Raw genomic sequence first — 115,343 nt, 5'->3', positions numbered from 1 at the left:
AAAATAGGCATCGCTCCATCACAGATGGCACATGCAGTGACGCCTTTTTGCCAAAATTCATCTTCTCCTGCTCCAGGGATATCCAGTTTTTTTGCTGTGGCTCCAGTGGCAATGATAATCGCATCCCCTGTTTTTATCGTTTTTTTCCCAAATACTTTAAAGGGTCTGTGAGACAAATCCAGCCTATGGACATCTTCTTGTAATAGTTCAGTATCAAATCTTACACATTGTTTACGAAAAGCTTCCATCATTTTAGGACCAGTAATACCATCAGGAAATCCAGGATAATTTTCTACTTCGGTTGTTGTCATCAGTTGACCACCTGCAGGTCCTGAAAAAAACCCTTCATACAAAACAGGCTCAAGATTAGCACGAGCAGTATAAAGCGCAGCAGTATATCCAGCAGGCCCTGATCCAATAATGATGACTTTATTATGTTTTTTCATCTACGCCTCCAACTAAGAGAGCCATTGCAGTTGCATAATCTTTGCAATGACTGATCGAAATAAAAAAGCGATGAAATAAAAATACTTCTTGAAGTCGTTTTGATAAATAGACTTCAGGTTTTCCACAAGTATCATTCAAAATTTCTATTTCTCGCCACTGAATTTGGATATCAGGATAGATGCCAAGTGTTTTAACAATCGCTTCTTTGGCAGCAAATCTTCCTGTATAACGGGGAAAGGGATCTTTTTGACTTGTACAATAAGCTCTTTCTTTTTCTGTAAAAAGACGATCGATAAAACGCTCTCCATGCCGATGAACGGCTTTTTTGATTCGATGGATTGCAATAATATCTGTTCCAATCCCAATAATAGATTCAGGATAAGTTTTCTGCATCATGATTTTTATTCTCGATAATATTACAAAAAATCATCCTTCCAGAGGAAGTATGTTTCACAGAAAGCACATGAGCAGTCACTATTTCCCCCATATGCTCACCTCCTCCATTCACTACAACCATTGTGCCATCTTCACAATAACCTACTCCTTGAAGATTTTCTTTACCTTGACGTTGAATTTTGACTTTCATTTCTTCACCTTTTTGCATCAGAGGTTTTAGGCCGTTGATCAGGGAGTGGATATTAATGACTTTTACTGTTGTGTCTTGACTTTGAGTACGGTTGAGATCGAGGGAAAGAATGTTTGCATCTAAAAGACGAGCTAATCTAAAAACTTTATCAGTCAAATCTTGGACTTCTGGAAAATCAGTTTGATGATAACTTAAACCTAATTCTGTTTTCCTCTCTAATTGTTTGATTACTTCGAGAGCTCTTTTTGCTCTTATGCTCGCATCTGGATCATTTCCCTCTTCTTGATGATGCAGCTCTTTTAAGACAAAATGGGGAATAATGAGTTGTTTATCTAAAAGTCCTGAGGCAGCTAGATCAATAATTCGTGGATCACAAAGAGCAGAAATATCAAGAAGGATATGCTTAATATGACTCTTAGCAGGAGTAAGTTTGATAAATGGAATGGTTAAATAAAGTTGATTAGATGCGCGTAATGTCATTATCACTCCAAAATAAGACCCAAATAGAAAAATGAAAATACGAATCATTTCAATAAAAGCATGGTGAGTTTGGATAGGAAATATCTCCAGAATAGTATCAAGAATCAAAAGAAGAGCAAGAGCCATGAGATATCCGATAAACAGACCAAGGATCACCGCATTAAAAGAACGAAGGGTAAAACGATGAAACATAAGATCTAATCCAAGAACTACTCCACCTATTATTAATCCTAAAATCGTCCCAAAGAGATAGTCATTCAAACCAGGATGAATTTGTATCCGGGCAGCAAAAGCTATCATACAAATCACACTTAGGAGCATGAATAAAATGCGTACAAAATTGGTTGAAATCGCCACTTTTCAAAATCCCTTTTTCAAACAATTAGCGTTAATCGCAGATCGGAAATAGAGAATTGAGCCATGAATCAAAGCTGTTCCTATAGCGATATCAATAAAACCACGTGTGTCAATAGTAATCGGTAGATAACGTAAGATCATTCCTAAACTCATCATGAAAGCAATCAAAAAATAGTGATTTTTTTTATATAAATATTTTATGTGTGTAGGATTAGGCAGGGCTAAAATGCGATCCACTTGTTTATTTACAGTTTTACTGAGTATCATGCGTCCTTTAAATAGCCCGATAAGTAACCCGAAGATCAGTAAAAAGAGAATGGCATGATTTTTATGCAGGATAAAATTTAAAGTGATTTCAAGGATAGAGAATTTAGCTGAAGAGGGGAGATTGGGAGCTTGTAGGATAAAATTTAATCCAAGGGAAAGAAGAAAAATCCCAATACTTAACCAGACCAACCCTGCTATCGTAATAAGAGTGTGGTGTTTAAAATACATAGTTGTTATTGTTTTTTTTGTTTTTGAGTATATAATTAATTCTCATTTTTTCTCTAGGGATTGAAATGATTTTTGGGTATCTTCACTGGGACCCCGATAGAGTTTTTTTTGTTCTCCCTTATATCAACCACCCTATGACTTTTTATGGGTTGTTTTTTGCCTTTGGTTTTTTAGTTGGTTATTTTTTAGTTCGGAAAATTTTTAGAAAATTTTTAGAACAAAAAGGGCAATCTTCTGAAAAAGCAAACATCTCTTCGATGCAATTTGCTGATAGGCTGTCGATGTTTGTTCTGTTTGGAACAGTTATTGGAGCTCGTCTTGGACATGTATTTTTCTATGGTTGGTCTTACTATTTTAATCATCCTGAGGATATTTTGAGAGTTTGGGAAGGAGGGTTATCGAGCCATGGTGGAGCTGTTGGAATTCTGATTAGTCTTTTAATTTTTATTTGGTGGAACCGTCAATCTAAACCAAAAATTACCTTTCTTTGTCTATTAGACCTCCTTGTGATTCCCACCGCTTTTGCAGGAGGATGTATTCGAATGGGAAATTTTATGAACCAAGAAATCAATGGAATCCCAACAAATCTCCCTTGGGGTATTGTCTTTGTCCACCCTGTTGATGGAATTCCAGGGGTAGCACTCCATCCAGTACAAATCTATGAATCTATCACTTATTTTGGGATCTTTGTATTCCTTTTTCTGATTTGGCGGTATCGTCCTTCTCATATTGGTGTAGGTTTATTAAGTGGTTGGTTTTTCTTGCTAACTTTTGGTTTGCGTTTTTTGATTGAATTTTTGAAAATGCCTCAGAATGAATGGTTCGATCGAGAATCTGCTTTAACAATGGGGCAATTTCTTAGTATTCCATTTGTCATTCTAGGTATCTATTTATTGGTTTTTTACTATTTACATGCAAAAATGGAACCCTATCTCAAGACTAATCACAAGATTTTTATTGCAGGGAGCTATGGGATGGTAGGGAGCGCGATTAAGCGTCTTCTTCTTAGTCAAGGATATACTCAACTTTTAACCCCTTCATCACAAGAGCTTGATTGTGTTAATCAAATGGCAGTACGTCTTTTTATTCATCGTCATCAACCAGATATTGTGATTATTGCAGCAGGAAAGGTTGGAGGAATCTATGCGAATACAACCTATCCTGCTGACTTTATTTATACAAATTTAATGATTGCTTCTAATCTTATTCATGAATCTTATCAAGCTAATGTCGAGCGTTTGCTTTATCTTGGAAGCACCTGCATCTACCCAAGAGAAGCAGCTCAACCGATTCAGGAAATGTCTCTTTTAACTGGATCACTTGAAAAAACTAATGAAGCTTATGCAATTGCTAAGATTGCTGGTATCAAACTTTGTCAATATTATCGTCAACAGTATGACTGTCAGTATATTGCAGTTATGCCAACTAATCTCTATGGTCCAGGAGATAACTACCATCCTGAAAATTCTCATGTCATTCCCGGCCTAATTCATCGTTTTCAAAAAGCTAAAGAAGAAAATCTCTCTGAAGTATCAATTTGGGGACAAGGGAAAGCATTGCGTGAATTTCTATATGTAGACGATCTAGCAAAAGGTTGTCTTTATCTCCTAAAATACTATAACCATCCTGATCACATTAATATTGGATCAAATGAAGAAGTGACAATTGGACAGCTAGCAAACATGATTGCACAAGTAGTGAATTACGAAGGCCAGCTAGTTCAAGATCTTTCTAAACCAGATGGGATACCTCGAAAAAAATGTGATATTTCTCGTATTACTCAAATGGGATGGCATCCAGAAGTTTCTTTAAAAGAGGGACTTAAATTGACTTATCAAGATTATTTAGGACGTATTAATAGTTCTTGTTTTAATCATCCTAAGTTTTAAAAGAGCACATTTTTATTGGCTAAAAGCTAACTAGACGCTTCAAGTAGTTTAAGAATTCCTTTCACAGATCCTCCAATTTCATGATTTTTTGTATCCAGTCTTTTTTGAATTTGTTTGACAGATGCCATGACAGTTGAATGATCACGGGTGAAGAGATCTCCGATCTTCATAAAAGGAAGATTGAGTTCTTGGCGGCATAAATGCATAGCAATTTGGCGGGGGAGAGCGCAATCTCGTGCCTGAGATTTACTCAAAATATCTTCCATTCGAATGCCATAATATTGAGCTACAGTACGTATGATTTTACCTGGAGTCAGAGCAATTTTTTCTTCTTCTTGAATTAAATCTCCAAGAGATTGCTCAACAGATTTTAGAGAAAGTGGAAGAGAGAGAGGATTGCCAATCTCTTTATTAAGATGAGTACGCAAAACAAGTGCGTTAAAAGCCCGAATTAATCCTTTTGTATTACTTCCAAATCTGTCTAAAAGAAAGGAGATAACAGAGTCTTCAAGAGCAAAACCTGTTTTTTTAATGTGTTGATTTAAAATGGTTCTCATTTCTTCTTTTTCAGCCATTTGGAGAGGAATAACAATTCCCCATTCGAAACGGCTGATTAATCGAGGTTCGATAAATTTAAGATCTTGTGGTGCACACACAGCACTAAAAATTAGCTGCTTATTCTGAATATGAAGAGTATTGAAAGTATGAAAAAGTTCTTCTTGAGTTGCTCCTTTACGTGAAAAAATTTCCACATCATCAATAAATAAAGCATCAGCATTCCGATAGGCTTTGCGAAATGCTTGCATCTCACCCGATCGGATTGCACCAACCACATGCTCAGTAAATGTATCAGCTCTTACATAAAGAACTTTTTGACCTGCTTCTTTTAATTGATTTGCCGCTGCCATCATAAGGTGAGTTTTTCCAGTTCCTGAGCGTCCAAATAGGTAGATTGGATTAAAAGTTAAAGAGGATTTTTTTTCTTGGGTTGGTTTCAAATTATCTGAATTGATTCCAGAAGCTTCACAAAGGAGCTTATAAGCTAGAAGATTCTCTTGTGAAGGGATATAGTTATCAAAGCGAGCTTCACAATCAAAATCATTGAAATCAATATGAAATGTTGAATTTTCATTTGAAATAAAATTTGTTTTTTTTCTTTTTTTATCAATAGTCTGAGAAGCAATTGAAAGATGTACTTTAATTTGTTTATGATTGTTGTTATAGAATCCTGTTTCAACACGGTGACGCATGTGTTCTTCAAACCAAATCGATTTGAACGAATCTTTAGCTTCTAGATAGAGATTACATGCGTCAAAACGCACTACTTTCAATGGTCTCAACCATTTTTCGACAATCTCTTTACCAATTTTCTGTTCTTGTTCTACAAGAAATTCTTCCCAAGCACGCATCTAAAAGATCACCTTGAATTAAGTTTTAAATAGATCTTATTCGGAAGAGAATCCTTAAATTTACAATACCGTTATATTAAACGTCATAGCTCGATTAGAACATTTTTTCTAGAATTATTTTAGAGAGTTTTTCTTTTTTTGTAGAATCGGTTGTTGAACATGTTGATTTTTTTTATCTAGTAAACGATTGGTCATTAATGTTTGACCGATTCCAAGAAGCATTGAAGAGAGCCAGTATAGATTCAAACCTGAAGGAAAATGATAGAACATCACCATAAATACAATAGTCATAATGGTCCCCATTGTCTTTTGTTGCTTCTGTTGATCTGTCATTTGTGCTGGGTCTTTAGGAGTTGTAGAAGTCAACTTTTGCTGTAAAAACATGACTAAACCAAGTAAGAGAGGGAGCAAGTGAAATTGGTTACCAATAAAAAAAATGGGAGTTTTCCATTGAAAGAGAACATCAGGGGCAGTTAAGTCATTAATCCAACCAGGAATAAAAACAGCTCCTCTAAGCTGGAAAGAAGATTTTAACAGATCAAACATGGCAATCAGAAAAGGAATTTGAATTAAGATTGGAATACATCCAGTAAATGGATTGACGTGTTTTTCTCTGTATAGAGACATAATCTCAATTTGTGCTTTCTTTGGCTCTTTTTTATACTTTTTCTGAAGGTTTTGGATTTGAGGAGAAAGCAGCTGCATACGCCTCATCGATTTGATGGACCAAGCATTAAGTGGATAGAGAAGGATACGTAAAAAAATTGTGAGAAGAATAATAGAAAATCCCCATGAACAGGTCAAATGATGGAAAAACTTCATCACAATAAAGAGAAGCTTTGCAAACGGCTCAGAAATAAAGGAAAACCACCCGTAAAATGTCCGACTAGCAATATAATTCGGATCATCACCTAGGGAATCTGAGTAGTAAGTATCGATTTTTTTTAGAACAGCTTCTTCAAATGCTCCGGCATAGATACGAAAATTTAACGTTCCTCCTGTGGTAGGAATCGGAAGGAGTGTTTGGTATCCAGGGTATTTTGAAGCTGGGTAAGGTTTGTAGTTTGGATCAATTAATGAAAGACGTGTTGGCACCAGAGATCCTGGAATAGCAGTCGCTCGATAGCCTGAGCTCATCTCATTTAAAGGATCCATAATGATCCCTAAATATCCATTTGAATTTACGATCCAGTCAGGATGAATCGATCCAACATTAATCACCTCTTTTACTTTAGGAAGAGAGAGTTTTTTTACCTCTTTTTTCCCTTGAGAATTTAGATAATACTGAATTTGGGGAGAAGAAGAATTAGACATAATTTCGACCTCAGGAACCCCTGAAGTTAACCAAAGACGACGGCTATCTCCATCAATGCGAAGAGATAAATAAAAAATATAAGGAGGACCACTATTGTCTGGGTTTAAAGTATAAGTTTTTGTAATTTTTCTTTGAGGTTGATTAGCTTCAAATACGATTTTTGTGGGAGTGAACTCAATCACTTCATAGACTAACTCTGCAATTTCAGGATAGTCTGACACAAGATTCAAAGCATAATATTGAGGAGACATAGACAGGTTTCTTTTATCTGATAAGTTTCGTCTTAATAGGGGATAATATCCCCCAAGTTTTCCAGATAAATGGGGTGTTGTGTCGTCGGATGTATAGTAAGGAGCTAAAGGAAAATGGGCGTGACTTGGATGGTGATCAAGAATCTCACGATCAAAACCAATTTCTTTGATTACACTATCCGGATTCTTTTCACTTTGAAAAGGCAGATTAATTTCAACAATTGCTCCCCCAATATTTGAAAATACGATTTGTTGATAGGCATTTTCTAATACATAAATTTTCTCTTCTTGAGTATTTTTACGGTTAGAATCAATGGTAAGTGGATTGAGTATGTCTGTTAAATTAGGTAGATGTTGTAATTCAATGAGAATGTTGGCTTTCCAATCATAAAAACCAATTGGAAACCAACCCACTGGTGAGTGGTATAGAGCCACCCCATTTTGATCAATTGAACCAGATGGAATGATGAGCTCTCCATCTTTTAAATTACCAAAATGTACATGAGGCGGATCGTTGATAGGAAATGTAACAATCTGAAGATCGAATATCCCTGTGTCAGGAAGAGAGTAAATATCAAGATGGTTAACATGTTTTTCTCCATAAATAACCACCCCTCCTTTCACGACATTTTCTGTTAATAAAACCTGAGGTTGATGATTAACAAAAATCAGGTCAGGAAGATTGTGATCCCAAGCAAGGGTTAAAGTATTGCCATGAATATTAATTCCATAAGCAGTAGGATAATTGATTTCTGGATTAAGATAGATTTGAACCATCGGGAGTTGATGCAGTTTAGCTGTTCGGTTTTCAATCTCAGCTTGTTTTTCTTGCCTTTTATGAGTTGCAGTTGATTCTTGATTTTTGAGAAAACGACGATTTTTTTCATCACGTTGACAACTGAAGAAAAAATTGAGACCGAAGAAAGTCACACTAACAAGAAATACAAAAATAATCGTTCTTTTATCCATATTTTTGAAAAAATTTCATAAAAATGACCTAACAGTAACAGATCCTTTATTATTGACAAAGGATGAAATTTCTGATCATATGAGTGATATGAAAAAAAATCTCGTGCCAATTTTCTTGACTTTTTCAATTTATAGATCTGAATTTAAAGAAAATACCAACATACTAGAAAATCTATTTATTTCTTATGAAAGTAAAGAAATTTGTTTCAATTTAGCCTATCTGTGTTTATTAGATCAAGAGGTTGACAAGGTCTTTTACTATTATCTTTCTTTGGTTATAACGAATTCAAAATCTCTTGCTAAAATTGCTTCAGAAGAGACGAGTGGTTATTCATTAACAGAATTACAAATGGGAGGGGAAACCATAGAATTAGGGTACTTAAAATATAGGCTTAGCAAGGCTCTTTTAGCTACTGAAGAATATTTAAATCAATTTATTAGAGGTTAGTATGCAGGGAAAGATCCTAGGTGATTATCGGATTGTCAAACAGATGGGTCAGGGAACTTTAGGTAGTCTATTACTTGCTGAACATCGATTTATAAAAAAACAATATGTTTTGAAAGTCCTACCCACAGAACTATGCCAAGAACCGGGTTTTATTCAAAGATTTGAAGAAGAGGTAACTAAGCTTGCAGATTTGGATCATCCGCATATTGTCAAGATACACAATATTTCTTTTGCTGAGGGATTGTATTTTCTTGTATCTGATTGTGTGGTTGATTCGATTGGAGAGACAACAAATCTTGCACAATATATGTCTGGGCGCAAAGAACGTTTTCGCGAAGAGGAATTATTCATTCTTCTATCTCAGATTGCTGATGCTTTAGATTATGCTCACATAAAAAGACAAATTTCTCATTGTGCTCTTAAGTTAAATAATATTTTAATTGGCAAAGGAACGCCAGGGATTGATGTATTTATATCGGATTTTGGAATTGCAAAAATTCTCAGTCCTGGAAAGGTGATTTGCCGTACTTTTCTTACAGTTGCGGAGGCTTTAGGGGCGTTGCCCGTAGAACAAGGGAGTTGGGAGCGATATTCATCGGTTCCAATTGATGGTGATAAACTTTCAAAATTAAGTCACTCTTTTTTACAAAACTATGCTTTTTTATCTCCTGAGCAAAAACATTTTGAACAGGTGGGAATGCAAGCAGATTCTTATGCTTTTGGTGTACTTGCTTATTATTTAATTACAGGAATTTTCCCTGAAGGAGCATATGAAAAACCTTCAAATTTTGCACCTGATTACCATTTTGGTTGGGATGCTTTAATTGATGCTTGTCTTAAGGTAGATCCAACATGTCGTCCGACACAACTTTCTCCTTTCTTTAGCCGGAAAGGGGCACTGCACATAGAAGATCCAATACAATTTAATTTGCGTTCTCTTTCTGATAATAAGAAAGAAATTGGAACTCCGACAATCGAGCAATTTAAAGAAGTTTTAAGAGATGAGAGTATTGGAAAAGAAGATGACTTATTCGTGAAAATTGCTGCTCATCCCCATCAAGAAGAGGAGAAACAAAAAATCTTCCAAGGCATGCGTTTAACCTCAAATGATGCACCTATACAACCTGTAGAATCTGCCTCCTTAAGTCCAATTATCCATCGGAATCTTGATAACTTATCTCCCCCTTTAGAACAACCCCAATCAGAAAAAAAAGTAGTTGTGGAGACAAAAGATGTGACTGAAGCGACTCCATTACCAATCACTCCTCCAAAGAATGAGGCTTATGCAAAAAAATTAAATTCAATGTTAAATCGTGATCCTATTGTCAGCCAATATCAACCTCAAGTCAAAAAATCTAAAAATATTGAACCTTTACAAACGGAGATGGTTGTAATTCGAGGTGGAGAATTTTATCGTGGTTCGAATGAAGGAAATCGTGATGAGGTACCCCGTCATATGATTGTCATCAATAGTTTTGCTTTAGATATTCATCCTGTAACTAACGAACAATTTGTAAGGTTTTTAGATTATATCGGTGGAGAAAAAGATCAGAATTACAACGACTTAATTCGTTTAAAAGATTCTCGTCTTCATAGAATTAGTGGTCAACTTTCTATTGAATCAGGTTATTCTAAGCATCCTGTTGTTGGTGTGACTTGGTATGGGGCTTTGGCTTATGCTAATTGGGTAGGTAAACGTTTGCCTACTGAAGCTGAGTGGGAAATTGCAGCTTGTGGAGGATTAGAGAATACCCTATATCCAAATGGAGCAAATATAGAGAAAAATCAAGCGAATTTTTTTAATTCAGATACCACTAGAGTGATGAGTTACCTGCCTAATTCTTACGGGATTTATGATTTGGTTGGGAACGTTTATGAATGGTGTCAAGATTGGTATGGCTATAATTACTATGAAACTTCTGAACAAGAACCCGATAACCCTAAAGGCCCTTCGCAAGGAGTCTATCGTGTATTACGTGGTGGATGTTGGAAGAGTTTGAAAGAAGATATGCGTACCACTCACAGACATCGCAATAATCCTGGAACAGTGAATAGTACTTATGGTTTTCGCTGTGCTGCTGATGTTCAATAAAGAAGAGTATTTCGATCTTTGCAATGAGATTTGGGAGCATAATTGGCACTATTACGTCCAACATACCCCAAAAATCTCTGATTATGATTTTGACCAACTCTTTAAAAAACTTGTCAACATTGAATCACAACATCCCGAGTGGATTTTTCCTGGTTCACCTACTCAACGTATTGGAGAAATGGTTTCAGGTAAATTTCCAGTTGTTAAACATGCCCACCCTATGCTTTCATTAGCCAACTCCTATTCTCCAGATGCGTTAATTGATTTTATTGGGCGTATGGAACGCCTATTGGAAACAAAATATATTTTGTATCTCACAGAATTTAAAATGGATGGTATTGCCATTTCTGTGCGTTATGAAGATGGGATATTGGTGCGTGGATTGACCAGGGGGAATGGTGAAGCAGGGGAAGATGTCACTTCAAATATTAGAACGATCAGTACCCTTCCTTTAAAACTAAGAGAAGGTTTTCCACAACTTTTAGAAGTTCGTGGTGAGGTTTTTTTATCAAAAACAGCATTTAATGTACTTAACGAGAGACAAAAAAAATTAAACAAACCGCTGTTTGCCAATCCTAGGAATGCAGCTGCTGGTTCACTTAAGTTATTGGATCCTAAAGAAATTTCACAGAGAAAGTTGGAAATCTCGTTTTATGGTATTAGTGAAATTTCTACTTGTATGCCTAAGAGTCAATTTGAAGCTTTAAATCTTATGCAAATATTTGGGTTACCTATTGTAGGGGATTTTCGAGAATGTCAAAATTTTCATGAAATTTGGGAGTTTATTAGAGAAGTTGAGCAAAAACGCTCTGCCCTTCCATTTGAAATTGATGGAATTGTCGTTAAAGTGAACGATTTAATGGCTCAAAAAAAATTAGGAGTCACTAGCAGAAATTATAGATGGGCAGTCGCTTATAAATTTACTCCAGAAAAAGCTGAAACAGTCATCCAAAAAATCACTGTTCAGGTTGGGCGTACGGGTGTATTAACACCCGTAGCTGAGCTTGAGCCTGTATTAGTTGCCGGAAGCACAATTTCACGTGCGACTTTACACAATGAAGATGAAGTCAAACGCAAAGATATTCGTGTGGGAGACCATGTTTTTATAGAAAAGGGAGGAGATGTCATTCCGAAAATACTGGAAGTGAATCAGCAAAAGCGTATCCCTCATACACCTATTTGGAATATGCCTGTTGAATGCCCAGTCTGCGGAACCCCTGTAGTTAAAAGACAAGATGAAGTCGCTGTGCGTTGTCCTAATCAAAAAGGCTGTGCTGCTCAAGAATTACAACGGATAATTTTTTTTACAGGTAAGGAAGGAATGGATATTGCTCACTTTGGTAAAAAAATCGTTACACAGCTTTTTGAAAAAGGTTTTGTAAAATGTCTTTCTGATATCTATAGACTAACAGCTGAAGAGCTTTTTGAGTTGAAAAATTTACAAGAAAAATCTGTTAAAAATCTTTTAAATAGCCTTGAGGATTCGAAAAAAATTCCACTAGGTAAATTTATTAAAGCTCTTGGTATTAAATATGTAGGTGAGCAGACAGCCGATCTTCTAGCGAATCGTATTGGTTCCTTAGAAAATATCTACCTAATGACTAGGGAAGAATTGCTCAATATTGAAGGCATTGGCCCAAAAGTTGCAGAATCTCTGATCACATTTTTTGCAAATCGAGAAAACCAAGAAGAGATCACCCATTTATTGGAAAATGGAGTTGAACCAATGATCACAGAAGCTATTCCATCTCAAAAACATCTATTTAAAGGAAAAATTTTTGTACTGACAGGGACCCTTGAGCATTATACACGTGATCATGTGAGTTCTTTAATCAAAGAGCGTGGAGGCAGAATCACTAATTCGGTTAATAAGTCAATTGATTATGTTCTGGTTGGTGAAAATCCTGGCTTAAAATATGAAAAAGCAAAAAATCTAGGTTTGACAATTCTTTTAGAAAAAGAATTTATAGAATGTCTTTAATATTTTTTATAGTTAAATTTGATATTTCTTGGAATTCATGAGATAAGTTCTGCAAAAAATGTATTATGGGTAAAACTACGTAAAATCACTTTTTGGAGTGTTCCGATAAGTAGATCTTCTCCTTTAAAAATCACATTACGCCAACAACGAGTCAATCCCTTAAGATAAGATGGGTGTTTATGGTTTCTTCTTTCGACAAGAATCTCAACTTCCTGACCGATCATTTCCTTCATCAACTCTGCAGCAATTTGATTATGTAAATTGAGAAGACGTTGATGTCTTTCATGTTTGACGTTTTCAGAAATATCATCAGCCCATCTTTTTGCAGGTGTTCCCTTGCGAGGGCTGTATGTATAGAGAAATGCATTCCCATAACGCACATGGCGCATTGCATCCATTGTTTCTTCAAATTCTTCTTCTGTCTCTGTTGGGAAACCAACAATCATGTCAGTCCCAAGAGTGACATGGGGAACAAGGTCTTTTAGACGGGAGACTTTACTTAGATATTCTTCTTTTGTGTAGATCCGATGCATTTTGCGTAAAATACGATTAGAACCAGATTGTAATGGGAAATGCACATGTTCGCATAAGCTGGGCAGATCCCGAATCGCTTCCATCAGCTCTTGAGTAATATCTACAGGATGGCTTGTTAAAAAACGGATGCGGTTTAATCCTTCAATTTTATCAAGTTGATAAAGAAGATCATGAAAAAGGATAGGCATTTCATGAAGATCTTTACCATAGCTATTCACATTTTGACCAAGTAAAGTAATCTCCTGACATCCTTTCTCAACTAATTTCTGACATTCTTCAAGAATGCTATCTGGATGACGAGAGACTTCAGGACCACGTGTATAAGGGACAACACAATAAGTACAATATTTATCACATCCTCGAATGATTGAGACATAAGCTTTATATTTCTCAGTCCGTTTTGCGTTGACATAGTCAAGCTCTTGGTAAAATTTTTCATCTGCAAAAATCGTCTGTTCTTGATTGTATAAAACTTCATCTAAAACTTTATCGAGATGATGAATATTATTGGTGCCTAATAAAAAATCGATTTGAGGAAGTTTTTGAAACAAGCTCTCTTTTTTTGCATTAGCCATACATCCTGTTATACCAATGATTTGGGTTCGGTTTTTTTTTCTTCCCAGTTGCCCAACTTTACCCATGACTTTTCGTTCCGCTAAATCACGAATTGAACAGGTATTAAAAATCAACAGATCCGCTTCAACCTCTTCTTCTACTTGCTTTAAACCTCGCCTCTCTAAAATACCTGACATGACTTCAGTATCGAGTTCATTCATTTGGCATCCATAAGTCCGCATGTAAAATGTTTTGGGTTCTTTTTTCATAGAGAGATTATTTTGACAAAAAATTCTACTTTATTTTTTAATTTTCGATTTTACAAATTTAATGGAATTGACAATAAAAATCTCTCGAAAATGACTTTTTATTGATTATGGCGTTTTTAAAATTTTTTCATGTTCTTTTTCTATTTATTTGGATTGGAGCCTTGTTCATATTGACTTGGATGCTCGGATACCTAATCAAGAAATCAGATATGGAAGCAATGAATTGTCTCGATAAAAGAATATATTTCTATCTAGATCTTCCTGCAATGATCTTAGCTATCCTATTCGGAGGATTAATTCTTTTATTCAAAGAAACCAACTGGAAAGCTCCTTGGCTCCATATGAAACTTACCTTTGCTTTTCTGTTAATTATGTCTGATATGATTTGTGGCATTTTCATCACAAAGAGGGTGCAATCTCGTCTCTTTTATCGATTTTTTCACGGACTCATTAGCCTCTTATTAGTTTGTATTCTATTTGCAGTTTATGTTTTAAAGCATTGTAGATATTAGCTAGCCTGGTCCAAATATATTCTTTTGCTTGGCAAAAAAAAGAGATCAATTTATCATTTTCTTCTTTACATTCTAAGGAAAATGGATAATGCAGCGCAAGAAAGAAACAACAACAACTTTAATAAAAAAAGAGGCTATTACCCGTTCTTGGTATCTTTTTAATGCTGAAGGTAAGATTTTAGGTCATTTTTGTGCTGAGATTGCAAGAGTGCTCCGTGGTAAACATAAACCTATTTTTACCCCAAATTTAGATATGGGAGATGGGGTAATTGTGGTGAACGCTGACAAGATTCTTGTTTCGGGTAACAAAGAAGGACAAAAGAATTACCAGTATTATACAGGTCATATTGGTGGACAGCGTATCATTCCCTACCGAAATATTAAAGAACGTAAACCGGAATATATTATTACTCATGCTGTGAAAGGAATGATGCCAAAATCTCGCTTGGGCAAACAGCAACTACGTAAGCTGCGTGTTTTTGCGGGTGCAGAGCATCCTTATCAAGCTCAGAAACCTATTAAAGCAGATATTTAAAAGGAAGTTTATGACAAAAATTCAAGAATATTTAGCAACTGGTCGTCGTAAACGTGCTGTTTCAAGCATTTTGCTTCGTCATGGCAGTGGAAAAATTAATGTGAATGGCCAAAATTTTACTGACTATTTTCCTTTAGAAATTCAAAGAAACACTATCCTTTCTCCACTGAAAATCATTGAGGGCGAAAATAAGTATGATATTATCATTCGTTTAAATGGCGGCGGAATTGAAGGTCAAGTCATAGCAACTCGTTTAGGCATTGCTAGAGCACTTTTGCTTGAAAATGAAGAAGTCAAACAGGCTTTTAAGGCTGAAGATTATCTTACTCGTGATCCTCGTAGAAAAGAACGTAAGAAGTATGGTCGTAAAAAAGCTCGTAAAAGTTTTCAATTCTCCAAGCGTTAAGACTCCCCCTCCTCTTTACCTTGGAGTAATTGCCCTTTTGGCTCAGCCAAAGGGGCTTTTTTTTTACTCTCGTTATGCATTTTATTAGATGAAATAGAGAAATTTTGCAAGTGTTTGAAGTTATTTTTTAAATTAAATTTTTAAATTTAATTTAAAGTAAGATCTTCAGGAATCATTGATAGGGTGGCATATTTTCCGCCAAGCTCGCGTAAGACAGTTTGCCAAAGAGTTTCAGGGGGAGTTTCAAAAATATGTTTAGCTGTGCCAGGACAAATAAACCAGTCGTTATTAAGAAATTCTCGTTCAAGTTGACCTGCTTGCCACCCTGCATAACCAAAACAAAGCCGAATAGCGGGTCCAGCTTCATCAATAATTGTATCATGAAGAAATTGAAGATCTCCACCAAGATAGACTCCCTTACAAATTTCAATAGTTTGTTCAGGAATTTGATCAGATGCATGGAGAAGCATCATTTGATTAGTTTGCACAGGGCCTCCAGCACAAATACTAACGTTAGGATTGTTTAATTGTTCTAATGAAAGAATTTCATGAGGGAGCTCAATTTCAAGGTTTTTATTGATGACAATACCAAAAGATCCATTCGGACTATGTTCACAGAGTAGTAACAAACTGCGAAAGAAAATACCGGATTCCATGTCAGGTGTTGCAATCAAAAAAGTCCCTTTCTCAAGATGTGAGTAGGGGATTAAGTCCACAATTTTTCTCCTAATGAAGATACTTAAATAGTTTTTCTCTTATCTTTTTGAAAAAAAACTTTTCTAACTCACGTTAGCTTATTTTAGAAAATATGAAAAATAGTCATAAAAATCTCTAAAAAACTTTCACTCATTCTTCTAATCAGTACAACTCTTCTTACAACCATCTTCCAGGAGTATTTCAGTATATAATTTAATAGAATCTCGTAAATATTCAATTCGACCTTGAAGTTCAAGGAAACTGTTTGCGAAACATTCACTTCGCATGGGAATAGTACGATCTTCCATAAGCTCAATTATTTGCCCCACACGGTTTAGGCTTACTGAAATTTCATCAATTTCTCGTTCAAAATAGTCATAAAAATCTTTAGGACGACGCAATTGATTCATTCGATTGATCTTGTTTGTTCTAGAACGTTGCCAACTCTTATCATACTGAAAAAGTAGACCATAATTATTAATATCATTCAGAAAGGTATTCACTTTAGCTATCATAGCTGAAATCTGTAAATAAAGAGAATTGTTGTGAATTAACTGACCTAAAGTACCCTCTCCATTTCCAATCCGATTGATGATTAGATGGAGATCATGGAGATTGGATTGGAGATATTGGATTAAGTTATTTTCTTGAACTTCCTTAATTAACTGATTAGTACGATCAAGTGTCCGAATAGCTGATTCAATTCCTAAATACATGCTATCCACGAGATTTTTTTGATTTGCATGAGCTATAAATTTTTTCACTTCCTTAGCTGCGTCAGAAAAAGCATGAAGTGCTAAGTTAAAATCTTCTTTATTATCAGAAATAAATAGATCCATTTTTTCTACTGTATTAGTCAATTTATGTGTTAAATATCCAATTTGATTGAGTGTTTGCTCTAATTGATCTGTAGAATTTGCAAATAGCATTTCTTGAGTCACATCTTGAGCAGGAAGCGCTCCAATAGGAGTAGCTTTAGGGAGAATAGTGATGGATTTTTCTCCAAGAAGTCCTGAGGTAGAAAACATAATTTCATCATATGAATAGACACGAAGAGCTGAATCCACTTGAAGAGAAAGTTCAAAAATATAAAGATTTCCAAATGCATCTGCAGGACTTTGTTGAGGATCCTCTACTTCTTTGATGTCTACTACTTCTCCAATAGGTTTTCCAGCAAGGGTTACACGTGTCCCACGTTGTATTTTATCAATATTCGAAAAACGAACTTTTAAGATTAAACCTCCATCTCCAACAGAGGGCTTAAGAAATAAGATAAATAAAGAAATGACAGTAATGCCTCCAATAATAAAAATTCCTAACCAAAAAGCTTTATATTTATCCTCCATATTTACCCATAGTCATTGGTATTGCATGTTTTAAAAATCTCTGGACAATCGGATCATCGATTTTAATGAATTCCTCTTTTGTTGCAATGTATGCAATTTTTCCTTCGTGATTTAAAGCAATTCTATCAGCTACATAAAACGCAGAGCAGATGTCATGAGTAACTACAATGCTTGTAGCATTTAGCTCTTTTTGTGTTTTAACAATCAGCTCATTAATTTGCATTGCAGTAATTGGATCAAGTCCAGTTGTAGGTTCATCATAAAGCAAGATTTTTGGTCGATAAACAATCAGTCGTGCTAGAGCTGCTCTCTTACGCATCCCTCCTGAAAGATTAGCGGGCATCATATTTTTCTTTTCTTCTAACCCCACTATCTTTAAAGCTTCGTTGACAAGTAGGTCAATTTCTTTTTGAGTATGTTGGGTATGTTGTTTTAAATAGAAAGCGGTATTTTCACCAACTGTCATGGAGTCAAAAAGAGCGGAAGCCTGAAACAGCATTCCCATGTCATGGATGACTTGATAGATTTCTCCTTCTTTTAAATCAGAAATCGTGATTCCATTTACTATGACTTTTCCTTGATCTGGTTTTTCCAAACCTAATATTTGTCTTAATAACACACTTTTACCAGATCCTGAACGCCCTAGTATGACAACGGTTTCTCCTTGTTTGACCATAAGATTTAAGTTGTTTAATACGAGATTGCGATCAAATTTTTTTGAGAGATTTTCTACCTCAATTGTCATATCCTTTCCCAATTCAATAAATTGGTATGAAAAATATTCAAACCAACTGTTAATACAAAATTAATGATTAAGATATAAGAATAACAGATGACAACGCTTTGCGTTGTCGCTTGTCCTACTCCGGATGCGCCCTGACTAGTCATCATTCCTTTGTAACAAGCAATTGTGCTAATGATAAAACCAAAACAAGTGGCTTTTATCATTCCTATCCAGATATCAAAAGAGGAGATCTCTATGGGCATGGAATCGAAATATCCTTGAGAAGTCATCCCAAAAAGATGTACAGAAATCAAATAACCTCCAAAAATTCCCATTGCTGCACTAAACATTGTCAAAATGGGTAGCATAGTGATAGTACTGATAATTCTAGGAGCTAAAAGATAGCTTAGTGGATTGACTGACATAGATTTGAGAGCTTCAATTTGTTCAGTTACTCGCATAGTGCCAATAACAGCTGTCATCGAAGACCCGACTCTTCCTGTGACCATAAAAGCAGTAAGCACAGGACCAATTTCTGTTAACATCCCTTTCCCTACAAGAAGTCCAGTTGCACTTGCAAGTCCTTTATCACCTAATTGATAGAAAGATTGAGCAGCTAAGACAAGGCCAGTTGAAAATCCTGTGATTGCCACAACAGGCAATGAAAGAAAGCCAATCTGATAAAGTTGATCAATAAGAATTGAAGTAGAGGGGGGACGTTTAATTGTCGCACAAATTGTTTGAAAGAGCAAAAATGCCCACATCCCAACGCCTTTAAAGGATTGATAGATTTTTTTAAGATAAAAATTCATTTTGATTCATCTTATAGAATTAAGCTTTATAGGGAAAGGGTTGTATCAAAGAAGATGGGGAAGACACTTGATGATCTTTTCGTGATGTTTTAAATAGTTTTGTGAGATCATTTTCAATCATTTTAATAGTTTCAAGAAAGCTATCAATAATCAGCTTAAGCTCAGTTGCGTGGATTGTGGGTGCAATCCTTTGATGTAAATACAAGATGTCTTCATCGGGTTTTATGGAAATACTTGCTTCAATCTTATGGTTTGTTTTAAGACAATATTGATAAACTTGTTGTCTTTGATCAATAGGAAAGTAGAGAACAGCACTAGAAATAAGGACTTTATTTGAGATCAGGCTCTCATCATATTCGATAAGCATTTGTATCTTTTTTTTTGTAAATGAGATTAAACACACCCCATTTTTATCGGGTTGTAGATTTTCGAAATCTAATACTTTAGATAATTGTACTAAAAATGCTTTAAACATCTAGCTTGCTCTTATGATCAATTCATAGGACTTTAGATCTGTTGGGTTGGACGAATTATCTCTTCGTAAAAAGGAATAAATTCTTCCCATTTCAGAATGGTTTTTTCCCATTCAACTCTCACACTGATTAATCTATAAAGAGAATCCAAACTTTCTTGAAGAGAGGTGATTGGTGTAATATTTAACCGTAACTCCAATAGTTTTTCCTCTTCATTCAAAGCAAAGGTACATCCTCCTGTGTGAATCCCTAAAAAATTGCTGATTAGTAATTCTTTTGCATGTGGTTCGGATATGTGTTTCGGAATCAAACCAAAATCAGTTGACATGGTCAGACTCCCTTCTATTCTCCCTTGTGAGATTGTTACATGGATCTGATTAATAAAAAGTTCTACTTTACCAGACTGGATATCTACTTCAGGTGGAGGATCCACATCCAGTTTTTCACTAAAAAATAGGAGGATTTTGTCAAAACTATAGGTAAGCATTTATAAACTCTGATTTTGCTAATAAAAGATCTCTCTCAAATTGCTTGCTTTCTAACATACTATGAAATTTCCTATCTGCTTTTTCTTTTTCTTTCAATTCATAACGAGTTGTGCGTGTTTTTTCTTGATTGTCACATTTGATCGTACTCTTCAATTCTACAAACCGAGTTCCTTGAATGTGTTTTTCTTCAAATTTGAAACTGATGGTTCCTTTAACTAAGGAGAGATTTTTATTCTTAACTTTAGGTAAGAAAATCTCAATTCGATTAACAACATCAACAGGAGCGGAAGATTGATTCTTTTGAGTTAAAAGTTCTAATGCCTCAAGGATCTTAGATTTGGGAATCTGTCCAATTGCAAAATGCATTTTTTTTTGAGATTCCATTAAATCTCTTTCATTTTCCGAAAATTTTAAAGGATGAGTTTCCATAGATTTTACCTTCTCTTTAATCGATGCTATCGATTCTTGAGGAAGAAGAGAGAGTGTTCCATCTTCTAGTTTAAAAATATTCCCAGATTTTGCTGCTTCAAGAGCTAAAAAGGGAGAAGAGGGATTTTGAATAGCTGCTTGTATTGAAGGAGTCTCAAGGGCAAAAGTAAATAAAGGACGTGTTGAAGTCGCATTGAAATCATCTATCATTTTCATGAATTCTTTTTCTTGGACTTTTTGCCAGGATAAAAACTTTTCTTTCCATAAAGCTGTTTCATTTTTAGGCAATTCCTCCTCTTGATAAGCTTTTTCGAATTCATTGTTACTTAGCGTTTTTTGTAAAACATTGAGAAGTGATCGTATTTTTTTCTTTGTCATCTTACCTTGGATTGGAAGGGGTATTTTTAAAGCACGTGTTTCCATAGTTTGTTCATTTTTACAAAATCCTTCTGTTCGCTTCTTCGATAAAGGCGTGGGCGTTGATTTTGTATTTCATTGGCTTGTTGCAGATATCTTTGAAAATCATCCAAAGCTTTAGGAAAGTTGGAGTTCTCTCCACCAGCCATCTCGATCCATGTGTGGATATATTTGAAGTGGTCAGATAGTTTAAATCGATCTCCTACCATCCTTTTGATATCATCTGAATAAGTTGCAATCGCCTCGAATATCTTCTCTGGATAAGAATATATGGCATTTTCTATAGCATTTATTCGTTGTTGAAAGTAAGTTCAATACGCTGATCAAATACTACTTTCAGATAAGGACGATTCTTAGGATGGCCTAGAAATTTAAGCAATCCATTTCGACGTTTAAAATCATTTTCATTTAGAATATTTTCGAGAAGTTTAGCTAAATGTTTAGGAGTATGATTTAAAGGAATCGCAGCAAAAAATTCAGGATGTTTTTTTAAACTCGATAAGAGATTGTGTGTCCAAAGTCCTTGTTGTCCCCCCTCTTGCTTTAGAAGATGTGCAGTGAAAGCTTTTCCTTGTAAGCTTGTCATAAAATTCAAGACAAGCGCTTGGTCAGAATAACTAAATTTGGTTAGATAAGGTAGAACATGAGTTTTTAATGGCTCAAAGGTCAGACGCTCTAAATTTTCAATAAATTCTGCTTTTGCAAGTAGACACTCTCTTTCAAAGTGGTTAGATTGAATAAAATCCTCTATGCAGGTCTCATCAGATCTATTTTCTTTATATAGAAGAGTCTTATGGGTATAGTTGTTTTCGTTTTGAGAAATCGTTATATTGATCCATAGGCAATTTTCAGAATTGATTATATCTTCTTGAATTGCAAATGTGATGCTTCCTTCCCCTTGAGGAAGATCGATTGTAGATTGCTTGCCTGATTGATTTCTTAAATTCTCTTGACCTTGTTTAAGGTCATCGATGGCAATTTCTCCAATTTTTGGATGACGAATTTCTGGAGGTAGGAGAGAGAGGTGTCCATTAGGAAGTTGTGAGAGGTTTTGTCCTTTAATCACCTCAAGAAGTAGAGTCGTCTCTTCTGGATGATTAAGTGCAGCTACCACTTGAGGTTCTTCTCTTAAAAAAGTAAATGCATCTCGCATCTTTGTCTGGTTGAAATCCGCAGTCACTTGATTAAAAGTCTTAACTGCTTCTTTTTCCCATTGAATAAAAGCAGTTTTGATTTCTTCTTTTTGCTCTTGAGGTAAACTTAACTCCTCATACTTTTTATCAAAACCTTTTGGACTACATGCCGTCTCTTCTAGAAGTTGAAAGAGCTTACGGGCATTTGTTTTTGTCAATGCTCCTCCAATTGGAATTGGAAGACGCATAGCACGGGTTTCCATGGTTTTTTCATTAGTCACCATGAGACGCATCCGGAGATCGAACAAATTCACCATCTCTTCTCCATCTTCTAAAATACTAACATCCGTATAGGTTTGATTACTAAGCGAAAAGGAGGACGTAAGTCTGTGTTCTAGATTGGGCCTGACACGCATTCTTCCATCATTGCCTGTTTTTAGGAAAAATCCTGCAAGATTTTGATGGATAATCTGTGTATTGATATTCACTGTTGCAAGGAGAAGCTCTGTACTGACATCTTTGAGATAGTTTTGATGATAATTGGCAAACCAGCTTTTTATCTTTCGATAAGATGTATCGAGTTTTTGATCTAATGTTTCAGGAATCGTTGGTCTTTGAGCTTGAATCTCTTCTAATTGCTGATAAAAATCGGTAAATGTTTTTAGCCCCTTATGAAATTCATCTTTTTCCGCCTTTTTTGCGATCTCAATCCAACTTTGATAATAAGTCAGTTTTTCTTCTCTATCAAACCGATTTCCCATCATAGGAAAAATATGTGCTTCTCCTATGTCTAGGGCTTTTTTGATTCCTTCAGGATGTCGTTTGGTCGCTTCAATGAGATCACGGATAGATTTTAGAAGTTGATCATAATCTGGATTGAGAAGATTTGCTTCTGTATCTGATAGATGATCTGTATAGTCTTGAATAAGCAAATTGAGATAATTTTGATAAGATGGGTCAATTAAAAGATTTAATATTTCACTTTTTTCATTTAAATCGATTGGCAGATCTTGAATAAACAATAGATTTTGTTTAGTTGAAGAAGATTCTATTTTTCCATCTTCTCCTGACAAATGAATGATATGATGAAGTTTTTTCGCTATTTCATTCGTCTTAAGAAAAAGTGGCCCCCCTCGAAGATTAAGAAAGAGTTCGATTTTTTGTAAATTTTTCATGGAAAGATGTTTTAAATGGGGTCGTAGCTTTTGAAATATTCTTTCCATTGTTTTCGGTTGTGTTTGGGAAGAAATTTGTTTTTCCAGCTCTTTGATATAGGTATTTTTTGCGATGCGATTTCCAAAAATAGCTTTAAGAATTTTCCCAAAAATTCTCACCCTTAAAAAAGAATATTTTTGTAAATGAAAGTTAATTAAATCTTTTTCAGATGCAACAATTTGGCTAGCTGATTGGGTCTTGTTTATTGCCAAATGTTGTAGAGGAGATATATCTCCTCTTTCGGAAAAATCAGATGGTTGAATAGATGGCATTTGTTTCTTGCTTTTCTAGCTACTTTTCATTATTATCCTTTTTTTATTACTACTTAGTCAATTATTTTTTTTAATTTTAATGATCATGCTCTATCAAAAAAAAAGACGTAGAACACGAGAGGTAATGGTAGGGAATCAAGGGGTTGGAGGGACCAATCGAATTAAGATTCAGTCTATGACAACCACAGATACAGCTGATGTTCAGGCAACGATTGAACAAATTTTCTCTTTAGTTGATGTAGGTTGTGAAATTGTACGTGTCACTGTTCAGGGAAAAAAAGAGGCATTAGCTTGTGAAAGCATCAAAAATGGCTTAATTCAAAAGGGATACACAGTTCCTCTTGTCGCAGATATTCATTTCTATCCTCCTGCTGCGTTGTTAGTTGCAGATTTTGTCGATAAAATACGTATCAATCCTGGCAATTTTGTTGATAAACGCGCCTCTTTTAAAATTATGACATATGATGAATCGACTTATGCTTCTGAGATTAAAAAAATTGAGGAAAAATTTTCTCCACTTGTTGAAAAATGTAAACGTCTTAAAAAAGCGATACGGATTGGTACGAATCATGGTTCATTATCCGATCGCATTATGAACCGGTATGGAGATACTCCCATAGGCATGGTCGAGTCAGCTTTTGAATTCACACGAATTTGTCGCCAATTAGATTTTCATGATATTATTTTTTCGATGAAATCGAGCAATACTCGAGTGATGATTGAGGCATATCGTCTTTTAGTGCAAAAGCTTGATGAACTTGGATGGGATTATCCTATTCATTTAGGAGTCACTGAAGCAGGAGCAGGAGAAGATGGTCGTGTTAAATCAGCCATAGGGATTGGTTCACTGCTTTTAGATGGAATTGGAGATACAATTCGTGTCTCTTTAACGGAAGGTCCTTGTCATGAAATAGATCCTTGTAAGAGAATTATTGCATTTTCTCATGCAAAAATTTCTCTTTATTCTCCAGAGATAAGAGAAAATTCTCTTTTAGTGAAAGATAAGAGCCATGAGTTAACATCTTTTTCTCCTCCTTCTCGATTAGGTCGGGTTAAAATCCCTCCTCCTTTGCATCCTAACGGATCAGTCATTTTGACTGTTTCTGAAGAAGAGGTAGAAGAGAGTCGTTTTTATCAAGAGATTGGTTGCACAGTCCAATTAGGTCATCCTGTAAAAACTCTAAGAAGCGTTGATGGGCTGATCGTCGATTTTGACCATCCTAAACTTAAAAAAGTTGAAGAAGCAGGAATTGCTATCCTCAGAAATCCCTATATAGTGGAGAAGAATTGGGAGAAGATTTTAGTGGATCAACCAGATGTACTGTTTTTTTCTCCAACATCTGATTATCTTTATCATACACGTTGTTTTTTTGATTGGCTTACTCTGCATCATCTCAACATGCCTGTAATTCTAAAATTTCATTACCCCTGCAATCAAGAAGACTTAGTGATTCAAGCTTCAGCTGAATGTGGATCGCTTTTGTGTGATCATCTTGGTGAAGGAATCTGTCTTACTGGATCAGCCTCTTTACATGCTCTCCGTTCTCTTAGTTTTTCAATTTTACAAGGCGCTCGTATGCGTCATTCAAAAGCAGAATTTATCTCATGTCCTAGCTGTGGAAGAACTTTATTCGATCTTGAAGAGGTAGCTTCTCGTATTCGTTGTCATACTCAACATTTAGTGGGTGTAAAAATTGCCATCATGGGTTGTATTGTTAATGGGCCTGGCGAGATGGCAGATGCAGATTTTGGGTATGTGGGATCCCGTCCTGGAAAAATTGATCTTTATGTTGGAAAAGAGTGTGTAAAAAAAAACATTGATATGTCAGAAGCAGATGACCGATTAATTGAATTAATCAAAGAACATGGACGTTGGATTGAGCCAAGCAAAACTCAAACGAATTGATCAAAATATCTTCCAGATTCCTCTTTTAAGAACTTGCTAGTCTATTATTCTGATTTTTGGATTGCATATCTAATCTTCATTTAAAATTTAGTAATCTTCTTTTAAGTATCATATACTTATCACTTGTTCCTCTTTAGATAGAAGGAAAAATTGGTGAAAATCGATGGATCGAATGCATTTTTCTATGAAAATCATAAGAATTTGATTTTAAAAAGTTTAAATAAATAGTTTTAATATAATTAAATATTTATACTAAAGTTTTTAAAAATCTACTATAATGAGTAGTATGAAAATACTATTGGTTAGTTTATTTCTTTCTTTATTGACAATTTCTCCTTTAGAGGCTTATTGGTGTGGGCGTCCTTGTTTGCGTGATCGCTATTACAATCCAGGCTGGGCCGATAGTCATCAAGATTTTTACGGCTATATTAACATTAATGACTATCCTTATACTCTTCCTGTGAACCGTTATTTCAATCCATCACCTTATCCGATTTCAAGATTTTATGATCGTAATCATTGTCTATCGTTTAGAAAAGGAGGGGCGAATTCTCAAAAATGCTCTAGGTGTCATGGAGATCACCGCTCATCAGCTTTTAGTGAATGATCATTTTTCTCAATAAGATTTATACCATTTGAAAATGATCTTGCCACCACTTGGAGTTAAGCTATTCAATGAACCTCCATAATTCGCTTGGAGATAGAAGTCATGATATAGACGCGTTTGAATTAAGACTGAGTCGAAATCCCCAGATAAGCTTTTACTTACACCAACGAACGTGCCTTGAGAAATATATTTCCCAAATTGGAAAGTTAGATCAGCTGAGTTAAGATCACAGTTGGTAATATCAAATACATCGATTCCTAATCCTGCCTTAATATTATTCCAAATTGTAGGACCAGCATACTTTCCTGAGAGCTGCACAAGAATACTAGCAAGGCGGCAAGCTTGAAAAGGAGTTAATTCATTGATTCCTTGATTGAATAAAATTTGTGAAAGAATTTGATTCGTGTCCATTGGAGGATTTGAAGTAAAAACAAGATGGGTCGCATCAAGGTTTCCACTCACATTAATCGAAGCAGTGATCGTAGAAAGATCAAGATCACCTTTAAGATCGACTAGAATATTTTTCGGATCCAAGCCATGAATGAGAATTTTTCCTTCGACTAAATCAAATGTTTTCCCAATGAGAGAAAAACGCCCTTGGAGGAGTTTAATTTCCCCTAAGTATTCTAGAGCATCTTGAAGACCGTGTATATGAATATGTCCTGACCATTCGGAATTTAAGCCACGTCCATTAATATAAAATCGTTTAGGAATTTGAATTTGAAGATCCAGGGAGATTGGAATGATTGGAGGGGATGTTTCGATTTCAGGTTTCGCAGTAGGTAGAAGGTTGATATAGGTAACTTCAAGAGTGGGGATATGCAATGGCATTTTATTAGGAATAGTCAGCTCTCCCTCAACAATATTTGCTGTCCCTTGAATAGACATTTCTTTAACATTTCCGGATAGGCTAAGATCTGCATTAGCAGACATGGTTAAGAGATCAACTGTCAGAAGGTGAAATTTGTCTAATTGAATGATCCATTTAAATGGGAAGTTCTTCTCAGGATTCCATTCAATTTGTCCAGATCCTACTAATTTGCCTTGTTCTGAATCACTAGCAGTCATTGATTGGATTTTTAGCAAATGATTTTCCCCAACAGCTTCCATGCGAATATTTTCAAAAATTGCGCCTGTAGCTAAACTTTCAATACGTCCATTTTCGTAGAGAAGAGTTCCTTTGATTTGTGGTTCATTCCAATGACCATGCAAAGCGAGGTTCATATCAATGTCTCCATGAGCCATCAAAGAACCATTTTCAAGAAATGCAAGAATAGGATCGATAGATCCTTTTCCTTTTAAAGAAATAGAAAAGGGATGGTTAGGATTTATAGTGATATCAAAAGGTATTAAAGAGAAATGAATAGGTAGATCAGCCAAAAGGGTAAAAGGCTCGCTACCTAGCCCTAAAACCTCACCCTGCAGAGTCAATTGTTTTTTTGTGGCTTCTCCATTTAAATTAAGATGAGTAGTAGGAAAGACCTCATAGGCAGGATCAAGCATGATGAAATCTTTAAGATGTAATGAAAAGCTTAGTTGTTCTTCTCTAACTTTTGCATCAAGATGCATTTCTGAAAAGGTAAGATCTTTCCATGTAATATCACGTCCTAAGATTGTAAATAGCTTTTCTTCTGGTTTAATTGATAAGTTTCCACTTACAACTCCTTGGATAGAGTCTTGAAAAGAATTTTTTAAATCGAGAGCAAGTGCACCAGTTAGAGTATTTGTATTTGACGAGTAGGCTAAATCGCTATGAAGAGTATTTCCGAAATATTCAAGGAAAAAGTCCGATAAACTCACTTCACCTCTATTCCAATTCATCACGCCTTTTGTAGAATAAGCCTGTTCTAAAAAAAATCCATCTCCTTCAAAAAAATGGGTATTGAGATTGAAAGACAAAGAACCAGAGATAAGAAGATCATCTTTTTCAATTATAGTATTTGTAAGATTAAGATCAGACTCAGAAAGACATAAGTAAGTTTTTACTTGCCAAGCATACATATTGCCAGAGATTTTCCCCGTCAAAATCTTCTTGTTAGCTTCATAAGCACCAGAAAGATAGATGTTTATTTCTCGATTCTTTTTAAACCGTCCATCGATTTCGATCATCTTTTCCTGTGATTTTCTCTCTATTCTAAATTGAAAAAATCCACCTTGATAATGAGCAGTAAAATATAAAGCAATATTCTTACTTATTTCTCCTCTTCCTTTAAGGGAAATATTTTTAAATTCATTCAAGTTAAGAGAGGGAATTTCAATTGATTGAAAGGTAATTGGAAGCAGTATACATGGTTGGTTTAAAGAGGTGGGAGCTATATTTTTTGAAGTATCTAGATTCATTTGATCAACATAGAGCTTTAGAACTGAAATTTTACCAAAAAGCAAAGAGATAGGAGAAAACAAAAGCTCAATCGTTGTAGAGTTGAGTTTGATCGTTTCATTTTGATATTGGACATCATGCATATGGAGCCAAAAAGGAAATATTCCTTCTATCTTGCCTATCACAAGACTTCCTTCCATTTTTTTTTCAATCCATTTTCGAATTTTCTCTTTTCCAAATGAAGTTTGAAAAAGTAAGAAAGTCAGGATGACTATTAGAAAGAAAAATAAGAACAGCTTTTGAATGATTTTTTTCATAATCTCAAAATTTTTGTCCTAAACTTGCGTAGATTTGAAATGTTTTGTCAATGCCTTTGCGTTTATTTATAGGAAATCCAATATCAACACAAAAAGGGCCAAGAGAAGTTAAATAACGTATTCCAATCCCAGTTGAAGTGAGCACCTTTTTATCAAAACGAGGAAGAGAGGAAGCATAAACATTCCCGATATCATAAAATGGCGCGAGATAAATTTTATCCCAAACTTGAAATCGTGGTTCAATCGATCCAATCATCAAAGAAGAGCCTCCAATAGGTTTATCGCCTTCTAATGGAGAAACTGAGAGATATTTATATCCCCTTAAACTAGTTGCAGAACCAGCATAAAATCGTTTTGGTGCAGGAATTTCATATCGAGATTGTCCTAAAATTGCTCCGATTTGTAAAGAAATTGCCAACAGAATTTTGCCAGATTGTAGAAGAGGTTGATAGGTGTTCACTAAAAGTTCTTGTCTTAAAAAATTAATATGCGAGTTAAAAATCGCTTGATAAGGAGTAAAAAAATAAGCAATTGTTGTGCCACTTGTAGGATTTAACAAATTGTTTGAAGTATCAAAACGCAATTGAATAGGAGAACTTAAGAGGTTATAGTTTGAATTATTGTCTGACTTAGTACTCAGTAACCTTTCATAACGACCTGCATAATCTAAAAAGAAAAGAGGGTTAACTTGTTTATTAAACCGGATTAAAAAACTAATTTCTTTTTCAATAAACCCAGGGGTGTTTTCACGCCTTGCTTCAGCTGAATAAAGGAGGTTGTGATCTTTACCAAAGATATCGGGTATGGCATAAATCAAAGTGGCTCTCTGGATGATTTCCGAATACTCTCCATTTAAGGCAAGAGTATCTCCCCAACCAGTAAAATTATCATGACCCCACTGAGCCATTAATCCAATGGATTCGTCGGTACTATAGCTAATTCCAGCACCAATATGACGATAGTTTTTTTCTTGCAGCTGAATATACATAGGTAGATAACCATTTTCGTCAACAAAATCAGCAGATCGAACTGTTACAAAAGAGAAAAGCCCTGATTCTTTTAAAAAGTTATCTGTACAAGAGACAAGTTTTGGGTTATAGATTTCGCCAGTTTTCCAAGCAATTTTCCGATCAATGTATCTTCGTTTCACTTTATTCAAACCATTTAATTCAAGATTTCCAAAATAGGCAAGCGGTCCAGATTGGACAATATAAGTCACAGAGACTGACTTGTTCTCTTGGTCGACAAGAACTTTTCGATCATGAACTAGGGCAAGAGGATACCCAAAACTATGCATCTGCATTAAAATTTCTTCTTGTGTTTCAATAACAGAATTGGAATGAGCTGGGTCTCCAATTTTCAGTTTGAAGGTAGATGTATCTAAACAAAGAGCCAATTTCTCTTGATCTAAGATAGTAATTGCGTCAAATGTATAGGCTTGACCTAGATTGAAGAAGATATGCACAGTTGTATTAGGAAATTGGCCAGAGTAGTGTATTTCAATCTCTCCATCATAATAACCAAATGCATGTAAGACTTGTAAAAGTGTTTTCTTATCTTTTTCTGCTTGTTTTTTCAAAATAAAAAATGTAGGAGGAGGATGATTATAATCGTTGTTGAGCTGAGAAGCTGCGGAAATTGTCGTAAAAATTTCTTCTGGTAAATCGCCTTCAAATGAAATATGGTACGCAAAAAATGGCGAAGAGAAGGAAAGAAAAAAAAGAAACAAAAAACATTTCATCATGAAACACCATAAATATTGCTAGTTTTCTGTTCTTTAGCTAACCTAAGAATTGTGATGGTTTTCCATTTTAATTGTCTAGTTTCCACTTTTTAAAGGGTTCATGTTCAAATGTTTCTTAAAAATTGCGTGTCATAAAATATTTAAATCTCAAACTCAAGAGATGAAATAATTATGGGCTTTTTGAATTGTGAAAAAGTCGCCTATTCTATTCAAGCTCTTCTTTTATTTCTAAATCTTTCTAAAGAATCAGATCTTCTTGAAAACAAAAAAGTCGAAGAAGCAAGATTGCAATGCTTAGATCTAATAAATCAGTTAGAAATGCAAAAGATCACTGCAAATAAGGGAGCTTTTGAAGTGAATCGTTTAATTGAAATATTGAATCAATCTCTTGCTATTCCCTATCCGATAGTGGAAATAGATTCATTGGACAGTTTTTTAAGAGGAGAAATTGTTGCATTTGAATATTATCTTAATCAAGAACTTAGAGTAAATCATTTAACAATTCAGGATGAAACTTCCCTGTTTCATGATTCACTAACATTATGGGAACAGGTAGGAAAAAAAATTTCAGCTCAAGAGGGAATTCTACAGTTTTCCTTGATTGTTGAACAATTGAATCAGCTTTTACCTGAACAAGAACATTATCCTAATCCAAGAAAAATATAAAATTGATCAAACAACGTTTGAAAAGTGAACAAATCTATCGTGATGCCTGTCGTGTGACACCTTTTGGAGTCAATTCACCTGTTCGTGCTTTTATTGGATTAAATCAAAAACCTATGATTATTGATTCGGGTAATGGTGATAGGATCACTGATGTAGATGGCAATACTTATATCGATTTTTGTTGTTCTTGGGGAGCTTTGATTCATGGACATGCCCATCCATTTGTAACCAAAGGAGTTCAGCAACAGGTGGAGAGGGGAAGCTCTTTTGGAATCAGTACAGCTGTTGAAACTAAACTAGCTCAGATGGTCAATCAATGTGTCCCTTCTGTAGAAAAAGTGCGTTTTGTCTCGTCAGGAACTGAAGCGACAATGAGTGCAGTCAGGCTAGCTCGTGGATTTACTAAAAGAGATTTATTGATTAAATTTTCTGGCCATTATCATGGACATGCTGACCCTTTTCTTGTTGAAGCTGGATCAAGTGCAGCGACTATCTCATCGTCTGTCAGAGGAATTCCTTCAGATGTTGTTAAACATACTCTTTCTCTACCCTACAATAATGTTAAAGTACTTGAAGAAACTTTTTCTAAATATGGTGAACAGATTGCAGCTGTGATCATTGAACCCATTGCAGCAAATATGGGAGTTGTTCCACCAAAGGATGGATATTTAGAATTCTTAAGAGAGAAAACGCACGATGTAGGGGCAGTATTAATTTTTGATGAGGTGATTACAGGATTTCGTGTTGCTTTGGGTGGAGCACAAGAGCTTTATCAAATTAAGCCTGATTTAACTTGTTTTGGGAAAATTATTGGAGGAGGATTTCCTGCAGCAGCTTTTGGAGGCAGAAGTGAGATTATGGATTATCTTGCTCCTGTTGGCCCAGTCTATCAAGCAGGAACTCTTTCGGGGAATCCAGTCGCTATGGAGGCTGGGTTGCGGACACTTGAAATTTGTGCAACTCCTGGATTTTATGATAGAATTGCCAATATGACTTCTTTGCTGACAGATCCAATTTGTGAAGCAATGAAAACAATGAACGGCTGTCTCTATCAGGTAGGTTCTCTTTTTACTCTCTTTTTAGGACAAAAATCTGTACAGGATATCGAAGATGTCAAAAAATGCGATTCTCAAGCTTTTAGTCGTTATTTTGACACTCTTTTTGAACAAGGCATTTACATTTCGCCTTCTCAATTTGAAGCAAATTTTATCTCCTCTGTTCACAATAAGGAAAATTTAGAAAGAGCGCGGGATTGTATTTTGGCTTTTCTTAAATGATATAGATGAGGCAGTTTTTCTTATCCATATTATTCGTGAATCGTTTATTTGCTTCTGAGGCAGTAGTGTATCAGAGTTTAGAGAACGATATCCAATACAAAGAAGAAGGAATAAATTATATTAGCCATATTTATATCGGAGATCATACTCAATCAATTCAGCTACCTATTTTTGTATAAAACAAGCCATCAATGACTATGTGATCGTCTTAAACCTATTTTTATTATTTTAGAACTAGATACCCCGGGTGGTGAGATGTTTCCTGTACAAGAAATTCCTAATCTTTTGAAGGAAACAGATACGCCGACAATCATTGGGCACTCTTTGCAGGTGCTGGCTTATTCGTGTCCGTTATGTATGGGAGCAGCAGCTCCTGTTTTAAAGACAGGAGAGGTAGCATCAGAAAAAATTAATTCTGCTATTCGAACAGATTTGGCAAATTGCGCATTTTTTTTTGATCGAAATTCTTTGATTGCTAAAGCAATAGTGGATGATGATTTGATTTTGGTTATCCGTGGTGGTATGATCATGGAAGTGAGTCATGAGAAGGAAATCGAAACCCATGGAACGAGTGATCACGAAAAAAGGCAAACTTCTTACTTTAATTTCCGAGGAAACGAGTGAATTAGGTGTAGATGATCTTGCTTTCCTACCTAATAGACTTCTCCAAATCATAAGAGAAGGAGAGTGGCCAATGAGTCAAGAACTTCTCTTTACTGATGCATTTTTTAATAAAATTCTTCATGCAATTGTAAAAACATATTCGATAGTTTGGAAAACTCAGTTTTTTATTTTATTGAGTTCACCAATTGTGACTTCAATTTTATTCTTAAGCGTCTTTTTAGGTTTTTATATAGAAATCAGTACTCCAGGTGTTGGTCTTCCCGGATTAGTTGCCTTCACTTGTTTAGCATTGATGATTGTCTCCAGTTTTTCTCTAGAAGTAGCTAATTGGTTGGATGTCATTATTTTTTCAGCTGGGGTGTTGTTAATGATGATTGAATTTTTCTTACTTCCTAGTATCAAAGAAATGACTTTTGTTTTTCAAACCCATACATTAAATGGAGTAGGTAAATATGTGATTGAAAGAATCTTTTGGTTATCAGTTTCATTAGTTATTGGTATGATTATCATTGGTTTGCTAGTAAAATATATTATTCCACGCTTTAATTTCTCTTCTTTGATCTTAAAAGAAGAACAAACAGGCTACATAGCTTGTTCAGATCGACTGCCCGAGGTTGATACTGTCGGTGTGGTTACATCTCCTTTGCGGACTGCTGGAAAAATAGAAATCCAAGGTGTGAGTGATGATGTCCTGAGTAATGGCAAATTCATAGGTAAAGGATGTCGAGTCCGTATCATAGCAATCCAAGGAGGTAGGGTCATTGTTGAGGAAGTGCCTTGAGTTGGATCTTTTTTCTTTTACTCTTGACTGGTTTGATCACGGTTTTTTTAGAATGTTTTCTTCTTGGAGGTATGATTGGAACTGCCGGAGGAGTCTTTTTATTTACTAGCATTATTCTTTTTGCAGTTGATGAGCATTCGTTCTTCTCTTTGTGCTTATTGATAGGTGGGCTCTTTATTTGGATAGGCCTGGTAGTTGTTTTCGCAATTTGGCAAAATAAGTAAGCAAGATAAAGGAAGATTTTTCTTAGAATCCTATGGATTGACTAATTCTCAAAAGTTGATTCCAAAAGAAGATACGATGGAGCTCTTATCTCATAAATCAGGTTATATACTATTAAAAAAGAGCATGAGGTGTTACTGAAGAAACAATCATTGGATGAGTCGGTGAAGGGATTGTGAATTCAATTGAACAAGCTAGCACTCATTTAGATGTTCTTAGCAATCCTTAAACCATCTCTCAACTTGTACTTGATAAAGTGTGAGATTTTCAAACAGCTTTCAAAATTCTCTCAATAGATATTGTTTATATTACTGTTGGTGAAAATATTGGAGCTTGTTTAAAAGCAGATCGAGCTCAATCAGATACAGGCGTTGCACAGGCGGAAGAAAGAAGAGCTATGGCAGTTACTATGGAGCGAGAGAATATAGCAAAAGTTGAGGAAATGCGTGCTCGATTTATCGAAGCAGAAGCACAAATTCCTTTCGGGATTGATGAATGTTCAGGCGGATATGGAAATGCAAAAATCCATTGCGCATTTAAAAGAAGAATCTCAACAAGCTACATCAGAAAATCTATAATGAAATCTTTTGAAATTCTAGGAATTATTTTTATCTCTTTATTACGCAAGCTTTGGATGGATAAGGATCAATCTAAGATGACTAGAGAAATTTTGAGTCAGAATATTAGGTTAAAAACGGAGGGTGCAAAACATGACTTCAATGATACAACTTCTAAATCAACAAGATACGAAGAAGAAAATGATCATTTTTTCTGAAGTCCTGGATTGAAAATTCTAAATAACCTTTGTCCTAAAACTGTTGATAATAGGCAATCTAAGAATGAGTCAGTCATAAATTTAAAAAAATCAGAGTAAGAATTAAAAAAGATTTTTTTATTATTTATTTTCAAATCATGCTTCTTATAAAAGATGAAAGAAAGGCACTAGATCGTTAATGGCAATTGTTAGTTTTTCATGAAACTGCATGATTTTTATGAAAAAAAGATAAGAAAAGGGTGGATTCTCTGGAAAGAGAATGCTTTTTCTTTAGTACATACCAAACCTCTTAAAAAACCAAAAAATCGCGAAACTTTAGCCCATGTTTACATGGCTTGTGTGGAAGCATGCAAGGCAGAATCCTGGGAAGAAGCAAATCGATTGATTCGTTTCATTTGGATTCAAGAAAACCCACCCACTAAATCTGCATCATTACCAAGAATTATTGATCAAGATGGATTTTTACGCATGTATGCTCTTGGTCAACCTCTTTGTACAGAGCTTTTTTTTCGTATTTGGGAGCGTATAAATGATTCAATTGATATTAAAAAGATTGATTTACATCCAATTTGTATTGAATGGAATGAAGAAAGTGCGCTTTATTTTGATGAAAATGCTACACCTCCTGGTCTCTTACCCAAACTCTTTATTACTCATCGTCTGAAAAAAGATAAGGAGCAGCTCTCAAATATCTACCAGGACTTGGCTAGGCTAGCTTACATTCAAGATGATTTTAGACGTCAATGGCTCACATTAGCCATCCTTAGTCATGGAGCAGCTTATCGCGAAATCGAAGGTAAGATCCTGAAAATTCCTTCATTTAAAAAATCAGATCAACTAGTCGCTTATCGTTGTCATAAACATCTAATTGCTGAAGGAGTACGTACAATAAGTATGGTGCCCATGAAAGAGAAAGCCATACCAATCTACTTATGTCAAGGAACAGAGCTTTGGCCTTCACAACCCTCTATGATTGGATCCATTATGGCAAATTTTGCGACTCATGGTTCTGCAACAGCGGCATATGCACATTCATGGAGAAGGATTCACAAGCATTTGCGTGACTTATATAATGGCGAGTTGCCATTTGTAGTTGGACATAGCATGGGTGGTTCACTAGCTATACAGATTGGGCTTTATTCACATGATCTTATCCATCAAGCCCATGCTTTTAATCCTCCCAATCCGAATCGAAGAGATTATGAATTTTATCGAAGTATGGATGAAATACGTAAAAGAAAAATTCTCATTTCTGCCAATTTAGATGATTTTGCATTCTGGCGAGTAGGAGAAAAGGTGATTGGAAATGTGACGGTATTTTTAGGGAAAAAAAGATGGCGCTATTATCCAGTCTACTTTATAGATTGCATATTACTCATTCCTGCGATTGTGAAATTCATGTTTAATATATGGCATGCTTTTCCAGCTCATCAGCATATTCTTCCTCTATCTGAAAATTGGCTCTCTTTTCATCTCACTGAAAAGGAAATAGAACAAGAAAACAAAGAGCGTGCACAACGGTTTGATTATCTCCATTTTTTTCCTAAGTTGTATGATCCTATGAAATCCCTTTTCTGTTTTCTACGTAAATTTTTTAAATGGCGAATGGAAGCTCAATATCTACGTAATGAAATTGAAATCATTACTCTTCACGAGCGGGACCTTATTGATATGATAAATGATGAAAATCATAAGGAGATTATGCGCGAGTTACGAACGCTCCAGATTCAAAAAGAACACCTACGTCAAAAGTTATTTCGAAATTAAAGACACATTTTAATTTAGCCTTAATCCCCAAATCTCCTGAGCATATTCTTTAATTGTACGATCACTCGAAAATTTCCCCATTTTTGCAACATTATGAATGGATTTTTTTATCCATACATTTTGGTTTGCATAGACTTTACTGACCTCATTTTGACAATGAATATAGGAAGCAAAGTCTGCTAGAAGACAATAGTGATCACCACCTTCAAGAAGAGTGTGAATAATAGGTTCAAAGAGATTTTTGTTTTCTGAATTGAAAAATCCATCCCGAATCATATCAATTACCCGTTTTAAATCAGCATTTTGGTGGTAGGTATCGATAGGCCTATAACCTGTTTCTTTTAATTGCATAATCTCTTCAGCTTTCATTCCAAAAATAAAAATATTTTCAGAACCCACCTCTTCTAAGATCTCGATATTGGCTCCATCAAAAGTCCCAATTGTGAGTGCTCCATTAAGTGCAAATTTCATATTACCTGTTCCAGAGGCTTCTGTCCCTGCCATAGAAATTTGTTCAGATAGATCGGCAGCAGGAATCATTTTTTCAGCTAGTGTCACACAATAGTTTTCAAGAAAGACAATTTTTAGTTTATTGGAGATAGATTGATCATCATTGATCACTCTACTTACTGAGGTGATCAGTTTAATGATCAATTTTGCTATAAAATAACTCGGTGCAGCTTTTCCACTAAAAAAGATAGTGCGAGGGATCCAATCAGCATTAGGATGATCTTTGATGAAACAGTAGTCATGAATGAGTCTTAGAACGTTAAGCAATTGTCTCTTATATTCATGAATGCGTTTAATTTGACAATCAAACATCGATTCAGGGTTTACAAGGATATTTTTTTGAGTAAAAATAAAATTAGAGAAAGCTTTTTTATTGTTCTGTTTGATTTTATCCCAATCGTGATGAAAACCATGATCATTCTGATATAGAATGAGTTTTTCAAGTTCTGAGAGTTCAACTATCCATTGATGACCAATACAAGAGGAAATAAGTTCTGCTAGAGATGGATTACATGTTTTGAGCCAGCGTCTAGGGGTAATCCCATTCGTTTTATTAGTAAATTTATTTGGTTCTATTTCCGAAAATTGTTTAAATACATGATTTTTTAGCAAATTAGAGTGGAGTGCAGAGACACCATTGACTTTATGAGAGCCAATGATGGCAAGATGCGCCATATTAATTTGTTTGTGATTTCCCTCTTCAATAATAGAGAGTTTCTGCTGCATCTCAAGGTTGTTTGAGGAATGCAGTTCTACTTGTTTCAGCCATCTATGATTTATCTCATAGATAATCTGTAAGTGACGAGGCAGAACTCTCTCAAAAAGAGAGATAGGCCATCTTTCAATTGCTTCTGGTAAGAGAGTGTGGTTAGTATAAGCAAAAATTTTTTTTGTAAGACTCCATGCTTTATCCCATTCTAATTCTTCACGATCGATAAGAATCCGCATCATTTCTGGAATCACAAGAGAAGGATGGGTATCATTGAGTTGAATCGCAACTTTTTCATCAAGATTATCTAAGTAGAGGTGTCCCTTATTGTGCCTTCGGATAATATCTTGAATAGTCGCTGAAACAAGAAAATATTCTTGTTTCAATCTTAATTCTTTCCCTTCAAAGAGATTGTCATTAGGATAAAGTACTTTTGAGATATTTTCTGTCATGGCCATATCTTCAATAGCTCGGATATAATCCCCATGATTAAAATAACTTAGATTAAATCCACGTGATGATTTAGCTTGCCAAAGACGCAAGGTATTGACTGTCTTATTAAGATAGCCACAAATAGGGATGTCATAGGCCATTGCCATCACTTCTTGAGTATCGATCCATTGAAATCGGTGTTTTCCTTTACCATCTTTATCATTGATAACTCTTCCGTAAAACTGGATGGGATACAGGTATTCACTTCTACAGATTTCCCAAGGATTTCCATAACGCAGCCAATTATCAGGAATCTCTTGTTGATCTCCTTCAGAGATTTGTTGGTTAAAGATCCCATAATCATATCGAATTCCATAACCATAACCTGGAATACCGAGAGTCGCCATCGAATCAAGAAAACAGGCAGCTAATCGACCAAGTCCACCATTGCCTAATCCGGCATCTCTCTCCATTTCGATAATCAGATCGAGATGAAAACCAAGATCAGCAATTGCTTGACGACAATTTTCAAGAATCCCTAAATTGATTAAACTATTTTCCAGAGTTCTTCCAATCAAAAACTCCATTGAAAGATAATAGACTCTTTTGACATCAGTATCATAATAGTGTTGTTGTGTTTTTATCCACTGGCCTACCATATGATCCCTAACTGTATAAGCGACTGCTTGAAATAGATCTCTTTTCGTCGCAGTATATTTATCTTTTGCAAGAGTATATCGAAGATGATCTACAATGAGATCTTTAAGCGATTCAGTGTCTCCTTTAAGATGCTCAAGTTTAACAGTGGCGAGTTTAGTCAAGAGGTTTGTTCCTTTTTATAATAAAGACTATCTTGAATAAGAAAGCATTGTCAAATATTTATTTTTTAATTGCTATTTAATATAGATGAGTTTAAAATTTTTTTAACTATGACAAATTCAATCAACGATTTTTTTAAAGAAAATGCCTCATATGTCGAATCAGTACCAATAATAGACTTTAAGGGATTTGAGTTTTCAATAACTAAACGGATTATAGGAGCTGCCGCCGCTTCTCTTGTGATTATTGGAGTTTGTGCACTTATAGTCAACTCATTGCATCAATCAGGTTTTTCGATCTCTTGGGGTCATATTAAACCAGGAAGTTTAGCGATCGGTTTAGGAATATCTACCTTATCCATTGGTGGAGCAGCTTGGATCGTTCACCGAGCATGCAATAAGGTAGATCCTTTGGTGCATAAAAAAATTTTCAAGCATTTAACCTCCGAAAAGCTACTCTATTTCTCCATTGAAGGAGGTAAAGAAAGTAAAGTAGAGGATGGAGATAAAAGAAAAAATAAGACAAGGCTTGTTGATCTCTCTACTTTAAATAAGAATCAATCTGGAATAGTCTATTTTTACCAAGCAAAGCCATGGGATCAATATTATCAGATCAATACCATCGTCATTCTTACGGCTCCAATCTATATCGCCTGTTCTATTGCCTATCATGTGATTCGGATGGCAATTATTCCATTTTGGGTCGCGACTCACTTGGCTATTGAAGCTTGTTTAAATCGACCAACACTGGGTAAACCCTCTCGTTATAAAATGCGAGATCTTGTTGAACAACCTTTACGCTCATTCAAACAGATTATCTTATCTCCTTCTTATGGTTTGGCTTATATGGTCGCTGCAATCTACTCATTAGTTCATCCTAGGCAAGGAGCAATATTACTTAGTAAAATTGAAAGAGATTGGAATCAAGGGGCTTCAAGAGCAGAGGGGTATTGGTCAGTGGGAGGGCCTCAACGTTTATGGACTTTTGCAAACCTAGAATGGAACTTTTTTGTTCCTGGGTGTTATCAGCCTCAAGGTTCAATTAGAATAAAAAACAACAAAATTGTAGAAGGAAAAAGTTTGAGTAAGATGGTAAATGAGAAATCAGGTTATGACGCGAAAGTGATACATATCTATTCTCTATCGAAGTGACACGTATCTATATAAGTATTGCAATGGGATTTTCTAATAGGAATTGCAGTGTTTTCATAAAATCTGCAGCAGGTTGACCATCAATGACTCGATGGTCGACAGAAAGAGTGAGGGATAGTGTTTTCCCAGCTACAACAGATCCATCTTTTACTACAGCTCTATCTTCTATCGCTCCTACAGCTAAAATTGCTCCTTGAGGTGGATTAAGGATCGCTGTGAACTCCGTAATCCCGCACATCCCAAGATTAGATAACGTAAAAGATCCTCCTTTGTACTCTTCTTCTTTTAACTGGTTTTTCTGAGCTTTTTCTGCGAGCATTTGCATTTCGACTGAAATCTCTTGGAGATTTTTATAATTCGCATGACGAATAATAGGAGTGATTAAGCCTTCTTTAACAGCCACTGCTACGGAAATATCAATTGTTTTAAATTGAATCAATGTTGCATTCACTGTATTAAAGCCAGTATTGATTTCCATGTGTTTGGAAAGTGCTAAGGCACAACTCTTGATGATGATATCATTAAAAGTCATATTCAGATTGAGCTTTTTAAGCTGTTTACGGAGGATCACGATTGGTTCAGCATTGATGATTTGTTTGACATAGAAATGGGGAATAAAGCTTTTAGATTTTTGCAGTCTTTCTCCGATGATTTTTCGCATCGGAGTGAGAGCTTTTTCCTCATAACTGCCAGCTGGAAGGGAAGGGAGTTCTTGAGTTTTAAAATTAACTAAGCCAATAGGCTGTGCCATTTTTAAATCTTTACTCGTAATACGCCCATAAGGTCCTGAGCCCTTCACTGTGGTAAGATCAAGGTGATGTTCTTCTGCTAGACGACGAGCTAATGGAGAAACAGAATTTTTTTTTGTGATAGGTTTTAATACTTTTTTAAGAGGAGGCTCTGGAATAAAGATAGGTTGTTGAATTGCATGAGAGGTGATTGGAGAAGATAGAATGGTTTGTTCTTTTTTTTCTTCTTTCTTTTCATTCAGATCAGGAGATGGGTTAGGTGAAAATCCCTCAATACTTTCATCTTTTATCTCTGTAAAAATTGCAATAGGTTGATTAACCAATCCTATCGATCCGTTAAGAAGTAAAATTTTACGTAGCCACCCCTCATCAAGAGCATGGTATTCAATTGTAGCTTTGTCTGTAGTAATCTCTAAAAGAAGTTCATCTGCTTTAACAAAATCTCCTTCTTTTTTATGCCATTTGGCAATTATTCCTTCTTCCATCGTAGGGGAAAGTTTAGGCATAATCACAGTAAAAGGCATGTCATAAATCCATTTTCATAAGCAACATTGTCATATTGGCTTGATTATTGAATTATCCCTTTGGAATTGCAAGTGAAAAAAATGGGATTTTTGCTTATGAAATTTTATTGTAAGATTTTTTGTATTGCATCTTTTATACGATCTACATTTGGTAAAGTGGAGGCTTCCAATATTTTGGAATAAGGCATAGGTGTTTCACGTTGACAGACACGCATAACAGGTGCATCAAGATCATCAAAACAAAACTCCATCACTTGAAATCCTACCTCAGCAGCAATCCCAGAAAAATAGTGCCCTTCTTCAACAATCAGACATCGGTGAGTTTTTTTTACTGATTTGATGATAGTAGAAATATCAAGAGGTTTAATTGTTCTTAGATCAATTAGTTCTACACTGATATCAACTTGTTGATTGATTGCCTCTACACAATTTCTGAGTACATGACTATAAGAAAGCAGGGTAAGATCCTTACCCTCTTGAACAATTTTAGCCTTTCCAATTGGAACAAGATACTCTTCTATAGGAATTTCCATTTCCATTCCATAATCAAGTTCACTTTCAAGAAATAACACAGGATTATTATTACGAATAGCAGTTTTAAGCAGACCTTTAGCATCGTAGGGATTACTTGGAGCGAGGATAATCAGTCCTGGAAGATTACTATAGAAAGCTTCTACACAATGAGAATGTTGACTTGAAACTTGTGCAGCTGCTCCATTGGGGCCTCGAAATACAATTGGAACATTAAATCTGCCACCAGACATATAATACATTTTTGCTGCATTAGAGATAATCTGATCACAACTCACAAAAGAAAAATTCCAACTCATAAACTCAACAACAGGACGCAGACCTGTCATTGCTGCTCCAATTCCTAGTCCAGAAAAAGCAAGCTCAGAAATTGGAGTATCAATTACCCGTTTAGGTCCCCATTTATCGAGAAGTCCTTTGGTTAATTTATAAGCACCATTATACTGAGCTACTTCTTCGCCTATGATGACAACCATTTCATCTCTTACCATTTCTTCATCAAGAGCTTGGCAAATTGCTTCACGCATTTGAATTATTTGAGTCTTATGGAGCATAGACATCCTGTTCAAGGCCGGCTGGAGAGGGCCAAGGGCTATTCTCAGCATAAGTCATCGATTCAAGAATAGTGTCTTTGGCTTTTTTATTTAAAATTTCAAACTCTTCTTCAGTGAGTAGGTCGCATTTTTTCAGATGGTTTTTTAGAAAAACAATAGGATCTTTTTTCTTAATTGCCTCTAAATCTGTTTTTGTACGATAAAGACCTGGATCGGATATCGAATGACCTTTTAATCTTTCGCAGAGACATTCAATTAAAACTGGACGACCTGTTTTTAAACATTCTTGGTAGATAGATCTAAATCCCTGATAACAATCAAAATAATTCATTCCATTTAACTTGTAGCTATTTATGTTATAGCTTGGACCCTGTTTCTCAGCAATTGCTTCTGAACAACAAAGTGCACGAGATGCATGTGTTCCCATTCCCCATTGATTATTTTCAATAATAAAAATCACAGGTAAATCCCATAGAGATGCGAGATTCAGTGATTCATGAAAAGCTCCTTGCGCAACAGCTCCTTCACCTAAAAAACAGACAGAAAGCTCATTGTTCTTATTTTGATATTTGATAGAAAAAGCGGCACCAATAGCAATTGGAAGATGACCTCCAACAATTGCCGCACCCCCTAACATGCGATTCGTATAGAAATGCATTGAACCACCTCTTCCTTTAGCATTACCTGTCAAGCGACCGTATAATTCTGCCATTAGTTCATGAGGTGTCACACCTAAGAGAAGGGGAAGAGCATGACAACGATAAGAAGTTACATACCAGTTTTCTTTTCCAAATACTTGAACAGCAGCAGTTTGAATTGCCTCTTGACCGGAATATGCGTGATAAAATCCTCCTATTAACCCTTGCTGGTAAGCTGATTCACCACGGATTTCAAAATGGCGAATCAAAACCATCAGATATAGCGCTTCTAAAACTTGTTTTTTACCGATTCGCTTGATTGTTTCAAGATTTATTTCATTATCTTTAAAGTCACTTGAGAAGTAAGAGGGTTTCTTCATTCCTTTATCTTAAACAAGATTTAGGCAAAAATACAAGAAATGATTGTAGACTCAATTGATGAATTTTGTTTCTTATAAAATTCTATAAATCTCAATTTATGCAATTTATATGATTTATAGAATCTAATTCCTATTTTTCTATTTAGAATTGTTAATTATTTTTCCATTAGCATATTCATGTCTTTTTTATAAAAGTTGTCAGATTTTTTTTAAGTATTTTGTTGCGGAAAAATTCTCTTTTTTATCTTAATGGTGTCTTAATTTTTTTGGTAAAATATATTATTTGAATAGGTGAAAAATGACTTATGGATCCCATTTCAGTCAGTATGTTAAGAATATTCAATCAATCGATGTCGACCATTCTAAGGACCATTATCCGAACAATGGAGAAGAAGAAAAAAAGAACAAATATAAATACGTACATTATTTAGGAAGACATTGGATGAAAAATCAGAACATATTTCCCACTCAACCTGATCTTTTTGCTAAAATCAAACAAGATAATAGCAATAAAATAAGAATCTATGCGGATCAAATATTGCTTCAAGAAGCAAATAAACTGTTAAATAAAATGAAAACTCTTCAAGAAAAAGTGGCTCAACTTTGCTTTTTAGAAACTGATGCAGTTTATGACACCCATCTTCAGGCTGAAGTTGAATCAAGGATTCTAAATGATCATATTGGGGGCATTTTGTTTAGAAAAGGTAGCTATAAACATCAAGCTTATCTTATTGATTATTACCAAAAAATTTCAAAAACAACACTTTTAGTTGGAAATGATTTTCTTCATGGACTCTCTTTTTATTTTCAGGGTGATCGTCTTCCAAGTAGCAATTTTTCTGAACAGTGTTTTTCTGATTTGGGTAAAGCTGTCATGTCTCAAAATCGTCGGCTAGGTGTTCATGTCCAATTTAATCAGGAAAGAAATTTCATCTCCTTCCCAATGGTAAAAAAACAAATTGAAGCTTTTAGCCGTGGTATTCGTCAAGGTAAAGGAATTGTTGCAAAAGGAAATCGATTAAAAGAAAAGCAGTTACCCTCATTTCAGCTATGTAAGGAAAAATTTCCAATTCCAATTTTTCAAAAAAATGACTCACAATCTCTTGATATCATAGGATTTAAGACTCTAAAAATTTTTGATACAATTAACTCGGTTAAGTTTTTTACTGTGAAACAATGTCTTATCGCATTTAATTGCCACTATGATCTCTTTTTAGTCAGAGAAAAATTACCTGATTTAATCAATTTATTATGTCAGCTTGTTCGTCTTGAAAAAATTCAGGAAGAAGAACTTGATCGACGCATTACTAAGATACTTATTATCAAGTTACTTTTTAACAATACTCATATGTTTTAGAAAGATTTTTTATCTTAGGGATTTTTCATCTTGGAGTTTTTTTAGATCTGTTTCAAGATCTTTAATGCGCTGAGTAAGTTGACAAATGCTTTTTAATGACACATATTGACGATGAGCATCTTTAATTGGGATTGCTGGTACTCCACTATAGACACCTCGTTTTTTAATTGTTTTACTTACTGCAGACCTAGCTGCAAATACTGCACCATCAGCAATCGAAATATGTCCCGTGATCCCCACTTGTCCACCAAATATCACAGAAGATCCGGTTTTAGTAGAGCCAGCAATTCCGACTTGAGCAGCGATTAGATTATTGTTGCCAATTTCTACTTGATGAGCAATCTGAACAAGATTATCAATTTTTGTACCACGCCCTATGATTGTTGCTTTAAAACGGGCACGATCGATGGTACTATTCGCTCCAATTTCAACATCATCTTCTATAATCACCCTTCCTAACTGTTTCAATTTATGATTATTGCCTTTTGCATCAGTAAAAAAACCAAAACCACATGAACCTATGATCGCACCTGGTTGTAGAATGACACGATTTCCGATAGTGCAGTTTTCACGTATAACTACATTAGGATAGAGAATACAGTTAGCACCAACGATTGTATTCGTGCCAATTGAGACATTTGCTCCAATGACTGTGTTTTTTCCAATTATTGCACCACGGTCAATAGTCACATGAGGTCCAATATCTACTTCTTGATCTAAACAAGCTTCTTCATGAATGACAGCAGTTGGGTGAATTCCTGAAAAGCCAGAAGAGGAGGGATGGATAAATAATTCGATGACTTTTTGAAAAGCAATTGAAGGGTTTGGATGAACTAAATATTGTTTATTAGATTCATTCTTAAAATTAGTAAAATCACTTGAAATAATCACTGCTCCTGCTTGAGAAGCATAAAGCTTATTCTGATAAAGGGGATTATGAAGAAAAGAAAGTTCACTGGAAGAAGCTGTTTCTAAATCATCAACTCCTGTAATCTCATAATTAGGATTGCCAATAAGTTTTGAATTTGTGATTTCTCTTATTTCTTCCAGTGTGTATCGACTCATAGTGTTCTCCAAGTTTTCAATTTAAATTTGCTATTGAACTTGGATTGTTTTCAATTTCAAATTGCTTGTCCATTTCTTTTATTGTTTCTTCAGTGAAATCAAGAGATGGAGCAAAGGCAAAAGCTGAGTCTTCATTCATGATGAATGAGAGCTTTTTTCTTTCACGTATTTTCTCAGATATAGAGCTGACTTCATCGTGTATTGTCTGGAGCATTTTATAATTTGCTTGATTCAGCATTTGGTAATATTGGTTTTGATAACGTGCAAAATCTTGACTTAAAAATTGAAATTTTTGTTTCAATTCATTTTGAGCAGTAGAAGAAAGAGCATCCATATAATCTTGGTCTTCAATCTTTTTTGCCATTTCTTGAAGCTCGTTATCCGTTTTTTCGAGTGTTTCAGTCATTTGTTTTTTCATAGCTTCAAGTTTATCTCTTTCTTGTTGGCCATGCTTAGATTTTTCAACACAGGTTTTGAAATTGATAAAACCAATATTTGCATCAGCGCCAATGACTGTGCTATTGATCAAGACAAGAGCCAGAGAGAGCATAATCATTTGAATTTTTTTCATATTTTTCTCCTTAAGCATTTTCAGATTAAATTTATATTTAGAAGCTGCCACCGATTGCAAAGAAAAATCGCTGAGCAACATTTACTTTTTGACCATTTACTATATCATTTGGATGGATCGGCCAACCTAACCCAAACATGAGAGGCATATTGCGCATCACTTCTACCCGTATTCCAAATCCAATACTTGCAGATAGTGGACCAAGAGTAAATTCATTCATTGATACATACCCTGCATCAACAAAAATAAATCCATCAACAGAAGGAATTGTGACTAGGTTATGTTGATACTCTTCTGATAGGAGTAACGAGGAAAGACCTCCACGAGGTTCATTATTTCCAAATTTTGGTCCAATAATAAATGGCCTGTAACCACGTACAGTCGTTTCACCTCCTAAAAAGAACCGTTCACTTAAAGGGAGATTGACGGGATCTGTACTGCCATAAGTAGTAATAAATTGTATATCTCCACGTATTTTGAGTGTTCCTTTTCGACTAAATGGATAGTAGTAGGTATTCAAATAGGAAAATTTCATAAACTGATAGTTGCCTCCCATACCAGCAACTTCATAACCAAGTCTAGAACGAAAACCACATGAAGCACGACGTGGATGATCTGTTGAATCATAAATCAAAGCATTTCCAACTGCTGAAATAAAACCAGTTTGCTCGCCTTCCTTACGCAAAGTAACATTATTCTTCTCACGTATATCAATGTTAGTATGACGAGCACGGTAATAAATATCATATTTTAAAAAGGAATTAATAATATAAGTACCGTGGACAGTTCCTCCATATGTCTTAATTTCATAGTCACGTGAATAGATACGGTTATCACTTTTTTCTAAGTCTACGCCAAAAATCCATGGAGTATCGAGAAAATAAGGTTTTGTCCAAGACAAAAGATAACTTGTTTGTCTATCTCCAATATTGACCTTTGCATGAGTATACTCTCCACCTCCACGTAAACCCCTAGGACCTTTATTCAATAAATCCATCAGTCCAGTGATGTTAAAATTACGTTCAGTGATTTCTATCCCTCCAAAGATTCGATCAAGAGAGCTAAATCCAGCAAAAAGGCCGAGATTTCCAGTATCTGTTTCTTCTACCTCGATGTAAACATCACGATAGAGTTTTTTTGAATCGCAATCTTCGATTTGAGAACGAACAGCATAAACATTGACACAACTAAAAAATCCAGTATTTCCTAAACGCGCTTCAGTTTTTTCAATTTTACGATTATCAAACACTTCTCCTGGACAAAGCAGACTCTCATGAAGAATGACTTTAGTTTGGGTCGAACGATTTCCAAAAACCCGAATTAAACCCACATAATACTGTAGTCCTTCTTCAATCTTGATGAAGAGATCATAAACAGGAGAGTCGTTGCGCATGACCATTTGGATGTCAATATCTGTATCTATGTAACCATAGGATCCATAAAGATCACGAATCGCTTGAATTGTTGAACGAATCTTTTCAGGAGAAAGAGGACTTTTCATACTAAAAGCGAAGACTTCATAAATTTTCTCATGAGTAAAGAGAGAGTTTCCTTCTATGTTAATATGCCCAACCTTATAACAAATCCCTTTTTCAACTTTAATCACCAAATCAATTTTTTTAGCTACTTTAGCTTCTTTAACCGACATGTCTACTATAGCATCAGCATACCCCTGATTTTGTAAGTAATTAATAATTTTAAGCCTATCATGCTCAATCATTTCGGGATGATATATTCCCTTCCCACTATACCAACTTAGTAGAACATTATAGGGTTGAGATAGGATTTCCTCTAGAATCTCTTCTTCTTCTCTGGCATTCAATCCTTCAAAAAGAATCTGATGAATTTTACCAGCACGACCTTCAGAGATATGAATTTCAATATCAATTTTACTTCCTTCTTCATTTGGTATGATCAAATAATCAATTTCAGCTTCAAAGTATCCTCTTTTTGCATAGAAGAGTCGAAGCTGGTGTAAGGCTTTAATAAACTCGTCGCGCTCAAATAATGAACCAGTCTCAATCCCTAAATTTTTGAATAGTTTTTTCGATTTTATCTCTTCATTTCCACAAAAATGGATTTTGTTAATGATAGGCTTCAAACAGATATTCAAAAAGATATAGATCTCATTATGAATCACTTCAATCGATGGCAACACCTGGTCATATTCTTTAGCAAGCATCTTTAAATCACTATCAAACTCTGATTGAGAAAAATAATTCCCAACTTTTGATTCCATTCGAGATTGAATCGCTATAGGATGAAATGTTTCATCATTTGAAACATTGCGAGGAATAAATTCAATTTTAGCAATCCGCATGGTTTCATATTGTTCGGCAAAAGAGAAAAAAGGAAAACTAAATAAAAAAAAGGCAAAAATCCAGTGTTTCATAATAATTTACAAAGATCAAAGATAAAAATCGTAAGAGAAAGCGTTTAATTTAATCAAGTTAATATGCATGCCTACCAGAAAAGGCGCGCGCTAATGTGCCTCCATCAATAAAGTCAAGAGAACTACCCATTGGCAACCCAAGAGCAAGACGAGAAACAGAAAGAGAGAAATTTGTTAATTCTTTTTTTAAGTAAAGAGAAGTTGCATCTCCTTCTAAAGTTGCATCTAAGGCAATAATGATTTCACGAATCTCCATTTCAACGATACGAGCTTTAAGTTTATCAATGGTTTTTTTAGAAGGTGCTAGACCATGAATTGGTGAAAAAAGTGTTCCAAGAACATGATAAAGCCCGGTATATTCTCTTGTTTCCTCAATTAAAAAAACATCTTTAACTGAAGCAACAATGCATAAAGTTTTTGAGTTTCTATTCTTATTGTAACATATTGTGCACTTATTTCCCTCTTCAACCAAACTCCCACATTCAAGGCAGTGACTAATATTTTTTTTTATGTTTTTAATTATTGAGGCCATATCAGCCAACTTCTCTTCGGGCCAATTTAGAACATGAAAAGCAAATCTTTCAGCTGTTTTTATTCCTACTCCTGGGAGTTTTTGGAAAATTGCTATCAGTTGCGAAAGAGGCTTGGGATAGTGCATAGAAAAATATATTGCCCCTTAAGGGTTTTATTTTAAAGCACCATTTGCTAAAGTATTATTTATTTGCTTTAACCGTTTATTTATAAAGAATTATTGTGAAGACAAAAGCCCGCATTATTGGGACAGGTTCTTATTTACCTGAACACATTTTAAATAATGAAGATTTAGAAAAACTAGTCGATACTTCTGATGAGTGGATTTATTCAAGAACGGGGATAAAGGAAAGACGTATTGCTAGCTATGATGAATACAGCTCTGATATGGGTCTAAAAGCAGCAAAAGCTGCTCTTAAAATAGCTAAGAAAAATCCCACAGAGATTGATCTTATCTTGGTTGCTACAATCTCACCTGATTATATATTTCCAAGTACAGCCGCCTTGATTCAGAACATGTTAGGAGCGCATCAAGCGGCTGCTTTTGATTTTCAAGCAGCTTGTACGGGTTATCTCTATGGATTGGTGATGGCGAAAGGTTTTATTGATTCTGGTATCTATAGGAATATTTTGTTGATTGCTTCTGAAAAACTTTCTTCCTTTGTCAACTATAAAGATCGAAATACTTGTGTTTTGTTTGGTGATGGTGCCTCTGCTTCAGTTATTAGTGATCATGGAGAGGGATATGAAATTATGGAATCGTCTCTTGGTGCTGATGGGGAGCTGGCTCAACTTCTTATACTTCCAGCCGGAGGCTGTCGTATACCAGCTTCACCAGATACGATTGCTCAACATCAACATTTTATCATGATGGAAGGTAAAGAGGTTTTCAAACATGCTGTTCGTAGAATGGAGAATGCAGCAAAAGATTGTTTAGAACGAGCAAATATGCATGAAGATGAGATCGATTGGCTTGTTCCTCATCAAGCTAATGCAAGGATTATTGATGCGATTGCTCGAAGATTTGGAGTCAATGAGTCGAAGGTTTTTAAGACAGTGCATAAATATGGGAATACCTCTGCTTCAGCTGTTGCAATTGCTTTTGATGAATTAATTAGAGAAAGAACTATCGAAAGTGGAGAATGTATTCTTTTAGTTGCTTTTGGTGCAGGATTTACTTGGGGAGCAACAATTTTAAAAAAAATATAAAGCCTTTTGTTTTTATCCAGTTACAATAAAAAACATCATTTCTTAAAAACAATCTAAGAATAGTTGGGAGGTAGTGTTATGAAAAACATCGCTTTTCTTTTTCCTGGACAAGGATCTCAAATTGTAGGAATGGGACAAGATTTTTACAAAACTTATACTCAAGCAAGAGAGGTTTTTCAGGAAGGCGATGAACAGTTAAATCGTTGTCTTTCTAAGATTGTATTTGAAGGACCGAGTGATCAACTTACTGAAACGTCCAATAGTCAAACTGGGATTTACCTTTTAAGTATAGCCATTCTAAGAGTTCTTCAAAAAGAATTTCCTCATCTTAAACCTTCTGTCTGTGCTGGTTTGAGTTTAGGGGAATATACTGCACTTACAGCGAGTAACTATCTTCCTTTTTCCACATGTTTGTCATTGGTGCAGTTTCGTGGTGAGGTGATGCATGAGGCATGTGAAAAAACTCGTGGAACCATGGCGGCTCTTTTTGGTCTCTCAGCTAAGGAGATTAAAGAGATGGTCTCTCAGCTAGATTTACCTGATGATCTTTGGATAGCAAATTTTAATTGTCCAGGTCAAACAGTAATTTCTGGAACTCATAAAGGAGTAAAAGCTGGCATTGAAGCTGCAAAGGCCAGAGGGGCAAAAAGAACGGTACTACTTAATGTTCATGGTGCATTTCACAGTGGATTAATGGCGTTAGCCCAGGAAAAATTACAAAAAAAAATCCAAGAAATTTCTATTTTTGAGAGTTCAATTGACCTCGTAATGAATGTTCCTGGCGATTATGTTTCAGATAGGGATGAAATGCGTAGGTATTTAATCCAACAGGTCACTTCCCCTATTTACTGGGAGCAGGGGATTCAAAAAATGATGCCTAAGATTGCTTATTTCATAGAAATTGGATGTGGTAAGACTCTAACAGGAATCAATAAACAAATTGGGGTCTCAGTACCAACGATACCGATTAATAAAATTGAAGATTTAGAAAAACTGGCTTTAATTGAGCTTGATTCTTAAAGGTATCGTGATAGAAACTCTTTTGTAGAAAATTTTCTATTACAAATAGGAGCGAATATGGAGCTACTTTCTGAACAAACAGCGATTGTCACAGGAGGAACACGTGGAATTGGTAGTAAGATTGTCAGCTCTTTCATTGAGCATGGAGCTTCTGTTGCATTTTTTGGAACAGATGAAGTGCGGGGGTCTCAAATACTAAAAGATTTTCAAAAAAAAGCTAAAAAAGATCAGAAAATTGCTTTTTATAAAGTAAATGTTTCTAATTATCAAGAGGTCGAGTCTTCTATTACACAAGTTTATGAAGATTTTAACCATGTGGAGATTTTGGTAAATAATGCGGGGATTACTCGTGATAGTTTATTGATCCGTCTTTCAGAGAATGATTGGCAAGAGGTCATAAATACAAATTTAAACTCGGTCTATAACACTTGTCGTTCTTTAGTCCGTCGAATGATGAAGGTCCGAAGAGGTAAAATTATCAATATTGGCTCTATTGTTGGATTGATTGGGAATGCAGGCCAAACGAATTATGCTGCTTCAAAAGCAGGGATGATTGGTTTTACTAAGTCTCTTGCTAAAGAAGTAAGTAGATGGAATATATCAGTTAATTGTATTGCACCCGGTTTTATTGAAACCGATATGACGAAGACAATTCAGGAAAAGCAAAGAGAAGCGATCCTTAATCAAATTCCGATGCATAAATTTGGTCGACCTGAAGATATAGGCAATGCAGCACTTTTTTTAGCTAGTTCAATGGCTGACTATATTACAGGAGAAGTATTAACCGTTGATGGTGGAATGGCAATGTCATAAAAGTTTCTAGCTCTTATTTTTATAAATAAAGATATATATAAGGTTATCTCTTTTTATTAGACTATGTGTCATTCGAAAAGTTGTAAAATAGCGTTTTGAAAGATTTGCAATGAATTGTAAAGCTTGCTAAAAGAACCAGAAAAAAGTATCCTTTTTTAATTATTTAGGTTTTTTCAAATTTATTTTTTTTATGAGAAAAGAGGAAATCACTATGTCACTGGAAAAAGAAGTTACTGATATTGTTGTTGAACAACTTGGTGTTGATCAGCAAGATGTGACTCCGGAAAAGTCTTTTATTGAAGATCTTAATGCAGATAGTTTAGATCTTACAGAATTAATTATGACTTTTGAGGAGCGTTTTGGTTTTGAAATTTCTGAAGAAGAAGCTGAAAAACTCAAAACTGTAGGAGATGTAATTAACTACATTGGAAAAAAACAAAAAGATTCATAGGAAAAAGAATTAGAATTTTTTAAAAGCAAGCATTCAAAATGCTTGCTTTTACCTCTTTCGAAAATCTATATGTTGATTATAGGCTTTAAGTAAGGCGATTGCCACTGTTGGGCATTCGTTGATGATACTGATCAAATGAGAGTAAGAAAGAGTAAGTAGAGTCAAGGGAGTTTTAGAAATAGCTTCATAAGCTCGTGGTTTTTCATTAAACAGAGACTCATCTCCAAAAAATTCTCCTGAATCTAGCTCAGCAAGATAGTTTCCTCTTTTATCTTCTATTAAAACCTTTCCATTCACAATAAGATAAGTGTAGCGGCTTTGTTGATCAGATTGAAAAATCTTTTCAGATTTCTTATGATTAACTATCTCTAAATGATTTGAAATAGTTAACAGCAATTCTAAATCTAATGCACCAAAAATCAAAGTTTTTTTCAATATGAATGCTTTGTCAATCAAATTTAACTTCATCTTTTTAGCTCAAGAAGTTCGTTAGCAAGATTTTTAAAGACTTTTGCACCTTCTTCTAACTTGATGCGGAGAGCTTGACGCCAGTCAGGAGTTTGTAAACGTGCTTTTAAACTAATCGACACAATCTGATCACCAATTGAAGAGGAGTTTTGCATAGTATTTAATAATTGATTCAAATTATAAGGAATACCACCATTTTTTAAGTAGTAGTGGATTTTTTTCTCTGGGTGTTGTTCATTAATCAAAGGCTCTAGAAGATTGAAAATATGATTTTCACATGTTTTATCTAAAGATTCAATTGCTTGAGCACGAATTTTTGGATTGGGACTACGTAAAGTCATTGAAAGAATTTGGCTTTGCTCAATTGACCCCGCGACACCAAGTATTTGAATAATAAAGTCTATAATAGATTGGTAATTAGTGAATAGGGCATTTTCTAATATAGAAAGTTCTTGCTCAGGTAGTTGTTTCTGAATTTCATAAGCATGATAAAAATAGAAATATGCTCGGTCAATCTCAAATTTCACAATTGAATAAAGATTTTTTTGAAGTGTTTTTCGATCGATTTTACCTAAAATTCTGCCAGCTAGCAAACGACAACTATCTGGTATAGATTTTGTACAGAGGATATTTAAAAGAGTATTTGATGAAAGAGGTTGAATTTTCAATATAATATCTTCTGTTAATTTGAGTTCATTTGGACGAAAATGTTTTGAAGCTAGAATAAGCGGTTGAAGAATAGTGGGATTAGAAAGAGTATATAAAGCTTTAAGAAGAAAGTGTCGTGCATTTGGATCATTTGTATAAAGAAGACCTTGAATAATCCAATTTGCATGTTCTTTTTTGTGAGGATTGACACAATAAGCAATTGATTTTGCAGCTGTACGATTGATCATCAATGATGAGCATCTAAGGTAGGGGAGAATGCATTGAATATTATCAGAATTGCCTTCAAAACCTAAAATTTCTAATCCAGAGCAGACTTCTTCTTCCACTTTAGAATTGAGCAGATCATCGAGTTTTTTAGTCGCTTGTGTAAAAAGAAGAGGAAATTGAGAAGCTTTCGGAGAGGTTTTCATAGTAAGAATCGCTGCTGCACGTAGTCGTAAATGATCGCTATGAAGATCATTGAAAATCTCTTTAGGATGTTGCAGTCCATGACGAGCAAGATAGAAATGAATCACACTTTTCATCGCTGGGTGGGGAGAAATACGACACCATCTTTCTAGACATTCGATCACAATTGGTTCTTTTGCCCACCTACTATCACTAAATAATTCAATGGCTTTGATTTTAATTGGTAGGCTCAGTTTTCCTAAATGGTTAATTAAATGAGGAAGAATTTTACTATTATTGATTTTCAAAAGATATTCATAAGCAAGAATTTGCTCTTTTTCTGTTGCATTTTTTAGTTTTGAAATAAGGAGAAATTGTACTTGTTTTTGCTCTTTTTTTGAAAAATGAGCGATCCAGTCTGTAGCTTTTTTTTTCTCAAAACAGATTGCACTTGTCACTAAGTTGCGAAAAATAGCACTAGCATAATATTTTCTTAGGAGAAAGACAACCATGATTGCCATACAAGCAAGGATCAACCCAAGACGATGAGTTTGTTGTTGAAAAGAAAGAAGGAGCAAAGCAGCAATAAACATACCAACAGGTTCAAAAAAAGATTCAATGATAATGCGTACTTGATTTTTGATACGATTAGGTACTCCAGAAATCAATAAATTAAGATTATTATCATCAAATGCATATGCAATTCCTTCTCGAGTAATCATCCCAAAAATAGCAATTGGTAGGATTTCTTTTAAATTCCATACAGCAAAGATAGCTAGGAAAAATGAAGGAGCGATAATGACCATATTATTGATACCAATTTTTTTGACTAAACGACTATAAATCATCATCCCAAAAAACATATTCGTAAGAGAAATCCACATTCCAAGGTTTCCAATAAATTTAGTGACAGCATGTTCTTTTGATTGAGCAAAAATTTTAGTAAAGGTTTCCATGTAATTAAATTCAGTCACAATTGCTAACACCTGCATAGAAAAATAAAAAAAGAGGAGGCAGAGAGTGAATTTTGAACGAATAATGATTGTGAATAAGCTATGTAAATTTAAAGGATTAATAGGATGATGGCTTTGATTAGGATCTTCTAAAATAGGGTTAAGTCTCTGATTAATTGCGAAAATAAAAGGGAGTGCAGCTATCATAAAGAGGCTAAACAAAAGAAGAAGCATATGAATCCCAAGTGGTTCAAGAAAAAAAGAAATTAATCCTCCACCAAGAGCATCCCCTAGAAAAGTGACTGAGTTAAACAGACAAAAAAAACGTTTTCCATCTTGGAGATCAAAATAAAGATCAACAAAAGCCCAGTAGACGATATATGTTGAGATTGGCATGACCCATCCAATCACTTTAAAAAGAAACCACAGCAATTTAGAATCAGAGGATAAAAAAAGTAAAAAACCAAAGATTGAAACAATCGATAATCCCATTAAGGCAAATAAAAGGTGACGGATTGAAACACGGTTAAGGCAAAAAATCAAAATAAGAGATAACAGGCACATGGAGGCTGCAATCACTAGATAAGCCTGAGGAAGAGCTCCTGCTCCTATATGCTCAAGAAAAAGCCCTTCAGAGAGAGTAAATGTGCCGTAACCTCCGATACTCCAAAAGAGACCTAGAACAATAAAACAAAAAGCTTTTTTCCACTCTCCCGGATGGAGATTAAAAAGTAAGCGAAACGCTCGTTCCATTCCACCATACCTTTTTTATCCATTAAATTTAGAAACGAAAAAATTTTATGCAATAAGAAAGATTGAATTCAAGATTTTTATTTTTTAAACAAAATGTTTTTCTAATTACCTAATCTACTGTAAATAGCTTTTTTTATTAGATTAAAATATATAAATTTTTACGTATTTTACAGGATGAGATTAGAAACTATCCTAATTTGATTATCTTAAATACAAAGAAAACAACTTTGTGCTTATTTATGAGTTTGATAAAGAAGTTTTAACTAATAACGAACATTTTATTCATCACCATCATGACCTTGAGTCATCCTATCTCTAAGATGAGCAGTTTCGGTTTTAAAACTATCCTCCTCATCGAGGCGGGCATCATGATGTGGTTTATTAGATTTATTACGAACACAATTCTCAATACACAGAACCAAGATAGTAACAAAAGACATACTTACTCCACCCACCATAGTATAAAACGCAACATGAGGAGGCATATTACCTACACCAGGCACTCCTATATTTAGGTATCCTAAATAAGAAGCTGTTCCAAGAAATCCTATGATTAGAGAGGCCACAAGAAAGGCTACAGATAAATACTTGCATGTTGAGTTGGATTTTCTTCCTATATTGATTTCTTTAACTTGACAAATATAATCAACTACATTACGGCTAATAAAATTTCTATAATCCTCACTTAGAATAATTGCGTCAATTTCGTGTTTAACATATAGATTAATATAATTTGTAACATCTTCAGATAATGGTATATTTTGTGCATTAGCTTGTATTGACATATTTTATCCTTTTAATTTTTTTAAAATAAAAGGGTAAGTGTTGAGACAATTTTTATCAATGCTTTAGTTTTTTTTGAGAGCTAAAGAGGTTATCCTAAAATTAAGATTTTAAAAGAATTAAATTTTTTTATTGAGTCCCATTTTCATGGGATAGGATTAGGCGATTGATTTGGACTCTATAGTAAACTATACAAGCTGCGGGGGGAATCATGATCAGAGGAATTAGAGCAATTAAAAGAGTTTCCTGTTGTCCACAAATGCTAGAAGGTAATATTCCTAAAATAGAAAGAAAAGAAAGGAGTGAAATAAGAGCAGCAATGATCAGAATTGCAATCGCAGTAATTTTTATCCAATCGTTAGGCGGGGTGTTTTTTTCTGTAGGAAATTGCAAACCCACTTCCTCTGTTTTATGAATAGAAGGTTCAGATGGGTTTGGATGGGTTTTTATGTAGGAGGATGACACGTAGTTAGTATTTACTCAATCCAGTTGATATTTTTAAATTTATAATGTGATGCAATTAAAATCACATCGACTAGCCACCAAACTCCAAATCCTCCAGCTGTAATTAACTTAAGAACTCCTAAAAAAACGTGGCCCATCATAAAACGATCAATAGCTAAGGTTCCAAAGAATAAAGACATCACTAAAGCTAAGACCCAATTTACATTTTTTGGCTCAGAATCCCACATGATATCTCCTTGTTTTCTTTATATCTATTTAGTGTTAAATAAGCAATTTGAGATAGAAGAAATAAGGCTTTTTGTCAAGGTTCTAAGATAGGCATGCTCACACAACTTAAAAAAAATAGTCAAAAACTAGTTGTTTTTATCAAGAATCTAAAATTTTTTAGACAAAAGTATTCGGAAATGAATTTAGTTGTTGCGATTTCGTTTAAACACTAAAAAGAGCATAAATCCAAGTCCTCCATAAATGGTTCCAACTACAAAAACCATTGTACTTAGAGTTAACAGATTCATATTTTTTTTAATCCTTTGAAGAATGTATGGTTTTTTTTGCTATATAGTTATTTAAAATGAAAAAGATAATTAAAGCAAGTCCCCATTGAAAAACGATAGTTCCAATCCCATAAGTTTGGAATGGATTCCACCATTTAGTATTAAGGTGGGTTAAGCTTTGAGAGAAGTACCATAAAATCAAAATAATCGCTTGTGCTGGGATGAATATTTTGATAAATAAGTTATAAAATTTTCCGATTTTAAAATCATTTGGACAGGTATTTAAAGCTTCTTTACGAAAGCGATTTGTGCCATAGGTAGCTACAGCAAAGGAAGTAAAAAGGCCATTTACAATTAATCCTAAACTCCATACCCAATCTTGATTCTCGAAAAAAGCCATACTCATTGCTGAAGGGATTCCAAGTAGTATTGTAAGCAAGCTAGTCAGAAAGATAGATTTGTTTCTCTGAATCCCCATTTCTTTAAAAACTTGTGCTGTCAGTTGGAGCATGGAAATCATAGAGCTTAGTGCAGCAAATGTAAAAGCCAGAAAGAAAATAGCTGAAAAAGTGGTATGGATCCCTAATCCTCCAGGGAGTGCATAAAAAAGCTTAGGAAGATAGATAAAAATTAGACCTGTGTTTGTACTGCCTTGACCGGTGATCATAGATTCGATACCTGATTGATTTTCAATAGAAAAAGCAGTTGCGAAAATTGTAATTCCCATAATGAGAGAAATTGCATTATTTCCAAAGGCAACAAAAGAACCGTTGATTGTCACGCTATCTTTTTTATGAATATAACCTGAATAGACAAGCAAAAGTCCCCATCCAGCACCAGTGTCCCATGCGTTTTGTGTGAGTGCTTCAATCCAAATTTTATAATTTAAGAGATCTGCAAATTTTGGAGTGAAAAAGTAGGAGATTCCTTTCCAAGCACCAGGAAGAGTCACTGCACGACAAGCAATAGTTAAAATAATGAGGATAAGAGTAGGAACTAAGATTTTATTGCTTCGCTCAATCCCTTTTGCAATTCCTTTATAGATCACAAAAGAGCCAATTAAAACAGAAGTGATATGAAAACAAAGAGGTTGTAAGCTATGGATATATTGATTCCAGATAGCTTGATGATCTGTTGCTTTGAGTGTGCCAGTGAGGCTATAGAGGAAATAGCGAATTCCCCATCCAACTACAACTGAATAATAAAAAAGAATACCTGTGGTTACAAGTGCAATGAATGCACCCATCCAGGCAAATTTTGGACCAGCTGTTTTAATTAATGCACCTATCGGAGCTCGACGAGTCAATTTACCTAAAGCAATTTCAGCAAAAATAAGAGGAATAGACCAGATAAATAGGAAAATCACCCAAGGTATGATAAAGGATCCTCCGCCATTTTGAGCCACCACACGAGAAAAACGCCAAATATTTCCTGCTCCAACCGCAATCCCTAATACTGAGAGGATAAATCCCCATCTAGAGGTGAAAAATTCTTTTTGTTCTTCAGACACCTACTTTCCTTATTGACAAATCTCTTTGTTATTAAGGTTAATTTCTTAACTTTTTTCTTAAGTAACTCTTGTGTAACATATAGGTCTAACAATTTCAATAGTAAACTTGACTTTCAGTTCTTTAAAAGTGTACAAATTTGTACTTATGCAAGCTCAAAATATTCTTATCGCTCCCTCTATACTAGCAGGAGACTTTGGATCTCTTGCGAATGAAGCGCAGCGAATTACAGCAGCTGGAGCTGATTGTATTCATGTGGATATTATGGATGGTCATTTTGTTCCTAATCTAACTTTGGGACCAAAAGCAGTTGCTGCCATTAATGCAGCAACCCCCCTGTTTTTAGATGTACATATCATGGTTTATAATCCATATGATTTTATTGAACGGCTTGTGGAAGCGGGTGCTGATCGGATTACATTTCATTTTGAAGCAACTGAAGATATTGAAGAAATACTTAATTACATACACCGTTGTAATGTTCAAGCAGGTTTAGCTTTTTCTCCTGAAACTTCTGTGGAGTTTGTGCCAAAATTTCTGGATAAATGTGACTTGATACTTCTTATGACGGTAAATCCTGGCTTTGGAGGGCAGACTTTTCTTGTTGAGATTCTCGATAAAGTTCGATTTATCCGCGAAGTTTCTAATGCAAAAAAGAAGGAAGAAGAAAAAAAAAGATGTAAAAAAGATGAGAAGTTGCCTATTTTTCCCATCCAAGTTGATGGAGGGATTAATGCTGAAACAGCTCCTTTGTGTATTGAAGCCGGAGCAAATATCCTTGTTTCTGGGACCTATTTATTCAAAGATATCAAGATGAGTGAGGGGATTAAAATATTAAGATCAGGAGGAGAAAACTAGGAGATGGTTACAAGCCAGCAAATTGTCCCAGGAATGACTCTTTCCATTAATGGGAAGCTTTTTCGTGTCGAGTCTGTTGTAAAAGTTACAGTTTTAAAAGGACAGCCTTTTATTAAAACTTCTTTACGCAACCTTGCAAATGACAAGATGATTGAAAAAAATTTTAAATTAGGACAGGAAGTTACTCATGTTCAACTAGAAGAACGAAGAATTGAATTTCTTTATTTAGAAGGTAAGGATTATCTTTTTTTAGATACTGGAACGCTTGATCAAATTCTTATTTCTCCAGCTGTGATTGGAGAAAATATTCATTTTTTGAAAGAAGGTATTGATCTTAAGGCTACTTTTTATGGAGATACAATTTTTTCTGTAGAACTACCCCAATTTCTAGAGTTGATGGTCTCTAAAACAACAGAATCCTCAGAAGAGGGAACTCTTTCTAATTCAACAAAGGAAGGAATTTTAGAAACTGGTGCTACAATCGAAGTCCCTGCATTTATTGAAGCAGGCGATGTGATTAAAGTGGATACTCGTACAAAAGAATATATTCAACGTATTTAAATAGGTAAAAAGTGGATCTTAAGCAAATAGAAAAACTTATGACGGCTATGAGACGTTTATCAATGAAAAAAGTGATACTGAAGCAAGATGGATTCGAAATTGAAATTGAAAGAGATTCTACCTCTGAAGCCAATTTTTCTTCTTACTCTACTCCTTCAGTTCCTAATAAAGTGCAAGAAATTCACCATTATGCAGAGATGAAAGAGACGCCTCAAGGAGAACTGGTTACTTCACCTATGGTAGGAACTTTTTATCTTTCTCCTTCTCCTGAAGATCCTCCATTTGTAAAAATTGGAGACTCAGTAGATGAAGAGACAGTTCTTTGTATTATTGAAGCCATGAAAGTCATGAATGAAGTAAAAGCAGGGATTAAAGGACGAATTACTGAAATTTTTGTTAAAAATGGAGATCCAGTTGAATTCGGCTCAAAAATTTTCCGAGTTGAATCATAGTAGTATCAATAGATGAAAAAAGTACTTGTAGCGAATAGGGGAGAAATTGCTGTCCGTATTATCCGTGCTTGTCATGACCTAGGACTTGAAACTGTTGCAGTCTACTCTCAAGCTGATCTTGAGGCACTTCATGTCTTATTTGCTGATGAAGCGGTGTGTATCGGAGAGCCTCCTCCATTAAATTCTTATTTAAAGACCTCTCATATTCTTTCAGCTTGTGAGATTACTGGGGCTGACGCGATTCATCCAGGTTATGGTTTTCTTAGTGAAAATGCAAATTTTGCTTCTATTTGTGAAAGTTGTGGGTTAAATTTCATTGGCCCTTCTCCTAAATCGATTGCTCTTCTTGGAGATAAAGCAAGAGCAAAAGCTCTTGCAAGAAGCGTGAAATGTCCTATCATTCCTGGTTCAGAAGGAGTGGTTAGAGAAGTCGATGAAGGAATAAATATTGCTCAGAAAATTGGATTTCCGATCTTTATCAAAGCTGTTGCTGGAGGTGGAGGAAAGGGGATTCGGATTGCCCACAATAAAGAAGAATTTAGCCGATTATTCTCTGCTGCGCGTGCTGAAGCAGAAGCTAGCTTTAATAATCCTGACATTTATCTTGAAAAAATGATTCCTCGTCCTCGTCATATTGAAATCCAAATTTTAGGGGATAAATTTGGTAACTACATTCACCTTGGTGAGCGAGATTGTTCGATTCAAAGGCGAAGACAAAAATTAATTGAAGAGGCTCCTAGTCCTCTTCTTTCATCTGATCTTAGACAAAAAATGGGTCAAGCAGCAATTAACCTTGCAAAGGCAGCTAAATACTTTTCTGCAGGGACTGTGGAATTTCTTCTTGATGAAAAACTGAAATTCTATTTTATGGAGATGAATACTAGAATTCAAGTTGAACATACAGTAACAGAAGAACTCACTGGAATCGATCTTGTCCAAGCGCAATTACTGATTGCCATGGGTCATCGGATGAAATGGAAGCAGAAAGAAATTCAATTTCATGGCCACGTCATTCAATGTCGAATCAATGCAGAGAATCCAGCTGAAAATTTTTCTCCTTCACCTGGAGTTCTGGATTATTATCTTCCTCCAGGTGGCCCCAGTGTACGAGTTGATAGCGCGTGTTATGCTAAATATAGAATTCCTCCCTATTATGACTCTATGATTGCAAAGCTTATTGTGAGAGGAGCAGATAGAAAAAAAGCAATCGCAACTATGAAAAGAGCTCTTCGAGAGTTCCATATTGAAGGTGTCTATTCGACAATACCTTTTCATCAATATATGATGGATAATAAAGATTTCCATGCCTCAAAGTATGATATTAAATATATTGATGATCTTGTGAGTACAGGATGTAAATTCAATAAATAATTTCAATTATTGTATTCTTTCTTTATAATTTAATTATCGTTTTACAAAAGATGTTTTAATGATTACAAATCCACCTTCTACACTAGACCATCTCACTGCCTTTTTTAAATGGAAAAAAATTAAATCTCCAGAAGGCAGCGATAACTATACCTTAGAAGCTAGAAAAACCAATCGAGTTGCCAAGATAGTTTTTTCTATCCCATTTTCAGGTTGTTTGACTGGCTTTGGAGTGATGGCCTTATTCATAGGGGTAGAAGGAATATTACATCTAAGTGGGGCACGTTTCTCTATTTTCAGGCCTATGTACTTTAAATCTCCTTTCGCAATTCCTCTTGGTTGTACAATCGGGTGCCTTGTTGGTGGAGGAATAGTAACTTTAGCATTTACAATTATGATGAAAATAAAATTGCGTGATATAAGTGCCTATAAGAAGGCTTCAAATTCTTAAATTAAATAAAATTTGGTTAATTTTTTATTCTAAAGAAAAGGTATCTCCTTCTCCAGCATGGTGATAATGTTTTTCAATTGCATTAGCAATGAAATCGGGATCATCAGTAAGGGTGAAAAGTTCAAAATCTCTTTGATTGAGATATTCTGATTTTAAAGGAATAGATTTTAGCCAATCCACTACCCCTTTCCAGTAATCTTCTCCAACTAAAAAAATTGGAAATTTTCGGATTTTTTTTGTCTGTATTAGTGTCAAAGCTTCGAAAAGTTCATCTAGAGTCCCATAACCTCCTGGTAAAAAAACAAATGCTTGTGCGTAACGGATAAACATGAGTTTTCTTACAAAAAAATAACGGTAAGAAAGGTGGTATTTTGGATCGATATATTTATTATTTGCCTCCTCATAAGGAAGATTAATGCTAATACCGCAAGAGGCTCCTTTCCCTTTTTGAGCTCCTTTATTTGCTGCTTCCATAATACCAGGTCCGCCGCCTGTAATGACTCCGAATCCTTTATTTGCAATTTTTTCCGCAATTACACTTGTTAATTGATAATAAGGAGAATCGGGTTGTATACGTGCTGATCCAAAAATTGAGACAGAAGGACCTAGGTCGGTCATTGTTTCAAATCCATCAACAAACTCAGAGAGAATACGAAAAATTCTCCAGGAGTCAAAATGATGTTTCTTTGAAGACTTATCTTTATTCACAATACTAGATCAATAAATCAATTCAGGATAAAATTCAACTGATTTAACAGTTTAGGTTTAGAAAATGTTTACTGCATGGAAAAGTTTAACTCGAATTGAACAAACATTTTTTGGTTTGCCTTTCCTTCTAGCAGGAGTACTCTTACCCATGCAAGAACTCAATGCGAAGTTTAGTTTGTATTGGTTATGGATTCTTCCTGCATTTATGTGTGCAAGAATTTCTGGCATGGCCTTTAATCAATTAATTGATCGTCATATTGATGCAAAAAATCCACGCACAAAAGAACGCATTCTTCCAAGCAAAGGAATGAAAGAAAAGGTAGCCTGGAAAATTGCTTGGGGATCTCTAATTCTTTTTTTTATGATTTGTCTGCAAATCAATGAGTACTGTTTCTTAATGGCATTTGTGATTGCTTTTCTTCTATTTATTTATTCTTATTTAAAACGTTTCACTTCTTTTTGTCATGTGGTTTTAGGAGTGATTCATTTTTTAGTGCCTGTGATGTCTTCAGTTGCAATTTCAGGAGATGTATTGATCTCTTCATTTTTCTTAGGTGGAGTCGCTTTTGGTTTGATAGTTGGGAGTGATATTATTTATGCAATTCAGGATTATCAATTTGATTGCGACCATCATTTATTCAGCATTCCGTCTAGGTTAGGTTTAAAAAAGAGTCAGAGCATTGCCCGTCTATTGCATGGTTTTTCTCTTATTATGCTAGTTGGATTAGGGATCACTGCTCATTTTCCTCTATTTTATTATTGGGTAATTGGTATAACAGGATGTGTTTTTTATATATTCCACAAAAAAATTGAAAAAAAAAATTCCGAAAAAATTTTCTTTTTTCTTACTGTTTCAGTGGGATCGACTGTTTTTATATTCGTACTAGTCAGTGTATTATGGGCCGTTATGTAGTTGGAGTCAGTGGAGCTTCTGGAGTTGTATTAGCTATGCATCTCTTGCGTACCTTAACGAACGAAGGACATAAGGTAGAGCTGATATTTACTAAACATGCTCTTTATGTGGCTGCTTTGGAAATAGGGAAAGATTATGCTCATGCTGAACAATTCCTTTCTTATGTCAAAAGGAAGGAGCTGATCACGCTTTATTCTAATCAAGATATTGGTGCTGCAGTTGCGAGTGGTTCATTTTTAACAGATGGAATGATCATTATTCCCTGTAGCATGACAACTATAGCAGCAATTACTTGTGGTCTTGGCGATAATTTACTACGACGTGCTGCCGACGTCACTCTTAAAGAAAAACGCTCGCTTATCCTTGTTCCGCGTGAATCTCCTTTAAGTGAAATTCACCTAAAGAATATGCTGATACTTAGTCGTCGGGGAGCCACAATTATTCCTCCTGTGCCTGCTTGGTACATTCAAGCAAAAACAATTGAGGATATCGAAAAATTCATTGTTGGAAGAGTTTTAGATATTTTAAGAATAGAACACAATCTTTATTTAAAATGGAAAAGTAAAGATGTTAATAGTAATACTATGTAATTTAATTAATACTCGAGGGTTTCTGATGGGTACCAAGAGAGTTATGGCGTCCATTGATCACTTCATGTAAATTTTCAATTGCGATAAAAGCTTGTGGATCTTTTCTATGAACAATTTCCTTAAGTTCAGCAAGTTGAAGGCGTTCTACAACGATGTAAAGGATTTCACGCGAATCTCCTGTATATCCTCCTTTCCCATACATGACGGTCAAGCCTACACCAAGCTCTTCCATCAGTACATTTGCTAAGATTTGAGGTTTCACCGAAATAATCATGACTGATTTTGTATCCTCAAAACCAACAATCACCATATCCATTACCTTGGTTGCTACAGCATAGGTCATCAGTGAAAGAAAAGCTGAATGCCAATTTCGATAAATAAAACCCGCAAGAGCAAATATAAAAATATTTGCAAAGAGAATGACTTGACCTACTGTAAATCCCTTTTTACGGTTAATAATAATTCCCATAATCTCAGTTCCATCAGTCGATCCTCCATGACGAATAATTAATCCAATCCCACATCCAATAATAAAGCCTCCTAAAACAATTACTTCAATAGTGTCTCCTTGAAAATGAATTGGTTGTATATTTAGCCATCTTGGGATCCAGTAATACATCGAAAGTGCAATTGAAAAAAGAAGGATAGCTGTCATCATTTGGATGACAAAATGGCGTCCAATCTGTTTATAAGCTAAAATGACAAAAGGAAGATTAAACAAAATCATAAAATAAGGGAGATATTGATCGCCAAAAATGTAAGAGGACATCATAGCTATGCCAACAATTCCCCCGTCAATTAAGTGATTGGGAATCAGAATTAGTTCTACTCCTCCTGCTGCAAGAGTAGCACCTATAATTAACCAGAGTAAGGTTTTAAAATAGAATTTTCCGAAGTAAAAAGTAGTAGAAATTGGCTTAGACATCGATCAATTCCTTTAAGATTCGCGGGAGACGGGACTCGAACCCGCAACTTCCGCCGTGACAGGGCGGTGCTCTAACCAGTTGAACTACTCCCGCAAAAGAAAAACATGGTGGGCGCAACAGGATTTGAACCTATGACCGCCTGTGTGTAAAACAGGAGCTCTACCGCTGAGCTATACGCCCAAAAAAGTAACATAGGGTAATCAAGATAGAAAATAAGAACAAGTTTTTTATAAAAAAGGAAAAAAATTACCCTAGAAACTTAAATTTTCCTTAGCGAAGATGAAGATAAAGAAATAAGTATAGTGGTGCTATTCGATGAGATTTGATAAATAGTCTTCAAATGTTTTTTTTCTGGAATTGAGCTCATGATGGTTAGTCAATTCTTGAATTTGAATAGGCACAGCTGTTAGATATCCTTGTTTAAGTAGAGCAATATCACAATCTTTTTCTTCAGCTAATTCTTCTGACTTTCCACCTAACCAGTAGCTGGGTCCATCATCAGTTTGAATGTGGAAATAGGGGTTTTCACTCCATCGTCCTCTTCCTTGAGAGGTGAGGTGAAATCCTTTCACTTTATCTTTTGCAGTTTGAGGAAAATTGACATTTAAAAAATTTCCCGGAGGAAGAGGGTACTCCATTAAATAACGTACGATGGGGATAATATATTTTTTAGCCACATGAAAATTAGGGTTTCCACCATCTTCACATGAAAAAGCTATTCCTGGTATACCACGTAGAACACCTTCAATCACTCCACCGATTGTTCCAGAATGCAAAACATTGCGGCCAGCATTAGAACCTGCATTGATTCCAGAAATAATAAAATCAGGTTTCTTTTTAAGAAGGATACGCATTCCCATTTTAATACAATCAGCAGGGGTGCCGTCAACAGACCAAGCAGGAGTGTTAGCCGGCCATTGTCTTTCTTGAATCAACATAGGACGATCCCAAGTAATACTGACACCAGTACCAGAGCGTTCAACTAGAGGAGCCACTATGAATAAATCCGCAAAATTGGCTTCATGCAGAGCATCCCATAAGGCTTTGATTCCTGAAGCTTCAATTCCATCGTCATTTGTTAAAATAATAGATGGACGATGCATCATACTTTCTTCTATCATGACCACCTAAAAGATGAAATATCTAGATGGATTGATAAGGATACGTAAGAGCTGGGTAATAGGAAGATAAGCATTTTTTCCTAAATAAGATGCAAGGGTTTTTATTGTACTTTTTGGAAGTTTTTTTGCTATATAAACAATAATAAGATAGATAAAAAAACTGTCTTATCAAAGGTTTATCCAGATGAACGCTATTCTTGTTTTCATATCAAATGGACATTAAGTAGACTATACTCTTTATTAATTATGAGCCAGGCTGTAAGTAATCGATTGTGAACTTCTCTTTTTCTTACCCAGTGAATTATTTTTTCTTTGCTTTGTCTGATCCATATAAGAGGCTAGCTTGTCCTATATTACCACGTATATTTGGAAATAGCTCTTCCATTTCACTAAGAAGACGATCCATTTTTTTGCGCATCGAATTTTGTCCAATGGGGCAACGACAGGTAAGGCGATAAAACCCATATTCCTTAGCAAATTGTGTGATATTTTTTTCAGCAACTAAAATTAAAGGACGAATAATGCAAATTTTATAGTCTACCATATAGAGTTTTGGAAGATTACCTGCGAATTCTCCCTTATGAAAAAGATTCATTAAGAGGGTTTGGGCGTTGTCATCGCGGTGATGGCCAAACGCTACTGTAGTAGCACCAACTTTTTTTGCTGCTTCAAAGATGAGTTTTCTTCTTTCTCTTGAGCAAGAGTAGCAATTTTGCATATTTTCTTTTTGGCTTGATTGGCAGATAATTAGGGGAATTTCAAGTTTTTTACAAATTTTTTCTAAAAGATTGTCTTGTAAACTGGCTCCACAAGAAAAACTTCCTCTAATATGAATAGCATAGAGATTAAGTTTAGGAAATCCATGTCCAGAAATTGCTTTTAGCATGAATAAAAGGGTTAAGCTATCTTTTCCACCACTTAGTGCAATTGCCAGTGTGTCGATTCCTTCTAGCATTTGGTATTCATAAATTCCTTTACGGATGACACTTTCTAAGTGTCTGCCGAGCTTTTTCCATGGGGGAGTGGGAATAGGTAGAGAGATATCTAGCATAAAAAGAAGTATATCAGTACATAGAATTAGATGTGATATCAATTAATAGATCCATAGATGCTATTTTCACCATCCTATTTTCTTTTTTATGTTTTCATAAATTTATTTTAGAAAATTAAAGTAAAAAATCTTAAAATAAGTTTTTTGTATTCACTGATTGCATAATCTAGACAACATCAAGATAATCAGATAGACTGATGTTGTTTTTATCATGGTTAGGGAATGACAAAAAAAATAGGAAGAAATGATCCTTGTGCATGTGGTTCAGGTAAGAAATATAAAAACTGCTGTATGAATAAAGAGCAAGTAGTGGCTAAATATACACCTTCTGGTAAGAGAAAGTTTAAAGCCAAGGTGATTAAAATTAACCAAGGAAATTTAGGCCTTTTTGATCGATTGACGCCAATTCAGGAGACTCCTATTAAAAACAATGTTCTGGAAAGAATGAAAAAATTTCGGAGCACAGAGAATGATTATCAAAGTAAAAAAATTGGAGAGTCATTGAAATTTAAAGGAAGTGAGAAAAATCCAGTCGCGCGTACACGTCATCTACCCAAACCTGACGAACCATTTAATCCAACATCCGAGGATCTTCAAGAAAATAAATAGTCAAAAAAAATCCTTTTTTCTGGTACAAAATTCACGTTTTTTGCTGGGGTAGCTCAATTGGTAGAGCATCCGACTTGTAATCGGACGGTTGAGGGTTCAAGTCCTTTCTCCAGCATATTTTTTGGGGGCATCGCATAGTGGCCAATTGCATCGGACTGTAAATCCGACTCCTTCGGGATCCGCTGGTTCGAATCCAGCTGCCCCCACTCTTTATAAAGGGATAAGCTTTTAAGGGAAGTTTTATTGAAGTGATAGAGGATGATTCTCGTATGCATTTGGAAATGTTTATACTAGAAGAAAACGGGGGTCATTGTCTTACCTCTTTAGAGGTACTGTGATCTTCTATCATTTTTTTTAACATCGTTTCAAGTTGATGATTTGTTCCTCGTAATGCTGCCAATAATTTTTCTCCCCATGTAAAATAATTCTCAATTTTTTGAGATGTCCATGAAGAAGGAGGATTAGTATTTAAATCGGTAATATTGGCTAATCGATCTGCTAATTTAACGAGACGAGCATCTTGTGACATACAAGGTACATGATCTATTTGGCATTGTTTGTTTTCATCACTACTGAGATTAGGTGCATTAGTTACTTCTTTGACCGTGATCAGAACACGTTGTCCAAAATATTTTTGAATCTCATCTTCTGTCGCCAAAGTATCTTCAAGAGTATCATGAAGAATAGCTGACATTAAAATATTTGCGTTACGCACCTGGCCTACTTCCCAAAGATTATTGCAAACTTCTAAAGGATGAATAATATAGGGAGTAGATTCTTTATCTTTTCGTACTTGATTCGCATGTTGATGTGCACTGTAAATGATCGCACAAATTAATTGGTGAGTATTGAAGCTTGGATTTTCGTAAGTTTTGTAATTTTGCCACTCACTTAGAAGATGATTCGTAAGAGATCGAATTTTAGGATTGTCTGGTAATACCTGAAGTAGACTTGTCATCAATTAATACCTGAAGTTGACTTGTCATCAATACTTCTTTAGATTCTTCATTCGCATAAACCCTTTGGTTAAATAAAGTTGCAGGAAGAAAAATCAGAAGAAAGGTTAAATTTAAAAAAAAATTCATAGTAGAACGTAGTAGAGTTATATATAAGTTGATTGTCAATAGTATTGATTTATTTGTCAATTTTAAGAATAGATGAAAATATACATTGAATTTTTATAAAAAAAATTAAGTTATTTTATTTATATATCAATCTAAGTGGTTTTTAGATTAATTAAATTTAAAAATAGAAAAAAGTATAGAAAAAAAAGTCATTTTGACATACAAAATCTCTTTAAAATTTGAGGTGTGATGAAAAAATATATTTTTGTCCTGTTTTTCTTTTCTAGTTATTTGTCAGCAGAAATTCTGGAGAGTCATGATATTCGTGATCTGTTAGCATTTGCAAATCCAGAGACATTAATTATTACTGATCTTAATGATGTGCTTATGACAACGACAGAATCTCTTGGATCCGATACCTGGGCAGCTTATGAAATAAAAAAAAGAATGGCATCCACAGGGATGACAAAAGTTGAGATCATGGATAGTTTTATTCCTCTTTGGCATCATATTCTGATGGAGGCTAAATTTAAAGCTGTAGAGCCTTCAACAGCTGGTGTAATTCGCAAATTACAAAAACAAGGAAATACTGTTTTAGGTTTAACAGCTCGTTATGTTGAAATGGCATATCCTACGATTGATCAAATCCATTCAATTGGAATAGATTTCACCTTAAATACTTTAAAAAATTTTGATTGTGAAATTGAGGGAGGTGCTAAATATTTAGAAGGGATTATTTTCGTGGGGTTAAAGAACGATAAAGGAGAGACGTTAATACGTTTTTTAAATCAGCTGAATTACCGGCCAAAAAAGATTCTTTTTATTGACGATAAAGAAAAAAATCTTCAATCAGTCTCTCTTGCGTGTCAAAAAGAAGGAATTCAATTTTTAGGTTTAAGATATGGTTATCTTGATTCTTTCTCTAAAACCTTTGATTGTACTTTAGCTGATAGTCAATTAAAAGATTTTATCAATAAAAAAGAATCGGAGCGTCTTTCTCGTATGTTTGAAGCTGATCAACAAGCTTTACGGATTACGGATAGGGATAAATTCAATGTAGTTAATGACCACGGTATTTAGACCAAAGATAAAGAAAATATCATCAAGCTATTTTTAGTTTTGAAGTCCTAGGTTATTACAATATCCACCGTTATTGGTTTTTTAATAATCCAAAAGTGTGTATGGATATTTTTTTAGGTAAGGGATTTTATAATTACTTAACAATGATTTGACTACATTTGACAGTGAAAAACACGAGCAGGAGGAAAGTTCCACCAAATTTTATTGACTTCAGTACAATAACTCTCAACAAAATTTTTCTTTAATAGAAGAATTGTGTTGAAATCAACTTGAAGTTTTCCCAATAGATATAGTTTTTTAATTTTTCCTAAACCCATGTATTCAAAATAAGAAATAACTCCCCCTTGTTTTACTAATGTTTTGTACTTGATGAGGATTTTATCAACGCAACTCGATTTAAACGCATTGATAGGAAGACTAGAAATGACAACATCATAGTTATTTTTTTCAAATTCAAGAATTGAGATTTGATGAATTTTTATATAGGGGAAGTGTGAGTATTTTTTTTTTAATTGTAAGCAGAAATAAGGATCAATTTCTACAAGATCCAGCGTATCATTTTTTCTTAGCTTTGGGATGAGGTGTTTAGTTAGAGCACCTGATCCAGCACCAACTTCAAGATAACGCAAAGGCCTATTTTTTTTTTGAAGTGCTTGTTTAGTCATATGCCAGGCTAAACTTTTCGAACTTGGTACAACAGATCCGATAGTTGATGGATGAGAAAAAAATCTTTTAATAAATAAATAGGAATCTTTCATCAAAATAAGAATAGCATTTAATTGATTTTATCAACACTCTCATTTATCTATCTAGCTTAGATTAGGTGACTTTTCTTTCCAAAACTTGAATAGAAAGAATTTGTTTTTTCCTTATAGAATTGAGATGAATAGGATTTTTTTTATCGACCATAGATTACCTAGACTTGATATATTTCTTATGCTTCTTTGGATAGACAGAGTTTTTTTTCTTTTTTTTTCGATCGTGTTTTTTTTGATCATTTGAAATCCCAATTTTATCGGGTCCTTCAATGAGTTTCTCTTTTAATACCATTGCAAGCATTTTGCAAACGAGAATTTCAAGATCCATTTTTTGTTGTAGATCTTTTAAGAGATTCTCTCGAATATTCTCATCAAACCCTTGGAGATGAATTTTATTGATTAAGTCAGCAATTTGTGCCTTTCGAATTTCCTGTTTATTAGGAATAAATTTTTGCACTAAAGTGCTTCCTATATGTTTTTGATAGCGCATAAGCCTATAAAATTCTTTTGGTGTCACAAAAGTGATCGCATTTCCTTTTTGCCCTGCTCTTCCTGTTCGGCCAATACGATGTACATAGTTTTCAACATCAAAAGGAATATGGTAGTTAACTACATGAGTGACATCCACAATATTTAACCCTCTTGCAGCAAGATCAGTTGCCACTAAAATATCCATTTCTCCCGCACGAAATGCATTTGTCACACGTTGTCTTTGATTCTGTTCCATATCACCATGCAGCCCTTTTGCTCGAAAATCTTTTTTGCTTAGGATTTCAGATAATCGATCAACATCTTTTTTTGTCTTGCAAAAGATAATGGTTTTTATAAATTTTCTTTCCTCAAAGAGACGGATGATTGCATGATCGCGTTCATAATCTTCAATGAGATAGTAAGCTTGAGCAATGTTTTGATCTGTGGTTTTGTCAGAATGTGTTTTTACAAAAATAGGCTTTTCAAGAATTTTTTTAATCAGTATTTGAATTTGTTTAGGCATAGTTGCAGAAAAAAGAAGAGTTTGCCTTTCTGTAGGTAGATATTTAAAAATTTCTTGAATATCTTCATAAAATCCCATATTTAACATTTCATCTGCTTCATCAAGAATAACAGTTTTCGGTTGAAAATTAGTGAGTCGTTTTGAATCTAAAAGATCGAGCAATCTTCCAGGAGTGGCGACTAGGATGTCAGCGCCATGATTAAAACTATCAATTTGATGTTTAAATGATTTTCCACCGCATATCACGCAAACTTTTAATTGATCCAATTTTCCAAATTGATAGAGTTCTTCGGCTACTTGAGAGGCAAGCTCTCGAGTTGGAGTGATCACAAGAATTTGTGCTGCACCTCTTTTTGTCATCATTTGAATAGTAGGCAAACCAAAAGCAGCTGTTTTACCCGTACCCGTTTGTGCTTGACCTACTACATCTGTTCCAGATAGGATGAGGGGAATGACTTCCTGTTGAATAGGAGTTGGAGAGAAGAAACCCATTTCCTCAATTGTAGATAAAAGGGATTGATTGAGTCCTAAGCTTTTAAATGTACAGGATGTCATGAATTTACTCTGTTTTTTAAGTTTGTTATAAAGTTAGTCTAAACAAATTAATAAAGGTTTTGATTATTTAAAAAAAATTACCAAAAGATTTTATTTGAGAATGTTTGATCTCAACTTATTAATTCTTATCTTTAGACATCAAGATATTAGTTTTAGATTTCTTTTAGCCTAGTCCGCAGAAAAAAGAAGTCACAAGGGCAAAAGAATAACGTATTAGGTTTTAATTTCCCAATAAATTATAAAACATTGAGTGAAGTATTAAAATAAGTCATAAGGAAAGATTTTTATTATACATTTGCTGTAATCTAGTTTTCCTCAATATTTCCTTAATAGATTAAATCGAAATGCGATTTTTAAAGGAAAAAATTTATAGATTTTTATTTTAGAAAGAGTCATTTTTTTTGAATTTTTCTATGATACTTAGAACAAAATAGATTAATTTTTATTAATTTAATTTTCATGTTGTTAGAACCTTTTGCTCTTGACGATTTAAATTTACGTTCTCGTATTGTTATGGCTCCCATTACGAGGTGTATGGCAACGGATCTTCAAGTTCCTACAGAAGAGATGGCAATCTATTATCGTGAACGGGCTTCTGTAGGTTTAATTATCACAGAATCAACCTATATTTCTTTTTGTGCAAATGGGTATCTCCGTGCACCAGGAATTTTTAACCAATCACAAGTTCAGGGTTGGAAGCAAATTACCCAGTCTGTCCATAAAAAAGGGGGAAAAATATTCCTTCAATTATGTCATGCAGGGATGATGGGACACTCTTCATTTCGTGCTGGTGATCTTCCTTTATCGCCTTCGGGTATTTCTCCTTTTCGAAAAAAAGTTGCACGTACAGATTTGGCTATAGAAAAGCCACGATCTATGAAAAAAAAAGATTTTTTATTAGTTATCGAAAAATTTGTTGAAGCAGCACAATATGCAAAAAATGCGAATTTTGATGGCATTGAGATTCATGGGGCTAGTGGATATCTTCTTGATTCTTTTTTACACCACCATACCAATCGACGTACAGATTGTTATGGTCAAGACAAAACTCGTTTCGTATTAGAAGTGCTAGATGCTGTGATTCCAGTTATCAAAACAGGAATTCGTTTATCTCCTACTCCTGTTTCTGGTATGCAAAACATGCTCTATCATCCATCTGATCTCCAAGTATTTCAGCAACTTCTCAAACATCTTGAAAACAAAAAAATTGCCTATGTACATGTTGCAGCTGATGAAGATAATTATCCACCTTTAGGCAGCATTACACAATTTATTCGTAAATACTATGGTGGATTGCTAATTGGTGGAGGTGGATATAACCCAGAAAGCGGAAGTCAGGCGCTTTTAAAGGGACATTTTGATCTAGTATCTTTTGGAAGACTTCTAGTGGCCAACCCGAATTTAACAGAACTTATAAAAAAACAAGCACAATGGCGTTCTTTTGAGTATTCCATGATTAAGAGACCGCCAAAACTAAATCTTACTCATAAGTGATGCCATTTTTTATTGAAAATCAATTTTTATCAAAATTTAGGTGCAAACCGTTCTCCTAAAAACCAAAATAAACGACGATAACTCGAGAGATGGCTATCATGAATCGCAATATATTCTTCTTGTTCTATGTAACCACGCCATTTCTTAAAATCAGACGCTCCAGATCCTTGATGAGCAATCAGTTGTTCTTTTTTAATTTCTTCCATAATGATTCCAGAAATCATCTGGTAGAGACCTTCTTTTTGAGGCAAAGATCTGTCATAACCTAAAAATGGGGTTAGTAAATATCCATTTTTTTTTAAGAATCCAGCAACCGCATAAATTTCCCCTTCTTTTTTTAAGAGCTTAAATCTTAAAATCTTTTTTTCTAGCATGTGATGTAAATATTTTTTTGTATATAAAGGACTATACTTAGTGTAGCGGGAAATGTAGAGATGGTGATAAAGCTCTAAAATACGAGAAACTTCCTTATCTGATAGAACATTTGGTGTCTCGATTGAATAATGAGACTGAGATATTTTGCTTATATCTCTTCTCTGCTTACGTATTATATTGGAATTGAGTTTTTCAGTTTGTTGTGGATCGTATAGATATATATTACGAGTTGGAATCATTCGGTAATTTGCTCTTTGCAGAGCCTCAAAAACGTTTGTATTCTTATATATATTTAAGGAACGAAACATCAAATAATGATCGGGAAACTGTTTTTTTAAAAAATTAGTGAGTATTTCAATCTGCTTTTTTGTGAGATCTGGATAAGGATTAGTTGTTAGAAGCCAATTATTAATAATCACGACTTTATTGATTTTGATCCATTTGAGTAAAGGATCGAGTAAAAAAATGGATATCTTATTCCGGATCTTTTCCCATCCGTAAGTGTTGTGGATTTTTTCTTTTAAATTTGTAACTAAAAAATAAGAAGAAAGAATATAGGAGTTATCATATTCAGTCTCATTTACAGAAATAGGAATGATGCAATCATCTAAATGTAGAAGATAAAGAGTGGTTTTAGCATTCGAAATAAAACTGTCTGTACCTTCTAGAATAAAAGGAAGTAAATAATTTTTTCCTAGATACCCATCTTCATTTTTGGGCCAATTGAGTTGATGGATGTTGGATCTATTATAGATTCTTAAGTCAGCCATTGAGAAGCTCATCATCCTGATCGAATTTTATAAAACGATTTTAAAATATTGAAATCATTCTAAAAGAGTTTTAAAGTGCAAGTTAAGAAAATCATAAAATACTGGTTTTAAAATATTTATTTTATTTTAAAATAAATATTGTTATTAATATAAGACACTTATATTAAGATATATAAAAATAATTTTAAACTTATAAAAATAATTTTATTTCATAAAACCATTTTTTTTAAGAAAATAGTTTATATAGGTTGTATGATATATGAATTATCTTAAGGAGACAATAATGAAGAATAGATTATTTATACTGATGACTGTTTTTTTAGGAGGACTATCCCCGGTTAGTTATGCAAATTTAGATGATGCGCAATCTTCCAAAATAGAAAATGATGAAGAAAAATTTTATCCAGGAAATTCAGATGGATATTTAGGTAGCATTCAAGATGTCATTGAAGATAAAAAAGAAGATGAGCAAGACAATGAGGATACAGTTCATCATAAAAAACTTCAGATGCATTCTGCTGAAAAATTTAGAGGAACTGTTGAAAGTGTCACTCGTGAACCATATCCTGATGGTCGTCTGTTCATTCAAATTGTTCTTAATACAGAAGAGGGAAGCAAAACTATTCTTGTTGGACCTGCCAATTATGTTGACCAATCAAAAGTTAAAATTCAAATTGGAGATAAAATTATAGTCAATGGCTTTCGAATAGGTGCAAATGGAGAAGAAGTGATTGTTGCCAAAGACATTGATAAAAATGGTAATCTATTAAAACTTCTTGATGATAATCGTTCTCCTTATTGGGATAAAGATAGAAATAAAAATAATTAAAATAGAAATTCCAAAATTTTTTAAGCTCAAGTTCAAGGGCTATTTGAACTTGAGCTTTTTTATAACCATAGCTCCTATATTTTTAATAAGATTTTGATATAAATAATGTTGGTTATTAAGTAATCAAACAATTCTAATAGAGTTTAAAAAATAGTTTAGTCTAAAAGCTTTTTTTCTTTTAAAATGAATTTTTTGGTTAATTCAATTGCTTCTCGACTGGTCATAATCCAGTTATGGCTTACGTATAAGGTATAATGGTCATGAGGGGTTAACAGCTTGGTTTCTTCAATAGAGACTTTCCCATCATTAGGTCCATCTACCCAGAATCTTAGTAAACCACTTTTCTTATTACCAGCTATTACCATTACCTCCATTTTATCTGGAAAATTTCCAATACTATTCATAGCTTGTTCATCGTATTCAAGTAGTTGTCTTCCTGCATGTTTCCCAAAAAACCAACGCACAGCAGGGCATTTGTTTACCCTATGCGCCAAACTAGACCCTTTATTTGGTGGAGCAAGTAGGACGGCTTTTCCTATTTTCGCTTCTTGAGGACATGCGGGATGATTCACAGCAGCTCGTACGATAATGCCTCCAAATGAATGAGTCGCAAAATGAATCGGTTCACCTGGTTTTTGTTTAGCAATCATATTCAGAACCTCTACTAATTTTTGAGCATGAGATTCAATTGTTTCTTTTCGACTTCGATAATCCCAAAGATAAGCTTCAAGTCCTTCGCTTTTAAAAGTATTCCCTATAGGAATCATACATCTGTAGGAACGAAAAAAACCATGAAGACAAATTATAGATCCTTCTTTTGCATTCAAGAAATTACTATAAATCAATAATATTAATATTAATAGTTTAGTTAATTTTTTCACTATAAAACCATTTAATATAAATTATATTTTTTTTAATTAATAATTAAAATTATTTTATAATTAATTTTAAATTTTTTTATTCTTAATACACTTAAGATCAATTCAATAAAATTGAACTTTTGAGTAAGTTATTTATAAATAATTAGATAGTTGAAGCCGATGATTACATTTGAATGACAGCAGCACCAGATAGTCTTCCTGTCCGTAGATCTTCTATTGCTTCATTGACTTTTTCTAAAGGATAGGGTTGGACTGTAGTTTTGATAGGAATTTTAGGAGCAAGAGAGAGGAAATCTTCTCCATCTTTTCGCGTAAGATTTGCAACTGATCTAAGTGTCCGTTCATTCCATAAAAGATGATAAGGGAATGAAGGAATATTACTCATATGAATCCCTGCACAAACCACAACCCCACCTTTTTTCACTACAGCTAAAGCTTTTGGAATGAGGGCTCCTGTTGGAGCAAAAATGATCGCTGCATTGAGTAAGACAGGGGGGTGATCATCAGAGCTTCCTGCCCACGAGGCTCCGAAAGATTTCGCAAACTCTTGATTTTGCAGATCTCCTGTTTTTGTAAACGCATATACTTCATTTCCTTGATAACGGATAATTTGAATCAGGATATGAGCCGAGACTCCAAAGCCATAAAAACCGATTGTTTTAGCATTTCCAACCATTTGTAAAGCTCGGTAGCCAATCAAACCCGCACACAAAAGTGGAGCTGCTTGTAGATCAGAATAAGGTTCAGGAATAGGAAAAAGAAAGTCTGCTTTTGCTAGACAGTAATCTGCAAAACCTCCATTTATCTGGTATCCTGTATAAATTGCCTGAGAACAAAGGTTTTCCTTTCCAGAAGAGCAGTAGTCACACTGGCCACAACTCCCACCAAGCCAAGGTAAACCTACTCTCTGACCAATTCTCATATTTTTGACTTGTTTCCCTATCTTTTCAATCTTACCGATCACTTGGTGTCCAGGAATGAGCGGAAGTTTTGGAAATGGAAGTTCACCATCTATCACATGCAGGTCAGTACGGCATATGCCACATGCTAGTACTCGAATTAAAACCTGGTCCTGATCGGGCTTAGGTATTGGGATTTTTGTTAGATAAAGAGGTTGTCCAACCTCTTTTAAAACCATCGCTCTCATATTAAGATATTAAGATCTATGAATAATAAATAATATTTTTCACTGTTTTTATTAAAAAAACTTCAATGAAATCTTATTATAGAAAATCTATTTTTGACTAAGAAATTTTTTGTTTCCTATTCATTTTCTTTTTGATATGGCTAGCCATTTTTAGACCATTATTTTTATACCAATTGATAGGATCATTTTTCAGTTTTTCAATCATTTTAGGCAATGTTTTATCAAGGCTGTGTTTTGGCTCCCATCCCAGTAGGGTTTTTGCTTTAGAAATATTGAGTTCATAATGATCATCAGCTATGCTAATCATCCAAGGCTGAATGAATTGATTATCCATAAATGGGAGATGATTTTCCACCCATGCACCAAATTTAGCAACTGGCTTAGGAAGAGTGTGTGTATTAAACTCTTTTCCATGTAATAGAAGACTAATTTTTCGTTGAAGATAGTCGTAGCTGTATGTTTTTCCTTCTCCTATTATTAGAATAAGTTCATCAGGTAGCTCTTTTCTTTTATGCACGCATTGAAAAAGGACTTCTACTAAATCGTTCATATGCATAAAATCCGCTCCGTGTGTTAAATCTCCAGAAAATAGATGGGCGTTCATCTGATGTTCATAGATGCGCTGAATTTGCTGACTGATTGGGATCGAATGGCAGTCGTCGTCATATACCCCAGAAATACGTAATATAACTACTGGAATATCTCCACGTTCTTCATGGATCACCTTCTCTGTTTTGACTTTAGATAAGGGATAAGCCCACTTGGGGTTGATAGGCCAATTCTCAGTAATTTTTTGGCCTGGCTGGCATGGCTCGTGCACAAGCATTGTGCTTGAAAAAATGAATTGCTCAACATGAAAATTTTGAAGACCTTTTAGTAAACGACGAGTCCCTTCAATAGTGATATTTTCATATTTTTCCATACTTCGATCTTTAAAACTATAATAGGCTGCAAGATGAATCACAGCTATAATATGGTTGCCGTAAAAATCTTGTATATGTCTTAAGGCTTGATGAACACTTTCATCTGATGAGAGATCACAAGGAATAAGTTCTTCGTTTGCAGAAGCATAAAATGCTTTAAGCAGTTCAAATCCAACGGTTCGATGGTGTTTTCCTAGTTTTTTGACAATAGCAGCTCCAATACGCCCACAAGATCCTGTAACTAAGATAATTCCTGTTTCTTTCATAGCACACCTGTTCTTTAAAAAATAATATAATTTTATTATATGTTAATAACATTAATATATTATACTTATTTTTATACAATTTAACTATTGAGGATTTGCAATGATCATTAAAGGGTTATTTCTAGATATTGGAGGAGTATTAATGACTAATGGTTGGGATCATGTTTTACAACAAAAGACAGCAAATCATTTTGGAGTAGATTATAGTGAAATGCAAGCTAGACATCATTTATTATTTGAGACTTATGAAATTGGAAAACTTACTTTTGAGGAATATTTAAAAAAGATTTTCTTTTTTGAAAAGCGTGTCTTTACATTAAAAGAAGTAAAAAAATTCATTTTTAACTCAGTCGAACCTTTTCATGATATGGTTCAATATATTTGTAAAATTAAAAAAGAATATAATTTGAAAATTGGAGTTATAAGCAACGAAGGACGCGAACTGGCTTTAGACAGGATTAAACGGTTTGACCTATCTTCTTTTATTGATTTTTTTGTTGTCTCCTCTTTTGTCCATTTTCGTAAACCAGATCCCGATATTTATCGACTTGCGATTGATATCATGCAAGTTTCTCCCGATGATATTGTGTACATTGATGATCGTCTTATGCTTATCCAATCTGCAGAAGAGATTGGATTAAAAGGGATACATCATACCGATATGAATAAAACAAAAATGATTTTAAATAAGTTACTTAAAAAATAAACTTGTCTGTGGTTTAGATTTAAGGGATATTTTTTATAGGTTCGTTATAAATCATTTTAAAATTTTTCGGCCCAAGAGATGTTTGTGGTTCTTCAATCACTTCAACTAACATCGTGTAATTTTGAGTAGAAATAAGATAGTCAGATTCTATGAGTTCGATTTTCAAGATATTTTCACAAGAAGGAAGATACTCACTCAACTGATCGCTTTCGATGATTTTTTTTAACTCTACAATGCTTTGATGCAAAGGTGATAGTAGTGCATGGAGAGGCATTACATTAACAAGTAAAAAAAAGAAAATGAATTTTTTCATAATCGAGTAAATCCATATGAGGTTGATTTAATTATGGAGGAAAATCCTCCATAATTAATATTTAAACTTAGACTAAGGTTAATTTGTTTCGATATAAGCCGATTTTAGATCTGTTTGTCCTAAATTGTTCACAGTAAGATTGCGAATCTTTGAAGACTTTAAGTACTTAGCATATACCATATATAGGGGGATCACAACATTTTCTTCTATGAGCATTTTTTCAGCTTCTTTAAGATGTTGATTTCTTATTTCTGGGTTTGTTTCTGCTCTTGCTAGAGCGAGAAGTTTTTGATAGTGGGAGTTTTCCCAATTAGGCATGTTATATGTAGATTCTTTATGTTCAAAAAATTCAAGAATGTACATAGGATCATTCACCATATTAAAGGTGATATATCCACCGACTTCATATTCACCATCAATTAAACTAGCTAAAAATACATTCCATTCGGAAGGAATGAGCTCAACTTGAATCCCTAGAACTTTTTCCCATTGTTCTTGAATTGCTTCTACAAGTTTTTTTTGTCCCGGCACTTCACTATATCTATAGAGAAGAGTTGGAAAATCTTTACGGCTTAGGTTAAGTTCATTAAGCCCTTCCTCAAAAAGCTGCTTTGCATATTCTACGTTAAAATCTCCTAGATAGGTTTCATTTGGATTGACTAAAGATAAGTAAGTAGGAATAGGTGTGTTAGTTACTATCTCACCCAATGCCACATGTTCAGCAATTAAATTTCGATCAATTGCCGCTGATAAAGCACGGCGAATTTTAGCAGAACTAAGAGGGAAAGTGTCATTATTTAAAGTAATCCAATAGACACCAGCAATTGGTTGACTGTTAAATTCTTGAGATTCTGACATTTTTTTTATAGTATCTAGAGGTAACCAAGTAAAAGGATGACCCACCCAATCAATTTCTCCTTTTTCATACATAAGAATGGCAGTATTAGGATCACTTACAAGGGAAATATCAATCTCTTCTAATTTCACATTTTCAGCATCCCAATATTTAGGGTTTTTTTTCAGAATAATATTTTGGCTAAAATTCCATTTTTTAAGAAAGAATGGGCCATTAAAGACAGTTGGTTCTTCACTTTTGTCATAGAGAGGATAGAAGACAGCATTCGCAGTTAAATCAAGAAAATAAGGCGTAGGATGTTCAAGATCCACTACTAATGTTCTGTCATCAATTGCTTTAATTCCTACATCATCAATAGAAACTTCTTTGATTTTGGCTCTTTTAGCATTTTTAATTGGGTAAAAAAGATCGGGTCGTAGACAATTGGATTGAGGAGAAATAGCTTCTTTCCATGATCGTTCAAAATCAAAAGCAGTCACTGTTTTTCCATTTGTCCATAACATAGGTCGAAGAGTAAAGATATATTGGGTTTTGTCTGGAGAAACTTCTACATTTTCAGCCCCAGCTAATTCTGGTAGTCCTTCACTATTGTGACGAGTTAATCCTTCAAAAAGAGCTTTTTGCAAATTTCTACAGCCAAAATCTACTCCTGTATGAGGATGAGCCGATGTATAGTTTCCTTGATGGTTAATATGAAGCACTTGAGGACAAGTCATTTTTTTATTTCCTGTGTTTTTTTGGTTATTGCATGCATTTAGAGAACTGATAACTAATAAGAGAAAAAAAAATTTATTTAATTGCATTGGTTTCCTTGGTTGTGTTTTCTAGATAAGCAGATCGGAAATCGATTTGGTTTGTATTCGAAAGAATACACCCTTTTAGTCGTGAATTTTTGACATAATGAAACCTTTGATAAAAGAGAGGAATGATTGGCATTTCTTCCATCAGGATTTTTTCTGCTTCATTTAGCAAATCGATGCAAACAGACAACTCGTCAGCATGTTTAGCTTTTTTAATTAAATACGCATATTTTGGATTTTTCCAAGTTGTGGCATGAAGATTAGCCTCTTCCTGATAAACAATGAGATCATAGAAATAGCAAGGATGTTCATAGCGTGAATACCAGGTCAAAGCACCGACCATACATTCTCCTTTATGAATTGACTCAAGGTAAGAATTCCAAGGAATTTGTTCGTATATTACTCGGATTCCTAAAACAGTTTCCCATGTTTTTCCGATTGCACGACTGACTTTTTCTTGTTCTTCGATATCACTATGAGTGATTAAAATCGGAGGAAAGTCTTCAAGTGTAATTCCAAGTTCATCAAGACCCTTTTTAAAATGAAATTTTGCTAATTCGGGATCGTTTTCAGGAATTGAAAGATGTTGGTTTTTAGGAGGGATGTGAGCAAATCCATAAGCAGGTAGGTAATCCGCTTGAAGAATATTTTTGATTAATTCTTCCCGATTAATACAGTAGGCGAAGGCTTTTCTCATATTTTTAATTTGAAAAGGAATATATTCACCATTAAGATGCATTAAGAAGAGAGCATAATTTGTATTGGAAGTTTTGAGTAAGTTTTTTTTTTTCAAAGACTCAATTTGATTTATAGGGATTTTGATAAGGGGGTCACCTACCCAATCAGCTTTCCCATGTAGAAATAGATCTAAAGCCGCTTTTTCGCTCTTAATAATACTAAATTGGATTTTATCGAGCTTCACAGATGAAGCATCCCAGTAGTTAGGATTTCTTATGACTTGTAGTTCATGGTTAAGTTCCCAAATATTCAGCTTAAAAGGGCCATTACATACATAATTTTCAACATTATGATAAGCCCATCCGGGATACTGTTGGTCAATTTCTCGACATAGAGGAGAATAAATCCAACTTGCTACTAAAGAGAGGAATGCGTAGAAACTATATTCAAGTTCAACTACAAGAGTATAAGAATCCAATACTTGAATACCAACTTCACTCATTGGCATTTCTCCTTTTTTCACAGCTCTAGCATTTTTAATTGGAAAAAAAAGAAATGAATAAAAATATTCAAAGTTTGGTTCAAGAATTTTTTTCCAAGCATATTCGAAATCATAAGCTGTTAGAGGCATTCCATTAGACCAAATGGTTTTTCTTAGATAGAAGCAATAGGTTTTCTTATCTTCAGAAAGAGTATAGGATTGAGCAATAGCTGGTTCAGGATAACCTATTTCTGTAATACGCATTAATCCTTCATAGAGCATTCGAATGATGATACCAGAGGTCCAATCAGCACCAATACGAGGATCAAGCGATTGTGCGGCACGAGGAAGATGAAAATAGAGAATCTGTTGATTAAGATTCTCTTTAATCAAAGAAAAGATCGCATTTTCAATCACTTTAATAAAGTGATCTGCTTCTTTTTTAGTTGGGTTAAGATAAAGATAACATTGATAATAAAAACAGTCTACTTCTATTACAGCAAAAGCGAGTTGTAAAGGATCAATATTGAGTGTATCGATAGCTTTAGCTAGTGTATTATTAATTTCAGGATCTGTTGATTTTACGACTATTGCTAATGAATCATGTTCAATATGGGTTTTTTTTAGATACCTTGCTTGGTGAGGGATTGGAGTTTGTAGAGTGGTAAGAAGTAGCAAAAAAAGAATTTTTCCTTTTTGGGGATCGATATAGGTTTGTAGGACTGAAGGGCTGAGTGAATAGAAAAAATTTTCAAGTAAAAGAGCGTTTTGTTTTGCTGCTGGTCCTATTGCTAATGTAATTGCTTCAAGTTGTTCATTTTGTTTTATCAAAAATCCGCCGTTATAATCACGAAAAGGCCCGATCATTTTCTCAACTGCTTGAACTACATATTGACGAGCTTTTAATAGGTCAACTGAGTGATTTTTACGTAGAAACAATTGACTATCAATTTTTACAGAAAAAATATTCGCTTCTTTAATATATTTTTTACGAAGATAACCGACATTTGCAGTTCGTTCAGAGATGAAGAGGACATTTTCAGGAAGAAGATGGACCAGAGAATGAAGATCGCAACTATTTTTATCGAGAACGCGAAGAAGAATGATGTTAAATGTTAGAATATGATTATTTTGTTCTTGAAAAGAAATAATAGCTTGAGGAATGTCTCGAACAAATCTTAATTCTTGACTTAAGTTCACGATATTCCGAATAAGCTCTTCTTCATTACGTGGAATAAAAAGGGAGGGAGATAGATATTCAATACTATTTTTTAGTTCGCTAGGTAGCTCTTTTTTTAATTTTTTAATATCTTCTAAATTAAAATTTTTCCTATTACTTTTTTCAATTTCAAGATAAAAAGTGAGTAATCGATTCTCTTCATTTTTATGTGAATAATAAGTGTTTTGTAAGGCTCTTATATTAGGAATAATCCGTTGAATTGCTCTAATAATATGGCGAAGTTCAAAGAATTCATAATTTTGAAGAGAATTCAGACAGATTGCTAAACCAAGAACTTTTTTTAAACCAAATGGATAACGGAGATAGGTTTGCATCAACCTTAGATAGACATGGCGATTATGAGGAAAGAGTTTCATTTCTTTTTCTAGAGATTTTTGGAAAAGGTAGTGGGTGCAAATAATTCGGCAAAGATGGTGTAGTTGGCGAATTTTTCTAAATTCCTGATGAAAATGGGACATAAAATGTTGGATATCACGGAAAATATCATTTGAAAAATGTTTAGGGTAATGACTAATTAACTTAGTTACTAAGTCGTGAATATAAGTAATATCTTCATCGAATAGGAAGTTCTTCATTTTGAGCATAGATTTAGTATAACCCGATGAAAAGGTACTTGCCTTAATTTTATCTACAATTTCTGGGAGCCTTTTTTCGATGATTTGAAGAATTTTTTTGTTAGGAATGTAAATAGAAATCTCTATAAAAAATAGAGGTGTTCCAGAAGTCGCTGGATAAAAATCTAGATTTCTAGAGGATAGAAGTTTCAATTGTTTATTAGGAACTAGGTAATTGGTTAAAATATCTTCGACAAATAAAATCGCATTTCGATTCCAGTCAGAAGGGAATAGAAGATAAAAGAAAAATGCTCCAGGAGTGAATGGTGAAATTTTCCACTTAAATAGGGGAAGTCTTTTTGTGGGATTTTCTTGACCAGTTAGTTCATCACCAAAAATCTTTTTTATAAGACTAAACATGTGTTGTTTATGTATTTGAAAGTCATTTTTTTCTGAAAAAGATTTTTGTTTTTGAACCACGTTCCAGTTCTCCTTCTGAGAGCAGTATTCAGATTTATATTTTTTAAATCCAATTTTAATTATTTTTTGATAAAAATATTAAAATAGGAAGAATACTAAATCGGTTTTAAGTAGCCAAAGGATTTGACTTTAGGAATTTTTAAATAGATTTAGTTGGATCTAGATTTTTTCTCTATGGATCCATTTTATAAAACAAGAAGAGGGTAAATTAAAAAATTTTCATCATGAACATTCGCTAAGTATAAGAATTTTCTATTCGATGTAAGGGTCTTATTTTTTAATTAAACACAAGTATTTTGGATTTTTTTATCCGTTTGATCAGGTGTTAAAATTTATGACTAGGAGTCGTAAAAAAAGTAAGAAATGAGCGAATCAGAGAGAAAATTAAAGAGAAGAAAATAGCTGAGATAAAGTTATCAATAATAAATCCAGGCACAATCATGCTCACAAAGTAGACAATCAATCCCATAATGACAAAAGAAAACAGTCCCATTGTAAGTATATTGATTGGCAATGTGAGAATAAAAAGTATCGGGCGTAAGGTAGAATTTGTAATACCAAAGATCACAGCCACTAAAATAATTGTAACAAAGTTTTTTATATGAATACCAGGAAGGATATATCCTGTTGCCCATACAGCAATTATATTGATCAGAATTGAGAATAAAATGATCATACTAATTTTTATAATTGTTACTTGTCTGATCAGCATATCGATTGTAGGATTTTCATTATACTATGGGATTTCTCCTATGCCTACTTCCTATAAGGCGAAACAAGCCTTATTTTCTCTACTACCTAAAACTCCAAAAAATGTTTTTGAATTAGGGTCAGGATGGGGGAATTTAGCCTGTTCTTTAGCCAAACATTATCCTTGGGCATGGATTCATGCTTTTGAAGGCTCTTGGTTTCCATGGATTGTTTCATTAGGATTAAAAAAAATACTAGGAATTCATAACCTTAAAATCTCTAGAAAAAACTTTCTTAAAATCTCCATTAAAGAAGCAGATCTTGTGGTTTGTTATCTTTATCCAAAAGCAATGGAGAAGTTAAAAAGCAAGTTTAAAAAAGAAATGAAACCCGGAACGTGGATTATCACAAATACCTTTTCCATTCCTGGATGGATTCCTATTCGCACAGTAGAACTAAATGATTTATTTGGTTCTAAGATATATTTATATATAAATTAATTTAAAAATCATGCTCAAAGAGCGCTTTCCAGTTTTTCTTTAATTTGACAATGAATTTTATTGATTGGAAGCGCACCATCGATCAAGACTAGATCTCCTTTTTTTGCATAGTAGTCTTTGACTGGTTGAGTTTGTTGATGAAAAACTTTCAATCTTTCAAGAACAACGATTTTGGTATCATCTTTTCTTTGAATTAATTGCTCTCCACATTTCTCACAAACTTCTTTAGTTGAGGGGTTTGTTATTTTATGATAGGGAGCTCCGCATTTTTTACAGATGATTCTTCCACTCACTCGTTCAACAATTAATTCATCAGGTACTTCTAAGCTGATGACAATTAATCGAAACTCCGTTTTATGAATCATAGTATCGAGCATTTCAGCTTGGGAGACTGTACGTGGAAAACCATCAAGAATATAACCTTTTTGACAATCAACTTCTTTCAAACGTTTCCATAGGAGATTCATTACAATTTGGTCAGGAACAAGTTGCCCCGTATTTATGTATTGTTTTGTTTTTTGCTCAGTTGAATTTTGAGAGAGATTTTCACGTAGCAAATTCCCAGTAGAAATTTGAGGAATCTGCAGTATGTTGCTGAGATAATATGCCTGGGTTCCTTTACCAGCACCAGGCGCACCTAACATGACTAGAACAATTTTTTGATCTTTATAGATTTTCATAAGAAATAAACGATTTTTACAACGTTCAATCATAAGAATATCTCTATTTAAAGCTATTATGAATTATCTATGCAGCAATTTGATTTTGATTCTCTTAATTTTAATAGATTCTATATAGAAGAGCTTTATCAACAGATTCCATGAGAAGAAAAAAACTCTTAAAAGAGCGCAGTGATTGATAATTTTTAAAAATGATCATCCTTCTTTTGACTCTTATATTTCCAGCTAAACAGCAGCAGAGAACCGACGACCAGAAAGAGAATGGCAGAAAGCATAGGAATAGTTATGAAACCAAGTCCTAAATCATATTTATTTATACAATTTGACTCTTTCCCACATAGACTCATTCCATTTAAATTTGGAAATTCTTGGATAGCAATTTGATAAACAGAAAAAAGAAAGCCTATAATGACTTGAGGAAGTATGTAAATAGTAATATTAAGAAAACTTTTATAAGCAGCTATTCCTAGAATAATCCCTAAAGGAAAGAGACAGATTCTCTGATACCAACATATATAGCAGGGTTCAAAATGAGAAATATGACTAAAATATAGACTAGCAAGTATTCCTATCGAGGCAAATAACCATGCTAAATATAAGGAAAGACTACGAGCCACTTTTTATTCTTCTTGTAGGTAGGTTTGAATTAATTTTGAAATACCCTCAATTGTCCTTTCTTTAACTTCAATTCCATTTACATAAACTGTTGGTGTAGAAATCATTCCATTCATTATTTCTATTCCATAATCAGTATTTTTTTCAATCTGAACACGGTATTTTTGGGTTTGAATACACTCTTTTAATTGAGAAATATCCATTCCAAGAGAGAGTGTTTTACTAAATTCAGTCAGTGTATCAAGGTTCATCAGACCCTCCTCATGATCAGATTCAAAAGAGTAGATATAGTTACAGTATTTGCCAAACATCTCATAATTTGGATATTGAGGATCAGCATAATAGGCACACAGCGCTCCCACTGCCATGGGCATGGAGTCTGGTAAGAATGAAACAGGGATTGTGGTATATAGAATTTTGTTCGTATCAATAAATTGCTTTTTGATAGTTGGGAAAATTTCATTATTGAAAACCTTACAATTCTTGCATTTTGGTTCTTCAAATACCACTACATGAACTTGGGCCTTTTGATATCCAATTGTAGGGTTATTTTGTGTTGTCATAGGGATTGGTTCTAGAGGTTGTTTCAAAAATAAGTGATAGTAAAAAACCACAATTGCGATGAGTAAAAAACAAGTAATTAGTACAAGAGGTTTAATAAAACGCATCAAAATTCCTAAATATTTCTATATTACCAATAATAATTTTTTTATTAAATATATAGTTAATCAGTTTTAGGATTTTGAGATCTTTGACGCCGATTTCGTCGTTTTTTTTGTTTTCGTATTTTATCTAAAAATTTTTCTTTCAGAGTTTTAAGTCCAAATTTTTTTTTTTGGATTTGTTCGCATAATTCACGACGAGCTAGAAATCGATTAGTTTCCCTAGATCGTGTTTTACCACACTTGACTTCTATGCCTGATGGTAGATGTTTGAGATAAACAGATGAAGATGTTTTATTGATTTTTTGTCCTCCTGGCCCACTTCCAGTAATAAATTTTTCAAGAAGATCTTGATCAGAGATTGAAAGATATTTCATTCGCTCTTCTAGCTCATCAATTTTTTTTTTAGAGACTTTTTCCATGAAGATATTTATAAATTTTCATAAGAGGTAGAAAGCTTGGGGATCACTTTTCTGGTTTTTCATCTTTTAAAAGATAATCATTCTATCTTCGTTTGATGATCTAACACATCAATTTGAAAATTAAGGCAATACTCTTTTGGATAGGAGAGTCAATGCTAAAATTTAGAATACGTGCTATTTTTCACGATCTCCAACACTTCTTTTGCTTGATTCACAATATATTCAGAAGTAAACCCAAATTTTTTTAATAATTCTTTCAATGGAGCAGATGCTCCAAATGCTTCCATTCCAATTGATCTTCCTTTTAACCCAACATAGCGTTCCCAACCGAAGGTAGAGGCTTGTTCAACAGAAATCCTAGCACTAACATCTGGAGGAATCACCAAATTTCGATAATTCTCATCTTGTTTTTCAAAAATTTCCCATGAGGGCATACTCACCACACGGGATTTAATATTTTGTTTTTCTAATTCGATATGAGCCTCTATACACAAAGAGACTTCACTTCCTGTGGCAAGTAATAGAAGATCAGGTTGACCGATACAATCAGCAAGAATATAAGCGCCTTTATGTAGGCCCTTAGCAGAAGCATATTTTTTACGATCAAGAGTAGGGACTTTTTGTCTCGTTAGTAAAAGCATAACTGGTTCATGACGTTGATAAGCAATATATTTCCATGCCTCAAGGACTTCATTTGCATCAGCAGGACGAATTGTAGTTAAACCGGGAATGGCCCGCATAGAAGGAATTTGTTCAATGGGTTGATGTGTTGGACCATCTTCTCCTACCCCAATTGAATCATGTGTAAAAATATAGATCACAGGAATTTCCATAATTGCACTTAGACGAATCGCTGGTCTACAGTAATCACTAAAGATAAAAAATCCTGCTCCAAATGGGCGTATTTTCGAGAGAGCTAAGCCATTAAGAATGGATCCCATTGCATGTTCACGCACTCCAAAATGGAAATTACGACCAGCATAATTATTTACCCCAAAATCTCCTGCTTCTTCAAATGTGAGTTGAGTTTTTGTCGAAGGAGATAAATCAGCCGCTCCTCCAACTAACCAGGGATAATTTTTTGCTAACATATTTAACACTTTTCCACTCGAGTCACGTGTTGCTAGTCCTACAGAATCAGGCGGAAATGGTTTAAAATCACGATCAAATCTTTCAGGTAACTGTCTATGTTGCATCCGATAAAGATCCTCAGCAAGCTCTGGATATTGTTGTTGATAACGGTTAAATAGTTCGATCCATGTCTCTTGTAGATGTTTTCCTCTTTTTCCAATCCCTCTTTTAAATATTTGGTAAACTTCCATAGGCACTAAAAAACGAGAATTTTCTGGCCATCCATAATTTTTTTTTGTAAGACGAACTTCTTCTTCTCCAAGTGGTTCTCCATGAGCAGCTGCTGTTCCTTGTTTATTAGGAGATCCCCATGCAATATGGCTATCAACAATGATCAATGTTGGGCGATCATGTGTATGATGAAAAGTTTGAAATGCTTGTGCCAACATAACTAAATCATTAGCATCTCCTACTCTTAAAATATTCCAACCATATCCGAGAAAACGCGTTGCAATATCTTCTGTAAAAGTAAGATCTGTCGTTCCTTCGATGGTAATATGGTTATTATCGTAAATCCAACAAAGATTAGAAAGTTTCAAGTGACCGGCAATCGAGGCAGCTTCTCCACTCACACCCTCCATCATATCACCATCTCCACAGATGGCATAGACATTGTAATTCATCATATCAAAACCAGGACGGTTGAAATAACTGCTCATCCAGCGACTTGCAATCGCCATTCCAGTGCTAGTCGCAACACCCTGGCCAAGTGGTCCTGTGGTTGTTTCAATACCAGAAGTTAAACGGTATTCAGGATGTCCTGGACATTTGCTCTCAAGTTGACGAAATGTTTTGATATCTTCAAGCTTGACAGCAAGCTCTCCTATTGTTTCATATTTTTTGTTAACTGCCTGTACACCAGTTAAATGGAGAAGAGAATAAAGAAGCATCGAAGCATGACCATTTGAAAGAATAAACCGATCTCTGTTAGGCCAAAGGCAATCTGTTGGGTCAAAACGTAAAAAATATTGCCAAAGACAATAAGCTACAGGAGCTAATGCCATCGGTGTTCCTGGATGACCAGAATTTGCAGTTTGCACAGCATCCATGGCAAGTGTACGTATTGTATTAATTGCCAGTGTATCTTCATCTAGGGAGATGTTTTTGTGATTTTTATTTTGCATTTCATCCATATTGCTTACTCATATTGTATTTGGTCATCGTGATTAAAATATCACTTCAATATTCATGCTTTTGGTTAGCTAAAACATCTAGAATTTCTTTTTCTCTCATCATAGACTATCCAATAGAGCTAACCTCCATATAATGTCCAGAATATTTAATAGTTATCTTAGGTTTTTAAACCTCTTGCCATCCCTATTCCTAAATGCCTTACTTATCCAAACAGGTATTTTGATCTTAAGAAAAACATAACTTTTTGGGGGCTAGTGAAATAGTTTCAATTCCACAAACTAAATCTTATATTTTCAATAATATTAATAAAATTATTTTATATATTTTTTATTAATATTAAAATAAATCAAAACTTAAATATAATTAAAATTATAAGATTTTTGATAAATAGAAAAACATTTTATTGTTCTACAGATATGGATTTCTATCTATGAAAAATCATCTTAAGAGGAGATAGCAAGAGATGGTGAATGAAAAGGAGTACAATAGAATTTATCGAGAATTTCACAATAAAATGATTTGGACTCGGTTTGGAATGATTTTTCTAGGTTTTTGGTTGTTAATGAGCCCAGAATCTTTCGGATATATTGATTCCAGGTTGCATTACAGTGATTGGATTTCTGGATTTCTATTGATTATTTTTGGTGGCATATCAATGAAGCAGAAATTGAGTGGTTGGATTTGGACAGGTGCCATTGTGGGAATTTGGCTTCAATTTGCTCCACTTGTATTTTGGGCTAAAGAACCTGTGATTTATGTGAATGATACCCTGATCGGGGTACTTGCTATTTCATTTTGTGTCTTAGTCCCTTTAAGACCCTATCAGTTTGAAATTGGCCCTGAAATTCCTCATGGTTGGACTTACAACCCCTCCGCATGGTCTCAAAGAATTCCAGTGATTTTTTTTGCTATTGTAGGATGGTTTATTGCCCGTTATATGGCAGCTTTTCAACTTCACTATATTCATTTTGTTTGGGATCCATTTTTTGGATTAGGAACCGAAAAAGTGATCACCTCTATGATTTCGCATGATTTTCCTGTTCCTGATGCAGGGTTAGGGGCAATGGCCTATTCTTTGGAAGCGATTATGGGAGCAAAAGGAGGAGTGCGTCGTTGGCATACAATGCCTTGGATAGTGGTAATATTTGGAATTCTGGTTGTTCCTCTAGGTTTTGTGAGCATTACTCTTGTCATGCTTCAGCCAATTGTTGTCGGTGCTTGGTGCGGTCTTTGTTTAATTATCGCAACCTGTATGCTTATTATGCTCGCTTTAACTATTGACGAAGTGGTTGCCGTTTGCCAGTATTTGTCCCAAATTCGTCGTGAAAAAAAACCCTTTTGGCGTACTTTTTTTATGGGTTCAAAATACACGTTAGATAGTATCACAAGCTCTGACCATCAGACATCTAGCTTCAGTGAAGCTCCTAGGAAAATCATTCAATCGATGTTTTTTGGGGTAAAAATTCAATGGAATCTTTTAATCACAGCGTTAATTGGGGGATGGTTATTATTTTCAAAAGATATTTTTCGATGCCAAGGAATACTAGCCGATAATATAGATGTTTGTGGTGCCTTGATTATCGTTTTTTCGATTATTTCTTGGGCAGAGGTGGTTCGTGCTCTAAGATTGATGAATATAGCTATTGCTCTATGGCTTATTATATCTACGTTTGTTCTTTCTGGTGCAACCCTTCTATTTATTTGGCATATAGTCGTGATCTCAATGTGTATTATTAGTTTGTCTATTTTTCGAGGAAAAATTAAAGAAAAATATGGAGATTGGGATGCATATATTTTCTAAGAGATGTAAGTATTTACCAAAACATGGAGATCTAAGAATAAACTAAATTTTATCTTCAAGGATTTCTTTCCTACAAATCATCATCATTTTAATCATAAAATGGAGATTATGAATCGTTGCAAGATTCAAAAAAATCACTTCTCTTGCTTTAAAAAGGTGATGAAGATAAGCGAGAGAATGAATCGAGCAAGTAGAGCAGGCACAGTCAGTTTCGATAGGTTGAAAAGAAGTTGCATAATGACGTTGATGAATTTTCAACCCTCCAGATTGTGTTAATAAAAGTCCATGACGAGCTGCACGAGTAGGATATGAACTATCAAAAGTATCAATTCCAAAAGGAATGAGTCTACGAATTGAAGGGACATCTCCGATACCAAGAAGGTGATTGGGTTTTTCCTCAGGAAGAAGTGGACAGATATATTCAATGAGATCACTCATTTCTTGTCTATTTTTTCCTATACTTCCTCCAATGGCAAAACCATCAAAAGGTAATTCAGTCAATGTTTTGATGCTTAATTTACGTAGTTCAAAGTCAATACCACCATGGATCACTCCATATATCGCTTGATTCTGGGGATTGGCTAGATGAGTATTTAGAGAACGCATTTCCCAACGATGGGTTCGAGCAAGAGATTTTTTCAGATTATCATGATCAATAGAATGGGGAGGAAGCTCATCTAGTGGAATAATGATATCAGCCCCTAGATCTTTTTGTGCTTCTATTGAAGATTCAGGAGTCAGTAAAATTTTTTCTCCATTCCGATAAGAACGAAAAGTGACTCCTTCTTCATTGATTTTTAACACGCCTCCTTTTTCTTGTGTATGACGATGGCTTTTAATTTCATTATGCATGGCTTGAGCATTAAGACTAAAAATTTGAAATCCTCCTGAATCAGTAATCAGAGGTTGTTTACGTTGAATAAACTTGTGGAGGCCACCAGCTTTTTTAATAATCCCAGTCCCCGGCTGAAGTAAGAGATGATAGGTGTTACAAAACATGAGTTGCACACCCATTTGATCAATCATTTCATTATTGAGCGCTTTCAGTGTTCCATTTGTCCCTACAGCAACAAAATTTGGTGTATCGATAATCCCATGGGGTGTGTAGATCCTTCCCACACGTGCACTAGATTTTTTTGATTTATGGAGAATTTCAAAATTCATGACGAATGACTTGCCTCGAAAGATAAACAAAAGGTGTAGAGAAGATGATGATCATTCCTTTGATCATCAAACTGAAAAGAATTACATGATGGGTATTTGCAATTATTCCATAAAGACCAATAAGATTAAAAAGCACTGTATCAGCTATCTGTGAAAGAATCAGAGTGAGAATTGTGCGAGTTGTTAAATATTTATTAGACATCTTTCTTTGTAAAAATCGAAAAAATGCTAGGTTAAAAAATTGCACGATGACAAAAGAAATCAGAGAAGCCGTCATAAGACGGGGTAGGGGTTTTAGAAGAAATATAAAATGGGTTTGTGATAGATCATGGGAGTTGGGAAGGTAAGCAAGGTGAATTTGTGCAAGAATAACAAAAGATACGGAAATGAATAGAGAAATCCAAACTGTTTTATGAGCAGTTTTTTTTCCAAAAAATTCTTGAATCAAATTCAATCCTAGAAGATATCCTACACTCAATGCATCTGTTGGTGTAATACTTAAATTAAAAAAAGTAATTTGTTTAAGTACAAAAAGATTCATGATCACGACGAGCAAAGAGAGCCAAGTAATGATCATTTCTTTACCGAAGCGCAATGTAAACAAGGTTAATCCACAAACAATTGCGATATGTATTGGAACAAGAAGAAGATTAAGGTTCATGGAAAACAGTCTATCAGAAAAAAAGAAAACCCTCATTATGAAGTTTGGGGGAGCAGTTTTAAAAAATCCTGAGATTTTTTCTAGCTTAGCGGATCTTATTCTAGAAAGAAAAAAAGAATATTTTCATATCGTTGTTGTTGTCAGTGCCATGAGTGGGATGACAGATAATCTGATCTCTCTTGCATTTCGGATTAATCCCTCTCCTCCTGAACGTGAATATGATATGCTTGTAAGTGCTGGTGAGAGGATTAGTATTTCACTTTTAGCTATGGCTCTAGCAGCTAAGGGGGTTGATGCAGTCAGCTTTACTGGGAGTCAGTCTGGTATTTTGACAACAAATCAACATCGAGAAGCGCGGATCCTTTCTGTGAGACCAGAACGTCTTATTCTCTCTCTCAATCAAGGAAAAATTGTCATTGTAGCTGGTTTTCAAGGTGTGAGTCAGAATAAAGAGATTACTACTCTTGGAAGAGGTGGGTCAGATACTTCAGCTGTTGCTTTAGGGATTGCCCTTGGAGCTGAAAAAGTTGAACTCTATAAAGATGTTAAGGGGATTTTTTCTAAAGATCCAATCCATGATCCACAAGCTTTTTTTTATTCTCAATTATCTTTTGATGAAGCACTGGAAATTGTCAATACAAGTGGAGGACGTGTTCTTCACAATCGAGCCCTTGTTTTAGCTAAAAACAATGCACTTCCATTACATGTACGTTCTTTTCTAGACTTGACCGGAGAAGGTACGGTGATTTCACAATCAAATCTTAAGCTTGCAGGAGCAGTGTATGAATAACTATCTGCGTATTCCAGATAATTTTGAGAAAAAAAGTCCATTTTGTATGAGAGCAGTTCATCGAATTTTAGATCTGCTTTTTCCTTCTAATTTTTTTAAAGACCAGGAATCTTTCTCTCATTTTAATACCCAACTTCCGATGATCTCTGCAACTCAGTTTAGTCAGCCTCCATTCAATCTCTCTTTTTTTCTCTGTTGCCATTTTCGGCCTAATGCATTTCATTTCTTCTATGAAATGATCAGTCGTTGGTTGATTCCAGATAAGCGTTTAAATCCTATTCTACAATTTGCAGCTGATTTTTCTTTTCCCCATCTTCATGACCAAAAATATGTTGTAGGAGAGGTCATGGTTCAAATTAGAAATTTATTTGAACTTAGAGCTATTCAAAATAATCTACCTCTTCTAAAAAATGAAATTCATCTTGGTTTAAAATCCTATTACCAGGCATGCCGAATCTTGGAAATGAAAGGATTAAGATTAGATGAAAAAAATATTTTGATTCAAGAGGTCATTACCTCGCTCATTCAAAAACGTCCTCAGGATTTTGATTATGATCTTTTGTCAGAAATGCATCGATTTCTTGTCATCTCTAAAGAAGGATTCAAGAAAGATAGAAGTTATCGTCATATTGGTCGTATTATTTGTGTCTATTACCTTTTTGGACGCGCACTGCAGCTCTCACTCGAAACTTTTCCTGAAAGACGGTACATTAGTGTCAAATTGATTCGTGCAAAGATTCGTTATGGTCGTCCTGTTCTGGGAATTGTCATTGGGTTAAGTTATATTCATGATCATGAAATTTTTGAATCACGTCATATTCTAAGTGGAATTCAGGCAATTATTCCTACAGCGAGAAAAGTTCCTGAATCCTATCTGCATCATAAACGTCAATCAGACCAAATTTGTATGGCTTATATTGAAATTGAAAAAGAGGACAGCTTTTTTACCCTAGAAGAACAAAAAATTCTAAAAATAGAGCTTCCTCAAGAGCTGAAAAATCGATTTGAATCACGATTAAATCCTATATTCATGCCTCAAAATGAAGAGATGATTATACGTAATATTCTTACATTAAGTAATCAGCTTAAATTTGTTCGCGATTTGCCTCAGGTAATGATTGAATTTAGTCAACAAATGGAAGAACAGCTTGAATTTCTTATTACTGTGGTAAGATTAGTCAAACAAGACACACTTCCGATCAGTGACTGTTTTAAAGCAAAACACACCTTTCTTGAATTCATTCCAGATAGACAGAAAATCGTTGGAACACTGCGTAAAAAATACCATAAAGAAGCCTCGGTTTTTCGTCTGAGAATTTCAAAAGGTGATTTTTTTCGAAGAAATCATGTGATTGATCTTTATAAAGCACGTAAAAAAATTGCCTCAGAGCTTACTTATCTCATTGGGGAATTTAGAGATTATAACGGAGGGATGATTTCTCAAGAGAGCGAGCTTTTTGATAGATTAAAAAGACATTTAGGTCATCAAACGAAAGAAGAGGCTTTTTTACTTGAAAACTATTTTTATTCCTTGGTTCCTTCAACTATGCGTAGTCTACTTCCTATGAAACCGATAAAAAAACTTTTTTTAATGATTCTAGAAGAGGAACTGGATAAAGAAGAAAAGTATACGATTCGCATGCAAGAGGATTTAGATTATTTTTATTCTTTAATTACATCGGTTGATCTGGATTTTCATAAAATGCTTCAATTAGGTCCTTATTTAGGGAAAATTACTACTTGTCTAGTTCCTAATAGATATTATTTTAGTTTTGGTTTAATTTTTCGTTATCCAACTACCGAAGAGAAAAAAAGTCTTCGTTTAGCAATTGAGGAAATGATTGTAGCTCGACAATGAATCAGAGTATAACTATCTTTTTGAATACACAACCACATAAATTCTAAATATTTATATAATACAAATTAGATACGTTCTTTTTAGCTTTCTTTCTGATTTTATATAGTCTTTTATTTTCAGTCTTTCATCTTTTAATTATATTATTATATATAAAAATTAATAATAATTTTTTTATCTAAAATTTTTAACAAAAAAAAACTATTTTTATTTATAATATATGTACAAACTAATCCTTTTAGGAGATAAAGCTTATGTCAATACTAGTAAATTTCGAACAAAGTAAATCACAGCCTTTAGAAGCTTGGAAACCTACTATGATATACCCTTCGACTAACCGGAAAGTTGGTGGATTGGTGGCCTTGATTTCAGCCGTTTTTATTGCCATTGTAGCGACTGTAGCTGCAACTGGAATATTTGGAGGAGGAGTCGTCTATTTTATAGCAGCCGGTGGAATTGTGTTTGGAACAATCCCATTGTTATCTTTGGCAACCTATCTAGTTTATCCAAAATTTGTAAGGAAATCTATGTTTGAGAACACTACACCTAATGATCTGGTAGAGACCGCTCAATAAATAGAAAATATCAAAGGGAGAAAGTGGCAAATCTGTGTATAGGTAAACTTCTCATTTTCTCCTTTAGTATTTTGATTTAAAATTTTCTATTCAATCATCTCTTTGCTCATCCTTACTAGCTGATCTAGACGATTCTTTTCTCTTACTAAGATTTTTAATGCAAAAGAACTGCTTGCATGAATGCTTTTTTATTGATGTTCCATAGAAGGATAGAGTATGGTTTTTTTACCTAGGTTCTAAGGGATTTTAAGGGAAGTAGTGAAGCAAAGAAAACGTACCAGGTATTATGATGGGTCTATGCCGACGACAAGACATATTTCTCAAGTTTTGTCAGGTATTCTTCATGAGATTGGAGAGCGACGCGAAGATACCCCAGAATTGATTCTATCTGCATGGCCTAATCTGATTGGAAAAGCCCTTGCCCCTATGACCAAAGCCCTCTCATTTAAAGAAGGCTTTCTCATAGTAAAAGTGAATAATTCTACTCTTTATAGCCTCCTTGTGCATCATGATAAACCTAGATTAATTAAGAATTTAAGAGACAAATTTCCTCAAATAAAAATTAAGTCAATTGTCTTTCAATTGGGTTAAACACATGACTATGAATTTAGAGAAAGATCAAAAGATAGAAAAAGAATACGATGCCAGTGCGATTACCGTATTGGAAGGGTTAGAAGCAGTTCGAGAACGTCCTGGAATGTATATTGGAGACACTGGAATTGGTGGCCTTCATCATCTTGTGTATGAAGTGGTGGACAATAGTATTGATGAGGCGATGGCGGGTTTTTGTTCATCTATTCATGTGATCATTCATCAAGATGAGAGTATTTCAATTCAAGATGATGGTAGAGGGATTCCAGTTGATAAGCATGAGCAAGAATCTATCAAAAGAGGCTCTGATGTTTCAGCTCTAGAAGTTGTACTTACCGTCCTTCATGCTGGAGGAAAATTTTCAAAAGAGACTTATAAAGTATCTGGGGGATTGCATGGGGTTGGTGTTTCATGTGTAAATGCGCTTTCGAAATTATTTAAGGTGGAAGTGTTTAAAGATGGCAAAATTTATGCCATGGCATTTCAAAAGGGGAAATTAGTTAGTGATCTTGAAGTCATTGGAACGACCCAAAATCAAGGAACAAAGGTGAGATTTTGGCCTGATAATGAGCTTTTTTCTATCTCTGTTTTTGATGCAGATATTTTATCAAAACGCTTACGTGAACTGGCTTTTTTAAATCAGGGCGTAAATATCTTTTTAAAAGATGAACGAGATGAAGATCGTCCAGATCTTCATTTTTTTTATCAAGGAGGATTAAGTTCTTTTGTTTCTTATTTGAATGAAAACAAAGAGGTGCTTTTTCCTCACCCTGTCTATTTTCAGGGGAGACGAGAAGGAGATGATGGAATCATTGAATTTGAAGTTGCAATGCAATGGAATGATGGGTTTACAGAGATGATTTACTCTTATGCAAACAATATTCCTACTCGTCAAGGAGGAACCCACCTCACTGGGTTTTCTACGGCTCTTACGCGTGTTCTCAACCATTACATTAAAAATCAGAATCTTCTCAAAAATGATAAAATCTCTTTATCAGGCGATGATATGCGCGAAGGTCTAACAGCAGTGATTTCTGTAAAAGTTCCTAATCCTCAGTTTGAGGGGCAGACAAAACAGCGGCTAGGTAATAGTGACGTAGGCTCAATTGTACAGCAAATTGTAGGGGAGGAACTAGGGATTTTTTTGGAAAAAAATCCGCAAATTGCTCGAATGATTGTAGACAAGGTCATGATTGCAGCTCAAGCTCGTGAAGCGGCTAAAAGGGCGCGAGAATTAACTTTACGTAAAACTGCTCTAGATAGTGCTCGTCTTCCAGGAAAGTTAATAGACTGTCTTGAACGTGATCCTGAGAAATGTGAGATTTACATTGTAGAAGGAGATTCTGCTGGTGGATCAGCAAAGATGGGACGTGATAGAAAGTTTCAAGCAATTTTACCAATTCGAGGGAAAATTCTTAACGTAGAAAAGGCACGTTTACAAAAAGTATTCCAAAATCAAGAAGTTGGAAAAATTATTGCTGCCCTTGGTTGTGGGATTGGAGTGGATTCCTTTAACATAGAAAAACTTCGCTATCACAGAGTGATTATCATGACTGATGCTGATGTCGATGGTTCCCATATTCGTACTCTTCTTCTCACTTTTTTCTATCGACATATGCCAGCTTTAATTGAGAATAATTATATCTACATTGCCCAGCCTCCTCTTTATAAAATTTCTCATAAAAAGCAAAGTCGTTACATTACTTATGACGAGGAAATGGATGATTATCTTTTAGAGCTAGGAACGCAAGATATTGTTTGTCAACATCTTTTAAGGAAAGAAAGGCTTGACAAGAATAGAATGCAAGAACTTGTTAAATTGATTTTAGAAGTTGAGCGTTTCATTGCTTCGGTGGAAAGAAAAGCGATTCCCTTCCTGGAGTTTTTAGAAGCAAAAAAGAGAGTAGGAAAATATCCTATCTATTTTCTTTCTTCTGAAAAAAGGTTGGTCTATTCAGAAGAAGAATTTTTAGAAATTGCTCGTATAGACGAAGAAAAGCAACGTGCCATACACCAAAGCTCAATTGATTCGAGCCATGAGCAGGAAATTACAAGCACGGGGCAAATTTTTAAACCAAAACCTCTTTCTTATATCGAATTATATAAGGAAGAAACCTTGGCTCATTTAATCGAGCATTTTCACAGTTTTGATTTTAAAATTGAAAACTACTTTCTTGGTGACAAAAAACTGCTGTCTATTTTTAAAGATGAGGAATGTATTGAAAGTTTCTTTACTTTAAAAGAATTTATCAATTTTTTAAGAGCAAATGGCAGAAAAGGAGTAGAAATTCAGCGGTATAAAGGGTTAGGAGAAATGAACGCTGACCAACTCTGGGAGACAACAATGGATCCGAGTAAACGCACTTTAATTCAAGTTACCCTTCCTGATGCAATTGCTGCCGACCGTATGTTTACTATGTTAATGGGAGAAGAAGTTCCTCCACGTCGAGCTTTTATTGAAAACCATGCTCTTTCAGTTAAGAATTTAGATATCTAGGATATTCATCATGCCTTTTAGAGAAAATGAAACGATTTTGACTCGTAATCTTGAAGATGAAATGAAAGAAAGTTACTTACGTTATTCAATGTCAGTAATTATTTCTCGAGCTCTTCCCGATGTACGTGATGGGTTAAAACCCTCTCAAAGGCGTATCTTATATGCAATGCGCCAACTCAACTTGACACCAGGAGCTAAGCATAGGAAGTGTGCGAAAATTTGCGGAGATACCTCCGGAGACTACCACCCACATGGGGAATCTGTCATTTATCCGACATTAGTACGGATGGCTCAAGATTGGGCAATGCGATATTGTCTTATTGATGGTCAAGGGAATTTTGGTTCAGTAGATGGTGACCCTCCAGCACAAATGCGTTATACAGAAGCTCGCCTTACTGGCAATGCTCTCCATCTTATGGAAGATCTTGATAAAGAAACTGTGGATATGGTGTCCAATTATGACGAGACTAGAGTTGAACCCACTGTCTTTCCTGCAAAATTCCCTAATCTTTTATGTAATGGGTCTTCTGGTATCGCAGTTGGAATGGCGACAAATATTCCTACTCATAATTTGATGGAGCTGATTGATGCTACTCTGTTAGTGATGAAGTATGAGGAAGCCACGATAGAGGAAATCATGAAAGTGATGCCTGGCCCTGATTTTCCAACAGGTGGTTTGATCTGTGGATATAAAGGAATTTATGATGCTTATCATACGGGTCGTGGACGATTGATTTGTCGTGGAACTTTTCATATCGAAGAGAATCGAGATCATCGCAATCGAGATTGGATTGTGATTGATGAAATTCCCTATAACGTCAATAAATCTCGTCTTGTTGAGCAGATTGCTGAACTTGTAAACAATAAAACAGTGACTGCGATTAGTGATGTAAGAGATGAATCGGATAAAGAGGGGATGCGTATTGTTCTTGAGTTAAAAAAAGGAGAAATTGTTGATGTAGTTGTCAATCAACTTTATAAGTTCACTGATATGCAGACGACGTTTGGTTGTAATATGCTTGCTCTTGATAAAAACTTACCTCGTATCATGAATATCAAGCAAATGATTCTTGCGTGGATTCATCATCGAATAGAAGTCATTCGCCGACGAACTCGCTTTGATCTAAATAAAGCTGAAGCACGTGCGCATATCTTAGAAGGCTATCTAAAAGCGATTGAGGATCTTGATGAGGTAGTGAGAATTATTCGTTCTAGCAAAAACAGAGAAGAGGCTTATAGGGATCTGATTGCTCGTTTTAAGTTTTCAGAGCGTCAAGCGAAAGCTGTTTTGGAACTACGTCTCTATCAATTAACTGGACTGGAACAAGATAAGATTAATTCTGATTATCAGGAATTGCTAAAAAAAATTCACTATTATCGCGAGCTTTTAGCAAGTGAAGAAAAGCTACGCAATCTTATTGCTGAAGAATTAACTTCAGTTAAGAAAGCTCATCATTCTCCTCGTAAAACACAAATTGTTCAGGCAGAAGAAGATTTTAATGTAGAAGATTTAATTGCTGATGAACAGGTGATCATTACAATTTCTCAAGATGATTATGTTAAACGGATGCCTATGGATACATTTCGTGAACAAAAAAGAGGAGGACAAGGGGTTGCTGGATTTAATATGAGACGTGAAACAGATAAGCTAAAAGGAGTTTACGTCGCCTCTACTCATGATTATTTGTTAATTTATACGAATTTTGGACGTTGTTATTGGTTAAAGGTATGGCAGCTACCTGAAGGAGAACGTCGTTCTAAAGGTAAAGCTCTTGTGAATTTTATTGAAGATCTCCAAGAAGGAGAAAAAATTGCAATTATTTTAAGAACCAGAGACTTTAATTCTGATCGTTATGTTTTTATGGCGACAAAAAGAGGCATTGTAAAGAAAACTGATTTATCTAATTTTAGTCATCCAAGACGAAAGGGGATTCGTGCTCTAGAAATTGAAGAAGGAGATGAGTTAATTGCAGCCCATTTAGTTGGAGAAAATCAACAAGTCATGCTTTTTACTTATCAAGGGATGGCAGTGCGTTTTGATCATAAACATGTCCGTGCAATGGGGCGATCTGCTCGAGGAGTCAAAGGGGTGACTTTAGGTAAAGAAAATGATTATGTCATTGGTTGTGAAATCATTGATAATGAAAAAAGTACCATATTAGTTGTATGTGAAAATGGTTTTGGAAAACGCTCTTACGTAGAAGATTTTCGTCAAACAAACCGAGGGGGAAAGGGAGTCCGATCTATCATTACAAATACACGGAATGGGAATGTTCTTGCTGCTGTTTCTGTATTAAATGAAGATGGTCTTTTGATGATGTCATCTCAGGGGCAAACTGTTCGTATTAGTATGCGTGATCTCCGTGTTATGGGCCGTGCAACACAAGGTGTAAAGCTTGTAAATCTTAAAAGCGGAGATTCTCTAATTGCTGTTGAAAAATTAGCAAGAGTAGAGGAGAAAGAGGCATTGGTTAGTGAAGAAGAGGAATAATCCATCTTATCCGGGACTTTTTATCACAATTGAAGGAGGAGAAGGATCGGGGAAAACTACAGTTTGTAAACACCTTAAAACAATCATTGAATCCTATGGTTATTCAGTCATGGCTACACGTGAACCAGGTGGTTCTCTCCTTTCTGAAGCTCTACGCCATCTTTTATTAGACTCTAAAAATCATTATAAAATTGGAAATCGTGCTGAGCTTTTTCTTTTTTTAGCCGCTCGTGCTCAACATATCGAAGATAGTATCTCACCTTCTCTTTACCGGGGAGAAGTTGTAGTGTGTGATCGATTTAATGATTCTTCTATTGCTTATCAGGGTTATGGTCGTGATTTAGGTTTAGAATATGTTGAAAAATTATGTCAACTAGCTACAGGAGGACTAGAGCCAGATATAACTTTTTTACTAGATCTTGATCCTTTGATTGGGATGGAACGTTTAAAACATCGAGAGAGAAATACATGCGATCGATTAGAACAGGAAATGCTGCAATTTCATCAAAAGACACGCCAAGGTTATCTTGATTTAGCTAATCAATATCCTGGTCGAATTGCAATCATTGATGCTGTTAAACCATTAGAATTTGTAGTGCAATCTTGCTTCCACCGGCTTCAGAATTTTTTACCTTTTAAGTCTTGATAAACAAAATGGATATTCTTTCTGACATGATCGCTTCTAATAAAATCCCACATGCTCTTTTTTTTGTTGGAACTAAAGAAGCTCAGATTGAACAGAAAGCTCGTCAATTTGCTATCGCCCTTTTAGGGCGCTACCCACATCCAGATTTGCATGAATATTTTCCTCATGGAAAAGCAAATATGCATTCGATCGAAACTTTACGCAATCTAGCTTATGAAGTAGGGTTTGTGCCTTATGAAGCTAAGTGGAAGGTATTCATTATTTATGAAGCTGATAAAATGCTTTTGACAAGTAGTAGTGCTCTTCTAAAAATCTTTGAAGAACCCGCAAAATCTACAGTGATCATTATTGTTTCTTATTATCCTGAAAAAATTTTACCTACTATTCTTTCCCGTTGTCGAAGAATTGATTTTATTGCTCCTCATAAAACAAGTCGACATAAGATTTTAGATGTTTTGGCTCAAAAAGAACCTCTCGAATCTATTGAAGAAGGAAAAGAACTTGAAGAGCTTTTTGAAGCAGTGCTAAATTGGTATCGTGATCGATTGCTCTTAAACATAAAAGGAGGAGAACGCTATCTTACTTATCCAGATTACCATAAACACATTCAATCCGCTTCTCTTTTTCCGATTGATTATGTAGAAAAGGCACTACAAGAAGCCCGTATGGGTTTAGAGCGTTCTATTAAACTTCTGACTTGTCTAGAGGTTCTTTTTTATAAGCTTCAGATTTATTAAGTTCGATAAATTTTTAGATATTTAATTTACTAAACTTTTAAGAAATAAATTCAATTGGAATAAAATGGATTGAGGAATTTCATGTCCACCTTCAAACATATGCAATTTTCCTTTTAGTCCACCGTCTTGAAGTAGAGATGCAAGTTCTGCAGCTTTTTCTAATGGTAATAAGGGATCATGCGTTCCATGACTTTGAAAAAATAGAGTTTTAGTATGTTGGTGTGAAAGACTACGCCACATCGACTCATAAATTAATGTTCCTGAAAAAATTAAAATAGCTGCTACAGATTCAGTTCCATTTAAAGCAACATCTACAGATAAAACAGCTCCCTGACTAAATCCTCCTATAATCAGTTTGGATCGGGGAATATTGAGTTCCCCGACCAAACATTCAATGCATTCCCTAAACTCGGTTAAATCCTTAGGAAATGCATTTTCAACTGTTTTTAAATCTTTTTTTTCAAAAGCTGTTTGAAGAGTGGATAGATTCACTGGAAACCAGGCTCTACCCTTATTGCTAGGAATCCCTGAAACATTAAACGGAGCCATTGGAAATAACCAGTTAGGTTTTAGTTTTTCTTGAAAAATCCTGTGCAAAGGGACTAAATCCATGGCATTGGATCCAAATCCATGCAAAAGAAGAATAGTTTTGCCATCAGGATCACCTGGAATTTCTAATACATCCAGATCAGCAATTTTTTTTTTGTTAAAATGATTTATCATAACGACTTGAAACAATACTCCAATTGATTTTATTCCAAAATGCATTGATATAATTCATACGATTCAAACCATAATCAATCATGTAAGCATGTTCCCATACATCCATAATTAAGATAGGTATTCCACCTACTAGATGGTTTTCTTGATGCTCAGAAATCCACATATTGATTAGCTGTTTATTCACTGGATCTAGATAAAGAATGACCCAACCAATACCCCGTATCATTCCAGTATTGATAAAATTTTGTTTCCATGTTTCAAAAGTTCCAAAATCTTTGATGATTTGCTTGTAAAGAGAAGTATTTCTATCAATTTCTTCTTTCCCTCCTAAATTTGAAAAATAGAGTTCATGAAGGCGCATTCCATCTAATTCAAAGGCAAGTCTCTGTTTAATTGCTCCAAATTGCGGAGTTTCTTCTTTATTCTCTTTTACATAATCATAGAGAATCTTCAGTAGAAGATTTGTATTCTTCACATAGCCTTCATAAAGTTTAAAATGCATTTCCAAGGCTTCCTTTGAAAAGCCTTCCATTCCAATAAGATAAGAGAAGTCTTTTGCTGTATAGTATGCAAGGTGTCCTTCTTCTTCAAGACTATGCTCTGGTAATAAAAGATCGCAATATGAAGTAGAATTTAGATACACCATTAAAGAGAGGAATACAGAGATAGAGGTGACTTTATTCATAAAATAGATCTCATAGGTGGCATAAATTTAATTAATATTTACCTTTTTTACCAAATCCCAATCAACTTCCACCAAATACTTCCCAGACCTATCCAAATTGAGAGATTAATCAGGCTTAATAGAAAACCAATGCGCCACCATGCTTTTAGTTCAATATAATTGGATCCGTAATAGATTGGTGCTGGTCCACTTCCATAATGAGTCAATCCCCCCATAAGATTACTTAAAAATGCGAATACAAGAATAGCAATCATAGAAGGAGTGCCAAGAGAAATAGCAATCATCAAAAAAGCAGGATACATCGCACCGACATGAGCAGTATTACTAGCAAAAAAATAATGAGAATAAAAATAGACCAATCCGAGAATCGTAAAGGCGGGCATCCAGTTCATTTGACCGACGAGCTGAACAACTTGTTCACTTAACCAGGGGGTAAATCCAAGATGGTTAAGTTGAGTAGCAATCATAATCAAACTAGAAAACCAAATATAAGTATCCCATGCTGAATAGTTTTTAACAATATCTTCCCACTTCAGAACATTAAAAATTAAGAGGCAAGAGAGACCAACCATAGCAGCAATCGTTGCATTCATCTTAATCATATTTCCTGATATCCAAAGAATAATTAGTAGAATGAAGATAGCTAGCATGATCCATTCCTGCTTCTGCATTTTCCCCATTTCTTGAATTTTTAAACGGGCAAAATCTGCTGCATTCGGTGTTTTGCGAATGATTGGAGGATAGAGTTTGAAGACCATGAAAGGCATAATTGCTAAATTAATCAGCCCTGGAATACTTGCTGCAAGAGCCCATTGACTCCAAGATAAATAATATCCAAATTGTTGAGTCAGCTCGACGAGAAAAGGGTTTGCTGCCATTGCTGTGAGAAACATGGCACTTGTAATTACAGATCCTTGATAAGCGACTGTCATCAGAAAAGAGCCAATACGCCGTTCCGTACCAAATTGAGGATCACTTGCAAAAGATTTTGCAAGCCCTTGTACCACTGGAAAAATGACACCACCTGTTCTAGCAGTTACACTAGGAATAGCAGGGGCAAGAATAAGCTCACTCATAAGAAGCCCATAGCTAAGACCCAATGTTTTTCTCCCTAAGATCGAGACAAAATAATAAGAAATCCGACTTCCTAAACCTGTTTTGATAAATCCTTGTGAAATAAAAAAAGCAAATAGGACTAACCAGGCAATGGGGTTATGAAAACCTGCCAGTGTTTCTTCCAAAGTTAATGTATGAGTTAAATCGAGAATTGTCATAGAAAGAATTGCAAAAACGCTCATTGGAAGAGGTTTAAAAATAATTCCAAGAATCGTTGCCATAAAAATGGCAAATAAGTGCCAGCCTTTATTATGGATATTTTCAGAGTGAGGAGAAAACCAAATCAGTAACCCAACTAGAATAATAATCAAAAAAGAAATAAATTGTCTTCTATTCACAGGCCAAGAGGATATAGAAAGGAGTGATTATGGTCAAAATGGATAAATAAGTATTTTTATTGTAAAGAGTAGTTTCCCATCCATTTTTCCATTTCTGCTACTGTATCGTCAATGAGTTCAGCATCATGAAATAATTGGAATAGATGTCTTTGTTTTTCTTCCCCTAATGTTGTCACTACATCTTCTATAGAAATAAAAGCTTTGTTGATTAAATTGCGATCAAAAGCCCTCTTAATCTCATCAAAAATTTCTTCAGGATAGAGTGAACAGGAACTTACAATTAGATGGTCCCAGACAAAAGAAGGGTGTTTTTCCAGTTTTTCATGAAAAAGTGCACGAAAATACTCAATGACTTCTTTCCTATTAATAAATCCACATCCAACGAGTGTCACTAAACATGCTTGACATGCAGCACGTACATATTCATTGATAGAAGGATTTTCAATCATTTTTTTTAGCGGATCAATATTTTTCCCACATACACTTGCTAAAATTCGACTGAGATCTTCAGTTAAAACATCTCCAGCAATTGCATGAGGAATCTCTCCAGGATATGAAAAAAGCTCAATAATTAGGGGATAGGCCTTTTCTTCTCGGAATTGTGCAAGAAGATACATTGCATATAGATGACCCTGATAATTATCATCCTCAATAATTTCATCAATTCTATATATTGCATCTTCAAGAATCATAAGAAGATGAGGAGTAATTTGTTTTCGTTTTGCAATTGCAGCTTCAATTGCATCCCTTGGGAATTCTCCTCCCATGTCATAAGCTAAATCTTCAATAATATGGGCAAGATTCATAGATACCTCTTTATATCAAGATCAGTCTTTGCAAAAAACATTTTTTTCCTCTACAGTTTTTTCTGCCAAATATTAAGGAGTAATTAGGTGAAAGGATTTATACCTATCATGTTTTTCTCTATGCTTTTTTCTATGTGTCAATCTGAAACTAAGGAGAGTATTCCTGTGAATAAATCATTCGTTACTATTCGCACAACAGAAGGAGATTTTGATCTTCAATTATTTGCTGATCAAGCACCTATCACTGTAAAAAATTTTCTGAGATATGTAGATGAAGAACATTACAATAAAACGATATTTCATCGTGTGATTAGTGGTTTCATGATTCAAGGTGGAGGAATGACTTCTAATATGAAAGAAAAACCTACTCATTCACCTATTAAAAATGAGGCATCAAATAAAATTTCGAATAAGAGAGGAACCATTGCCATGGCTCGCACATCTGAAGTCAATTCAGCCACTTCTCAGTTTTTCATTAATTTAGTTGATAATGATTTTCTAGATTATCGAAATTCTACTCAGAATGGATATGGATATTGTGTATTTGGTCAAGTAACAAATGGCATGGATGTAATTGATAAAATCCAAAATATTGAAACAGAAAAACGCTATGGACATCAAAATGTACCAATTGAACCTATTGAGATTATAGAAATTGTTTATCTCAAATAGAAATCCCTATTTTCACTTAATTAAGTGACAAGCAACAAAATGATTTTCTTTCACTTGTTTCCATTGAGGAGCGACTTTTCTACAGTGTTCCGTTGCAAAAGGGCAGCGGCTTGAGAAAGCACACCCAGGAGGAGGATTCAAAGGATTAGGTGTCTCTCCTTGAAGAACCATTCTTTTTCTTTCTCTCTCTTTTTTTGGATCTGGAATAGGAATGGCTGCAAGTAAAGCTTGAGTATAGGGATGCAGTGGGTGGAGGTAGAGCTCTTCACTAGAAGCAAGTTCTACTAATTCTCCAAGATACATGACTGCAACTCGATCAGAAATATATTTCACTATTGAAAGATTATGAGTTATAAAAAGATAGGTTAAACCCATCTTTTCTTGTAGTTTTTTAAAGAGATTAACTACTTGTGCTTGGATCGAAACATCTAAGGCTGATATAGGTTCATCACAGACAATAAATTCAGGCTCAACTGCGAGTGCTCGAGCCAATCCAATACGTTGTCTTTGACCACCACTAAATTCATGAGGAAAGCGGCTGATGTAGGTTGGATTAAGACCGACATATTCTAGCAATTTTTCAATTCTTTTACGTCTTTCTTTTCCTTTTGCAAGACGATGGATATCGATAGGTTCTCCTACAATATCCTTAACTGTCATACGAGGGTTGAGTGAAGCATAGGGATCTTGGAAAACAATCTGCATACGGCGTCGCATAGCTTTCATTTCCCAGTTTGAAAGTGACTGGAGATCCACTCCATTGAACTCAATTTTTCCAGAAGTAGGTTCGTAAAGACGAAGAATGGTTCGTCCAACAGTCGATTTACCACATCCACTTTCTCCAACAAGTCCTAGTGTTTCTCCTCGATAAATTTTAAGATTAAATGATTTAATAGCATGTAAGCATTGCTTACCTACTTTAAAAATTTTTTCAAGTTTATCAATATTAACAAGCACCTCTTTCATGATGTTTTTAACCAGCAATTGACTTCGTGTTCTTCTTCAATTTGTTTTTTCGGAGGAATTTGTGTTTGGCAAATATGCATCGCATGTTTACAACGAGGACAAAAAGCACATCCATTTGATGAAACTAAAGCGTTTGGAGGAGTTCCATGGATGGGGAGAAGTTCTTTTTGCTTACTCATTCCTAAATGGGGTACAGAATGAAGAAGGCCTTTTGTATAAGGATGATAAGGAGATTGATAGATTTGATTAATAGTTCCTTTTTCAATAATTTCTCCATTATACATGACCAATAGACGATCACATACCCCTGCAACAATACCCAAATCATGAGTGATTAAGATGATACTCATTTTATTTTCTTTTTGAATCCCTTTCATTAAATTAAGAATTTGCGCTTGAATAGTTACATCAAGAGCTGTCGTTGGTTCATCTGCTATGAGCAGTTTTGGCCGACATGCAAGTGAAATTGCAATCACTACTCTTTGACGCATACCTCCACTAAATGCGTGAGGATATTGATTAAATCGTTTTTCAGGATCAGAAATGCCTACTAATTTAAGCATTTTAAGGGCTTGTGATTGTGCTTCTTCTTTTTTAAGACGATGGTGTTTAATCAACCCTTCCATGATCTGCTTACCTATTTGCATAGTAGGATTTAAAGAGGTCATTGGATCTTGGAAGATCATTCCTATCTCTTTTCCTCGAATTCCTTCCATTTGTTTACGGGATTTTAGGAGAAGATCATTCCCTTCAAAAAAAATATTCCCTCCATCAATTTGCCCAGGGGGGTTAGGGATTAATCTCATAATTGCCTGAGCCATCACACTTTTCCCACAACCTGATTCTCCTACAATTCCAATTGTTTCTCCGTATTTCACTGAAAAGGAAATATTCCGTAAAGCTTTCACTTGTCCTAGGTAGGTACGGAATGAAACAATAAGATTTTTAATTTCTAATAGATTGTTCATTATTTTCTCAATTTAGGATCAAGTGCATCACGTAGTCCATCGCCTATAAGATTGAAAGCAAGCATGGTAATGCTAATAAAAAATGCAGGGAAAAACAGCCTCCAAGGATAATAACGCATAGCTGGTAATCCATCGCTTGCCATGGTACCCCAACTAGGAATTGGGGCTTGGATCCCTATTCCTAAAAAACTTAAGAAAGCTTCTGTAAAAATTGCAATCGGAATAGTTAAAGTCATTGTGACAATAATAGGTCCCATTGCATTTGGAATTAAATGTCTAAACAAAATGCGAGGATAGCTTGCTCCTAGAGCTGTTGCTGCTTGAATAAACTCCTGTTCTTTTAATTGGTACAGTTGTCCACGAACAATTCGAGACATTCCAATCCATCCAGTAATTGTGAGCGCAATAAGGATAGGAATCAATCCAGATCCCAAGACAACCATTAACATAATCACAACTAAAATATAGGGTATGGCATAAAAAACATCGGCAATACGCATCAAAATGTTATCAATTTTTCCACCTAAAAGAGCTGCAAACCCTCCCCATAATACTCCAATGATTAGGTCAATAAAGGCTGCAGCAATTCCAACAAAAAGAGAAATACGCGCTCCATAAGCTGTTCTATTAAATACATCCCTTCCTAAATCATCAGTCCCAAACCAAAACGTTTTACAAGGGGGATGGTTTTTTAATAAAAGATTGGTTTCGTAGTAGGGATGAGAACTCATTAGTGGAGTAAAAATAGCAAAACCAATCAGCAAAATTAGAGTCAAAAGACCTAGAATTGCAATCCGATTCATTTTGAAGCGATACCATACATCTTGCCAAAAACCAATAGAAGGAGGAAGAACATCTTGATGGCTAGATATGTTTTGCTCAATAGGTTGAAACAAAGAACTAATAGATTGATTACTAAATATTTTTTTATAAACTTCGTCAGCCATCTATTTTTTACTGAATGTTTCCTGTTGAATCAAAAAAAAAATCATTTTGTTATCTCCTATTCTTATCGCATTGATTTTTTCCCAATTTTAATTCTTGGGTCAATCCAATGATAAGCTAAATCAAGAAAAAAAATAGTAGTCAGTAAAATCATACTATAAAAAACGGTAATTCCCATGATCATCGTGTAATCACGGTTTGTAATGCTATTAATAAACCATTGTCCAAGACCAGGGATACCAAAAATTTTCTCAATGATAAAACTTCCTGTTAAAATATTTGCCATCAGCATTCCAATATAAGTAATAATTGGAAGAAGAGCATTACGCATTGCATGTTTAACAATTACAATAAAATCATTCAATCCTTTTGCTCGTGCAGTTTTAATATAGTCCATTGAAAGTACCTCAATCATATTTGCTCTTGTTAGACGAGCAATAAAAGCAGTAGGCAGAGCTGATAAAGCAATGGCAGGCAATATTGAATGTTGAAAAGTACCCCAACGAGCTACTGGCAAGAGATTTATTTTAATAGCAAAAAGATATTGTAAACAAGCTGCTAAGATAAAACTGGGTATAGAAATGCCAATTACAGCAACGATCATGGCTAAGTAATCTTCCCATTTGTTTTGCTTAAGGGCGGCAATCGTGCCTAAGATAATACCAAATGTAATGGATAAAACCATTGCCTCAAGGCCTAAAATAGCAGAAATAGGAAAAGTAGTTTTAATAATTTCATTAACAGTACGTGATTTATATTTAAACGAAAGTCCTAAATTCCATGTAACAATGGATTTAAGATAATGGCCATATTGCTTATACCAAGGGTCATTTAATTTATAATATTCATAGAGGGATTGTAAAATTTCTTTAGGTAGAGCTTTGTCTTGTCCGAATGGATCCCCTGGAATACCTTTCATAAGAAAAAACGTAGCAGTAATGATCATCCAAAGTGAGATTAGATTAGCTAATAATCTTTTCAAAATGTACTTCGTCATTTCTTTCACTCAATTGAATTTAAAAAAATAAATACACCTTATTAGGAGGTGATTTAAAAAATAATAAAATTTTTATAAGTATGTTAAGGAGCGTAGCAAATATGACTATTCAATTATAGCAAATTTAAAATCAGCACTGCCCATAGGAGATAAAATTACATTTTTTACACGTGTTTTCTTAGCGTAGTCAAAGGCATAATGATAAATTGGTGCAATTGGCATTTCATCAATTAAAATTTTTTCAGCTTCAGCAAGAATTTTTTTTCTTTGGCTAGGATTTTTTTCATTTACTGAACGATCAAGAAGGTTATAAAAATTTTCATTAAACCAACCAGTATCATTCATTCCATTTCCATCTTGATTACGAAATTTAAATATTTCTAAAAATGCAAGGGGATCATTAAAATCTGCAACCCAGTCACCAGTACCAACTTGATAAAGCCCTTCCTTGATATTATTTAGATAAATTTGTTTTTCGACTCCATCCAAAGAGATATCGATATTAAAAACCGATTTCCATTGTTGCTGGACTAGTTGAACAATTTTTGTATTACGTTCGGAAGGAGTGTAACTTAAAACTACTTTTGGGAAGGTGTCTCTTGTCCACCCATTTTCCAAAAGCACCTCTTCAAATATCTCATACGCAGTATCTATATCACCATCTTGAAAATAGGGGGTAGTAGACATTTGCATTGATGGTGGAAGAGGGCCAGTTGCAGAAATTTGGTTTCCTTGTAAAATATGTTCAATAATCTCTTGTCGATTAATTGCACGAGAAAATGCTTGACGAATTTTGACTTGATTAAAAGGAGATTTTTCCGTATTGAATTTGAACCAAAACGTACCTGCAATCATATAGGAAAAAAACTGTTGATTTTTTTTCATTTTTTTTATCGATTCTGTTGAAATATTATGAGAAGTTGGTTGACCAAGCCAATCAAGCTTATCTGTCTCAAAGAGAAGATTTTCTGTGTTACTATTGCTAATGACACTAAAACTGATACCATGAAGATGGACATTTTTTTCATCCCAGTATTCGAAGTTTTTTACCAATACAATTTCTTCTTGAGGTGCCCATTTTTTTAATTTAAATGGACCATTTGAAGTAAATTCCTTGGCAGGGAAATGTGCCCAAGTATTGGTTTGTTTATCAAGTTGATGGTGAATAGGATAGTAGGTAGGAAAAGCTGTTAATTCAAGGAAATA

Annotated in this window: 107 protein-coding genes, 4 tRNA genes and 1 pseudogene (2 of these 112 running past the window's edge); 47 read left to right on the top strand and 65 right to left on the bottom strand. The window is 34.7% G+C overall.

Going from position 1 to position 115,343, the window contains the following annotated elements; all coding sequences use genetic code 11:
* The 4 genes in view from trxB to R3E91_01015 are tightly spaced (at most 3 nt apart) and all read right to left on the bottom strand, a layout consistent with a single transcriptional unit that may run on beyond the window.
* A protein-coding gene (trxB, locus tag R3E91_01030; GenBank protein MEZ5314787.1) for a thioredoxin-disulfide reductase crosses the window boundary here: on the bottom strand, nt 1–446 show its 5' end (the start). Its footprint begins 502 nt before the window's first position; the window shows 446 of its 948 coding nt (coding positions 1–446); its start codon is at nt 444–446; the stop codon falls past the left edge of the window.
* Nucleotides 433–843: a holo-ACP synthase gene (gene acpS / locus R3E91_01025; GenBank protein MEZ5314786.1), complete on the bottom strand. Its 411-nt coding sequence runs from the start codon at nt 841–843 to the stop codon at nt 433–435. The genes trxB and acpS overlap by 14 nt, the downstream gene beginning before the upstream one ends.
* Entirely contained in the window at nt 821–1,870 is a 1,050-nt protein-coding gene (locus R3E91_01020) for a TRAM domain-containing protein (protein MEZ5314785.1), read from the bottom strand. The genes acpS and R3E91_01020 overlap by 23 nt, the downstream gene beginning before the upstream one ends.
* A gap of 3 nt (nt 1,871–1,873) precedes the next feature.
* Entirely contained in the window at nt 1,874–2,365 is a 492-nt protein-coding gene (locus tag R3E91_01015) for a hypothetical protein (protein MEZ5314784.1), read from the bottom strand.
* Nucleotides 2,366–2,430: 65 nt separating this feature from the next.
* On the opposite strand from R3E91_01015, the gene lgt reads away from it, so the two are divergent.
* Nucleotides 2,431–4,254: a prolipoprotein diacylglyceryl transferase gene (gene lgt, locus R3E91_01010; GenBank protein ID MEZ5314783.1), complete on the top strand. Its 1,824-nt coding sequence runs from the start codon at nt 2,431–2,433 to the stop codon at nt 4,252–4,254.
* Between the two features lie 26 nt (nt 4,255–4,280).
* Here the strand turns inward: lgt and R3E91_01005 are convergent, their stop codons facing one another.
* On the bottom strand, nt 4,281–5,663 hold the full coding sequence (locus tag R3E91_01005) for a DnaA/Hda family protein (protein ID MEZ5314782.1): 1,383 nt from the start codon (nt 5,661–5,663) through the stop codon (nt 4,281–4,283).
* A gap of 114 nt (nt 5,664–5,777) precedes the next feature.
* A complete protein-coding gene (gene yidC, locus R3E91_01000; GenBank protein MEZ5314781.1) occupies nt 5,778–8,198 on the bottom strand; it encodes a membrane protein insertase YidC in 2,421 nt (806 codons plus the stop codon).
* Nucleotides 8,199–8,286: 88 nt separating this feature from the next.
* Between yidC and R3E91_00995 the strand changes: the two genes are divergently transcribed.
* From R3E91_00995 to ligA, 3 genes are read left to right on the top strand one after another with little or no spacing between them, the layout of a single operon-like run.
* Nucleotides 8,287–8,646, top strand: coding sequence for a hypothetical protein (locus tag R3E91_00995; protein ID MEZ5314780.1), 360 nt, complete (start codon nt 8,287–8,289; stop codon nt 8,644–8,646).
* Nucleotide 8,647: 1 nt separating this feature from the next.
* Entirely contained in the window at nt 8,648–10,738 is a 2,091-nt protein-coding gene (locus R3E91_00990; GenBank protein ID MEZ5314779.1) for a bifunctional serine/threonine-protein kinase/formylglycine-generating enzyme family protein, read from the top strand.
* Entirely contained in the window at nt 10,707–12,719 is a 2,013-nt protein-coding gene (gene ligA, locus R3E91_00985) for an NAD-dependent DNA ligase LigA (protein MEZ5314778.1), read from the top strand. The genes R3E91_00990 and ligA overlap by 32 nt, the downstream gene beginning before the upstream one ends.
* A gap of 35 nt (nt 12,720–12,754) precedes the next feature.
* Here ligA and miaB read toward each other — a convergent pair whose 3' ends face one another.
* Nucleotides 12,755–14,077, bottom strand: coding sequence for a tRNA (N6-isopentenyl adenosine(37)-C2)-methylthiotransferase MiaB (gene miaB, locus R3E91_00980; protein ID MEZ5314777.1), 1,323 nt, complete (start codon nt 14,075–14,077; stop codon nt 12,755–12,757).
* 107 nt (nt 14,078–14,184) lie between these two features.
* Here miaB and R3E91_00975 point away from each other — a divergent pair, with 107 nt between their 5' ends.
* The 3 genes from R3E91_00975 to rpsI all read left to right on the top strand — a co-directional run bounded on the left by R3E91_00975 (nt 14,185) and on the right by rpsI (nt 15,530).
* Complete coding sequence (locus tag R3E91_00975; protein ID MEZ5314776.1) at nt 14,185–14,589, top strand: CopD family protein; 405 nt, start codon at nt 14,185–14,187, stop codon at nt 14,587–14,589.
* 88 nt (nt 14,590–14,677) lie between these two features.
* A complete protein-coding gene (gene rplM / locus R3E91_00970; GenBank protein ID MEZ5314775.1) occupies nt 14,678–15,124 on the top strand; it encodes a 50S ribosomal protein L13 in 447 nt (148 codons plus the stop codon).
* A gap of 10 nt (nt 15,125–15,134) precedes the next feature.
* The gene (rpsI, locus tag R3E91_00965; protein MEZ5314774.1) at nt 15,135–15,530 is read left to right on the top strand and encodes a 30S ribosomal protein S9; all 396 of its coding nucleotides are present in this window, start codon (nt 15,135–15,137) and stop codon (nt 15,528–15,530) included.
* 146 nt (nt 15,531–15,676) lie between these two features.
* On the opposite strand, the gene R3E91_00960 is transcribed toward rpsI, so the two are convergent.
* The 9 genes from R3E91_00960 to R3E91_00920 all read right to left on the bottom strand — a co-directional run bounded on the left by R3E91_00960 (nt 15,677) and on the right by R3E91_00920 (nt 23,535).
* Nucleotides 15,677–16,246, bottom strand: a complete 570-nt coding sequence (locus R3E91_00960) for a YqgE/AlgH family protein (protein ID MEZ5314773.1) — start codon at nt 16,244–16,246, stop codon at nt 15,677–15,679.
* A 138-nt stretch (nt 16,247–16,384) separates the two neighbouring features.
* Nucleotides 16,385–17,572 (bottom strand): MlaD family protein, encoded by a 1,188-nt coding sequence (locus R3E91_00955; GenBank protein MEZ5314772.1) that lies wholly within the window; start codon nt 17,570–17,572, stop codon nt 16,385–16,387.
* Nucleotides 17,562–18,317, bottom strand: coding sequence for an ATP-binding cassette domain-containing protein (locus R3E91_00950; GenBank protein MEZ5314771.1), 756 nt, complete (start codon nt 18,315–18,317; stop codon nt 17,562–17,564). Before R3E91_00950 ends, R3E91_00955 begins: the two co-directional genes overlap by 11 nt.
* Nucleotides 18,314–19,108, bottom strand: a complete 795-nt coding sequence (locus tag R3E91_00945) for an ABC transporter permease (protein MEZ5314770.1) — start codon at nt 19,106–19,108, stop codon at nt 18,314–18,316. The genes R3E91_00950 and R3E91_00945 overlap by 4 nt, the downstream gene beginning before the upstream one ends.
* Nucleotides 19,109–19,127: 19 nt before the next feature.
* Nucleotides 19,128–19,583, bottom strand: a complete 456-nt coding sequence (locus R3E91_00940) for a type III secretion system chaperone (GenBank protein MEZ5314769.1) — start codon at nt 19,581–19,583, stop codon at nt 19,128–19,130.
* A 32-nt stretch (nt 19,584–19,615) separates the two neighbouring features.
* Nucleotides 19,616–20,068, bottom strand: coding sequence for a type III secretion system chaperone (locus R3E91_00935; protein MEZ5314768.1), 453 nt, complete (start codon nt 20,066–20,068; stop codon nt 19,616–19,618).
* The gene (locus R3E91_00930; protein ID MEZ5314767.1) at nt 20,055–20,921 is read right to left on the bottom strand and encodes a hypothetical protein; all 867 of its coding nucleotides are present in this window, start codon (nt 20,919–20,921) and stop codon (nt 20,055–20,057) included. The genes R3E91_00935 and R3E91_00930 overlap by 14 nt, the downstream gene beginning before the upstream one ends.
* A complete protein-coding gene (locus R3E91_00925) occupies nt 20,903–21,124 on the bottom strand; it encodes a hypothetical protein (GenBank protein MEZ5314766.1) in 222 nt (73 codons plus the stop codon). The genes R3E91_00930 and R3E91_00925 overlap by 19 nt, the downstream gene beginning before the upstream one ends.
* An 80-nt stretch (nt 21,125–21,204) precedes the next feature.
* Nucleotides 21,205–23,535, bottom strand: coding sequence for a hypothetical protein (locus tag R3E91_00920; protein ID MEZ5314765.1), 2,331 nt, complete (start codon nt 23,533–23,535; stop codon nt 21,205–21,207).
* A gap of 85 nt (nt 23,536–23,620) precedes the next feature.
* Between R3E91_00920 and ispG the strand changes: the two genes are divergently transcribed.
* Entirely contained in the window at nt 23,621–25,441 is a 1,821-nt protein-coding gene (gene ispG / locus R3E91_00915) for a (E)-4-hydroxy-3-methylbut-2-enyl-diphosphate synthase (GenBank protein ID MEZ5314764.1), read from the top strand.
* A 286-nt stretch (nt 25,442–25,727) separates the two neighbouring features.
* Entirely contained in the window at nt 25,728–26,048 is a 321-nt protein-coding gene (locus R3E91_00910; protein ID MEZ5314763.1) for a hypothetical protein, read from the top strand.
* 9 nt (nt 26,049–26,057) lie between these two features.
* Here the strand turns inward: R3E91_00910 and R3E91_00905 are convergent, their stop codons facing one another.
* Nucleotides 26,058–28,685: a translocation/assembly module TamB domain-containing protein gene (locus tag R3E91_00905; GenBank protein MEZ5314762.1), complete on the bottom strand. Its 2,628-nt coding sequence runs from the start codon at nt 28,683–28,685 to the stop codon at nt 26,058–26,060.
* A gap of 4 nt (nt 28,686–28,689) precedes the next feature.
* Nucleotides 28,690–30,429: a BamA/TamA family outer membrane protein gene (locus R3E91_00900; GenBank protein ID MEZ5314761.1), complete on the bottom strand. Its 1,740-nt coding sequence runs from the start codon at nt 30,427–30,429 to the stop codon at nt 28,690–28,692.
* 171 nt (nt 30,430–30,600) lie between these two features.
* Between R3E91_00900 and R3E91_00895 the strand changes: the two genes are divergently transcribed.
* The 7 genes and pseudogenes from R3E91_00895 to R3E91_00865 all read left to right on the top strand — a co-directional run bounded on the left by R3E91_00895 (nt 30,601) and on the right by R3E91_00865 (nt 36,541).
* Nucleotides 30,601–31,095, top strand: a complete 495-nt coding sequence (locus tag R3E91_00895) for a hypothetical protein (GenBank protein ID MEZ5314760.1) — start codon at nt 30,601–30,603, stop codon at nt 31,093–31,095.
* A gap of 2 nt (nt 31,096–31,097) precedes the next feature.
* Nucleotides 31,098–32,372 (top strand): glutamate-1-semialdehyde 2,1-aminomutase, encoded by a 1,275-nt coding sequence (gene hemL / locus R3E91_00890; protein ID MEZ5314759.1) that lies wholly within the window; start codon nt 31,098–31,100, stop codon nt 32,370–32,372.
* Nucleotides 32,373–32,377: 5 nt separating this feature from the next.
* The gene (locus R3E91_00885) at nt 32,378–32,551 is read left to right on the top strand and encodes a hypothetical protein (protein ID MEZ5314758.1); all 174 of its coding nucleotides are present in this window, start codon (nt 32,378–32,380) and stop codon (nt 32,549–32,551) included.
* Nucleotides 32,552–32,627: 76 nt separating this feature from the next.
* Nucleotides 32,628–32,996, top strand: coding sequence for a hypothetical protein (locus R3E91_00880; GenBank protein ID MEZ5314757.1), 369 nt, complete (start codon nt 32,628–32,630; stop codon nt 32,994–32,996).
* Complete coding sequence (locus R3E91_00875) at nt 32,914–33,777, top strand: NfeD family protein (protein ID MEZ5314756.1); 864 nt, start codon at nt 32,914–32,916, stop codon at nt 33,775–33,777. The genes R3E91_00880 and R3E91_00875 overlap by 83 nt, the downstream gene beginning before the upstream one ends.
* A gap of 496 nt (nt 33,778–34,273) precedes the next feature.
* A pseudogene (locus R3E91_00870) lies at nt 34,274–34,774 on the top strand (flotillin-like FloA family protein).
* A gap of 198 nt (nt 34,775–34,972) precedes the next feature.
* Nucleotides 34,973–36,541 (top strand): hypothetical protein, encoded by a 1,569-nt coding sequence (locus R3E91_00865; GenBank protein MEZ5314755.1) that lies wholly within the window; start codon nt 34,973–34,975, stop codon nt 36,539–36,541.
* 9 nt (nt 36,542–36,550) lie between these two features.
* Here R3E91_00865 and R3E91_00860 read toward each other — a convergent pair whose 3' ends face one another.
* Nucleotides 36,551–39,013, bottom strand: a complete 2,463-nt coding sequence (locus R3E91_00860; protein MEZ5314754.1) for a glycogen/starch/alpha-glucan phosphorylase — start codon at nt 39,011–39,013, stop codon at nt 36,551–36,553.
* 108 nt (nt 39,014–39,121) lie between these two features.
* Here R3E91_00860 and R3E91_00855 point away from each other — a divergent pair, with 108 nt between their 5' ends.
* Nucleotides 39,122–40,162 (top strand): hypothetical protein, encoded by a 1,041-nt coding sequence (locus R3E91_00855; GenBank protein ID MEZ5314753.1) that lies wholly within the window; start codon nt 39,122–39,124, stop codon nt 40,160–40,162.
* A 7-nt stretch (nt 40,163–40,169) separates the two neighbouring features.
* On the opposite strand, the gene R3E91_00850 is transcribed toward R3E91_00855, so the two are convergent.
* From R3E91_00850 to R3E91_00840, 3 genes are all read right to left on the bottom strand, one after another.
* Nucleotides 40,170–41,435, bottom strand: a complete 1,266-nt coding sequence (locus R3E91_00850) for a dihydrolipoamide acetyltransferase family protein (GenBank protein MEZ5314752.1) — start codon at nt 41,433–41,435, stop codon at nt 40,170–40,172.
* 104 nt (nt 41,436–41,539) lie between these two features.
* Nucleotides 41,540–42,520, bottom strand: coding sequence for an alpha-ketoacid dehydrogenase subunit beta (locus tag R3E91_00845; protein MEZ5314751.1), 981 nt, complete (start codon nt 42,518–42,520; stop codon nt 41,540–41,542).
* On the bottom strand, nt 42,510–43,538 hold the full coding sequence (locus R3E91_00840) for a thiamine pyrophosphate-dependent enzyme (GenBank protein MEZ5314750.1): 1,029 nt from the start codon (nt 43,536–43,538) through the stop codon (nt 42,510–42,512). The genes R3E91_00845 and R3E91_00840 overlap by 11 nt, the downstream gene beginning before the upstream one ends.
* 298 nt (nt 43,539–43,836) lie before the next feature.
* Here R3E91_00840 and R3E91_00835 point away from each other — a divergent pair, with 298 nt between their 5' ends.
* Complete coding sequence (locus tag R3E91_00835; protein MEZ5314749.1) at nt 43,837–44,895, top strand: hypothetical protein; 1,059 nt, start codon at nt 43,837–43,839, stop codon at nt 44,893–44,895.
* Nucleotides 44,896–44,904: 9 nt separating this feature from the next.
* Here R3E91_00835 and lpxD read toward each other — a convergent pair whose 3' ends face one another.
* The 4 genes from lpxD to recR are packed head-to-tail and all read right to left on the bottom strand — an operon-like array spanning nt 44,905 to nt 49,581.
* Nucleotides 44,905–45,960: a UDP-3-O-(3-hydroxymyristoyl)glucosamine N-acyltransferase gene (gene lpxD, locus R3E91_00830; protein MEZ5314748.1), complete on the bottom strand. Its 1,056-nt coding sequence runs from the start codon at nt 45,958–45,960 to the stop codon at nt 44,905–44,907.
* Between the two features lie 16 nt (nt 45,961–45,976).
* Nucleotides 45,977–46,531 (bottom strand): OmpH family outer membrane protein, encoded by a 555-nt coding sequence (locus R3E91_00825; GenBank protein ID MEZ5314747.1) that lies wholly within the window; start codon nt 46,529–46,531, stop codon nt 45,977–45,979.
* A 37-nt stretch (nt 46,532–46,568) separates the two neighbouring features.
* Nucleotides 46,569–48,923, bottom strand: a complete 2,355-nt coding sequence (gene bamA / locus R3E91_00820) for an outer membrane protein assembly factor BamA (protein MEZ5314746.1) — start codon at nt 48,921–48,923, stop codon at nt 46,569–46,571.
* A 58-nt stretch (nt 48,924–48,981) separates the two neighbouring features.
* Nucleotides 48,982–49,581, bottom strand: a complete 600-nt coding sequence (gene recR, locus R3E91_00815; GenBank protein ID MEZ5314745.1) for a recombination mediator RecR — start codon at nt 49,579–49,581, stop codon at nt 48,982–48,984.
* Between the two features lie 92 nt (nt 49,582–49,673).
* Here recR and R3E91_00810 point away from each other — a divergent pair, with 92 nt between their 5' ends.
* From R3E91_00810 to acpP, 4 genes are all read left to right on the top strand, one after another.
* Nucleotides 49,674–50,663, top strand: a complete 990-nt coding sequence (locus R3E91_00810) for a beta-ketoacyl-ACP synthase III (protein MEZ5314744.1) — start codon at nt 49,674–49,676, stop codon at nt 50,661–50,663.
* A 78-nt stretch (nt 50,664–50,741) separates the two neighbouring features.
* Nucleotides 50,742–51,683 (top strand): ACP S-malonyltransferase, encoded by a 942-nt coding sequence (gene fabD / locus R3E91_00805; protein MEZ5314743.1) that lies wholly within the window; start codon nt 50,742–50,744, stop codon nt 51,681–51,683.
* A gap of 57 nt (nt 51,684–51,740) precedes the next feature.
* Nucleotides 51,741–52,496, top strand: a complete 756-nt coding sequence (fabG, locus tag R3E91_00800; protein ID MEZ5314742.1) for a 3-oxoacyl-ACP reductase FabG — start codon at nt 51,741–51,743, stop codon at nt 52,494–52,496.
* Nucleotides 52,497–52,707: 211 nt separating this feature from the next.
* Complete coding sequence (gene acpP / locus R3E91_00795) at nt 52,708–52,947, top strand: acyl carrier protein (GenBank protein MEZ5314741.1); 240 nt, start codon at nt 52,708–52,710, stop codon at nt 52,945–52,947.
* A gap of 48 nt (nt 52,948–52,995) precedes the next feature.
* On the opposite strand, the gene R3E91_00790 is transcribed toward acpP, so the two are convergent.
* The 6 genes from R3E91_00790 to R3E91_00765 all read right to left on the bottom strand — a co-directional run bounded on the left by R3E91_00790 (nt 52,996) and on the right by R3E91_00765 (nt 59,429).
* A complete protein-coding gene (locus R3E91_00790) occupies nt 52,996–53,415 on the bottom strand; it encodes a cyclic nucleotide-binding domain-containing protein (protein MEZ5314740.1) in 420 nt (139 codons plus the stop codon).
* The gene (locus R3E91_00785) at nt 53,412–56,177 is read right to left on the bottom strand and encodes a hypothetical protein (protein MEZ5314739.1); all 2,766 of its coding nucleotides are present in this window, start codon (nt 56,175–56,177) and stop codon (nt 53,412–53,414) included. Before R3E91_00785 ends, R3E91_00790 begins: the two co-directional genes overlap by 4 nt.
* Nucleotides 56,178–56,455: 278 nt before the next feature.
* Nucleotides 56,456–56,962, bottom strand: a complete 507-nt coding sequence (locus R3E91_00780; protein ID MEZ5314738.1) for a hypothetical protein — start codon at nt 56,960–56,962, stop codon at nt 56,456–56,458.
* 127 nt (nt 56,963–57,089) lie between these two features.
* The gene (locus tag R3E91_00775) at nt 57,090–57,425 is read right to left on the bottom strand and encodes a hypothetical protein (protein MEZ5314737.1); all 336 of its coding nucleotides are present in this window, start codon (nt 57,423–57,425) and stop codon (nt 57,090–57,092) included.
* A gap of 11 nt (nt 57,426–57,436) precedes the next feature.
* Entirely contained in the window at nt 57,437–57,652 is a 216-nt protein-coding gene (locus R3E91_00770; protein MEZ5314736.1) for a TM2 domain-containing protein, read from the bottom strand.
* Between the two features lie 295 nt (nt 57,653–57,947).
* A complete protein-coding gene (locus tag R3E91_00765) occupies nt 57,948–59,429 on the bottom strand; it encodes a sodium-dependent transporter (protein MEZ5314735.1) in 1,482 nt (493 codons plus the stop codon).
* Between the two features lie 145 nt (nt 59,430–59,574).
* Between R3E91_00765 and rpe the strand changes: the two genes are divergently transcribed.
* Genes rpe through R3E91_00740 form a run of 5 tightly spaced genes read left to right on the top strand, consistent with a single transcriptional unit; the run spans nt 59,575 to nt 63,117 of the window.
* On the top strand, nt 59,575–60,285 hold the full coding sequence (gene rpe / locus R3E91_00760) for a ribulose-phosphate 3-epimerase (GenBank protein MEZ5314734.1): 711 nt from the start codon (nt 59,575–59,577) through the stop codon (nt 60,283–60,285).
* Between the two features lie 3 nt (nt 60,286–60,288).
* Nucleotides 60,289–60,846, top strand: coding sequence for an elongation factor P (locus R3E91_00755; protein MEZ5314733.1), 558 nt, complete (start codon nt 60,289–60,291; stop codon nt 60,844–60,846).
* Between the two features lie 11 nt (nt 60,847–60,857).
* Nucleotides 60,858–61,298 (top strand): acetyl-CoA carboxylase biotin carboxyl carrier protein, encoded by a 441-nt coding sequence (gene accB / locus R3E91_00750; protein ID MEZ5314732.1) that lies wholly within the window; start codon nt 60,858–60,860, stop codon nt 61,296–61,298.
* A 12-nt stretch (nt 61,299–61,310) separates the two neighbouring features.
* Entirely contained in the window at nt 61,311–62,669 is a 1,359-nt protein-coding gene (gene accC, locus R3E91_00745) for an acetyl-CoA carboxylase biotin carboxylase subunit (protein ID MEZ5314731.1), read from the top strand.
* A gap of 58 nt (nt 62,670–62,727) precedes the next feature.
* Complete coding sequence (locus tag R3E91_00740) at nt 62,728–63,117, top strand: hypothetical protein (protein ID MEZ5314730.1); 390 nt, start codon at nt 62,728–62,730, stop codon at nt 63,115–63,117.
* A gap of 24 nt (nt 63,118–63,141) precedes the next feature.
* Here the strand turns inward: R3E91_00740 and R3E91_00735 are convergent, their stop codons facing one another.
* The gene (locus R3E91_00735; GenBank protein ID MEZ5314729.1) at nt 63,142–63,825 is read right to left on the bottom strand and encodes a TIGR00730 family Rossman fold protein; all 684 of its coding nucleotides are present in this window, start codon (nt 63,823–63,825) and stop codon (nt 63,142–63,144) included.
* Nucleotides 63,826–63,889: 64 nt separating this feature from the next.
* Here R3E91_00735 and R3E91_00730 point away from each other — a divergent pair, with 64 nt between their 5' ends.
* Together R3E91_00730 and R3E91_00725 are read left to right on the top strand one after the other, a co-directional pair.
* On the top strand, nt 63,890–64,738 hold the full coding sequence (locus tag R3E91_00730; protein ID MEZ5314728.1) for a 4-hydroxybenzoate octaprenyltransferase: 849 nt from the start codon (nt 63,890–63,892) through the stop codon (nt 64,736–64,738).
* The gene (locus tag R3E91_00725) at nt 64,723–65,328 is read left to right on the top strand and encodes a UbiX family flavin prenyltransferase (protein ID MEZ5314727.1); all 606 of its coding nucleotides are present in this window, start codon (nt 64,723–64,725) and stop codon (nt 65,326–65,328) included. Before R3E91_00730 ends, R3E91_00725 begins: the two co-directional genes overlap by 16 nt.
* 1 nt (nt 65,329) lies before the next feature.
* On the opposite strand, the gene R3E91_00720 is transcribed toward R3E91_00725, so the two are convergent.
* The 5 genes from R3E91_00720 to R3E91_00700 form a co-directional block, all read right to left on the bottom strand.
* Nucleotides 65,330–66,253 (bottom strand): YitT family protein, encoded by a 924-nt coding sequence (locus R3E91_00720; GenBank protein ID MEZ5314726.1) that lies wholly within the window; start codon nt 66,251–66,253, stop codon nt 65,330–65,332.
* 20 nt (nt 66,254–66,273) lie between these two features.
* A tRNA-Asp gene (locus tag R3E91_00715) sits at nt 66,274–66,347 on the bottom strand.
* Between the two features lie 12 nt (nt 66,348–66,359).
* A tRNA-Val gene (locus R3E91_00710) sits at nt 66,360–66,434 on the bottom strand.
* A gap of 128 nt (nt 66,435–66,562) precedes the next feature.
* Nucleotides 66,563–67,375 carry a 5'/3'-nucleotidase SurE gene (gene surE / locus R3E91_00705; GenBank protein MEZ5314725.1) on the bottom strand — a complete coding sequence of 271 codons (813 nt, stop codon included), beginning with the start codon at nt 67,373–67,375 and terminating at the stop codon, nt 66,563–66,565.
* A gap of 301 nt (nt 67,376–67,676) precedes the next feature.
* Nucleotides 67,677–68,426, bottom strand: a complete 750-nt coding sequence (locus tag R3E91_00700) for a tRNA 2-thiocytidine biosynthesis TtcA family protein (GenBank protein ID MEZ5314724.1) — start codon at nt 68,424–68,426, stop codon at nt 67,677–67,679.
* Nucleotides 68,427–68,648: 222 nt separating this feature from the next.
* Here R3E91_00700 and R3E91_00695 point away from each other — a divergent pair, with 222 nt between their 5' ends.
* From R3E91_00695 to R3E91_00685, 3 genes are all read left to right on the top strand, one after another.
* Entirely contained in the window at nt 68,649–69,035 is a 387-nt protein-coding gene (locus R3E91_00695; protein ID MEZ5314723.1) for an SEC-C metal-binding domain-containing protein, read from the top strand.
* Between the two features lie 42 nt (nt 69,036–69,077).
* Nucleotides 69,078–69,150, top strand: a tRNA-Thr gene (locus tag R3E91_00690).
* Nucleotides 69,151–69,158: 8 nt separating this feature from the next.
* Nucleotides 69,159–69,241: transfer RNA gene (locus R3E91_00685), tRNA-Tyr, on the top strand.
* Between the two features lie 101 nt (nt 69,242–69,342).
* Here the strand turns inward: R3E91_00685 and R3E91_00680 are convergent.
* A complete protein-coding gene (locus R3E91_00680; protein ID MEZ5314722.1) occupies nt 69,343–69,993 on the bottom strand; it encodes an HD domain-containing protein in 651 nt (216 codons plus the stop codon).
* 355 nt (nt 69,994–70,348) lie between these two features.
* On the opposite strand from R3E91_00680, the gene R3E91_00675 reads away from it, so the two are divergent.
* Nucleotides 70,349–71,179: a DUF2608 domain-containing protein gene (locus tag R3E91_00675; protein MEZ5314721.1), complete on the top strand. Its 831-nt coding sequence runs from the start codon at nt 70,349–70,351 to the stop codon at nt 71,177–71,179.
* A 152-nt stretch (nt 71,180–71,331) separates the two neighbouring features.
* On the opposite strand, the gene R3E91_00670 is transcribed toward R3E91_00675, so the two are convergent.
* Together R3E91_00670 and R3E91_00665 are read right to left on the bottom strand one after the other, a co-directional pair.
* Nucleotides 71,332–71,937, bottom strand: a complete 606-nt coding sequence (locus tag R3E91_00670; GenBank protein ID MEZ5314720.1) for a methyltransferase domain-containing protein — start codon at nt 71,935–71,937, stop codon at nt 71,332–71,334.
* Between the two features lie 154 nt (nt 71,938–72,091).
* A complete protein-coding gene (locus R3E91_00665; GenBank protein ID MEZ5314719.1) occupies nt 72,092–73,486 on the bottom strand; it encodes a DEAD/DEAH box helicase in 1,395 nt (464 codons plus the stop codon).
* A 459-nt stretch (nt 73,487–73,945) separates the two neighbouring features.
* On the opposite strand from R3E91_00665, the gene R3E91_00660 reads away from it, so the two are divergent.
* A complete protein-coding gene (locus R3E91_00660; GenBank protein ID MEZ5314718.1) occupies nt 73,946–74,980 on the top strand; it encodes a hypothetical protein in 1,035 nt (344 codons plus the stop codon).
* 29 nt (nt 74,981–75,009) lie between these two features.
* On the opposite strand, the gene R3E91_00655 is transcribed toward R3E91_00660, so the two are convergent.
* Entirely contained in the window at nt 75,010–76,125 is a 1,116-nt protein-coding gene (locus tag R3E91_00655; GenBank protein ID MEZ5314717.1) for a hypothetical protein, read from the bottom strand.
* Nucleotides 76,126–76,408: 283 nt separating this feature from the next.
* Here R3E91_00655 and R3E91_00650 point away from each other — a divergent pair, with 283 nt between their 5' ends.
* The gene (locus R3E91_00650; protein ID MEZ5314716.1) at nt 76,409–76,954 is read left to right on the top strand and encodes a hypothetical protein; all 546 of its coding nucleotides are present in this window, start codon (nt 76,409–76,411) and stop codon (nt 76,952–76,954) included.
* 155 nt (nt 76,955–77,109) lie between these two features.
* Here R3E91_00650 and R3E91_00645 read toward each other — a convergent pair whose 3' ends face one another.
* The 3 genes from R3E91_00645 to R3E91_00635 all read right to left on the bottom strand — a co-directional run bounded on the left by R3E91_00645 (nt 77,110) and on the right by R3E91_00635 (nt 80,171).
* Nucleotides 77,110–77,835 (bottom strand): alpha/beta hydrolase, encoded by a 726-nt coding sequence (locus R3E91_00645; protein ID MEZ5314715.1) that lies wholly within the window; start codon nt 77,833–77,835, stop codon nt 77,110–77,112.
* A gap of 163 nt (nt 77,836–77,998) precedes the next feature.
* Nucleotides 77,999–78,973 (bottom strand): zinc-dependent alcohol dehydrogenase family protein, encoded by a 975-nt coding sequence (locus R3E91_00640; protein ID MEZ5314714.1) that lies wholly within the window; start codon nt 78,971–78,973, stop codon nt 77,999–78,001.
* A 106-nt stretch (nt 78,974–79,079) separates the two neighbouring features.
* Nucleotides 79,080–80,171, bottom strand: coding sequence for an NAD(P)-dependent oxidoreductase (locus tag R3E91_00635; protein MEZ5314713.1), 1,092 nt, complete (start codon nt 80,169–80,171; stop codon nt 79,080–79,082).
* Nucleotides 80,172–80,271: 100 nt separating this feature from the next.
* Here R3E91_00635 and R3E91_00630 point away from each other — a divergent pair, with 100 nt between their 5' ends.
* Nucleotides 80,272–80,877, top strand: coding sequence for an HAD-IA family hydrolase (locus R3E91_00630; protein MEZ5314712.1), 606 nt, complete (start codon nt 80,272–80,274; stop codon nt 80,875–80,877).
* Nucleotides 80,878–80,896: 19 nt separating this feature from the next.
* Here the strand turns inward: R3E91_00630 and R3E91_00625 are convergent, their stop codons facing one another.
* The 4 genes from R3E91_00625 to R3E91_00610 form a co-directional block, all read right to left on the bottom strand.
* The gene (locus R3E91_00625) at nt 80,897–81,190 is read right to left on the bottom strand and encodes a hypothetical protein (GenBank protein MEZ5314711.1); all 294 of its coding nucleotides are present in this window, start codon (nt 81,188–81,190) and stop codon (nt 80,897–80,899) included.
* A gap of 78 nt (nt 81,191–81,268) precedes the next feature.
* On the bottom strand, nt 81,269–82,762 hold the full coding sequence (locus R3E91_00620) for a peptide ABC transporter substrate-binding protein (protein MEZ5314710.1): 1,494 nt from the start codon (nt 82,760–82,762) through the stop codon (nt 81,269–81,271).
* 73 nt (nt 82,763–82,835) lie between these two features.
* Nucleotides 82,836–86,279: a peptide ABC transporter substrate-binding protein gene (locus R3E91_00615; GenBank protein ID MEZ5314709.1), complete on the bottom strand. Its 3,444-nt coding sequence runs from the start codon at nt 86,277–86,279 to the stop codon at nt 82,836–82,838.
* A gap of 325 nt (nt 86,280–86,604) precedes the next feature.
* Complete coding sequence (locus R3E91_00610; GenBank protein ID MEZ5314708.1) at nt 86,605–86,991, bottom strand: phage holin family protein; 387 nt, start codon at nt 86,989–86,991, stop codon at nt 86,605–86,607.
* 40 nt (nt 86,992–87,031) lie between these two features.
* Between R3E91_00610 and R3E91_00605 the strand changes: the two genes are divergently transcribed.
* On the top strand, nt 87,032–87,469 hold the full coding sequence (locus R3E91_00605; GenBank protein MEZ5314707.1) for a hypothetical protein: 438 nt from the start codon (nt 87,032–87,034) through the stop codon (nt 87,467–87,469).
* A 14-nt stretch (nt 87,470–87,483) separates the two neighbouring features.
* On the opposite strand, the gene R3E91_00600 is transcribed toward R3E91_00605, so the two are convergent.
* The 5 genes from R3E91_00600 to tkt all read right to left on the bottom strand — a co-directional run bounded on the left by R3E91_00600 (nt 87,484) and on the right by tkt (nt 92,112).
* Nucleotides 87,484–88,182 (bottom strand): adenylate kinase, encoded by a 699-nt coding sequence (locus R3E91_00600; protein MEZ5314706.1) that lies wholly within the window; start codon nt 88,180–88,182, stop codon nt 87,484–87,486.
* Nucleotides 88,183–88,334: 152 nt separating this feature from the next.
* Entirely contained in the window at nt 88,335–88,766 is a 432-nt protein-coding gene (locus R3E91_00595; GenBank protein ID MEZ5314705.1) for a disulfide bond formation protein B, read from the bottom strand.
* A gap of 3 nt (nt 88,767–88,769) precedes the next feature.
* Entirely contained in the window at nt 88,770–89,432 is a 663-nt protein-coding gene (locus R3E91_00590; GenBank protein MEZ5314704.1) for a thioredoxin domain-containing protein, read from the bottom strand.
* 56 nt (nt 89,433–89,488) lie between these two features.
* Nucleotides 89,489–89,848 carry a peptide chain release factor-like protein gene (locus R3E91_00585; protein ID MEZ5314703.1) on the bottom strand — a complete coding sequence of 120 codons (360 nt, stop codon included), beginning with the start codon at nt 89,846–89,848 and terminating at the stop codon, nt 89,489–89,491.
* Between the two features lie 155 nt (nt 89,849–90,003).
* The gene (gene tkt, locus R3E91_00580; GenBank protein ID MEZ5314702.1) at nt 90,004–92,112 is read right to left on the bottom strand and encodes a transketolase; all 2,109 of its coding nucleotides are present in this window, start codon (nt 92,110–92,112) and stop codon (nt 90,004–90,006) included.
* Nucleotides 92,113–92,576: 464 nt separating this feature from the next.
* Between tkt and R3E91_00575 the strand changes: the two genes are divergently transcribed.
* Nucleotides 92,577–93,914 carry a vitamin K epoxide reductase family protein gene (locus R3E91_00575; GenBank protein MEZ5314701.1) on the top strand — a complete coding sequence of 446 codons (1,338 nt, stop codon included), beginning with the start codon at nt 92,577–92,579 and terminating at the stop codon, nt 93,912–93,914.
* 42 nt (nt 93,915–93,956) lie between these two features.
* Here the strand turns inward: R3E91_00575 and tgt are convergent, their stop codons facing one another.
* Nucleotides 93,957–95,078 carry a tRNA guanosine(34) transglycosylase Tgt gene (gene tgt / locus R3E91_00570; GenBank protein MEZ5314700.1) on the bottom strand — a complete coding sequence of 374 codons (1,122 nt, stop codon included), beginning with the start codon at nt 95,076–95,078 and terminating at the stop codon, nt 93,957–93,959.
* The gene (locus R3E91_00565) at nt 95,068–95,739 is read right to left on the bottom strand and encodes a queuosine precursor transporter (protein ID MEZ5314699.1); all 672 of its coding nucleotides are present in this window, start codon (nt 95,737–95,739) and stop codon (nt 95,068–95,070) included. Before R3E91_00565 ends, tgt begins: the two co-directional genes overlap by 11 nt.
* On the opposite strand from R3E91_00565, the gene R3E91_00560 reads away from it, so the two are divergent.
* The 8 genes from R3E91_00560 (at nt 95,738) to R3E91_00525 (ending at nt 105,921) form a co-directional block, all read left to right on the top strand.
* Nucleotides 95,738–96,529, top strand: coding sequence for a hypothetical protein (locus R3E91_00560; GenBank protein MEZ5314698.1), 792 nt, complete (start codon nt 95,738–95,740; stop codon nt 96,527–96,529). The two genes, R3E91_00565 and R3E91_00560, sit on opposite strands and share 2 nt — an antisense overlap.
* The gene (locus R3E91_00555; protein MEZ5314697.1) at nt 96,522–98,387 is read left to right on the top strand and encodes a hypothetical protein; all 1,866 of its coding nucleotides are present in this window, start codon (nt 96,522–96,524) and stop codon (nt 98,385–98,387) included. Before R3E91_00560 ends, R3E91_00555 begins: the two co-directional genes overlap by 8 nt.
* Nucleotides 98,388–98,638: 251 nt before the next feature.
* Nucleotides 98,639–98,959: a hypothetical protein gene (locus R3E91_00550; GenBank protein ID MEZ5314696.1), complete on the top strand. Its 321-nt coding sequence runs from the start codon at nt 98,639–98,641 to the stop codon at nt 98,957–98,959.
* Nucleotides 98,960–99,256: 297 nt separating this feature from the next.
* Complete coding sequence (locus R3E91_00545; GenBank protein MEZ5314695.1) at nt 99,257–99,550, top strand: DUF721 domain-containing protein; 294 nt, start codon at nt 99,257–99,259, stop codon at nt 99,548–99,550.
* Nucleotides 99,551–99,560: 10 nt separating this feature from the next.
* Entirely contained in the window at nt 99,561–102,047 is a 2,487-nt protein-coding gene (gene gyrB / locus R3E91_00540; protein MEZ5314694.1) for a DNA topoisomerase (ATP-hydrolyzing) subunit B, read from the top strand.
* 10 nt (nt 102,048–102,057) lie between these two features.
* Nucleotides 102,058–104,538 carry a DNA topoisomerase (ATP-hydrolyzing) subunit A gene (gene gyrA, locus R3E91_00535; protein MEZ5314693.1) on the top strand — a complete coding sequence of 827 codons (2,481 nt, stop codon included), beginning with the start codon at nt 102,058–102,060 and terminating at the stop codon, nt 104,536–104,538.
* Nucleotides 104,522–105,184, top strand: a complete 663-nt coding sequence (tmk, locus tag R3E91_00530; protein MEZ5314692.1) for a dTMP kinase — start codon at nt 104,522–104,524, stop codon at nt 105,182–105,184. The genes gyrA and tmk overlap by 17 nt, the downstream gene beginning before the upstream one ends.
* A gap of 8 nt (nt 105,185–105,192) precedes the next feature.
* The gene (locus R3E91_00525) at nt 105,193–105,921 is read left to right on the top strand and encodes a hypothetical protein (protein ID MEZ5314691.1); all 729 of its coding nucleotides are present in this window, start codon (nt 105,193–105,195) and stop codon (nt 105,919–105,921) included.
* Nucleotides 105,922–105,942: 21 nt separating this feature from the next.
* On the opposite strand, the gene R3E91_00520 is transcribed toward R3E91_00525, so the two are convergent.
* Genes R3E91_00520 through R3E91_00505 form a run of 4 tightly spaced genes read right to left on the bottom strand, consistent with a single transcriptional unit; the run spans nt 105,943 to nt 109,589 of the window.
* Complete coding sequence (locus R3E91_00520) at nt 105,943–106,689, bottom strand: hypothetical protein (protein ID MEZ5314690.1); 747 nt, start codon at nt 106,687–106,689, stop codon at nt 105,943–105,945.
* A complete protein-coding gene (locus tag R3E91_00515; protein MEZ5314689.1) occupies nt 106,628–107,329 on the bottom strand; it encodes a superoxide dismutase in 702 nt (233 codons plus the stop codon). Before R3E91_00515 ends, R3E91_00520 begins: the two co-directional genes overlap by 62 nt.
* A 47-nt stretch (nt 107,330–107,376) precedes the next feature.
* Nucleotides 107,377–108,783, bottom strand: a complete 1,407-nt coding sequence (locus R3E91_00510; GenBank protein ID MEZ5314688.1) for an anion permease — start codon at nt 108,781–108,783, stop codon at nt 107,377–107,379.
* A gap of 56 nt (nt 108,784–108,839) precedes the next feature.
* On the bottom strand, nt 108,840–109,589 hold the full coding sequence (locus tag R3E91_00505; protein MEZ5314687.1) for a DUF1186 domain-containing protein: 750 nt from the start codon (nt 109,587–109,589) through the stop codon (nt 108,840–108,842).
* 87 nt (nt 109,590–109,676) lie between these two features.
* Here R3E91_00505 and R3E91_00500 point away from each other — a divergent pair, with 87 nt between their 5' ends.
* Nucleotides 109,677–110,261: a peptidylprolyl isomerase gene (locus R3E91_00500; protein ID MEZ5314686.1), complete on the top strand. Its 585-nt coding sequence runs from the start codon at nt 109,677–109,679 to the stop codon at nt 110,259–110,261.
* Between the two features lie 12 nt (nt 110,262–110,273).
* On the opposite strand, the gene R3E91_00495 is transcribed toward R3E91_00500, so the two are convergent.
* The 5 genes from R3E91_00495 to R3E91_00475 all read right to left on the bottom strand — a co-directional run.
* A complete protein-coding gene (locus R3E91_00495; GenBank protein MEZ5314685.1) occupies nt 110,274–111,227 on the bottom strand; it encodes an ATP-binding cassette domain-containing protein in 954 nt (317 codons plus the stop codon).
* Nucleotides 111,224–112,195 (bottom strand): ABC transporter ATP-binding protein, encoded by a 972-nt coding sequence (locus tag R3E91_00490; GenBank protein ID MEZ5314684.1) that lies wholly within the window; start codon nt 112,193–112,195, stop codon nt 111,224–111,226. The genes R3E91_00495 and R3E91_00490 overlap by 4 nt, the downstream gene beginning before the upstream one ends.
* Nucleotides 112,195–113,142, bottom strand: coding sequence for an ABC transporter permease (locus R3E91_00485; protein ID MEZ5314683.1), 948 nt, complete (start codon nt 113,140–113,142; stop codon nt 112,195–112,197). Before R3E91_00485 ends, R3E91_00490 begins: the two co-directional genes overlap by 1 nt.
* 62 nt (nt 113,143–113,204) lie before the next feature.
* Entirely contained in the window at nt 113,205–114,137 is a 933-nt protein-coding gene (locus tag R3E91_00480) for an ABC transporter permease (GenBank protein ID MEZ5314682.1), read from the bottom strand.
* A gap of 105 nt (nt 114,138–114,242) precedes the next feature.
* Nucleotides 114,243–115,343, bottom strand: the 3' portion of a protein-coding gene (locus tag R3E91_00475) for a peptide ABC transporter substrate-binding protein (protein MEZ5314681.1). It continues 495 nt past the right edge of the window; 1,101 of the gene's 1,596 nt are visible here — the last part of the coding sequence; its start codon lies off the right edge, out of view; its stop codon occupies nt 114,243–114,245.

The organism is Chlamydiales bacterium (genome assembly GCA_041395025.1).
Lineage (GTDB): Bacteria > Chlamydiota > Chlamydiia > Chlamydiales > JAAKFR01 > JAJACP01.
This window is presented reverse-complemented; position numbering and strand designations above follow the sequence as displayed.

Excerpts from the sequence above, each read along its gene's own strand:
- R3E91_00850 (MEZ5314752.1), bottom strand. The coding sequence starts at position 41,435 with ATGCCTTTTACTGTGATTATGCCTAAACTTTCCCCTACGATGGAAGAA.
- R3E91_00955 (MEZ5314772.1), bottom strand. The coding sequence starts at position 17,572 with ATGGAGGATAAATATAAAGCTTTTTGGTTAGGAATTTTTATTATTGGA.
- ispG (MEZ5314764.1), top strand. The coding sequence starts at position 23,621 with ATGCTCTATCAAAAAAAAAGACGTAGAACACGAGAGGTAATGGTAGGG.
- R3E91_00880 (MEZ5314757.1), top strand. The coding sequence starts at position 32,628 with ATGTTTCCTGTACAAGAAATTCCTAATCTTTTGAAGGAAACAGATACG.
- R3E91_00585 (MEZ5314703.1), bottom strand. The coding sequence starts at position 89,848 with ATGGAAAAAGTCTCTAAAAAAAAAATTGATGAGCTAGAAGAGCGAATG.
- R3E91_00650 (MEZ5314716.1), top strand. The coding sequence starts at position 76,409 with ATGAAGAATAGATTATTTATACTGATGACTGTTTTTTTAGGAGGACTA.
- R3E91_00720 (MEZ5314726.1), bottom strand. The coding sequence starts at position 66,253 with ATGTCTAAGCCAATTTCTACTACTTTTTACTTCGGAAAATTCTATTTT.
- R3E91_00975 (MEZ5314776.1), top strand. The coding sequence starts at position 14,185 with ATGGCGTTTTTAAAATTTTTTCATGTTCTTTTTCTATTTATTTGGATT.
- R3E91_00990 (MEZ5314779.1), top strand. The coding sequence starts at position 8,648 with ATGCAGGGAAAGATCCTAGGTGATTATCGGATTGTCAAACAGATGGGT.
- R3E91_00785 (MEZ5314739.1), bottom strand. The coding sequence starts at position 56,177 with ATGGAACGAGCGTTTCGCTTACTTTTTAATCTCCATCCGGGAGAGTGG.
- R3E91_00895 (MEZ5314760.1), top strand. The coding sequence starts at position 30,601 with ATGGGCTTTTTGAATTGTGAAAAAGTCGCCTATTCTATTCAAGCTCTT.
- miaB (MEZ5314777.1), bottom strand. The coding sequence starts at position 14,077 with ATGAAAAAAGAACCCAAAACATTTTACATGCGGACTTATGGATGCCAA.
- surE (MEZ5314725.1), bottom strand. The coding sequence starts at position 67,375 with ATGATAGAAGAAAGTATGATGCATCGTCCATCTATTATTTTAACAAAT.
- lgt (MEZ5314783.1), top strand. The coding sequence starts at position 2,431 with ATGATTTTTGGGTATCTTCACTGGGACCCCGATAGAGTTTTTTTTGTT.
- R3E91_00910 (MEZ5314763.1), top strand. The coding sequence starts at position 25,728 with ATGAAAATACTATTGGTTAGTTTATTTCTTTCTTTATTGACAATTTCT.
- tkt (MEZ5314702.1), bottom strand. The coding sequence starts at position 92,112 with ATGGATGAAATGCAAAATAAAAATCACAAAAACATCTCCCTAGATGAA.
- R3E91_00790 (MEZ5314740.1), bottom strand. The coding sequence starts at position 53,415 with ATGAAGTTAAATTTGATTGACAAAGCATTCATATTGAAAAAAACTTTG.
- R3E91_00845 (MEZ5314751.1), bottom strand. The coding sequence starts at position 42,520 with ATGCTCCATAAGACTCAAATAATTCAAATGCGTGAAGCAATTTGCCAA.
- acpP (MEZ5314741.1), top strand. The coding sequence starts at position 52,708 with ATGTCACTGGAAAAAGAAGTTACTGATATTGTTGTTGAACAACTTGGT.
- R3E91_00545 (MEZ5314695.1), top strand. The coding sequence starts at position 99,257 with ATGCCGACGACAAGACATATTTCTCAAGTTTTGTCAGGTATTCTTCAT.
- R3E91_00770 (MEZ5314736.1), bottom strand. The coding sequence starts at position 57,652 with ATGTGGGATTCTGAGCCAAAAAATGTAAATTGGGTCTTAGCTTTAGTG.
- gyrA (MEZ5314693.1), top strand. The coding sequence starts at position 102,058 with ATGCCTTTTAGAGAAAATGAAACGATTTTGACTCGTAATCTTGAAGAT.
- R3E91_00855 (MEZ5314753.1), top strand. The coding sequence starts at position 39,122 with ATGACAAATTCAATCAACGATTTTTTTAAAGAAAATGCCTCATATGTC.
- R3E91_00525 (MEZ5314691.1), top strand. The coding sequence starts at position 105,193 with ATGGATATTCTTTCTGACATGATCGCTTCTAATAAAATCCCACATGCT.
- R3E91_00875 (MEZ5314756.1), top strand. The coding sequence starts at position 32,914 with ATGAGAAGGAAATCGAAACCCATGGAACGAGTGATCACGAAAAAAGGC.
- R3E91_00925 (MEZ5314766.1), bottom strand. The coding sequence starts at position 21,124 with ATGGTAGGAGATCGATTTAAACTATCTGACCACTTCAAATATATCCAC.
- rpe (MEZ5314734.1), top strand. The coding sequence starts at position 59,575 with ATGCAAGCTCAAAATATTCTTATCGCTCCCTCTATACTAGCAGGAGAC.
- ligA (MEZ5314778.1), top strand. The coding sequence starts at position 10,707 with ATGGTTTTCGCTGTGCTGCTGATGTTCAATAAAGAAGAGTATTTCGAT.
- R3E91_00945 (MEZ5314770.1), bottom strand. The coding sequence starts at position 19,108 with ATGAATTTTTATCTTAAAAAAATCTATCAATCCTTTAAAGGCGTTGGG.
- R3E91_00755 (MEZ5314733.1), top strand. The coding sequence starts at position 60,289 with ATGGTTACAAGCCAGCAAATTGTCCCAGGAATGACTCTTTCCATTAAT.
- bamA (MEZ5314746.1), bottom strand. The coding sequence starts at position 48,923 with ATGAAACACTGGATTTTTGCCTTTTTTTTATTTAGTTTTCCTTTTTTC.
- R3E91_00635 (MEZ5314713.1), bottom strand. The coding sequence starts at position 80,171 with ATGAAAGAAACAGGAATTATCTTAGTTACAGGATCTTGTGGGCGTATT.
- R3E91_00660 (MEZ5314718.1), top strand. The coding sequence starts at position 73,946 with ATGTTGTTAGAACCTTTTGCTCTTGACGATTTAAATTTACGTTCTCGT.
- R3E91_00840 (MEZ5314750.1), bottom strand. The coding sequence starts at position 43,538 with ATGAAGAAACCCTCTTACTTCTCAAGTGACTTTAAAGATAATGAAATA.
- R3E91_00670 (MEZ5314720.1), bottom strand. The coding sequence starts at position 71,937 with ATGAAAGATTCCTATTTATTTATTAAAAGATTTTTTTCTCATCCATCA.
- R3E91_00835 (MEZ5314749.1), top strand. The coding sequence starts at position 43,837 with ATGACTTATGGATCCCATTTCAGTCAGTATGTTAAGAATATTCAATCA.
- accC (MEZ5314731.1), top strand. The coding sequence starts at position 61,311 with ATGAAAAAAGTACTTGTAGCGAATAGGGGAGAAATTGCTGTCCGTATT.
- R3E91_00730 (MEZ5314728.1), top strand. The coding sequence starts at position 63,890 with ATGTTTACTGCATGGAAAAGTTTAACTCGAATTGAACAAACATTTTTT.
- lpxD (MEZ5314748.1), bottom strand. The coding sequence starts at position 45,960 with ATGAGTCGATACACACTGGAAGAAATAAGAGAAATCACAAATTCAAAA.
- tgt (MEZ5314700.1), bottom strand. The coding sequence starts at position 95,078 with ATGAATTTTGAAATTCTCCATAAATCAAAAAAATCTAGTGCACGTGTG.
- R3E91_00600 (MEZ5314706.1), bottom strand. The coding sequence starts at position 88,182 with ATGATTGAACGTTGTAAAAATCGTTTATTTCTTATGAAAATCTATAAA.
- R3E91_00480 (MEZ5314682.1), bottom strand. The coding sequence starts at position 114,137 with ATGACGAAGTACATTTTGAAAAGATTATTAGCTAATCTAATCTCACTT.
- R3E91_00555 (MEZ5314697.1), top strand. The coding sequence starts at position 96,522 with ATGAATAACTATCTGCGTATTCCAGATAATTTTGAGAAAAAAAGTCCA.
- R3E91_00575 (MEZ5314701.1), top strand. The coding sequence starts at position 92,577 with ATGGTGAATGAAAAGGAGTACAATAGAATTTATCGAGAATTTCACAAT.
- R3E91_00490 (MEZ5314684.1), bottom strand. The coding sequence starts at position 112,195 with ATGAACAATCTATTAGAAATTAAAAATCTTATTGTTTCATTCCGTACC.
- R3E91_00550 (MEZ5314696.1), top strand. The coding sequence starts at position 98,639 with ATGTCAATACTAGTAAATTTCGAACAAAGTAAATCACAGCCTTTAGAA.
- R3E91_00560 (MEZ5314698.1), top strand. The coding sequence starts at position 95,738 with ATGGAAAACAGTCTATCAGAAAAAAAGAAAACCCTCATTATGAAGTTT.
- R3E91_00995 (MEZ5314780.1), top strand. The coding sequence starts at position 8,287 with ATGAAAAAAAATCTCGTGCCAATTTTCTTGACTTTTTCAATTTATAGA.
- R3E91_00665 (MEZ5314719.1), bottom strand. The coding sequence starts at position 73,486 with ATGACATCCTGTACATTTAAAAGCTTAGGACTCAATCAATCCCTTTTA.
- R3E91_00920 (MEZ5314765.1), bottom strand. The coding sequence starts at position 23,535 with ATGCCATCTATTCAACCATCTGATTTTTCCGAAAGAGGAGATATATCT.
- R3E91_00900 (MEZ5314761.1), bottom strand. The coding sequence starts at position 30,429 with ATGATGAAATGTTTTTTGTTTCTTTTTTTTCTTTCCTTCTCTTCGCCA.
- R3E91_00700 (MEZ5314724.1), bottom strand. The coding sequence starts at position 68,426 with ATGCTAGATATCTCTCTACCTATTCCCACTCCCCCATGGAAAAAGCTC.
- R3E91_00825 (MEZ5314747.1), bottom strand. The coding sequence starts at position 46,531 with ATGAAAAAAATTCAAATGATTATGCTCTCTCTGGCTCTTGTCTTGATC.
- R3E91_00655 (MEZ5314717.1), bottom strand. The coding sequence starts at position 76,125 with ATGGCTGACTTAAGAATCTATAATAGATCCAACATCCATCAACTCAAT.
- recR (MEZ5314745.1), bottom strand. The coding sequence starts at position 49,581 with ATGCACTATCCCAAGCCTCTTTCGCAACTGATAGCAATTTTCCAAAAA.
- yidC (MEZ5314781.1), bottom strand. The coding sequence starts at position 8,198 with ATGGATAAAAGAACGATTATTTTTGTATTTCTTGTTAGTGTGACTTTC.
- R3E91_00740 (MEZ5314730.1), top strand. The coding sequence starts at position 62,728 with ATGATTACAAATCCACCTTCTACACTAGACCATCTCACTGCCTTTTTT.
- R3E91_00620 (MEZ5314710.1), bottom strand. The coding sequence starts at position 82,762 with ATGACTTGTCCTCAAGTGCTTCATATTAACCATCAAGGAAACTATACA.
- R3E91_00675 (MEZ5314721.1), top strand. The coding sequence starts at position 70,349 with ATGAAAAAATATATTTTTGTCCTGTTTTTCTTTTCTAGTTATTTGTCA.
- R3E91_00520 (MEZ5314690.1), bottom strand. The coding sequence starts at position 106,689 with ATGCATTTTGGAATAAAATCAATTGGAGTATTGTTTCAAGTCGTTATG.
- R3E91_00930 (MEZ5314767.1), bottom strand. The coding sequence starts at position 20,921 with ATGGAAACACGTGCTTTAAAAATACCCCTTCCAATCCAAGGTAAGATG.
- R3E91_00725 (MEZ5314727.1), top strand. The coding sequence starts at position 64,723 with ATGGGCCGTTATGTAGTTGGAGTCAGTGGAGCTTCTGGAGTTGTATTA.
- fabD (MEZ5314743.1), top strand. The coding sequence starts at position 50,742 with ATGAAAAACATCGCTTTTCTTTTTCCTGGACAAGGATCTCAAATTGTA.
- R3E91_00905 (MEZ5314762.1), bottom strand. The coding sequence starts at position 28,685 with ATGAAAAAAATCATTCAAAAGCTGTTCTTATTTTTCTTTCTAATAGTC.
- R3E91_00680 (MEZ5314722.1), bottom strand. The coding sequence starts at position 69,993 with ATGACAAGTCTACTTCAGGTATTACCAGACAATCCTAAAATTCGATCT.
- R3E91_00950 (MEZ5314771.1), bottom strand. The coding sequence starts at position 18,317 with ATGACAATTGAGGTAGAAAATCTCTCAAAAAAATTTGATCGCAATCTC.
- R3E91_00865 (MEZ5314755.1), top strand. The coding sequence starts at position 34,973 with ATGAAACTGCATGATTTTTATGAAAAAAAGATAAGAAAAGGGTGGATT.
- R3E91_00935 (MEZ5314768.1), bottom strand. The coding sequence starts at position 20,068 with ATGCTTACCTATAGTTTTGACAAAATCCTCCTATTTTTTAGTGAAAAA.
- R3E91_00610 (MEZ5314708.1), bottom strand. The coding sequence starts at position 86,991 with ATGCTGATCAGACAAGTAACAATTATAAAAATTAGTATGATCATTTTA.
- rplM (MEZ5314775.1), top strand. The coding sequence starts at position 14,678 with ATGCAGCGCAAGAAAGAAACAACAACAACTTTAATAAAAAAAGAGGCT.
- R3E91_00940 (MEZ5314769.1), bottom strand. The coding sequence starts at position 19,583 with ATGTTTAAAGCATTTTTAGTACAATTATCTAAAGTATTAGATTTCGAA.
- R3E91_00780 (MEZ5314738.1), bottom strand. The coding sequence starts at position 56,962 with ATGTCAATACAAGCTAATGCACAAAATATACCATTATCTGAAGATGTT.
- R3E91_00630 (MEZ5314712.1), top strand. The coding sequence starts at position 80,272 with ATGATCATTAAAGGGTTATTTCTAGATATTGGAGGAGTATTAATGACT.
- fabG (MEZ5314742.1), top strand. The coding sequence starts at position 51,741 with ATGGAGCTACTTTCTGAACAAACAGCGATTGTCACAGGAGGAACACGT.
- R3E91_00885 (MEZ5314758.1), top strand. The coding sequence starts at position 32,378 with ATGAGGCAGTTTTTCTTATCCATATTATTCGTGAATCGTTTATTTGCT.
- gyrB (MEZ5314694.1), top strand. The coding sequence starts at position 99,561 with ATGAATTTAGAGAAAGATCAAAAGATAGAAAAAGAATACGATGCCAGT.
- R3E91_01005 (MEZ5314782.1), bottom strand. The coding sequence starts at position 5,663 with ATGCGTGCTTGGGAAGAATTTCTTGTAGAACAAGAACAGAAAATTGGT.
- R3E91_00590 (MEZ5314704.1), bottom strand. The coding sequence starts at position 89,432 with ATGCGTTTTATTAAACCTCTTGTACTAATTACTTGTTTTTTACTCATC.
- R3E91_00515 (MEZ5314689.1), bottom strand. The coding sequence starts at position 107,329 with ATGAATAAAGTCACCTCTATCTCTGTATTCCTCTCTTTAATGGTGTAT.
- R3E91_00640 (MEZ5314714.1), bottom strand. The coding sequence starts at position 78,973 with ATGGTTTTAAAAGAGGTTGGACAACCTCTTTATCTAACAAAAATCCCA.
- R3E91_00505 (MEZ5314687.1), bottom strand. The coding sequence starts at position 109,589 with ATGAATCTTGCCCATATTATTGAAGATTTAGCTTATGACATGGGAGGA.
- R3E91_00485 (MEZ5314683.1), bottom strand. The coding sequence starts at position 113,142 with ATGGCTGACGAAGTTTATAAAAAAATATTTAGTAATCAATCTATTAGT.
- R3E91_00565 (MEZ5314699.1), bottom strand. The coding sequence starts at position 95,739 with ATGAACCTTAATCTTCTTCTTGTTCCAATACATATCGCAATTGTTTGT.
- R3E91_00695 (MEZ5314723.1), top strand. The coding sequence starts at position 68,649 with ATGACAAAAAAAATAGGAAGAAATGATCCTTGTGCATGTGGTTCAGGT.
- R3E91_00605 (MEZ5314707.1), top strand. The coding sequence starts at position 87,032 with ATGCCTACTTCCTATAAGGCGAAACAAGCCTTATTTTCTCTACTACCT.
- acpS (MEZ5314786.1), bottom strand. The coding sequence starts at position 843 with ATGATGCAGAAAACTTATCCTGAATCTATTATTGGGATTGGAACAGAT.
- R3E91_01015 (MEZ5314784.1), bottom strand. The coding sequence starts at position 2,365 with ATGTATTTTAAACACCACACTCTTATTACGATAGCAGGGTTGGTCTGG.
- R3E91_00625 (MEZ5314711.1), bottom strand. The coding sequence starts at position 81,190 with ATGAAAAAATTCATTTTCTTTTTTTTACTTGTTAATGTAATGCCTCTC.
- R3E91_00495 (MEZ5314685.1), bottom strand. The coding sequence starts at position 111,227 with ATGAAAGAGGTGCTTGTTAATATTGATAAACTTGAAAAAATTTTTAAA.
- rpsI (MEZ5314774.1), top strand. The coding sequence starts at position 15,135 with ATGACAAAAATTCAAGAATATTTAGCAACTGGTCGTCGTAAACGTGCT.